We start from the raw sequence: 115,343 nt of genomic DNA, 5'->3' as shown, positions 1-115,343 counted from the left end.
AGCGGCCGCCTCGTAGGGTCCGCTCGCATATTCGATGTTCTCGATTACCTTGCGGGCGTTTTCCATGCCCTCGGGATCGTAGCCGACCACTTGCGCGCCGTTGTCCTGCAGGGTCTGGATGACCGCGATCGCCGGGCTGTCGCGCATGTCGTCGGTATTCGGCTTGAAGGTCAGGCCAAGGATCGCGATCTTCTTGCCGCGAATGTCTCCGCCGACGGCCGAAATGACTTTGCGTCCCATCGCGCGCTTGCGGTTGTCGTTGATCGAGATCGTCGTCTCGATGAGACGCATCGGCGCGTCGTAATCCTGCGCCGTCTTGGCAAGAGCAAGCGTATCCTTGGGGAAGCACGAGCCGCCGTAACCCGGGCCGGCATGCAGGAACTTGGAGCCGATACGGCCATCGAGGCCGATGCCGCGTGAAACGTCCTGGACGTTTGCGTCGACCCGTTCGCAAAGATCGGCGATCTCGTTGATGAAGGTAATCTTCATCGCGAGAAATGCATTGGCCGCATATTTGATCAGTTCGGAGGTGCGGCGGGTGGTGAAGACCAAGGGGGCCTGGTTGAGATAGAGCGGGCGGTAGACCTCGGTCATGGTTTCGCGCGCCCGGTCGTCGTTCAGGCCGACGACGATACGGTCGGGACGCTTGAAGTCTTCGATCGCCGCACCTTCGCGCAGGAATTCCGGATTGGAAACGACGGCGACATCTGCCGCGGGATTGGTTTCGCGCATGATCCGCTCGACCTCGTCACCCGTGCCGACCGGCACCGTCGACTTGGTGACGATAACGGTGAAGCCTTCCACATAGGTGGCAATCTCGCGTGCAGCGGCGTATACATAGGAAAGGTCTGCGTGGCCGTCGCCGCGCCTGGACGGCGTGCCGACAGCGATGAACACGACGTCGGCGCTGCGGACGCTTTCGCCGACATCGGTCGAAAAGGACAGCCGGCCGGTGCTGGTATTTTCGGCGACCAGTTGCTCCAGACCCGGCTCGTAGATCGGAATGCGGCCTTCGCGAAGGGCTTCGATCTTACTCAGATCCTTGTCGACGCAGATGACGTCGTGGCCGAAATCCGCAAAGCAAACGCCTGAAACGAGGCCGACATAGCCTGATCCAATCATCGTGATGCGCATATTTCCCTCAAATCATTAGAGTAGAACGTCATGCTGCGTCGCAGCATGACGTTCGTCATACTCAATCTGGGCGAAAAGACAATATCGAAGATCGCTTGATACCCACATCGAAAATCGAACTCCGGGCACCGCAGTTCGCTGCCGGTTAGCCCGTCGACAGCCAAAACATAGGTTTATGTGGGCGATATGACAAGTCGAGCGGCTCGTCAGAGCAGGCTCGACTTCAATCCGGAAACAGGATCAATCAATCTATGTCGCTGCCTCGGCCGTTATAGCTGGTACCAGACATAGGGGTCTGTTCCCGATTGAATCTTGTCCCAGCGCAGATCGGTATCGCGCCAGTTCTTGATGCTGCTCTTCCTGTTGTCGAGCACGAGATCGCCCTTGTCGGTTCTGACGACGAGGACCGCGTGCCCTTCACCGGAGGGCGTATATGCCGTCGCGATCCGCAGAGCGCGCGACGACCAGCCCATCGCTATCAGCCGGCTGCGCTTGGTCAATGCGAAATCTTCGCAGTCGCCGCTGCGCACATTCACCTTCCAGACGTCGCCATTCAATTCGTTGCGGGGGTCGTTCCGGCCGATCATCGTACGATTGACGGCAGAGTTGACGTCCTTCAGTTGCAGCATTTGCGTGTCCGTCAGTGCAACGACCGCCAAACCATTGTTATCGCGGCATTCGGTCGGGTTCTGGGCGCAGAACAGCACCTGGGCGAAAGGTGGAATGATCTTGCCTTTTTCAGAGATATAACTGACCGCCGAATTACCGGTCATACCGCGGGCAAAACCTGCGGGACCGGCGGCAAATGCCGAGCATGCATTGCCTGCTGTAAAGGCCAGCGCCAGAAGTGTAACGACTGTTTTCTTCATCTCTTAAATCCCCGTTACGGGCAACCGATTGAGATCAGGCTTGCCTTTGGTCTCAGTCAATGGCATGGCGACTTAGTGATCTGCCAAGTATTGGCCGCAGAACGTCTGTCCCGTTCCTGCTGCTTCAAGGAGCATAGCCAGGGGTTGTCTCGATTGATTTAAACGTTTCGCGACAATTTTAAATGATGTGGAATTCTGCTGCACTTTAACACGCAGGCGCTTGATATGCAACTTATGTTAGTACGGGAATATTGATCGTATTGGCTGTAGGCCCCTCATTCCCGCTGCTGCCGGTGAGCGATTCAAATGTTATCCAACCTCATCAACAGGCAGATCATGCGGGAGGTGATCCTCGTTGTCTTCATTTGCCTGGTGATATTGACTCTTATTCCGTTCGGAAGCGTCACGCCCTTTCCCTTCGCCTTCGCTGCGATCGGAATGTTTGTGCTGGCGATTATTTCCGCGCTGTTGTTCGGGGAGCCGAGGCAGACCAGATCGGTTTTCAGCATCGCTTTGTTTCTGCTCGTCGTGCTGACAGGCTGGACGTTCATCCAGACCGTCGAGTTGCCTTCCAATTGGTTGGCCAATCCTGCCTGGAGTGCTGCGCGTGATCTGGCAAGTGTCCAGTACGCAGCGATCTCGGTCGAACCGGCCGACACGCTTGCGTCGATCCTGTGGATCGCCCTGCCTTTCGTCACATTTCTGACCGGGCTGCTCTTATGCGATACCGATCAGCGTGCGCGGAAAGTGCTGACGGGACTCGGGCTTACGGCGGGCATTGTCGCTGTTTTCGGCCTGCTGCAGTTTTTGCTGTTTCCCAACATCCTAATCGTCGTGGAGAAACGCGCCTACCTAGACAGCCTGACTACAGTCTTCGTCAACCGCAATACCGCCGCGACCTTCCTCGGGCTTGGAACGCTGCTGATGCTGACCCTGGTCAGGGACATAGCTCGTGCCTATTCGAACTATCCGCCCGGCGAACCGGGCCGAAACGCGCTTCTCTTGAAATCGTGGATCTACATCCTGCTCTTGTGCGCATGCTTCACCGCGCTGATGCTGAGCCGCTCGCGCGCCGGGATATTTGCGACCTTTGTTGCCGCTCTCATCTATTTTCCATGGCTTGTCCTCAATTGGAACGGATCGAGGCGCCATTTAAGGCCGGCGCCAAGATGGCGTTCGTTGCTGATACTCCTCTCGGCGATTGGTTTCGTCGTAGTGTTACTGACGATGTTTGCAGGCCAGGCGATTTTGCGCGCGCAGGAGCGGCGACTCGAGGATGATGATCGGTTTTGCATTCTGCCGGGCATATGGCGTGCCATTTCGGATCATTGGTTGACGGGAACGGGGCTCGGAACCTTCCGGACCGTGTTTTCCGCCTACCGCGATCCGGCTTGCGGAATTTTCGGGGTCTTCGACCGCGCGCATAATTTCTATCTCGAAGGATTTCTGGGTCTCGGAATATTGTTCCCCATTGCAGCGGTCCTTGCCTTCTCGGTGCTTGCCAGAGTGTTCCGGCGCGGGTTCGCCCAAAGACGGCGTCTCAGGCATTATGTTCTTCTTGGCCTGGCGGCGAGCGTTTTGGTCGCCCTTCATGCGGCGGTCGATTTTTCGCTGCAGATACCCGGTTTTGCGGTGTTTTTCTCCGCCTTCCTGAGTGCCGTTGTCGCGATATGTCTGGGACGCAGCAACGGAGAGGCGGACATGGCTTATGAGCGGCCGTTAACCAGTAAAGTTTAAACGGATGGATTTTAATAAGATTTTCGGAAAAGATCGATTGTGCAGGTGCGAACGGTTGACTCTGAAACCCTAGAAATTTTATAGCGGGTGCAGCCTTCGGATTTGTTGCGATGCAAGAAAAGTCGGACCGAAGTCGTTTTCGCTTCCTACAGGGCTCGGCGTTGCCAGCCTGCCACAGTTAGGGGAATGTTAATCGGCTTTCAGTGTTATTGATCGGGGATTGTCTTGTATTTTGTCAGATTGCGGGGCAGTAGCTTCAGGGGCGTAAACGCAGGGTATTCTATGGGTTGTTCTCGTATCGGTAGTACACGCGTCGCCATTGTTGTAGCGCTAACGACTATATTGGCAAGCTGCACATCGTTGCCAAGATCCGGTCCCGATCACAAAGATGTTGATCGCGATGCAGCCGTGAAAGTGACAACCAAGGAGCGTCGCGTCGGTATCGACTACGCCCTGATTGATCTCAGCAAAAACGTCTTGTCGTATTTTACCGCTCCCCAGCCGACCTCGTTCAAAGGGTTTGGTGGTGGTCGAGGCGGGGCGCCTGAAATTCCGCTCGGTTACGGCGACGTCGTCCAGGTCGCCATCTTCGAAGCTCAGTCCGGCGGTCTCTTCATCCCATCGGACGCAGGTAGCCGACCCGGCAATTACATCTCGCTGCCGGAGCAGACCATCGATAGAAATGGGACGATCACAATTCCCTATGCGGGTCGGGTTCCGGCTGCCGGTCGCCTGAAGGAGACCGTGGAGCAGGACGTCGAGGATCGCCTGGCAAGCCGAGCGATCGAGCCGCAGGTGGTTATTACGACAACCACAAACCGCTCCAGTCAGGTTGCCGTGCTCGGTGACGTCAACAATCCCCAGCGCGTCCAGATCAGCCCGGCCGGCGAGCGCGTTCTGGATGTCATTTCCGCCGCGGGCGGTTTGACGACCAACAATATCGAAACGAATGTGACGCTGCAGCGTCGCGGAAAGACAGCAACCGTCGCCTACACGACGCTGTTGAAGAACCCGGCCGAAAATATCTATGTTGCGCCCGATGACACGATCTCGATCGATCATGAGCGTCGCACATATCTTGCGCTCGGCGCCGCGGGCGTCAGTGGCCGCTTCGATTTCGAAGAGTCTGATCTGACACTTGGAGAGGCAATCGCCAAGGCGGGCGGCTTGCGCGACGACCGCGCCGATCCGGCTCAGGTCCTGCTCTACCGCCTTGTCCCCAGGAAAACGGTTGCAGCGATGCACGTGGACGCGACGAGGTTTACGGGTGAAATGGTTCCGGTGATCATCCGTGCGAATATGCGCGACCCGGCAACTTTGTTTGCTGTTCAGCAGTTCAAGATGGAAGACAAGGATATTATCTATATTTCCAATTCGGACTCTGTTGAACTGGTCAAGTTCCTTGACATCGTGAACTCGGTATCATCCACTGTTTCCGGAGTGGCCGACGATACGAGGGATACCCGCAACGCGGTACAGGATCTTGGAAATTGATTGAAATAGGTCGCCGGCATCGATCGCGAATGATCAGTGCCGGCGACCTATATTGCGGATTTGATGAAGGACTGTGGTTATGGCAAGTTCAGGTGTTTATCGTAAGCTTGCGTACAGCGGAATTGTCGTCGCAATATTTGCCAGCATGAATTCAAGCGCTTTTGCAGCAGCTTGCGTCAAGCTTTCAAGCGTGACTTTCGTCGATATCAATGGATTTACGGCCAACCCCACCGCTCTGCTTGATATGTCCGATCCGCTGGTTTTGTCATCGAGCGTCCGCGCACTGGTTGGGAGCAGCAATGACGCGCTGTCGCTGGTGATCGAGCAGGCCAAGAAAGCCGATGCCGCACAGATGGCCGCTATCGGTTCCGGTCTTGGGCGGGCCGCAAACAGCTGCCAGGTAACGGATCCACTATTCAAGCTAGCCATCGAAAAGGCCGTCGCCGAGGCGGCGAGCACCGATCCGGATCTTGCGCCGCTCCTTGCCGCCTTTGCGAAGGTTCTGGCTGAAGGCGGCACCGCGGCGCTCGGTCCGGGTGGAAGTGCTGCAGCTGCCGCATCCGGCATCGGCAATGACGGGCAAGTGGGACAAACCGGGCCTGGAGCGGACGATGGTACGCCGTTCGACGGCGCGGTCACAACTGCGGGTACGCTGAAGGTTTCGAATGCCGGCGCAGATGATTCATCGTCGACTTCAACGACGACGATCGTCAGCATCGGAGCGGCTGGGCAGTCGTCCACCGATCCGACGCAGTCGACGAGTCAGAGTGTCCCGGTCATACAATAGCTGGAATTGCCCGTAGATCTTAGCGCTTGACGCTTTTGTTGGAGATCGAAATTGCTATCGCCAGATAAACTTACGCCGCGTATCGACCCCTCCCGCGATACTGGAAACGAAGCTGACTTCATCGATTTCGACAAGCTCATCGCAATCGCCCGCCGACAGTGGCGGATGGTTGCGGCGTGCGGTTTCGCCTTCGCCATTCTGGGCATTGTGTATGTCTTGACGTCGGTGCCTGTTTACACCGCCGACACAAGTGTGCTGATCGACCGCAGCGATAGTCAGGTGATCAACCAGTTGGCGGCTTTCGGCCAGATGGACGATGACGAAGGTACTGTCCTCAGTCAGGTCGAGCTGTTGAAGTCTGACACCATCGCCTATGCTGTCGTCGACAAGCTGAAACTCGTCGACAATCCGGAGTTCATGGCACCGAAAACCTCGCTCTTTTCCGTGTCAACGTTGAAATCCTTAATGAATTTTCGGTCGTGGTTTGCCGATGATGCGGTCGTCGCCCCCGATCCGGAAATGAGGCGGCGAAGCGCTGCGGAGACTGTCGCAGGTAATATCGACGTCGAACGCGTCGGCCGCTCCTACGTCCTCGATGTCAGCTATACCGCGCAGTCGCCCGGCCTGGCGCGTGATATCGCGGCAGGGATCGCCGACGTCTATCTGGTCGACAAGCTCAATTCGAAATACGAGGCGACGCGCCGGGCCGGCCAATGGCTGCAGGAGCGCATCGAAGAGCTCCGACAGCAGGCGCTGGACACCGACCTTGCGGTTCAAAAATTCCGCGGCGAGCATGGGCTTGTCGAGGCCGGATCCGGTACGCTGATTAGCGAACAGCAGCTTTCCGAGATCAACACCCAATTGATCAACGCGCAGGCCGAGACAGCGAAGGCCGAGGCACGATATGCCCGCGTCAAGTCGATCATCGACGCCAAGCAGACCGATGCGATCGTCACGGATGTGCTCGACAGCTCCATTTCGAACGACCTGCGCAAGAAATATCTGGAAGCTTCCAAGCTCGAGACCGAAATTGAGGCGCGGCTCGGTCCCGATCACGTCCAGGCGGTTCGGCTTCGTGCGGAAATGGAAGAATATAAGAGGCTCATGTTCGATGAGTTGAATCGCATCGCCGAAAGCTACCAAAGCGAGCTGCAGGTCGCGAAATCGCGGGAAACTTCTCTGCGCGACAGTGTGACACAGGCGACGGGCGTTGCCGCAACGGCGGGCGAAACGCAGGTGCAGCTTCGCGAGCTGGAGCGCACGCGCGATACCTATAAGAATCTCTATCAGAGCTTCTTGACGCGCTATCAGGAAGCAATTCAACAGCAGAGCTTCCCGATTACCGCTGCGCGCATCATCACGACAGCGGAGACGCCGACGAAGCCGAGCGCTCCGAAGAGAGCTCTCCTAGTGGCCTTCGCGATGTTCGTGGGATGTGCGTTTGGTAGTGGTATAGCCGCCTTCCGCGAATTCCGGGATCGGTTTTTCCGCACCGGCGACGATGTCCGGGACGTGCTCGATGTCGAGTCTCTCGGTGTCATGCCGCTGATTGAAAATAACGTCGACGATCCGACGCTCGTTGATCCCGGCAATCCGCGAAGCATCGCCAGGGGCGGGAAGACCACGACCTATGTCGAGGAGCATCCGCTCTCGGCATTTGCCGAGACGCTTCGAAGCGCGAAGATTGCCATCGACCTCAGTGCTGCCGACCAGCGCTGCAAGGTCATCGGCGTCGTGTCGAGCTTGCCCGGCGAAGGGAAGTCGACGACATCCATCAACTTTGCCAAGCTCCTGGCAATGCAGGGTGCGCGTTGCCTGCTTATCGACGGCGACATGCGCAATCCTGGTGCTACCCGGGCGATCGGCCGCCATGCCGAGGCCGGCTTGCTCGAGGCGATCGTCGACAGCCGCCCGCTCAAGGATCTGATCCTTCTCGATCCCAAAACAAAGCTCGCATTTTTGCCGACGGTGGCACGGTATCGTGTTCCGCATTCGTCGGAGCTGCTTGCGTCACGCGGCATGGATCAACTTCTTCAAACGGCACGTCAAAGCTTCGATTATATTATTGTCGACCTGCCGCCCTTGGCGCCGGTTGTGGATGCACGCGCCATCAATTCGAAGCTGGATGCGGTGGTTTTCGTTATCGAGTGGGGAAAGACATCGCGCAAGGTCGTGCAGTCGACCCTGCTGTCCGAGCCGGAACTCTATGCGAAGTGCGTCGGCACTATATTGACCAAGGTCGACCCGTCGCAGATGAAGCTTTACCGGACATTCGGTTCGAGCGAGTATTATTATAAGCGTTATTCGCGATACTACACCGAAAGCTGATGTTCCGCGGTCAGGTCGTTTCGGTTGCCGGGATCGCTTTCGTTATTGTCACCGTCTTCTTTGGGGTGCTGGCCGGTCGAGAGCTCTCCGCTTCGATAAGAACGGCCAGCATCTCGATCGTCGCCGAAAGGATCGAGCGTGGAGAGACGGTCGCGGACGATGTCGTTTCCAAATATGCGTTGCGTAGTGTCGACGTCGTTGACGGACATTATTGTCGATCAGACATCGTGGCTGCTGGCGTAACCCTCGTTCTGGCGCAACTCGATCGGCAGAATGTCAATGTCAATTACGACGCCTGGGCCGTTGCGGCGTCGAGTGCTCGCCAGTATCTGCGGTACGCGCTTTCATGCATGCCGACGAACAGCAATTTTTGGCTTCGCCTTGCGGCCGTGGAGTCGACAATTGCGGAAGAGCCGGTCGCGATCGCAGAGATGATGAAGCGTTCGGTCGTGCTCGCGCCCTACGACCAGGTGATGATTCTGACGCGGTTTTATTTCTGGAACGATTTTACCGATGGAACGCTTGCCGCGGCAAAGCGTGCGCTCGATAGCGATCTCACGACGATGCTGAAACTGGGCGATCGTTGCAGGGTCAACGCCACGATAAAAGAGATCAGCCCACAGCTTCGTCCAATCTTCGATCAAACCTGGACGAGCGTTGGAGAGGCTGCTACGGCGCGGTTCCGACAGCGTTGCAGCAAGTAAATCACCGAAGCCGTTTTCAAAGGCAGTTCAAAGCTCCAAAACGGCACTGCACCAACGCCCGATGGAATATAATCGTGCTGTTCTGGAGGCAGTTCCGAACACCGCTGAATTTAGCGGTCCATCTGGTCGCCGACAGCTGAGCACCTATTCTCTTGAGGAGCTCAACTTGCATAAACAATGCCCGCCGTCTGCGCGGCGGGCATTGTTTGACTGGTTGTTGACGATCAGACGCTGGCGCCGGAGACAAAATCCGTGCCCGTGATATTGAGCGTCAGAATGCCGGCGTCGGTGTGGCCTTCGCCGTCCGAGATCTTGTAATACTGGACGGTTTCCGTGACGTGATCGCCCGGAGCGATATCCGTTGCCAGATCATACGTGAATGAGCCATCCGCCTTTACATGGAACGTACCGTAGGCGCCGGCGACGTCGGTCGTTGCGCTCGGATCGCCGTTTACAGCCTTGCCATCGAACTGGCGGAGGAAGAGATGACCATTGTCGCCGGCAATGTCGTTGTCCAGGGCGTTGCCGCCGATGGCGTCGCCCTCGGTAAAGCTGTAGTGGTCGTCGACGGCGATCGGCTTTACCTGGGTTACGCCCTGGATGTTCAGGGTGAACAGGCCAAAATCGGTATGACCGCTGCCGTCGGAGATCTTGTACGAGACCTTCTCTTGGATCAATTCACCATTGGTGAAGCCGACCTTGGCAGCGTCGCTCAGGACATAAGTGTAACTACCGTCAGGCTTGACGAAGAAGGTGCCGTAGTCGCCCTGGATCTCTGTGACCTGGCTGTTGCCGCTCTTGGCGCCAACGCTCGCGCCATCAAAGGCGCGCAGGAACAGGTGTCCGTTATCGGATGAGTCGTTGGAAAGCAGATTTCCTGAAATGGCGTCAGTTTCCAGGAATGTTGCACTATCGTCGGTTGCGTGAACAGCCATCGGTTCTCTCCTTGAATTGTTCTTTGCTAGGTCAATTCTGACCTTTAGCGAGCCGCCCGATTAAGGATATCTTAATACTGAGAGTCAAGGGTGTAATTAACAGCAAGTGAACGTTTTTCGGGTGTATTGTACAATAATGACACACCTTGAACTCGCATAGGCAATGAAACGCCAGGGAATTGTTACGTTTAAAATAAGAGGAAATGTCGAATGACAGATACGAATCCATTTTTCTTGAGGAGATAATGATGTTTATGCAAAGGTAATTTATAAAAATACGCTTAGGTTCAGGTGTGCAGATGAGATATTGATATAATCACTACGGGCTATGGCGTGACATCGCTGTATTGTTTCGTTTCCCGCTCGATCTCATGATTTTCGGCGAAGTGACTGATGTCGTGCTCTTGTCACATATGTTTATCGGGTAACGTTTCTTTCGAGGCGCAAGTTTCGCAAATTAATATGCGTGTCCTGGAAGATAGTCTTAATGTCACCGCTGATGTCAGCCAACTTATTCATAATTGTGCAGCGCAACTTTTTTTGCAATGCGAAATATGAGAGAAGCGAAGATAATTTGTAGAGGATGTAAGAATTATCGCGAGATAGAACGCATTTTAGTGTTCCATTTCAGGAGGCAGAGAGGGGTCCGCAGGTAAAAGATTTTCGAGTATCTTTGGGAGATCATGGCGTGACCGTCTACTATGTAAATTCGGCAACGGGATCCAATCAGAATAGTGGGATGAGCGAGCAGTCGGCTTTCGCGACGCTTTCCGCAGTCGAATCCTTGAGGTTAAAGCCGGGAGACAACGTGCTGCTTGCCGCCGGAAGCGTGTTTAACGAACAATTCGACCTGAAATACTCCGGCACTGTCAACTCTCCGATTACCATTGGTAGTTACGGCGTTGGCGATGCGCCGGTCATTCACAGTAGCAATGACGGCATCCACGGATCGAAAGCGTCAAACATCATTGTGGAGAACATCAAGATTGCTGATACCGGCGGTGGGGCGATATATGCGGGAAATGTCTCTAACTGGATCGTCCGCAACGTCGAGGTCGAAAATACCGGACTTGCCGGCAAGCCCGGTTCCGTCAACTTCCAGAGCAGCCAGAACATTACCATCGAGAACAGCAAGATTTCCGGGGTGAATGGAGACGGCATCTGGATGGATAGGGTGATTGGCGTTACCATCGTCAATAACCTGGTCATTAACAGCCAAGGCGCTGCGGCAGACGCCGTTCAGTTGAACGACAGCAGCAATATCCTGATCAAGGGTAACCACCTGGAGCAAACGGAGACCAACAGCGCAAAGGGCGTTCTGGTGCTTGTTCGGGCTGTAAATGCAGCGGTCGAGGACAACACCGTGGTCGGCGGCGGTTTCGGGATAGGTGCCAACGCGGGCACGAATATCGCCATCCACGACAACGACATCTCGGGATACGGCGGCTATAGTTGGTCCTACGGTATCGGCCTTGGCGATCAGGGCAATGCGACAAACTATGATATCAGTGGAAACTATATCCATGACGGCGTCTGGGGCGTGTCGATCAGCGCTGCAGGTTACCCAAGTTATACACGCATCGATATCGATATTCATGGTAATGTCTTTGACGACCTGTCGTCTTCAGCGCTGAAGGTCGACAGGCCTGCATCCGGCTCTTTTCATGATAATGTCATCGACAGCGTGGTGTCGACGTTGACAATGCCGGTCGCAATTGCCCTCCAGAGCACCTTTTTGATCAACGATAATAAAACGCTGGAGCAAGCGCAGGCCGAACTCGACGCTGCGACTGGCAACACCCCGTCCAACGGTGAGACGCCTACCACACCGGTTGTGGAGCCGCATGTCGAACCGTCAACACCGACGCAGACAAGCACTCCGGCGCCCGCGACTGAAGCGCAGGTTTCCACCGCACCCACCGTCGCCGTTCCCAAGATTGTCGCAGCCCATGACAGCCTGAAGATCTCCACGGATACGGGCAGCGCCTATCATGGCAACCTCCTCGAAAACGATAGCGCAATCAATGGAACCGTGCTGCTTCGTCGCTTCGGTGACAGTGCAGTGGATAAGCATGGCCTGACGCTGACCGGGAAATATGGCGTCATCCATGTGGAGAGCGATGGTGATTACACGTATACGGTCGATGCGGTGAAAATCGCCGGTCTCAGCGGAAAGGTCAGCGAATCCTTCCAATATAAGATTTCTGACGGCGCTTCTCACATCGATACCGACTCGCTCGGCGTTTATATCGATGTGGACGCGTTCCATAGCAGCCAAGCATCGCACCTGCTGGTTTGAATCATGCCAAAAAGAGCGCCGGTCCGCTGTTCAACATCTGAAAGCTTGATGATGAAGGGGTGTCGCGGCGGTCGAAGGTGCGGATAAAAAAATAGTTCCGCCGTTCAAAGGAAAAATGAACTATAGATTGAATTTAAAGTTAACGCCGGAGTAATCGTCGCACATATGCGCGCGATACGTTCATCTCTCTGCGCCGTTGTTGGGCAATTTGCGATTTTCACTTGCTCAGGTTGGTATATTTAGCGTAGCGTCAAGACAGAATCCCTGAAACCGCTCGTTATAAATTGGAGTTTTTGGCCACTTTTTGGTTGGATTCATGTAATAGGTCGTGGGCTTGCAAGCGGGTCCGGCGCCGGTGTCGGGGGTCCAATGCAGTCGTGTCATTGATCGGGCGTGGACCCGGAGCTGGAGTTGCGCCGGCATATTTGCTTTCGTGCGATGCGGTAAGAGAGGGATTATTTCGTGTTTCAGAATTCAGCAGCTGATGTCAGCGAGCCATCCAAAGCATTAAAGAAATGCAAGGGGGGGCTGGTTTTCATCGGAATAGCAAGCGCGCTTATTAATATCCTATACCTTACAAGTTCATTTTTTATGCTTGAGGTGTATGACCGGGTCATCCCTAGTAAAAGTATACCATCGCTGGTTGTCCTGGCAATACTTGCGTTAATGCTTTACTGTTTTCAAGGAGCGTTCGAGGTTCTGCGAAGCAGGATGCTTGTACGTGTTGCCGGTGCGCTTGACGAGATGGTGAACGGACGTGTGTTCCGCGCGCTGATCAAGGCTCCGTTGAAAGTCAAAATCGGCGGAGACGGGCTTCAGCCGTTGCGCGACTTCGACCAGATCAGAACCTTCCTGTCCGGTATGGGGCCGACAGCGATGTTCGATCTGCCCTGGTTGCCGTTCTATATCGTGATCTGCTTCCTCTTTCATCCGGCGATCGGATATATCGCGATCGGTGGATCGCTGGTTCTCGCTATCCTGACGTTCATGACCAATCAGGGAACGCGTACGCTCTCCAAAAAGCAGTCTGACTCCGCCAATATGCGGAATGCCTTCGCGCAGACCTCGATCCGCAACTCCGAGGTTATTCACGCCATGGGTATGGCAGGCACGATGGCCGAAATCTGGGACCGCAAGAACAGTGAATATCGGACGATCACCCGGCAGGCATCGGATGTCGGCAACGGATATGCGACCTTGTCGAAGATTTTCCGTATTGCTCTGCAATCGGGAACGCTCGCGACCGGCGCAATCCTGGTCATTCAAGGGCAGGCCTCTTCGGGAATTATCATCGCGGGCTCGATATTGACCTCGCGCGCCCTGGCGCCTGTCGAAGCGGCGATTGGAAATTGGCGTGGTTTCGTTTCTGCTCAGCAGAGCTGGGCGCGGCTTTCGAGCCTGCTGAAAACCATTCCTGAGATTCCAGCCCCCCTTGCGCTCGCGGCTCCTACCAAGCAAGTCACGGTCGAGGGCTTGGCGAGTGGACCGCCGGCGGGTCAGCGCCTGGTCATCTCCGATATCAGCTTCGGCTTAAGGGCAGGGAGCGCGCTTGGTGTCATTGGTTACAGCGCCTCGGGTAAGTCGTCGCTGGCGCGGGCGATGATGGGTATCTGGCCGACCGTCAGAGGGTCCATTCGTCTCGATGGCGCAGCACTCGACCAGTGGGATGGCGACGCGCTTGGCCGGCATATCGGTTATCTCCCGCAGGATGTGGAGCTTTTCTCGGGGACCGTCGCGCAGAATATCTGCCGTTTCGCGAAGGAGATGTCGCCTGAGACAGTGGTTGCCGCAGCGAGAGCGGCGCGTGTTCACGATCTTATTCTTCGTCTACCGAACGGTTACGAAACCGAAATCGGCGAAGGCGGTGCTGCGCTTTCGGCCGGCCAGAGGCAGCGTATCGCGCTTGCAAGAGCGCTTTACGGCGAGCCATTCCTCGTCGTGCTCGACGAACCGAACTCCAATCTCGATGAAGAAGGCGAGCGGGCGCTGAGTGCCGCGATCATGAGCGTGCGGGCGCGCGGCGGCATTGTCGTTGTCATCGCACATCGGTCAGGCGTTCTGGCAGTCTGCGACTTCGTGCTGATGATGCAGGAAGGCCGTATGATCGCGTTCGGTCCCAAAGAGGAAGTTCTGGCAAGGGTCAGCCGGCCGGAAGCGGCGCGTACGCCGATTGCCGAGCGCGTGGCTCAGCTTAAAGTCGTCGTCGACGGCATAAATGCGGCCGAATAGGCCAGAAGGAAGATTGTGATCAAGGTTATCAGTGAATCGAAACGCTCCCTCAATCGGCATGTTGCCGTCGTCGGTGTGTTGTCGATAGCCCTCGTTTGCGGCATTGGCGGTTGGGCGGCGACGTCAGAGCTGTCGAGCGCAGTCATCGGCGAGGGCGTAATCGTCGTCGACGGCGATGTAAAGAAGATCCAGCACCTGACAGGTGGTATCGTGTCGGAATTGCTGGTCTCGGAAAACGACCATGTGACGGCAGGGCAGGTCCTGATCAGGCTCGATGGGACGACGACCAGAGCGAACCTTTCGATTGTCGAAAGCACGCTCGCTCAGCTTTATGCGCGCCGTGCCCGTCTGAAGGCGGAACGGATCGGCGCCGAATCGTTCGAGGTCGAGGAAAACATCAGCGATCTGACATCCAGCACTTCGGCGCAGAAGCTTCTCGATGGCGAGCAGAAATTGTTCGACAGTCGCAGGACGGCGCTCATCGGAATGAAGAGCCAGCTGGCATCCCGCAAGGATCAACTGGCCGAGCAGGTAAAGGGGTTGGTGGTTCAGATCAACGCCACCAACGATTCCCTGGGCTTGATCGAACAGGAGCTTGAAGGCATTGATACGCTTTACAAGAAAGGCCTCGTCACGCTCCAGCGTTTGAATACGCTCAAGCGCGCCCGCGCCGATCTCCAGGGCAACAGCGGCCAGGAAATCGCAGCTAAGGCGGAGGCCGAAGGTAAGGCAATCGAGATCGATCGCCAGTCGATCCAGCTGGATGAGGATCGTCGTTCGGAAATTGCAAAGGACCTGACCGACGTCGAGGCGCAGATCGCCGAATATGAAGAGCGCCGCGGAACCGCAGTCGATCAGCTGCACCGTCTCGACATTACCGCACCGTTGACTGGGCGAGTTCACGAACTTTCGGTTCACACCGTCAATGGTGTTATCGATCCCGGTCAGACGTTGATGCTCGTCGTTCCCGAAAATAACGAACTTACGGTCGAGGCGAAAGTCGCCACCCGCGATATTGATCAGGTTCACGTCGGCCAGTCCGTCGATGTGCGTTTCAGCGCTTTCGATCAACGCACGACGCCTGATGTGAGCGGTGAGATTACCTCAATCGCCCCTGATATCGTCAAGGATGAGCGCACGGGCATCAGCTACTATCCCCTGCGCGTCAAGCCGAAAGCTGAAAGCATTGCCAAATTGAAGACGATAAAGCTCTATCCCGGCATGCCGGCCGAGGTCTTCATCAAGATCGGCGACCGGACCGTGATATCCTATCTGACGAAGCCGCTGACCGATCAGATGCAACACGTATTTCGCCAGGAGTGATTGGCGGCTGTTTCGGGTCGTTAGGAGCCTTAACATCTCAAAGCAGCCGGTATCATCCGCCAGGCTGAGGTTGGATAGTTTCGCCTTGCTCGAATGGGCATGAGCGGCCATTTCACCAAATTGTCTCAAGCCTGCTGCAAGGTCTCCCCATGATGTGTTTGCTGCCTTGGCGAGGGGCGCCGACTGAGAAGCGATCGGCTTATGGATTGGTTCTGTTTCTGGCGTGTCTGGTAATGTTTTCAGCGGTCAAAAACGGCCATGCCGATGGCGCTCAGCCGCTGAAAATAGTGGCTTTCGGCACATCCTTAACGGCTCGCGGGGGATGGCAGCCCGCTCTCGAGACAAGGCTTGCAGCCTGCCTGCAAAGGCCCGTGAAAGTCGAGAGTGTTGCAAAGAGCGGCGAGACGTCATTATGGGCCCTTACCCAAGTTGATCGCGTGGTTGCCGCGCAGCCGGATATCATCCTAATTGAACTCTACGCCAATGATGCAACATTGCATCGATTCGTGTCGCTTGCTCAAAGCCGAAAGAATATCGGCGACATTCTCGACCAGCTCCAGCAGCGCCTGCCGCAAGCGCGGATCATCGTCATGGCCATGAATCCGTTTTCAGGATTGCGTGGGCTGATCCGCCCCTTCGTCAATAGTTATGTCTCTGCACATCAGGCGGAGGCGGAAAAACGTGGTCTGGAGTTTGTCGACCACCGGGCCAACTGGGAGCGTCTTACACCGGATGACCTGGCCACGGCAATTCCCGACGGCGTGCATCCTCAGCCCGATATGGCCTCCAAAATCATCGCGCCTGAACTCGTCAAACATATCGCCGGCAACAATTGCGGAGAGTGAAAAGATTTCTCAAATCCGTCACAGATTTTAGCGGCTTCCAGGTCAGACGGCCGCAATATAGGTTTTCAAGTAGGTGACCAGCGAAGCCCGGCCGGCCTCCGACGAATCTTCGTGAGACGGGCTATCCAGCTCTTCAAGCAGATAGTTCCTGAGATCGTCATCGGTATGTGCGACGTAGATACCCGGTCGGCCTGCGAGCTGGCCGACCGTGGCAAGCTGATGATCGTTTCGGTGCTCGCCGAGCGCCGCCTGTCGGGGAACGAGAATGATCGGCTTCCCAAAACGCTTGGCCGTGAGCACTGTACCAATTCCCGCATGAGAGACGATGACCGTTGCATCGCGAAAAACGTTATCGAAGTCCTTAGGCTCGATATTCTTGATCCATTTCATATTCTGTGGCGTGTAACTGCCTCTGCCGATCTGCGCCAGAACCGGTTTGGACAGTTCCTTTGCAAAGGTGTCGACAGACCTGACGAGGCGATCAAACGGCAGCTGTGTTCCGACGGTGACAAGGATCAAAGGACAGCTCCAGCGTAATGGGGGCCATCCGGCCGCGACAGATGTTGCCATTGCGTGAGCCAGAGCGTCGCAATATGGCCGGCCAATTTACCCGATAGGGACAGCTTCTCGACATTGGCGACGCTATCGATCCAGATCGTCCGCTTGCCCGTCAATTTGCCAGCAAGCAGGCAAAAAAGCCCGGGCGCCGCACCGGTCGAGATAATGACGTCTGGCCTCTGCTTGATGACGATGGAGAAGGCGCTGAAAAAGCACCGGATCGACATGGTAATCGAGTCGCGGCTGCAATCGGGAAGGACCAGTCCGTCCCGAATGTCGTATTTTGCAAGCAGTCCCGGGATGGTCGTCGCAAAGACGATATCGCAGCCCTCGAATGCACCGCGCATCGCCATCAGCTGCTCCCAGTGGCCGCCTCCCGACGAGGCAGCGAGAACCTTCAATTTTTTCTCAGCCATAGACAGGCATCTCCTATATTTGACCGATGAAGCGCGAAAAACCATTCGGTTCGAATAGCGGCTGTGTCACGATAGTTCAGTAGAAGTGTAGCATTTTTTGGCCCGGTTGGTTGAAGCCTTGAAGTTCATGGACAGTCAATCACTCATGAGTTTTCATCGGGAAGATAATAAGGGTCAGAACTCTTCCAAGGGCGCTCTTGCAAACAATATCAGAGAGCGGCATTGGGCTTGTATTCCTGATATGCATGTCCAAGAATTCCATTAACCATGCCCGCACCGCGCAGAACATGGGTGAGGGCTCGCATGCCCCAATAGGGCGAAATCAAGATCGCCGGCAGCATGAGCAGTCCAAGCACGACTCTCGTGGCGCCATAGGCCGCGCGATAGATCCGGCGCTTGAGGTTGCCATGCAGGACCTCGCTGACTGCGAAGGTATTGCCGAGCCGGTATTGTCTTTGCAATACCCATTTCCACGTCATCCGACTGGCAGGAACGATATCATGGACAAGCGCCTTATCAGCCCAGAAAACCTGCATGCCACGGCGAATGGCCTGATTGAAGAACAGATAATCCGTGCCCCCGGTGAAGCGCATCTTCTCTTCAAAACGCAGATTCCATGAGCGGATCAGGGGATAGTCGAACATGACGTTGTTCGAGGCGGCATAAGAAATGCGTTGGCCGTCTTTGTTCTTCTTGCGCTCGAACACCCTTGCCTTGATGAAATATTCCGGCGGGTTTTCGGGATAGACCGGTTGGACGGGGCCATAGACGCAATCGGCGCGGTTTTTCTCTCTTGTCTCCAGCATCGCGTCCAGCCAGCCGTCGACCGGCCATTCATCATCGTCGAGAAAGCAGAAGAGGTCGGTGCCGAGGGGCGCTGAATCCAACGCGCGATTGCGCGCAAAGGGTATGCCCTGGTTTTGTTCGATGACGTAGATCAGGTCGTAGGCACCTGTCTGGCCGAAACCCTCCACTGTGGCCTTTGCGCTGCCGGCCGCATCATTATCCACGATCACCATAGTGAGATGATAGAGACGATCCGGATGCCTGACCTGGCGCGTCATCACGTCGAGCAGCTTGGCGATCCCGTCGAGGCGTCGATAGGTCAGCACGCCGACGGCGATATTCAGCGGTGCGCTGCCTGCTTCCGTGCCGACGGATGAATGCGGAAAAGTCTGTTGCTGACTCATGACTGTCCTCTCCGCAGCATATTTCCCAAACGTTTGCGCGCCGCCATCAAGGCCACTTCGGTCGCGGCAGCATCGCCGAACGGACCGCCGGCCACCGTGTTGCGAGCTTCGCTCCGGAGCTTCAGAAGCGATGTCGTTTCGGCAATTCCGCCGGCCACGAGGCTTTTGCCGAGTGCCTGCAGCCCGTCATAGCGGCGTGCCAGCTCCAGCCCAGTCGCGATCATGATCCGCGGGCGCAGCGTCTTTGCCCTGCTTGTGCCCGTGTAGCGGTTCGACTCATGAATGCGCTGAAACGTCAGCGGTGTTTCGACGATCGCGCCGCGGCCGAGAAAGGCAGCAGCAAACTTGATATAATTGTCGCTGAGGACGACGTCTGTTGCAACGGACATCGGCAGGATCTGGGACAGCAGGTGGCGGCGGAAGCTCAAGCCCGATGTCGGAACCGGAAGTGAGGGGAAGCCGCCCCTGCGAAGCGTGTCCCGCTTGTCGAACAGTCTCACTTGCAGCGTTGCAGGCGGCAGGTCGCTTTCCTCGGTCGTCACCCGATCGAAGCACCAGTCGATCTCATTGCGATCGTAGATCTCGGCGATACGAGCAAGTTTGCCGGGCAGAAACCCATCATCGGCATCGAGGAGAAAGAGGATATCGCCGCTTGCCGCCGCAAAGCCCGCATTGAAGCTCGAGGCCTGGCCACCATTTTCCTTCAATACCGTCAGGATCTGCTCGCCGTAAGAGGCAAGGATCTGGCGGGAATCGTCGGTCGATCCGTCATCGACCACCACCACTTCGAAGTCGGGGTAGGCCTGCGACAACACACTGTCGATGCATGGACGCAAAAAGCGACCGTAATTGAAATTATTGATGAGCACCGAGAGTTTCAAACTACCGCCTCCTGGGCCAATCGATCACCGGGCTAGTGTCTGGGGCGCATACCGGCGAATTCCAGCACGATATCCACGCATGTAGTAATATTTCCAGATAGCCCAGAAACGCTTCTTCGATTGCGGCAGGAGATAAAGCATGGCTGCCCGAAATGCCCATTGCGCGCTTTCGATCCAGATCGGTAGTGGAACTCCGCTTAGCCTCACCCCTTCAGGTATCTCGTCGGGAAAGAGCGCCGGCATGCCATAACCAAGCCGTTCGCCTCGTTTCTGCACCCAATCCTCAGTGACACTTGATGCCGGTATCCAGTGATGAACCACGGCCTCTGCGCATCGATAGGATTTCGCGCCATTCGCTGCGAGACGAATGATGATTTCCGCATCCTCACCCATGGCAAATATCTTCCCTGGAAGAGGACCGATATCTTCGCGGTAACGGACGCTCGTTCCGAGCAACTCTCGCCTAATGATCGTGTTAGGACCCCAGACTTTCGTCGGGTCACAAGGTCCGCTTTGCGTTTCATCGACGATCGCGAAAGTCGAGCCCATGGGAATCCAATCGATAAAGCGGCCCTTCGGCTCCTTTTCCCAGTCGGGGACGATTCTGCCTCCGAACACGCCATAGCCCGGATGCGCGATGGCACAGTCGACGATCGCTTTCAGCCAGTTCGGTTCGGCGCGTATGTCGTCGTCCGTAAAGACGATAAGATCTCCCTTAACTCGATCCAAAGCCAAATTCAGTGCGCCGGACTTTCCCGGTTTGCGCTGCTGCAGGACGGTGATCGGAAGTTTCTCGTTATACGATTTCAAAATCTCAAACGTATCGTCATTGCTATTGTTGTCGACAGCAACCAATTCCCATCGATCATGCGGAAGCTCCTGGCGCACTAAGGAATCCAAAGTATGGCGCAGCCGGCGGCTGGCGCCATTGTAAGATGAAAAGAGCACGCTGACGAAGAGATCCGACATCAGTTACCAACCCTCTTGGTGAAGTCGAAAGAGAAGAGCTTCATATTTTGACCGCCTGTGCGATGTTCGAATGGGATCGGCGCTTACGCGGGGTTCGACCGCGTCTTACCGAAAAACTCGCGCCTGTGACCCTCGCCGACTATCCTCAGCTTACGAAGATTGCGCAACCACCGCCGCGGTTTGGTGAGTACGCCGCGGTTCAGGAAATACTGCCGCAGCAAACTGGGTGCCTGACTGTGCGATCCGCCGTGGGCGACCCGATAGACTGCCCCGCGAAAGGGAAGCTTCGTGAGCGGCGCTCCCCGTTGCGCAAGAATATCCGCTATGCGGACATGGCTGCCCAGCATCGACTTGATCCAGTCCAGCGAAGCATCCTCAAAGCGGGTCGGCAGTTCGTAGAGATCGGCACGAATGATCAACGATGTACCGCAGAGATGGCTGAAGTCGTCATGGCCAAACAGAAAGTTGCCGCCATCGTCCCAGATATAACCATGGTCGATCGTCCATCCGTTGGCGTCCCGGTTGTCGAATACGTGTTGAACGATCCGCGAGCTGACGAAATCGTCGTCATCGACAATCATGAAGAAGCGACTGTCGGTGGCATTCAGCATGCCGCTCAGAACGCGACGGCCTTTGTCGGCCCGGAAGGCATCAAGGAAGTCTTCTTTGCTGCCCTTTCCAAGTTCATGCAGGTCGTTCGGCGGAAAGGTGACACGCACGGCGGAGAATTTTTCCGGCAGGTCAGGCAGATCGGCGCCTTCGTTTGCCACGATGATGCCGCGCCAGTCTCCGTTGGTCTGGTTGGAAATGGAGGCCACGGTCTGGGTCAGGTTTGCCTTCAGCCTGCTCCAATCGCGGGCATTGTCCTGATGGCGGACCGGGATAATGAAGGTGACAAGTGTCATCGAATGCCCCTTAAGCCCGCAAGCTTACAGCTTCTTTTTCATCGACACGCCCCTTGGCTGCCTGACCACGCGCCCACTCTATTCCGTCCTCGAGCGAGGTTGCCTTGTATGAAAGGTCGGTTCCGCCGGAGAAAGCATTCATGAAGCGGCGGATCTTTCCATAGCTGTTGTCCAGCACGGCATGCGGACGGCCGAGCAGCAGCGAGCAGATATGGACGTGCAGGCGATCGGTCACGATTGCGCGGGCACGCGAAATCTGACTGATGCCGCGCTCGAAACGGTTGTGTGCCGCAGCGTCCAGTCTGCGCAAGGCAACTTCGCTCGGCTTCAATGCGAGATAGGCCGAAGCTACCCCCAACTTCTTGGCGATATCGACCTTCCGTTTCGACTCGGTAATCCAGTCTTCCACAGGAATATCGGAAGGAATTTTGCGATCGGTACCGCCAACCCGTTCCGCATCCTCCCGCAACATGGCGAGGACGGGAATCTGTGTCGCCCTTTCCGCAAGCGGGCCGATGGCAAAAGCCATATCGGGGCATAGACGTACGGTGCAGTCGAAGTGTTTTTCGGAAAACTCCTTCGATTCTTCGTCGCGCACGAGCAGCACGAAATTCTTGTGGCGCCCGATTGCCCGTTTGGATTGCTCGATGCGCTCAGGCGAACTGTAGTGGATCGACTGCGGGAACTGGATGATCTGCCGATCCGGGAAACGCTCCATGATCGCTTCGCGGAAATCCTGGTGGGCAACCCAGATATCGCCGAAATTGCCGCCGCCGTGAATGAAGATCGGGCCGGTCGGTACGCGCCGTTTCAGTTCGTCGGCGGAGAAGTCGTACAGTCTGGAAACATAGTCCGGGCGCTTGCCGAAGCGATCTTTGAGATAGGCCATCTCACCCAGCCAGATTGCCGAGTCGCCGCAATTGCGGATGTCAGGAAAGTCGAGAATCGCAAGCGGTTCGTCGCGCGAGACATAGTCCTTGAGGCAATCATGGATCATGCCATTGAGTTTTGCGATCAGCTCCGATCTGGATTGGCTGGTCATTCTGCCTCTCTTCTTGATGTTCGTTTCGCTTCAGGCCGACTTGGGTACGGCAATACGTTTGGCTTTTGACAGGAACTTGACAACGATACGCTGAACTTCAGTTTCCGGGCCGTTTGGCTTCTTCATCGCGAGCCAAAGGACAAAGCTGGAACCGACATAGAGGATACCGCCGGTGACGACCATGATGGCCAAGTGAAGGGCCAGCGCCAACTTGTCGGTGGGAGTGTTCAGGACATGCGACAATCCCCAGACGCCGGCAGCCATCACGGCGACACTGGCAAGCGCGCGAAAGTTTGCCGCGAGCTGCTGGAAGAATGGCAGATTGATCAAGCGCTTGACGAGAAGCATGTTGACTACGGTGGAAATCAGGCCCGTCAACACGCGTGCATAAACGACGCCCGGAAGCCCAGCCATCATGAGACCAGCGATGATGATGGGCACGCGGACCACCAGCATCTGCGTGTCGCGGATGAACAGCATCTTGGTATGGCCTTTTGCCATGCCCAGCGGTTGGACGAGCGAACCGAGGGTCTGCAGAGCGAAGACCGATGCGAGCGCCTGTACGATGAAGATGGCGGGAACCCACTTTTCTCCCAAGGCAAGCCGCATCATCGGATCAGCTACCACTGCCATGCCGATTCCGGCCGGAAGCGCCACCGCCGCCAGAAGCGCCTGTGCACGCTGATAGGCTGCGACAAGCCGGACCGGGTCGTTGCGGACCTTCGAAAAGCCTGGGTAAATCGTCTGGTTCAAAGGCGCCGTCGCCTCGCGCGTTGGCAGAGTCGAAAGAGTGTTGCCGACGGTATAATGGCCAAGCTGCGTGGCGCCCAGCATCTTGCCGATTAAAAGATACTCGACCCGCCAGTTCAGCGTGTTGACGATCTGTCCGGCCGTCAGCCAGAGCGAAAACGAAAACAATTCCCGTGCATGCCGGAAGGTTATGCGCGGCCAGAACGGCAGGACGGTATAGGAAACGATGATATTCGTGACCTGATAGGCGAGGGTGCCGACAACGAGCGCCCAGTAACTCTGGTAGATGGCAGCAATTGCCACCGTCACGACGAAGCCGACCAGCTTTTGCGAGACGTTCAGTACGAACTCCTGCCAGAAGATCAGATCACGCTGGAGCATGACGCGGCGTGGATTGGCGAGACCACTCAGGAGCAGGCTGAAACTCAAGGCAAGCATGACGCTTGTCAGCCGAGGCTCGTTGTAAAACTCGGCGATCGGATAGGCACTGGCGGCAAACAGTAGCGCCAATACCGCGCTTCGCGTCACGCTCAATGTCCACACCGCACTGAAGTGAACTTCGCTCGGAGAATCGTGGCGGATAAGCGCCTGATTGAGCGAGAGTTCGGTGACGGAGCTCAAAATGACCTGGATCGTCGTTGCGATAGCAACGAGACCAAAGTCGGCCGGCACGAGATACCAGGCCAGGACAAAGGTGCTGAGTGCGGAAAGCCCGTTGACGATGGCGCGGGACAGACTCAGCCATATGCTACCTTGGATCAGCCGGTCGGTAACACTGCTCATAGATCAATGGCTCCGCACGACGAGGACATCGACCATTTAAGTGGGCTGCACACCCGTCCAAAGTGCTGCTCCCCTTCGTCAGGGCAGAGCGGGTTGATGGAGTTAGAAAGGATCATGGCTATTGCCTCGTCACGAACTCGGTTTGCGACATCACACGACGCTTGCCGTTTTCTTGGAAAAATCTTGCTTCAGTCGGTTTAGCTCAAGCAGCATTCTGTCGTGCGCCTTTATAATAGACTCATCTGTGCTGAGCTGGCCCGGCTTCTCTGCTACCCGCTGCAACGTCTTGACCGTCGACCCAAAGACATAGTTGCCAGTGAGCTGTCGGATGCGGCGGTGGCGGAACGTTATGTTCTTCAAAAGGTAGGTGTTTTTCCGTACCAGCGACGCGCCTGCTTCGACGATATTTGACGGGCCAATCGCGTCGAAGTCGATCTCGAGATCAAGCGCACTTGCCCAATCGTACCACTTGGCTCGATTCCCCGGCGCGATCGGCCGGATAGCCCGCCAGGGAACGCGCAGCGCGTCTGAGATAATACAGCCATGCATCGCCTCGGAGACAACTTTATGCGATGCGCTGATTTCGGTCAGAACCTTTTCCACAGACCAGCGGGGATCAATATAGTGAATCCCTGCGAGCTCGCAGGCCTTATCCCAACTGCCATACATCGCGCTTTCGTAATGCGGCATGAAAGAGACCGGGTAGCGCTTCTCGATGCTTTTCGCATCCCAGCAGCTGCGCGTGAGGATACCCGAATCGCCGATGGCGTAGCTCGGATCGATGCCGAGGATTTCGGCAGTCTTCTTTCCGCGCACGAAATAGAATGTCCAGTTGCGATCGACTTTCGGCGGGTTGGTGTAGCCGCCATAGCCCGAGCCGAAGACAATCTTCTGCATATTCGGGTCGAAATTGTCATAGAGAATCGAACCGATGCCGAGAAAAAGTTGGCTTTCGTCGTCGTCGAAGAAGCCGGGCAGCAGGCGCTCCCAAAGCCAATGGTTCAGTTCGTCGCCAAAATTCTCGTGTTTCCCCCGGTAGGCAAACATCTTCATCGTGCTTCTCCAGTCGGCAAGTGCGTCACGATCTGCGAGACCGTCTCGTCTTCGCGTGCCATGCGTCCGTAACGCGAAATGATCTTGATGTCGCTGCGGATTATCTTTGCCGGATTGCCCGCCACAAGCGAGCGCGGTGGAATGCTCTTGGTCACCACTGAGCCCGAGCCGATGACGCATTCGTCGCCGATCTCGATGCCGGGCAGGATGATGCTGCGGGCGCCGATGAAGCAGCGTTTGCCAATCCTCGTGTGAAGGTAGAGCCCGCGTGTGAGGTCGTGGGTCAGAATCGCAGCCTCAAAGGCAACGTAAGTTTCCGCGCCGATATGCAATCCCCTCGGGTTGGTCTTGTCGAAACGCACGCTCAAGGAAAAGCTCGCCGTCGGATCGATATCCATTCCCCAGAATTTCGTATAATAGAGCCACTTGGCCTTCACAAATCCGTTCCGCAGTGGCCGAAATACGTTCAGTCCCCACTTCGGCTTTTTTCCCGTCTGCACCATCAAGTCCGACCCCGGCTGGAAAATTCGTCTAGCACGGAACTGTAATAGTCCTCGAGCGTCCCCGTCTGACGACGTAAGTCGAAGCGCTCGGCCACCAGAAGCGGTGCCCGCGCGCTAAAGGCTGTCCACAGGGTCTGGTCGTTGAGCAGTCTTCCGACCGCGTCCGCCATTCCCGCGACATCCCGCTCCTCCACGAGATAACCAGTTTTCCCCTCTTCGATCGCTTCGCCGACGCCTCCCGAGCGAAATGCGACGACCGGAGTACCGACGGCTTCCGCCTCGAGATTTGCGAGGCCGAAAGCTTCGGCGTGACCATTGTCGAGGGTCACGCTTCCATGGAGATAAAGCTCCGCACTGGCGAGCAGATCTCTTATCTCAGTCTGCGACAGATTTTCATGGATCGTGACGCTTGGCAAGGAACGACGCGCCAGTGCTTCGATTTCCTCCTTCAAGGGACCCTGGCCGACCATGACGAATTCGACGGGGGTGCCGGCGGCGGCCACACGCGAAAGCGCATCGATCATGAAACGATGGCCCTTATAGTCGACGAAGCGGGCAATTGAAACCACGAGCCCTTTTTTTCGGGGGCGGGGTTCCATTTTGAAGAGATCGAGATCGATGCCGATATGATGGCGATAGACGCGTTCGGCTGGAAAGCCGAGGGCCAGCAGCCGGTCGCGGATGAAATCGGAAACGGCGATGTTCCAGCTGTTCCAGCTGGCCATCTCGCTCCGGCCCTTGGCGAAGAAACGCACCTGATTGAAGCCGCCCGGCTTTTTCGGGTCGCCGGAATAGGTGGCATCGAAGCCGTGGAACGTCGTGACGAGCGGCTTGCCGGCGGCCCGGGCCAGCGGGCCAATGACATAGCCGTTCTTACCGAAATGGGCGTGAACGAGATCGGCTTTGCCGATCGCAGGAAAGAGGAAGGGAAGGCCGATCTGCGGGATTTTCAGCAGCAGTTCACCGGCCCGCGCAATGGGAGACCGACGGATGTCATGAACCGGAACAGTGGATTTTTTTGTATGCGCCGAAGAAATTCGCGAGCCGGCAAGAATTTCAGCTTCGAAAGTACGAAACGCTACCGCCTGGTTAAGAACAAATGCCTGGCTGGCAGGCAAAAATTTTTCCACATAAATAACGGCTTTTTTCATGAATCTGTTCGCGTCTCCGTTGTCTTATGCATCACATCGCCTCTATTGCCCGCCGGACACCGTCAACCGCACTTCTTGGCGCATTATTTTCGTCGTAAAGATTAACACGCTTCGTGCAAGCGGCGGCGGGATCGGCCGCTTTCTCATCGCGCTCGCCGTATTTTTCCGACATGCCCCATACTGTCACGCCTTTCAAGTCGCCATGTTCGGCCGCCACGGTGATCACGTCACTGAAAATATCGGCGTAGGATGCCGGCGTGAGGGCTTTGTCGCGGTTCAGGAAGTGGCAGGACGCATCCAGTTCGGTGATGAAAACGCCGACACCCATGTCCTTCAGCGCCGCGCAGAAGCGCCCCATTCCTTCCGGATCGATCCGGTCGAGACCGGGGCGGAAATGCGCCTGCAGCCCCACCGCATTGATCGGCGTTTTTTTTGCCACGAGATCCTCGACGATTTTCAAGATGTGCGCGCGCTTCTGTTCGAACACGTCTGATTTTTTCTCCAGATGCGTTTCGTTGAGTACCAGCGTTGCGTCGGGATTGGCCTGGTGCGCCATGTCGAAACTCATACGAATATAATCGTCGCCAAGAAGGCGTCGGAAAACACAATCCCGCAGATCCGGTGCATCATACTCCAACGGTTCGTTGACCACATCCCAAGCATCGATCGAGTTCTTATAGCGAGTGACAACCTGTTTTATATGACGGTTCATCGCCGCCTGAATAGTCTTCGCGTCCGTGATATCAGACACCCAGCCCGGGACGCGATACCAGATCAGCGTATGGCCATAAACCTTCATGTTGTTTTTGCGTGCAAATGCAACCATGCGGTCGGCACTGCCGAAGCTGAAAACACCTGGTCTCTTTTCCGTCGCATTCCACTTCAGCTCGTTTCGCGGCGTTATCGAATTGACGTTGTCGATGTAGATCTCGGAAGCGATTGGATCGTTGATGTTTTGCAGGTCGATTGCCGATCCGAATCGGAACGACTTCTTGTCGGCAAGGGCGCGTAACCCTGCAGCGGCAGGCACCTGTGCCAAGGCCTGGCCTGCACGAACATATAACAGAGCGAGCGGAAGCGAGGCGAGGAAACGTCTTCTATTCATTCTATCTCTCTCTGTTAGCTTTTTCATGTCCGCAGTGGAATTTGAAGGACCGAGCTCGTCGGCACCGATCCGCCAGGGGATTCGCGTTCAATTCAGCAGGCTAATGCAACCTCAAATATACTTTTCCGGCACGGGATATTGTCAGTGTCTGCTAGACTTTTCAGCATGCTCCAAAATATAGACCGTCGGGGGAGGGCGCCGGTGATGGAAGATTGGTCTAGCTATCTGAGGAGCTATTTTTATATGGCATTTCAAAATGCCGTTTTTTTTATGGCGACTGTTCGAAACCATCTATCTCTTCTCGATGACCGGCAGTTCGCTGCCCTTGTTCTCGGCATCATCGGCGTCATTTTCCTCCCGTTCGCAGTTATCGTCAGAATGTCGTGGCGGCTGCGTCGATCGGAGATCGTCATTCGCTCGCTGAACGATGACCTTGCGCAAATCACACAGGACCTCAATGCCGAGCGTGTCTGGCGCCTGGCGGGTGGGGACAGCACCGAACGGCCGAGTGCGGACAGTTTGAAAGAGCTCTACAAGATTTTGGCCAGACATCGTGACGATGTAAGTCACATGGCGTGATGGGCCGGTGCTTGGGGTGAAACCAGAAATCGACAACATGTTCGCCTTTCTCCAGGTCGCGAGGATGCTCTATCTCTTTGTTTTCGCGCAAGCCCTGTGAAATCGTTGCACAGTTTTGCTGATGCGAGGATTGAAAGAGCCAAAGCGTCCTTTGTGCGTCTGAAACGACGCACGGGGTTCTAATGCGGGTGTTGCCGACTTTCTGCCGGGGCCTCGGCATCGGGAGGCCTGGAAACTGCTTCCGGTTGTGGGCTGTCGGTCTCGACCGCGGGGTCCGGCAATGGCAGCCATATTCTGCCGGAAAAATAATTTCTCGTTCTCTTCTGAGCTCCTGAAGTCGCATCCAGCGAGAGTGTGAAATTGTAATTCCCGGGATTGAGCACCTCGCGGGTGAAGCTGATGCTGGCTCCGAATCCGTCTTCCTTGATGTCCCTCAGATTCTTGATCGCGTTCAGGGTCTCGTGAAAATCGAGCCACTGCGGTTGTCGCAGCATGATTTCGAAAATTCTCAGAATGCCGGGATCGAGCTGGCCATTTCGATCAGTCTCGGGATTGATGATTTTCACGCGCATATTGTTGATCGTGCCGGCGGCGTTGCCGCGAACGATGACGAAAATGGACTTTGGGAGCTGATCCTTTTCCCGCTTGCCGCTCTGCTCGAAAAAGCACTCGAACGTATCGGCGTTGAAGCTCGCCGGTGCCCAATCGCTAGTCTCGATGCCGGCATTGTGCAGTGCCGCACACATCGCGGCGCCGGATATCCGCCATGTCCGTAGAAAAGTCGACGCGGCCTCTACCATCGGCGGTTCGATGGCATGCAAGGGAAGCTTAAAGCTGGCAGGGGGCATCGGGCGGGGAAGGGGTTTGGGTGGAGGCGGCCTCACCTCATGGGGAAAAAGATCGAAGCCAAAATAATGGCTGACTGTCTTTAAGTGTTTCATGTCGTTGGAAAGCAGCACCGTCCCCATGACCAGTGAGAGGGAAATCGCCAGCAGCAACCAGAAGACCACGGGAATCCGCGGTTTTCCCACCGGCTGTTTCGCATATGCGGACGACGAATTATCGGGCAAGCTTGTCTTCTCCGGCGCGCGAGAAGGGTTTCGATCGGGCTGGCTAGAGCATTTCCGTTTTTCTCCAAGCCACGGAACCCTCTATCTTTTTGTTTTTGCGCAACTCCGGACACAAACCGCTGCGCACTTTTGCTGGAATTGCTCTAGATCCAGCATATACATTCAGCCGTTAAATATCTTTGGCTTCGTGTCGGCAATTGGGCACCTTTGTGCCTCGTCATCAGGAAGGCGCGCTGCATATTTTGGATACCGGCTTCGACAATGTTCGTTTGAATATGTTGGAAGGATTGCCGTTTTCGCCAAGTCGATGATCGCTGTTGCACAAAAGCCTCTTAGACACGGCGTCGGAGCGGCGCTCGTTTCGAACGGGATTCGTCTGCTGCGACGTGCGCGATAGCAGCACCGCGCCAAATGGCACCCCGTTGCAATAATCCACAAGTTGTTTTTACTGTGTGCACGGCTGAAAAAAACCCTTACGAAATATTTACTTTTAGTTGCATTCTTGCTTAAACTCTCCATTATACAGCTGGGCGTGCTGATAACGCGGGAGACTAATTCACATGAAGGCTAAATCGCCGAATTCGATCGACGTCTATGTTGGCAACCGCGTGAGAGTTCGGCGGAAGACGCTCGGGATGACCCAGAACGGCTTGGCCGAACTTCTCGGCATTACCTTCCAGCAGATCCAGAAATACGAAAAAGGAACGAATAGAATAGGCGCCAGCCGCCTTCAGCGCATATCCGAGATTCTTCGCGTGCCCGTCGGCTTTTTCTTCGAGAACGGCGGCGCCGGACCAATCGAGGGCGAGACGAGCGAATTGAACAAGTTTTTGTCCTCGAAGGAGGGGCTGGCGCTCAACAAGGCATTCATCGCCATCGAGGACCCGAATATCAGGCAAAAGCTGGTTGCGTTGGCCAAAAGCCTGGCAGCCGCGGGGTTGCCTGAAAGCGACAGTGAGTTGCACGATTCGGTTGTGAACAGCTGAGGACGGATCGTGCTCCATCTGCAGACATTCGGCGATCTGCGGTTGATCGAGACGAATGGCGACCCGGTTCGTTATCCGATCAAGGGCCTGTTGATGATGGCCCATCTCTATGCCGGCGCGGACCATGAACTCAGCCGTTATGAATTGGCTCAGCTTCTATGGAACGACGTCGAAGCTGACCTGGCGCGGCTCAATCTGCGCAAACTGCTTTCCCGCATCCGCGATACAGACGGCGGACGCGCGGAAATGCCCTTTGATTTCACCGCCACCACGGTTCGTCTCGACACGCAGGCGGTTTCCAGCGATCTGGATATCTTTCGCACAGGCGGTTCGCCGCTGGAGCGGCTGAACGCGATCGCCGAACTGACCCAGCGCGGCTTCATCGGAAATATCAAACCAGCGACAAAGCTGATAGAAGCGTGGATCAGGGCGCAACGGGACGCTCAGGCGCTGCAGTTGCGGCAGGCACTGCTGGATGCGCTGCCGGACGCGCAAAAGCCCGGCGCGGCGCGCACCATTTCCAGCGCCGCCCTGCAGATCCTCGAACGGGATCCGAATGACGAGCAGGTCAGAGCCTTGCTGCACCGGCTATCCGGCGGTTCGTCCCTCAATAAGAGATTGCCGAACGGCGACGACCATGCCCGGGTACAGGTGAAGCGGTCAGAGGCCGGTGGTCAGACAGCTGCCGACATCGAACGTATATCGCCGATACCGCTGATCTTGCCTCGCCTGGTGCTGCTTCCTCCGACATCGAAACATGTCGATGCCGGACTTGCGCTTGCCAACGCCCTGATCGAAGACGTTACAATCGAACTCTGCGCGCTACGAAACATTTCCATCGTCGCGCCGCATACGGCCGGCCAGATCCGCCGCGATTCCGAGAAGGCTGCCGTGGTCGCGCGTCATTCGATCGCCTATCTTCTAGATACGAGGCTTTCCGAAGAGGGATTATTCGCCCAGCTGGTTTACTTTCCCACGGACGAGATTATCTGGGCCAATCGCTTTGCGATGACGCCCGATATATTGCCACGGCAAAGACGGTTGATCGCGCAGCAACTGACCTTATCGGTGGCAAGCGAGCTGGCTGAAAACGAGGAAGAGCGACTACGCTTCGAAGCCAACCCGAAAGCTTATCATTCCTATCTCGTCGGCTCGAGCCTGATGAGCAGGTTGACGTTGCCGCATATCCGCCGGGCAAGGAAGGCATTCAAGCAATCCCTGTTGCATAAGCTGGATTTTTCTCCGTCATTTACCGGGCTGGCCAGGACCTTCACCAGCGAGTGGCTCGTGACGGCGCAGGGAAACAACGAGCTGCTGCATCTGGCCGAGCAGAATGCGCTTCGGGCCATCGAGCGGGATCCAGAATCGGCGGCGGGTCATCGCGAGCTTGGCGTCACCAAACTCTATCTCGGCGATGTCGATGCCAGTGTCGCCGCACTTCATCTGGCGGAAGAACTCAGCCCGCATTTTGCCGATGTCATCTACAGCCATGCCGACACGCTGGTCCATGCATCCCGCCCGGGCGATGCGCTCGCCAAGATCAAAAAGGCGATTTCGCTCAATCCGATTGCGCCTGACGCCTATCTCTGGTGTGCTGCGGGAGCGAGTTTCTTCCTAGAACAATACGAGGAGGCCATCGCCTATGTCGAGGCGATGAAAGACAAAGCGCCGGCCCATCGCATTGCTGCGGCCAGTTGCGCAATGATCGGCGATCGAAAACGGGCGCTTTTCCATCGGCAACGGGTCGCAAGCATCAACCCGGCCTTCGACGTCGAGAAATGGCTTGCCATCGTTCCCTTCAAAGAGCATTGGCAAAAAGAGCTGTATCGGGAGGGCCTATTGAAGGCCGGTTTTTAACAATAGCTTAGGGGCATTACATGGCGAAAGCTGTCATTGTAGGTATACCCGGAGAGGCGGATCTTTGGCTTGCCGATCTCGGCGCAGGTGCGGTCAAGCCTCTCAATCCGATGGGGGATTTGGCGACCGCGAACGACCTGCGCAAAGCCGGCGGCACATTTGTGAAGGGCGTCGACCTTGCCGTTGCCGTCTCGTCGGCGCAGGTTGCCCTCTCCGGTCACGTCGACGGCTGAGCCGGCATTCTGACGGATCGGTCCATATATTCCGACAGGATCATGTCGCCGCGAGAAACCCTTTCCCGCGTCGAACCTCTTTTGGCCGGGTTCGGCATTACCAGGGTTGCGCGACATACCGGACTGGACGACATCGGAAGCCCCGTCTGGTGCGCATATGCCCCGAATTCCCGCTCCATCGTGATTGCCCAGGGAAAGGGCCTGACCGATATTGACGCCAAAGTATCCACTATCATGGAAGCCCTCGAACGGGCGGTTGCCGGCGAACCCGCCGTCGATCTCGTCCACGGCACCTCTTCCCGTCTGCAGGCGATGGGATGCAAGACCGACACGCTGAACTGCCTGACCGCTCTTCATAAACCCGATCTTGGACCGGACGAGGAGACGGAATGGGTTGCCGGCATCGATATCCTCACCGGCGAGGAGGTCTATGTCCCTTTTGAAGCGGTGGTGCTCGACCGCACGCGTGACGCGCGATACTGGATGTCTTCAGACGGCCTGGCGTCGGGAAACAATGCCGAGGAGGCGATCTTTCATGGCGTTCTGGAGCGTATCGAGCGTGACGCCCATGTGCTGTGGCAGGTGGGCGCGGAAGCGGATCGTTATGCCGGCTGCGTCGATCCCCGCGGCTTCCAGGACGTCGCTTTGGACGGGCTGATCGACAAGATCGAAACATCGGGATTGGCGCTCAGGCTCTTCGATATCACCAGCGACATCGCAATCCCCTGTTTCACCGCCATGCTGGGTCCTGGGGATGCCGTGCTTGGTTCCCGGGACCTTCACGGAAACAGGGACATTCGCCTCGTCGAGGTGACCGGCGGCACCGGCGCTCACCCGTCTCCCGTGCGCGCGGCCATTCGGGCGGTGACGGAAGCCGTGCAATCTCGGTTGACCTATATCAGCGGAGCCCGCGACGATATCTCTCCCGCAACTTTCTCACGATCCTTGCCGCCGCTGATGCGGCAGGCCTTCGCTGCGGTTGCTGCACCGCCGGCTGCCGCCATCGGCCTTGATGCGGTTGCCAGACATGGGCAGCAGGATCTGGCCCGCTTGCTGCAGCATGTGCTTGACCAGCTACGCGGCAGGCGGATCGCTTCGGTGATCGCCGTGCGCCTCAGCGACGACACGCTTCCCTTCAGTGTCGTCAAGATTGTCATTCCCGAGCTCGAAAATCCGGAGGGGGAGCGTGCCCAGCGGTTCGGAACAAGGGCGCTTGCCAGGGCAGTAGGGTTTTGAAGATCATTTTCGCAGGTCCCAGTCTTCCCGATGCGGCGTCGCTTGCCGGCGAGGGGATATGCGTCCTGCCGCCTGCGACGCAGGGCGATGTCTTGGCGGCGGTGGAACAGGGCGCCAATGTCATCGGCCTGATCGACGGCGGCTTCGAATATACCGCACCAGTCTGGCACAAGGAAATTCTCCATGCTCTTTCGCTGGGCGTCGCGGTTCTCGGGGCGGCAAGCATGGGTGCGTTGCGCGCTGCCGAATGCCATCCGTTCGGCATGATCGGGATCGGGCGCATTTTCGAAGACTATCGCATCGGCCGGCTGGTCGACGATGCCGCGGTTGCACTCACTCACGCGCCGAGCGCGCTGGGCAGCAAGCCGCTCACGATACCGCTCGTCAATGTCAGCGCAACGCTCGATGTGATGGAGGATAGCGGACTGCTGGAAAGTCGGTTGCGCCAACAGCTGGAGGATGCCGCAGGCGCTATCTTCTTCAAGAAGCGAACTTGGCGGGCGGTCGTCGAGCAATGTGCAGGGCTGGCCGAGCAGCATCGTCCGCACCTGATGGCGGCACTTTTGTCGAATGCCGTCGACCAGAAACGCATCGATGCCTTGGAATTGTTGAAAGCCGTGCAGGACGTTCGCGATATTCGGTCGAATGCCGATCTGCCCTGGAAACTGCGCCAAACTTCATTCCGCACGCGCCCTGCATTGTGAATCGGAGCCGGCAATAGTCACCGAGGGTTGTGTCACGCTTTTTTCACGGGGTGGATCACGTCTAGGCGCGTATCATTCCTTATTCATTGGAGAAATGGGACATGGGCGTGACATCGGTTGGAAAGGTAGAAGCAGACCAAGGGGCGGAAGACGGTCTGGAAGAGCTCGTCGCATTGGCGCGGATGATCGCCTATGCGCGACAGGTCGCCCAGGATGTCAAACTGCCGTTCGCGACGAATTGCCTCGACCTTGCGCTCGAGGCAGTGAAGCAGGAGGTCGGGGAGGGCTTGACCAGGGAATTGGCTGAATTGAGCTCCCCGGTTCCGCAAGTGAGCGTCAGAAGCCACTAGACCGGCATGCGTCCGATCGGACGCGCTGGAACGCTCTACCACTTCAAATCCATGCATAACCCCCGAAATCAGCATCGATTTCCGGGGTTATGCATATGTTGGTCCGGTGAGCGGTCAATCGAAATCCATTCTGTGAGCTGGCGCGAATTATAGATTTGGAGAAGCCCGGTTCGTTCAGGGCGGACGCATGCGCTGTTGAGTGTGGTTGGACGGTTTATTCAAACGCTGTTCGACATCATCGCTCGGATGGTTTCGGCGCAATCCGTAAACGATTCCGTTGACGTTGCCTCCGGGCAGAAAAGCGGCGGCGATTTTGGGTCACGCACATCGTGCGGACGATCGGCCGATTGACGGCCGATCCATTGACCTCAATGGGTCAAATTGCGCTTCTGGGCCAGCAGTAAAATGTAATCGTCGGCAATGTCTGCGATGGCCATTGCGACTTCCGCTGGATCGCATCCCTCGACCTTCGTATTTGCAATGAACTGATAGACCGCCTTTTCGATCTGCTTCCGGCAGATCATCACGCGCTCATCGTAACCAAATTCCGGAATCTGCGATGCCATATCACTCATCAGGTCGGCTCCCTCGCTACTTACAGTGACCATGACACAAATTATAAGTTGAGCAAGCAAATGCTTTATGAAGGGTTAATTCGCGGGCGAGGTGCGACCATTTCGACACAGGTCGGGGCCTCTGATGTAATGAATCAGGACCGTCCAACTTCGTCCAAGCATATCAGTTGTTTCGTATTAGGCGGCTCGCCTAGAGGATAGGCATTTCTTACGCCGCGGGTTTTGCATCGGTATTTCCGTTGGCAAGTACAGCCCCATATGCCGGCCTTTGAAATGACAGACCGAATGCCGTTGGGCTGAATTGGCCGGTCTTATATAATATCGTTATGTATCAGAATGTTAATGTTTCGTGCGGCGATGTTGAATTGCATCGGCAACTTTCCCACGCGCGACCAGCCCAGGACTATTGGGGCCATCGGCCGTAACAACATCACCAGTGTGCCGGCAGGTTGTCCGATCGTTGGGAACCGGGGGGAGGAAAATAGCTTTCGGGAGATTTCCAGCCCTCGCGCGAAACCTGAACGCCGATGCTTATGAAATGAAGGAACTAATTAAACTGGCAACAATAATTGGGTATAACAATAAAATTTATCAAAAGGTAAAATTTATGACTTTCAGATAATGGTTGTATTTAGATGCCAATGGTGAGGCGGTTAAAGTTATATCAAGAAATAATCAGAGGATGCATTTCCTAATAGCGGCATCGATACTTATTAATTTCTATTGAAAAGCAATATCAACTTTATGAGGGATTGCTCCGTCTCCGAAATTTCACTGCAGATCCCAAAATATCGCGCGCTCAATTGAAATTTTGATCGAAGTATTAAGCAGGAGAGCCGGCACTTCGACCGTCACCTGCCGATGATGCGAGATTTTCTCATCAAGCCGATCTCAACAGCGTAATATCGTCGTCCGAAGTAAGATCTATCTATGCTGATGCAGTGTTAATGGCGATTGCATTTGTGCAACCGGTCGAGAAGGAAAGTTGAGGACCCGCCGGGGTGGTTGGCGGGTCCTCCAGCCGGAATGCTTGCACAGTACGTAGGTATGATTGCAGTTAAAATCGAGATTGTCGAAGATTATTATTGGGGTAGTTCTTCTTTCTGTAGGTTACTCTCTTTTATAGCAATTGCTATTCTTCGTTAAAATAAAAGCTCGTAGTACAAAATAGCGAGATAGTCACCAGGCTGATGGACGGGAGGCGTTGTCAAACCTCTGGATGTTTGACGGTGCTCGATCTCTTCGGCGCGACATAGCGGCCGAGCGAAAAACGCCATCGACAGCCGTTCAGCCGACAGACATCAAGCCTCCTGCGATGAGGTCGCCACAGAGCATTCGCAAGTCCGATCCATCTCAGACAAGCGGCTGAGCAATGCCTTCGTTCTGAAGCGAGACCAACCACCGACCAAGGGGAGAAGCGGTTCTATCTCTTCGAATTTCCTGAGATTCTTTTGCTTTTGTTCCCTCGCTGGCCAGACTTTCGACAACGCCCGGCGTGTGGCTCTGCCAGCTTTTGAAAAGAGCAGCCTGGCGAGGATGCCGGAGGCGAGCATTGGGCTATGATGATAAATGTGTTTGAGCGAGGTCGCAGCGCTGGACCAATCTTTCAAAGCGGCAAATTTTGAGAATGCATAAAGATGCGCCGACGCGCGGGCGCAACTGACGACAAAAGCCGGAAGCTCAGGATTGCGGGCGATGCATTGCTCGGTCACCGCCAGAAGCGATCGCGCCATCCGTGACCTGTCTGAAGACATGGCTGCGGAATGTGAGCGATAGCCCACCAGGCCCAACGGCACCGTCTCGATCTTGAAATGTTCAGCGGTGCGGAGTTCGAAATCGAAATCCTCGCATCCTCCAATCCCCTTTCTGGCATAGCTTGAATCGTAGCCGCCGATCTTGTCGATAACAGCGCGGCGAACCATGAAGCCGCTGCCATTGCCGACGAAGCGGAATACGAGATGACGGTTGAGAATGCTGTCTCGGGCGTTCAGCGACGAACCGGATCTTGTGCAATATCCTTCGGTATCGATGAAGCGGTGAAGCGCATAGACCGCGCCCCAGGCGTCCGGCAAAGGCTGGAGAGCCGAGAGCATTCTTTGGATATAGGTCGAATGCCATAGGTCGTCTGCATCGAGGAAGGCGATATAGTCGGATTTCGATGCCTGGATCCCAGTATTGCGGGCCGCAGCGACGCCACGGTTTTCGGTCGACAGAATTCGGATCCTTGAATCACCCGCGGCGAAACGGCGACAGATCGAGGGCGTCTCGTCCGTCGAGCCGTCGTCGACGATGATGATCTCAAGCGCCTTGTGGGTCTGGTCGACAACGGATTGGAGCGTCTGGGCAAGGTATTCTCCGGCATTATAGGCAGGGATCACGACCGCCACCCGAACACCTGACATCGTTGACACATCCATGTCCGTCACCCGAGCTTAGATGTGGGTGCGGGCGGGCGGAGATCGATCCGGTTCTTCATCAGCCTGGCCACAGCGGGCCGATGGCTGACGACAATCAGTGTTCTGCCGGCGTCTTCTTTCATCGCCGAAAACACCCGCATCTCGGTCTCTTCGTCGAGCGCGCTTGTTGCTTCGTCCAACAGCAGGATCTGAGGCCGGCCGGCGAGCGCGCGCGCCAGGCCTATGCGCTGCCTTTGCCCGCCCGAAAGCCGGATCGCCTCGTCACCCAGCCATTCATCAAAGCCATACGGCAGATCTTTAATGAACTCCGTTGCGCAGGCCACATCGGCCGCCCAGCGGATATCCTGCTCCGAGATATCGCGACGGAACCGGATGTTGTCGAGGACCGTGCCCTCCATCAGTTCAACGTCCTGGCCCGACACGGAGAGCAGCTGCAGCCAGCTGGAACGGTCGATGGTTGTCAGATCCCTGCCGTCGACCGTGATCAGGCCCCGGGTCGGCGGGTTGAGATCGAGAATCATGTTGAGGATTGTGGTTTTGCCGGAGCCACTCGGCCCCGTCAGAGCCGTCGTCTCACCTGCCCTGATCGAGAAGCTGAGATTGTGAACCGCCGGTGCGTTCGATCGCTCATAGGCGAACGAGACGTCGTGGAAGACAATCGCCTCCGCCAGGCGGTTTACCTTTTCCCCTTGCGAAGCCTGCTTGATGTCATCCTTCTCCGAAAGCAGCGCAAGGACGTTTTGCAGGGACGCTTCCATCTCGTAGAGGCTGAGAATCTGGGAATCAAATCCCTTAATATGCGGTTGAAGCCTGTAAAGAAGGATCGTCGCCGAGAGCGCCGCCTTGAAATCGACCGGCAGGAATTCCGAAGACAGAATGATCGTCAGGATGACCCCGAAGGTCAGAATTTCGCTCAGAAGCGAGGTTATCGCTCCCATCCAGTCCGACCGCCGCCAGGTCTGGCCGACGTCGTTGGAAAGCGCCGCGAAGAGTTGTTGGTGACGCTTTTCCATGCCGAAGCTTTTGACGGCTTTCAAAGTCTGTAGCGTTGTCCAGCTCAGTTGCGTCAATGCTTCCACTGCCGCCAATGCAGAGGCGCCGAGACGGCGGTAGGCACCGGCAAAGAAACCCAATACAAAATTATGGATGAAACCGAAGGCGAGGGCGAGCAACGCGATCGGCCAGGCCATTACCAGCATGCCGACGCCGAAAATCACAATCGTGCCGAAATTCACTCCCAGTCGTACCAGGCTGGCATGCGCCGACGACACTGCATGGGATTCGGTCGCGATAACGTTGATCAGGTCGCTACGCTCGTAATCCTGAAAGCGCTGAAACGGCATGGTCAAGACCTTGGCGTAGAGACGGTCTCGCATGCGGTCGCTAATTCGGTGGTTGACAGCGCTTGCAATGAGCGAATTGGCGCATCCGAGAAAAATCCGAAACAGGATCGAGCCGATCAGGATGCCGATCAGGACAGGCTTCGAAAGACTGAGGTCAATGCCGCCGAAAAACGCCGGAAGCCATGCAACGGCGGAGCCGGAAGCGGGACCTTGCTGCCCGAGAAGAAAGACGAGGCTGACCAGAAAGGTGATGCCGACCATTTCCGAGAAGCCGGTGAGAATTCCCAGGATGATCATCACTGTCATCTTGAGTCGCAGTGCCGGTACGAGTTGCAGAAGCTCGCGGAACCGAGCCGCTACAACCAGGTTGTAGGCTCTTGCGGGTTTAGCGGAAGGCGGCTTTCGAAACCTATTCATTGTTGACCATCCGGGAAGAGGTCAGACCGATTGCCTCTTTGGCAGGCACGGCTATGAAACGATCGCTGAATGCTGTTCCGGGTTGCGGAAGCGGCGCGTTCGCGACGCGGGTTTTCGGCCGCGCCGAAGACTTGCCGAGGACGCGCTTTGCCATCCGGAGGCCGCGTTTCGCCTGGCGCCAGCCCTGCTGCACGCCGTGGGCGATAAGGCGCAAGGAATATTTGCTGACCATCATCGGCGCCAGCTTTTTGACCTGGGCAAAATCGCTGCCGAGAAAAGCCTTGGCGAAATACCAGCGCGCCGTGTTGAATTCGGCTGTCTTGATGTCACGCGTAAAATGCGGATAGCGCGTGATGATCGGGGCCATCACCAGGGCGTGGGACTTCAACATCCGATAAGCGTTGCTGGACATATTTCCCTTGGTGAAACGATAACCGGTCAGGAAATCGGGAACCAGGGCAAAGGGCAAGGTTTCGGCCAAAGCCAGATAAAGTTTCAGATCTTCGCATCCCTCGGCGCCGTTGTCGCGCAGGCTGGCGTCATAGCCGCCGCAGCGAAGAATGTCCGCCCGCGGCATCAAGGGCGTGCTGCCATTGCCGATGAAGTTTTCCCTTAACAGAGGTTCGAAGATATTCCCTTGATGCAGGACTGGTCGCGAATGACCGAAAATGATCCCGTTTTCGTCAATCGCCGCATACCAATTGTAGGCGACTCCGCGTCCGTCCGGAAACTTCCCTAGTGCCTCAAGCTGGAGCTCGATTTTCCGGGGGTGCCATAAATCATCGGCATCGACGGGGGCTATGTAAAGGCCGCTGGCCTCCCGGACGCCGTGGTTGCGCGCGCGCGCAACCCCACCATTCTCCTGGCGGAGAACACGGACACGGCGATCGATCAGGCTGTGGTCGCTCGCGAGATCGAAGGTACCGTCCCGCGATCCGTCGTCGACCACAAGGATTTCGAGCTTGTCGTAGGACTGGTTGGAGACGCTTTTCAACGTTTCGGCAAGCGTCTTCTCAGCGTTGTAAGCCGGTATGACGATGGTAATGAGGGGGGCCGCAACGCCAGTTATTGTCATCCGATAAAAGCTCCCGGCAGGCCCATAAGTTCGGGAAAGGCTTCAAGAGGACAATCGCCGCGGACTTCGAGGCGTGGCAGAGCGAAGAGATTATCGGAAAATGTGGCTTTCGCCTGCCGTGTCGTGAAGCCGACCCCATAGCCGGCAAGCGCCAGAATGCCCGGGACCCTGAAGTCCGTCGCGCCATAAGGAAGCGCAATGGATTCCACGGAGGTGCCCAGCCGGCTGTGCAGCGCATTGCGCGAAAGCATGGCTTCGGCCAGCAAGGCTTCGTTGTCCATCGCAGTGGCCGGTGTGTGTGATACGAGGTGGGAGCCGAAGCTGATGCCCTTTTGGTGCAACTGCTGAATATCCGACCACAACATCAGCGGCGCAGGCTCTCCATAGGCAGAATCCCAATCTGATTGACTGCCGACTTTATCGGTGACGACGAATACGTCGGCGCTGAAATCATTCTCGGCAAGGATCGGGAAGGCGTCCGTCAGGAAATCCAGGTAGGCATCGTCGAAGGTCAGCATGACGGGCCGGCCCTGGATCGGCTTGCCGCTGCGCAGCAGATCCGTAAGCGTCTGCGCCGTCAGCGTATAATAACCCTGGCGCCGAAGGAACTGCATCTGCTTGCGGAAGATCTCGGGCGGCGTACGGAAGCGCCGGAGTGCAGCGGGGCCTTCGTCTGCGATCCTGTGATACATGAGGATGGGAACCGAGGTCGTAACCTCCGTTGTCCATGCCGCCTCACGCTCAACGCCAGCCGGCCCCCAGATGATGTGCTTCGCCACATCGGCGTCCAACGGAGTTCCGTGCCGCTCGACCCGCAGCACAGGATCGGCCAGCGAGCCCTTTCTGAACCGGTGGATGGCGTAAAGTTCGGTTTCGATCGTGTCTTCCAAGGCCAGGCCAGGCTGTGCGGCCAAAACCTGTTTGATCGTGCCGACACCGAAGGGATTGCCCCAGTCGAAACCGGTCCGGGTGGGTTCGTCCCGGCGGATATGCGCGTGGGCCGTGATCAGGTAGCCGTTCGGCTTCAATGCTGCGGCCATCTTGCCGCAGACGGCGGCAAGCATCTCCTCATCCTTCATGTAATAAAGGACTTCGGAGCAGACGACGAGATCCTGTTCGGGTGGAAGATCTTGTCTGACGAAGTCAAGCACACGAAGCTCGACATTGCAGTGGTCGTGGCACCGCTCGACGGCCCTGTCGATCGCCCGCTGGGAAATATCCGTGGCCGTCAGCCGACCGACCTTCCGCGCCAGCTTCTCGGTAAAGATCCCCTCGGCGCAGGCGAGCTCGAGGGCCTTCTCGATCCCTTCCGGGATCAGGCTCAACGTCTGCGCATATTTGACCTGCTCGTAAACGGAGACGTAATTCCATGGATCCGGGCGCTCAAAGATATGCTCCCAATACTCTTCTTCCGACTGAATGGGGGGAGCCGCATTTTTTTCCTCCGGAGACGGGTCAGAAGAATCTGAAAGCAGTCGAGTCGGATCGCGTCGGAGATTTCGCAGGATGTCGGACAGCCGGGCGTCGTTGTCTTGTTTGTCGCTTGGCGCGCAGGCAAGAAGGGCGTTGCGTCCGGTACGGACCAAAATCCGTTCGAGACGTCCCCGCCGCCGGCCATTTCGTATGATGAGGCCACCGAAGGCTCTGTACCCGCGCAATGCCTCCTTCGTCCAGGAGCTCATATAGGCGAGCTTGGGCGGTGTTTGCAGATGCTCTTCGGCCTGCATCTCATGCATGATCAGCCTGATCTGCGCCCGGATCGAAAGATCGCCCCAGAATGGCCCGACGAAAGAGCCGACATGCTGTCCGCCGGACAGGGCGTGCATGATGAGCGTGTCGGCTGGCTCGACCTTGCGGATTCGCGAAAGCGTCTCGAGCGCGACACTGACCACCTGGACATTGCCAAGCGTGAATGACCGCAAAGGGTTTGCGGCGGATATGTGCCAGCAAGCGGACTCAATGATCTTGCGCCCAGTGCCTGGGAAGGATTGTTTCTGAATCAGCTGGATGAGCAAAAGGAACGTTGGCTGCCATTTATCGCTGACATCAATGAGATCGTCGGCCCGATCGATAAAGAGCCCTGTCTGCAAACCATGCAGAATTACACCGGCAAGAAGGTTCTCGTAGCCCGCGCCGTCCGGCATGTCAGGCAGGAGCGATGCAAGGGCCGCTATATCCAAAGTCGGATCGAGCTTGGCCGCGACGACCCAGGCTAGCATGCGCAGTTGGCTGATCGCGGGCGTGATCCAACCTGTCTCCGGCTCCTCGGCCGACAAGCCTTGCTGCATCTGCAGCGCTTGCGCCTTCGTTGTCACGCGAATGGCGTCACGCATCATTTTGGTCGGATCGCCGGATAGAGAGCCCGACTTCATGCGATAGAAAGCCAGGCACTTGTCGACTCGACGAAATTCGGCGCCGGAAAAGGCCATGCGAAGCCAAAGATCCCAGTCTTCGCAGGTCTGCAAGGTCTCGTCCATGCCTCCCAAAAGCTCGAAAAGGCTCCGGGGAAAGACAACCGTATGTATGGCGAGCGCACAAAAGGAGGAGAATTCGCGCTTGGCGGCATCACCCGTCAGGGTGGGAGGCTGTTCTACCTGCATAAGCCTGCCGTCCGGGGCGACACGGCGGTAGGCGCAATAGGAGATAACTGCTGGAGATGCATCTTCTGCCACCGGCAGCATGCTTTCAATGAAAGTCGGATCCAGCCAATCGTCGGCATCCAGCATGCAGAGCAGAGGTGCGGCTGCCAGTCTGGCGGCATGGTTTCGCGCCGCGGCGGCGCCGGCATTCGGCTGACGGGCGGGGAGAATGCGGCTGTCCGTTTTTGCGATGCCCTCGAGAAGCTCCCAGGTGCCGTCTGTCGAACCGTCATCGAGCACGACGGCCTGCCAGTTCGATCGCGTCTGCTGCTGCAGGCTGGCAAGACATTCAGCAAGCGTATCGTCTGCATTATAGGCGGGTATGAGGAAAGAAATGTCAGGCTTCACAGCGGTTACCATGCGGGCCTCTTCCATCGCCGCAGAACGTATAGAGCGCCATTTACGCTTCCGAGCATTTCCTGCTTCAGGAAGAAGTCGTGTGATGTCGCACCTTTGCGAAGCCGTCTTTTAACCCTTCCGGCATAATATTTCGGAAACGAGAGCAGGATCCGCCGCAGATTGGCGTTATTTCCTGTGTTCTGATACTGGACGAGCAGGGCTGCGACGTGGCCACTCATATATTGGTAGATCTGTTTGGCGAGCCCCTTCATATCCTTGCGATGAAAGTGCCAGGCTACCGCCGTCGGCTCGTAGCGGCAGACATGGCCATGATGGAGGAGCCGATTCCAGTATTCGGAATCGCCTGAGCATCCGGCAGCTCCCATGTCCAAGCGGACATCGAACAGGCCGATCTCATCGAAGACCTTGCGGCGGATGGCCTGGCTTGCGCCGGCTCCGATCGTCCAAACCGGAGCGCCGTAACGTGTATCCCTGGTATAGAAATCCTGATTGAAATCCTGCCGCAGATAGCCCCGGCCAAAACTCCAATGCTTTTCGAAGATAAACTGTGCAGGCGTTGCGAGTTCTCCGGGAAGGACCAATCCGGTGACGCAGGCGATCTCCGGCAGATCGAACCCCTTCATCAAGTTCTCCAGCCACCGCTCGTGGAGGACGACGTCATCGTCCGTAAACGCGACGAATTCGGTTCTCGCCGCACGAACCGCCGCATTGCGCGCATAATCCAGCCCGACCCGATCTTCACGGACATAGGTGGCGCCCGATTCCTCTACCACCCGACGCGTCGCCTCGCCGGCGGAGGCATTATCCACCACGATGATCTCGATGGGGCTGAGCGACTGTTTGGGGATTGAGGCCAGGCACCGGCGTAGTTCCTCCGGCCGGTCCTTTGTGCAAATCAGAATGCTGACGTCACGGTTGCGCACTGGCGTTTGCGCGACATGACGCGCATGCTCGAGCGTCTCGGGTCGCACGACACGCTCGGCGAGTGCCGCCGCCGTCTCGTGCCTTTCGATATAGGCTTGTCCTACCGGAAGACCATCCGACAGAAAGACCACGAGCCCATTGGAGACAGGGGGCGAAACGGCATCGAAGCGAGGGGTGGCGAGATCAAGATAGTGAATCGGTATTGGAAAACTTATATCCTTGAGATCGGACGGAACTGGTTCTCGCATTATTACTCTCTCAATCGCACCGTGAACATACGCCACCTGCATCCAGGACGCGAGTCTCGAAAGTCATCATGGCTTATTCTGCCGCGTGTGCCTTCATTTGGTTCCTGAACCAGTCGAGCGTCATTGCCACGCCCTGTTCGTAGGTGATCTTGCACGACCACTCGGGCATGACATAGTGCGCGTTGGTCAAGTCCGGCCGTCTGTTCGTGGGGTCCTGCGGCGGTGACGGCTCGAAGACGATCGGCACGCCGCCAACGAGTCTGGAGACATATTGCGCGACCTCGAGAACCGAAATCTCGCGATCATTGCCGACGTTCAGAGGCCCCTTATAGTCGGTTTCATTTATCCAGAAATAGCGCGCGAAACCGTCGACAACGTCATCGACATAGCCCCAGCTGCGAGACTGTAAGCCGTCGCCGAAAACGGTAATCGGGCGACCCGAAAGCGCCTGGGTGATGAAGTTGGAGACCGCGCGGCCATCGTCGGAACGTGTCCGGGGACCATAGATGTTGAAGGGGCGAACGATCTTGACGTCAAGCCCTTGGGTACGCTGCATCTCGAACAGCAGCGACTCCGTGCACCGTTTGCTCTCGTCGTAGGACGAGCGCGGGCCGGTGCAGTCGACCTGGCCTTTGTAGGATTCCGGCTGCGGCGACACCAGAGGATCGCCATAGACTTCGGAAGAAGAGGTGAAACCGAAACGCCCGCCCTTCTTCAGCAAGTCGAGCAACCGGAACGCCCCGAGGAGATTGGCGGAGATCGTCCTCTTCGGCTCCTTCATGTACCACGGCGGCGATGCGGGCGATGCAAGGTGATAGATTTCGTCGAATTTATCCGAGGTCTGCAGCGTCTCGACGTCGGATTTCACGAAGTGGAAACGGGGGTCCCTGATGTGTGCGATATTCTCGAAAAGCCCGGTCCAGAGGTTGTCGACAACGACCAGCTTCTGGATGTCTTTCCTAAGCAAAAGTCGATCGCACAAGTGGGATCCGATGAAGCCAGCCCCGCCAGAAATCAATACGCTTTTCATTGCTTTGCCCCTCGTGACTTGAGATAAGGTGTTTGCTTATTAGCATCGCCTGTATTGCATGACAATTACTTAGAGTCTTTCTAAGAAATACTCGCTTATTAATGTTAATTCTTATACGTGCCTACCTTAAGGCGATGCGTGTCCCTGCCGCGTTCGGTAACGAGCGGCCACGCCGGAACGGATGCTACAGATGATCGTCGCGCGATCATCACGACCTGCCCAATCTCGACCATCCGTTCCATGAGACGGCCGCCAGCATCTGCGGGTCGATCGAAGGAATCGGCATGGTATCGAGAACCTCTCCGACGAGTTCGGATCGAGAGCTGAGGTGCCTCATCGAAAAGCATGTCGCTCGGTGGAAACACTGGATCCTTGAAGTGTGTTATATTTTCGAAAGGTCTGGTGCAAAGATTGTCAATAACAGCCAGTTTCTGGATATCACTTCCTAAGTACAAGTCGGTGGCATAAATGCGATCCAATGAAGCCGACCTAGGAATTAACACGTTTCTCACATCGTCCTGCCTCGTTACTTAAGAATATATTATTGTTATTACAGCGCGCGGACGTTTTGTATGGGCACGAAGTCCGGGGTGGGTCGGACTTTGGTCTGGGTTTCGGGCGCGCGGAAACGTTCGTCATCGTCGTTCGACGCGCGTCCTTTTCAGGCGCGGAGATCGCGCATTAACACATTGAATCAACCTCATTGTTCCGGAGAATCGATTCCGATTTTCGAGCCGATGCGCGAGTGACTGTAAGGCATGCTGGTTTTTTAGGAGCTTCTAAAAAGTGCGAATTGGCCGCCGTGCGGCCATTCTAACGCTGACGATAGAGTTTCCAGAGGCATCTGTATGTCCTCGTCAATCGCGCTCGGCATGGGTGGCGGCGGCTGGTTTCTCGGGATCGCCAACCGGTTCTCACCATGGTTGTTCCAGCGCTTCCGATCGGCTTCGTACAGCGCATCAAGCCTTGATGATTGAGGTCAGCCCTCCGGAGGCGACGCAAACCGGCTCGCATCGAACAGGTCTGTGGCGGCGAGCGGAATGATATCCTCACCTGACGTCGCGACATTGACCTCGCGATGAACCGTGCGGGGGGAAACGTGAGGCGCGCTCAATCCCATCAGCTCTCCTGGAGAATGCAGCGCCCATTTCATCAGCGCCGCGTCGGACGTCGATCCAAAGAAATTGGCTCCTTCCCAGGAAGCGGTCATGGGCAGGGAGGCGATCATTTCAGCGCCGTATTTGGAGGCCTGGTGTGCAACAACGAGGGGTTCGAAGCGGGCGTAGGTCGGCAATGCCGGCGCCGGCCTATCCGGAAGCACGGCAATTGGGCCAATCGACGCAGTCTCCAGTATGTCATCTGCGCCCGCGTCGTGCTCGAGGGCAGGCGGCCGCATCGCTGGTACCGGAATCGGCAAAGAAGAAACATCCCCAGTGGACCGTTTGTCATCGCGCTCGACCGCGCCCGTCTGCAGCGCGAGCGCATTCAATGCTCGGCTTCGGGGCGCAGGCAGAAGCGCCGTCACGAGGTTATTGTCGCCGCTCGAAGTGGTCGGCGCTCCTGTATCTTCGTCTTGTCCAGCGGTGCTGGCGATCTGGATCGAGGTGGGGCCGACGCGCTTCTTGTAGTTCGCAATCGCCTGATCGTATCCCGGCAGCGGCCGGCCATCGGCCGGGAGATGCATGGTCTGCCCATCCGGGAATATTCGAGCGAGTTCCTGCCGGGACATGCGGGGCCAGGCCCTGACGTTGCCGACGTCGAGATGCACGAAGGGCGATCCCGAGGTCGGATAATATCCGACGCCGCCGACCTGCATCTGCATGGCAAGTGCACGCAGCCTCGAAAGCTTCACGCCGGGAACATAGAAGTCCATCGCCTTGCCCAGCATGTGCTGGCTCTTCTTGGCGACGCCCGTGGTGCGTGAGCGGTTGCGGAGCATATTGTTGGTGGTGGGCGAACGATAGGCGGAGACGATGTGGATGTAGTCCGTGCCGCCGCTGCGCTTGTACACTTCCCAGACCAGGTCGAGCAGCCGGGGATCCATCCGGGTCGGCTCGTTCCTTCGCCAGTCGCGCAGAAACCGGTTGATCTGGGCAAGGCCCTTTGGATCGAACTTGCCGTCCCGCTTGTAGGTAATCGTCGCCCTCTCGCCCGTATGGGTAAAGAACAGCTTCAGGGCGCGATCTTCCGCCGAGGCAAATGATGCGGAGCCGACAAGTGCCGGAAGCGCAAACAGCGCCGGCAGAATGGTCTGCGCGACGAAACGTTCCGCACGCGACAGGAGTGTCGCAATTCCGCCCAAGGCTGCGCCTGATAGTCCTTGCACTGGATACCTCAACACGAACAATCCCGCCCACACCAAACACTCGGCGAAGTGCGGGAACCTCCGCATCCATCGCGCTCAGTAAAGCCAGCTTATGGTCAATAAATTCCTAACGAGTGGATGCGTGAGCTCGGCGGATTGAGGATGCGAATCATCCCAAGCGCAGTCGGAGCCTGCGCCCGCGGGAGGAGAGCAGCCGCTCTGAAACGGTTACAACCGCTCCCGACCTTCGATCTCCCCGAACACGCGACCTCAACTCCCACCTGGCGGCTGACCAGAACATGCTTCGACCTTAAACCCGGATCAACAGGGCAGGCCAGTTGGGAATGAGGCATCCGATGCGCTGCTATCCGCCAGCCTTGTCGATCGGTACAGACGCGATGCTTGCCCAGAAATGCGCACGTCGGTCGGAACTGGAAAAATTCGCTGAACAAACTCTAACTATGTCCTCAGAAGTTTGGACTATCCTCATACCCTTCCAACTCGGGGCACCCCCTGATGTTGCCGAAACCGATCGTTCGCCGGTCGCCCGATTCATCCAGACCTCTGAGCACGATGACATTATCATCCTGCTGTATAATCTCGCTACGATAGATGCCGGCCCGAAGCGCCCTGTTCTTCGCTTGGCTTATATTACATTGCCCGGGCGGTGGAGTGACGTGCCAGTATCTCGTTCCTTGCCCATCGGAATGCCATCCTCCCGAAGCTGCGAATCCCGACAAGCTGGATAGCAGTATGGCAGACGCCAATATTACACTGCCTAGAACCAGTTTCATGTAACCTCCGTAAGCCGCGGCAGGGCTGGTCTTCATTCTGCTTGTCCTGTTTTCAACGGACAACCGAGTTTCCCATGGCGTCACCACACTAGGTGGCTCGCGCTAACACTGTGCTAACGACCGCTTCGGCAGCAATTTGCGGATAGTGAAAACGAGGTTTTTTCGACGCGGTTCGCCTTTTGCTACCGATGTCGCCGCCTTTGTTCACCCTCGCGCGGATGGTCGGATCCGGCGATCGTCTCGAACACGGGTAGCAGCCGGGCTGCGTCCTGCGCGATCTCCGCCATTTGTCGTGACGTGGAGCTCCTCGTCGTCGCTGTCGGAAGCGCTGCGACTTTCTCCAAAAGCGCGACCGCGTCGCACTGGAACTCCTGCACGGTCTCGGCCGAGCGCCGGCGGGCGGCGTCGAGCATGGCCTTCTTGCTAGCTCGAGCCTGATACTGAAATTCGGTGAGCTTGCTATCGGCAACTCCGCGCCGGACTGCTCTCAGGTCGGAGGTGTCGAAGCGGACGCCGGAAGCGATCTGGGCCAGGGCGATCTCGCGAACCGTCGAATTCGTGGTAATGAGACCGCGGATGACATCGTACGAGACGGCATTCTTCTGGAGGAACTCCTCGTAACCTTTGAGCTTCCGCGAGAACTGTGAGCAGGTCTTGATTTCGCTAGGCATAAGGCCGCAGCGGGTCATATCAACGAGCGCATAACCGGGCTCGATGCTGGCGCGGACGACTATCTGGCCAAGCCCCCATACCAGGGGGAACTCCTGCCCACCTATTTAATCGAACGTGACTTCGCCGCCGGAACTTGATTAGCGCTCGTACGTTGAGCGCGAAGGCCAAGGAGACGCAAGATGCCTCGGTTGATTTCATTCATGCTGACGCGCATCGCTGCCGGCGCCGGATTGGGGTGCGTGGTAGGGCTCGTCGTATGGAGCAACGGGTTTGCCGGAATTTCCTCAGCTAGTTCGACGGATTATTACATCGCCCAGGGCATGTTCGTGTACCTGTTCGCCAGCACCCTCGGCGTTGGCTATCTCGCCACGGCACTTATGCTCGATGACACCCGATAACAAGCGGGGCGTCGCGAGCTCGCGGCGACTTTGGAACAGCTTACGGGCGTCTCCGAGACAAGGACGAGGGCAGGGCCATTGCGAGCGTTCCACATTGCGATGTCCCGGTGCCAGCTATTCATTATCCCGCGCTTGCTCCGAAGAACACCCAGGTTGCGTCGCGTCGTTACCAACGCGGACATGATCGTCCTGGATCCCCCTCTTAAATGCCTTTATGCCGTGTGCAACGTGGGCCATCAGTTCAGGTATCTTGCCACGACCAAACAAGATAAGCACGATGACCAAATCTAGAAAGATGGGCGCAGCCTTCGCACGCAATTGAGACGAGCGGCAGCGGTTTCGAGAAGAAAGCTTCTTGGCGACCATCCCTAGAAGGCTTCTATGGCCGACCTAAGCCGTTTCCCGCTGCGTCTTGCATCAGGAGGCGCGAGGTACCTGCAAGATATTTGTTTGGGGCACACCAAGCGGATCGAGGCGCAACCAAGCTGTTGCGCTGACTGGCGGCCACAATCGGGATCCCCTTGAGCGAGTCGTTTCGATGTGGCGACGCGTGTGCAGGCATCGCCCGCCGAGAACACTTCTGACTGCTTCGCGACCTTGTCGGCCGCGCGGGGGAACGTGGGTTCTCTGCCGCGTCAGGACGGACTGTGACAGCAAGGCGCCGTGGTACTAGGATCGTCCTTCAAATGCTTCCCGTCCCAGACGTCAATGCCGATCGAAAAGCTCCCGGATCATGGACGCCAGTTCCCTCGCAGTGTATGGCTTGCGAAGCCATCGAGCGCCGGAGATGACATCGGTCGTCGCGAGGGCCGGCTCCGAGTACCCGGAGGTGAAGAGGACGGCGACGTCGGGCCGAAGGAGGCGAGCCTCCCTCGCCACCTCGTCTCCGGTCATTCCGCCCGGCATGACGATGTCTGTGAACAGGAGCGCGATTTCCTGGTGGTCGCGCAAGATTCCCAATGCTTCACGGCCGTTCTCCGCTTCAAGCACCACGTATCCCATGTCGGCGAGCCGCGCGACGGCTACCCGGCGAACGCGTGAATCATCCTCCACCACAAGAATGCTTTCGCTTCCTCGCGGAAGCGGATTGGCTTGTTTGCCGTCTTCTGAATCTGGCTTCTGCAGTTTGGATCCTGTCAGGGCCGGAAGGTAGATCCGTATGGTGGTGCCTCGACCTACCTCGCTGTATATCTGAAAATGGCCTCCGGACTGCTTGACGAAGCCGTAGACCATGCTGAGACCCAGTCCCGTTCCCGATCCGACCTCTTTCGTGGTGAAGAATGGCTCAATGGCGTGCTTCTTCACTTCGTCCGTCATTCCGACGCCCGTGTCGGTGACGGAAATGAGCACGAAATTGCCGCTGCGGACCTCTGGGTACATCTTCGCATAATCTGAATCCAGGTGGACGCGCGAGATTTCGGTGGTCAGACTGCCCCCCTTGGGCATGGCGTCGCGAGCGTTGAGAGCGATGTTGAGAATAGCGTTCTGAAGCTGTGAGCTGTCGACCACCACGTTCAGATCGGATCCCGCGATCGTCGTGGAGAGCTTGATGTCTTCTCCGAGGGTTCTCCTAAGCAGATCAGAAAAACCTGTCACGAGCTGACCGAGATCGGCATGCTTGGGATTGAGAGGCTGACGCCGGCCGAAGGCAAGCAACTGGCCCGTAAGTTTCGCGCCGTCGGCCGCCGCGTCCTGCGCCTCCCTCAGGATGTCTCGAAGCTTGCCGGGGGGTAGCTTGTCCTCGATCATCTCGAGATTCCCGCTGATCACGGTCAGAAGGTTGTTGAAGTCGTGGGCCAGGCCGCCCGTCAACTGCCCCACGGCTTCCATCTTCTGAGCCTGGCGGAGATCTTCCTCGATCTTGAAGCGGCTTGTCAGATCACGGACGAAACCGGTGAAGATCCGTTCACCGTTTGCCGTCGCTTCCCCGACGTGTAACTCCATCGGAAATTGGGTGCCGTCGGCCCGCTGGCCGGTGACGACTCGGCCGTAGCCGATGATCCGCTTTTCACCCGTCTCGATGTAGTGGCCGATGTAGCCGTCGTGGGCGTCACGATAGGGATTCGGCATCAGGTTTCTAACATTGCGCCCACAGATCTGATCGGAGGCCATCCCGAACAGCTTTTCTGCCGCCTTGCTGAATGAAAGCACCATTCCTTTATGGTCGATGACCACCATCGCATCCGGAACGGTGTCGAGAATGGAACTTAGATGGGCCTCGCGGGACTTGACCGCGTCCTGAGCCTGTTTCAGGGCGCTGACGTCGCTGTTGGTCTGAATGATGGCCAGGTCGCCGTCGGGAAGGTTCACAAGCACGCAGCGGGAGGCGGCGTGGATATCATGCCCGCTTTTGTGACGATGGATGATTTCGCCCTGCCAGAACCCGCGTTGCTTGATCTGGTTTCTTATTTCGTCCACCGGCTCCGGAAACCTGGTGGCGAGCAGTTCGTAGACGTTCTCGCCGACCGCCTCGTCCCTGGTCCAGCCATACATGTTCTCGCAGCCGATCGACCAATGGCTGATGGTGCCCTCGAACCGATGGATCAGGATATCGGCGCCGTCCAGCACGTGAACCATTACGTCAAGCTCCTGATAGGAGGCTGTTCGTGGCGATACGAGACGGTGAGGCATGGCTTGTCCGGCGTTCAATTAGTGGAGACTGACGCTATGGCAGGTTTTCTCCGAGAAATCATCTGGGTTGCCTGAGAGTTCCTGCAAACGGCGCAAGTTCACGATTCTCAGGTCATGACGCCCTTCCGGAACAACGATGTTCCGGGAAGCGAGCTTTGTGATCGTGCGGGATACCGTTTCGATCGTCAGGCCGAGGTAGTCCGCAATATCCTGGCGGTTCATGGGGATCCGCAGCAGGCCCTTGTTGACCCCGGCGGTGTGACGGAACACCAGCCTGGCGATGAAGCTGCAAAGCCGCTCTTCGGCATTCTTCTTGGACAGAAGCACCATCTGGTCATGAGCGGCGACGGTCTCGTTGCAGAGCAGAGAGATGTATTCGGGACGCAGCAGGTCGCATCGCCCAACCTCGTCAAGAAACCTCTTGCGTGCGACACGCCGAATCTTGCAGTCGGTGACTGCCTCGGCTGTGAAGAGGAAGTCGTTCTGAAGAAAGGCGCCGACAACGTCGCCCCCGAAGTGAAAAGCCGTGATCACGCGGCGTCCTTCGCCGATGATGCGCTGGAGCCGGACGACGCCTTCGACGACCTGGAAGAGGTGTTTCGCTGCGTCGCCCTCCCAGCAGATGGCCTTTCCGGCCGAAACCGATTCCAGTGGCGACATATTGAATACGGAACCGAGCGAGGGACCGCCGCGCGCATTGCTCGTGGTGGCTTCGATCTGTTGGAAGCCTTGGCGATTCTGCATCAGCATCTTGGTGTCCCCGCGTTTTCGATGGATGCAATAGAAGGCACGCACGTCACACGACAATGATTGGCGGGTTTCAAATGGTGAGACTGTGTAACCGTTTGTAACAGCCGCGGGATGCGGCCCCCAGAGTCGTCCTTCGTTGATTTAGATCAAGGAGCAGAGGCCGCCCCCATGCCAGTCCTGCCTCAAAGTACGAGAAAGCCGGCCGCGTTGCGGTCGTCTGGGCACTGGGGACGACGTGATGAATTATACAACGGAAACGGCAGTGGTCGCGGTCGCTGCTTTCCTAGCGCTGCTAGGAGCCGCATTCGCGCACGATAATCTATTTTCGGTCCACATGGGCATATTATGCTTCTGCTTGTCCGTTGGCACCCTGCTGCTGGTGAGGAACGTCGATTTTTCGCCCGCTGGAAGACAGCAGAAGGTCGACACGTCAGGCTATTTTGACGAGGTGATCCGGTACGGACTGATCGCTACGGTCTTCTGGGGCGTAATCGGCTTTCTCGTCGGCGTAGTCGTCGCCGCGCAGTTGGCCTTCCCGGACCTCAATCTAGCGCCTTATCTCAATTTCGGCCGTCTTCGACCTGTGCACACCTCCGCCGTCATCTTCGCCTTCGGCGGCAACGCGCTCATCATGACCTCATTCTACGTCGTTCAGCGTACGTGCCATGCGCGCCTTTTCGGCGGCAGCTTGGCGTGGTTCGTTTTCTGGGGCTATCAGCTCTTCATCGTCATGGCCGCGACAGGCTACGTCCTGGGGATCAACCAGGCGCGCGAATATGCGGAACCGGAATGGTACGTGGACATCTGGCTGACCATCGTCTGGGTGGCATACCTGGCCGTCTATTTGGGGACGATCCTAAAGCGCAGGGAACCGCACATCTATGTGGCGAACTGGTTCTACCTTGGCTTCATCGTGACGATCGCGATGCTGCATGTGGTGAACAACCTTGCCGTTCCGGTGTCCTTCCTTGGCTCGAAGAGCTACTCGGTCTTCTCCGGCGTTCAGGACGCGCTGACACAGTGGTGGTACGGCCACAATGCGGTCGGCTTCTTCCTTACCGCGGGCTTCCTGGGCATGATGTACTACTTCGTGCCCAAGCAAGCGAACCGCCCGGTCTATTCCTACCGGCTGTCGATCATCCATTTCTGGGCGTTGATCTTCATGTACATATGGGCGGGTCCGCATCATCTGCACTATACGGCGCTTCCAGACTGGGCGCAGACGCTCGGCATGGTCTTCTCGGTCATGCTCTGGATGCCTTCCTGGGGCGGCATGATCAACGGCCTCATGACCCTTTCCGGGGCCTGGGACAAGGTTCGGACCGACCCTATCATCCGCATGATGATCGTCGCCATCGCCTTTTATGGCATGTCGACTTTCGAGGGCCCGATGATGTCGATAAAGACCGTCAACTCGCTGAGCCACTATACAGAATGGACGATCGGCCACGTACATTCGGGAGCCCTCGGCTGGGTCGGCATGATCACCTTTGGTGCAATCTACTACCTGACGCCCAAGCTCTGGGGACGTGAACGTCTCTACAGTCTGCGGATGGTCAACTGGCACTTCTGGCTCGCTACACTCGGCATCGTCATCTACGCCGCCGTGCTCTGGGTGGCCGGGATCCAGCAGGGCCTTATGTGGCGCGAGTACAATTCGCAGGGCTTCCTCGTCTACTCGTTCGCCGAGACCGTGGCCGCGATGTTCCCATACTACGTGCTCCGCGTCGTCGGAGGCGGCCTGTATCTGGCCGGCGGCCTGGTGATGGCATGGAACGTCTTCATGACGGTCCGCGGCCATCTCCGCGACGAGGCAGCCATTCCGACCGCATACGTGCCCCAGGCACAGCCTGCCGAGTGAGGTGAGAAAATGGCATCGATACTTGATAAACATAAGATCCTCGAGAAGAACGCAACGCTTCTTCTCGTCGGCTCGCTGCTCGTCGTCAGCATCGGCGGCATCGTCGAAATCGCACCGCTGTTCTACCTGCAGAATACGATTGAAAAGGTGGAGGGGATGCGTCCCTATACGCCACTCGAGCTGGCCGGCCGAAACATTTACATTCGCGAAGGCTGCTATCTCTGCCACAGCCAGATGATAAGGCCGTTCCGCGACGAGGTGGAACGTTACGGTCATTACTCTCTGGCTGCGGAATCGATGTACGACCACCCATTCCAATGGGGTTCGAAGCGAACCGGGCCGGACCTTGCGCGCGTCGGCGGCCGCTATTCGAACGAGTGGCACGTCCAGCATCTTTCCGATCCGCGGGCCGTGGTGCCTGAATCCATCATGCCGAAGTATGAGTTCCTCAAGTCGAAGGAGCTTTCGGTCACGGATATTGGCATGGACCTCAAGGCCAACGAGGACGTCGGCGTTCCCTATACCGACGACATGATGGCCAATGCCGAAGCCGACATGAAGATGCAGGCCGATCCGAACGCCGACACCACGGCGCTGCTAGAGCGCTATCCGAAGGCCAAGACCGGCGACTTCGACGGCGATCCGCAGACGCTCACGGAGATGGACGCACTCGTCTCCTACCTGCAGATGCTTGGGACGTTGGTCGACTTTTCAATCTACGACGACGCAACCGGCTATCGATGAGGCGATGCAATGGAAACGTACACAGCGATGCGGCACTTCGCCGACAGTTGGGGCCTGCTGGCAATGGCCGCGTTCTTCGTAGGCGCCGTCGTCTACACCCTTCGCCCCGGCAGCAAGCAGACGGCGGCGGAAGCAGCCGATATTCCCCTGAAGGATGACTGAGATGTCGGACAAGCATATCGATGAAATCAGCGGCGTCGAGACTACCGGTCATGAATGGGATGGTATCCGCGAGCTCAACAATCCGATGCCGAGATGGTGGGTCTGGACGTTCTATGTCTGTATTCTATGGGCGATCGGCTACGCGATCGCTTATCCAGCCATCCCGATGTTCACTTCCGCCACGAAGGGCTATCTCGGCTACTCAACTCGCGCCGAACTGCAGCAGGAGCTTGATCTCGCCAAGGCATCCCAGACGAAGTTCCATGATCTGATCGCTGCCAAAACGGTGCAGGAGATCGACGCGGATCCTGCTCTTCGTGAATTTGCGAGCGCCGGCGGCGCGTCCGCGTTCAAGGTGAACTGCGCGCCCTGTCATGGCTCCGGGGCGAGCGGCGGTCCGGGCTTTCCGAACCTCAACGATGACGAGTGGCTGTGGGGCGGAGATCTGGATGCCATCCAGACCACGATCGCCCATGGGATCCGCTTCGACTCGGATGCCGAAACCCACGCTTCCGAGATGCCGGCCTTTGGCGACGTTCTGGAGCCTGTCCAGATGCGGCAGGTCGCCGCCTATGTGTGGGGGCTGAGCAATACGCCCTCGGACCCCGCTCTCGCAGAGGCGGGAAAACAGATCTTCCTCGACAACTGCGCCGCATGTCACGGCGAGAATGCCAAAGGAAAGGCGGAAATGGGTGCGCCGGACCTCGCCGACGCAATCTGGCTGAAGGCGCGCGGCGAAGATGCGATCGTTCGACAGGTCGCCTCTCCCAAACATGGCGTAATGCCTGCCTGGGCAGCGCGCCTGGGTGAGACAACGGTCAAGGAGCTTACCATTTTTGTCCATTCGCTTGGCGGTGGAACCTGAAGGAGATCAACATGACCACGCACGACCACGACCCCTTGCTCGCCCTTTATGGAATCCCCCGCGCGGTCGTACACTCGCGAGTTTCCGTGCGCGCAAAGCCCGTCACACCCGATCCCGAAAAGGGGATGCGGAAAAGATGGGGAATTCGATGATCAGTTTGATCGGGCTCAAAGAACAGAAGCCGACAAGCAGGTAGGAACCTCTCGAGGACGTCCAGGCGGTCTCTCCCCCGCAGTTCCTCCAGGCCACGCGTTCTCTTCCGAGGCGTGGCCATTCCTAAGCTCCATCTCTCAAAGGAGCCGATTGCGGCGGGCTGCTACCAGCCGGCATCTAGTCTTTTTGGGCCGCGTTTCCCTGTCCGGAGTGCGGCCCACTTTTTTGAGCAGTTGTCGTCCTTGACCTGGATCAAGGACGGGTCCTCCCAAAGCTGAGAAGACAGGGAAAATCGGACAGAGCGCAATGAACCTCTACACAGCACCAGATCCCACGCCGGTCGAACGGATCGACGTTGAACCCGTAAACAACCGCCATAAAAATGAACCCCTCTACGCTCCGCGAAAGAAGGTGTTTCCGAAGCGTGCCGAGGGCCGTTTCCGGCGGTTCAAGTGGATCGTGATGCTGATCACGCTGGGGATCTATTATTTGGCTCCCTGGATTCGCTGGGGCCGGGGGCCCTACGCACCGGATCAGGCTATCCTGATCGATCTGGCCTCACGCAGATTTTTTTTCTTCTTCATCGAGATCTGGCCTCAGGAATTCTACTACGTCGCAGGCCTGCTGGTCATGGCGGGGTTCGGTCTCTTCCTGGTCACGTCCGCCGTCGGGCGGGCCTGGTGTGGATATGCATGTCCGCAGACGGTGTGGGTCGATCTTTTCCTTGTCGTCGAGCGCGCGATCGAGGGGGACCGAAACGCCCGCATGAAGCTCGACGCCGGGCCGTGGAATTTCGACAAGGCGAAGAAACGTGTCGCCAAGCACACGATATGGCTGATCATCGGCCTCGCGACCGGGGGGGGCGTGGATCTTCTATTTCGCCGATGCGCCCACGCTCCTCGTCTCCTTTTTCACCGGAAAGGCGCCGGTTGTCGCCTACGCGACCGTCGCCACACTTACCGCCACCACCTACGTGCTTGGTGGGCTCATGCGCGAACAGGTCTGTACCTACATGTGCCCCTGGCCGCGAATCCAGGGGGCCATGCTCGACGAAAATTCCTTGGTCGTCACCTACAACGATTGGCGCGGCGAGGCTCGCTCACGTCACCCGAAGAAGGCATTGGCTGCCGGACAGCCCGTCGGCGATTGCGTCGACTGCAATGCGTGTGTGGCCGTCTGCCCCATGGGCATCGACATCCGCGACGGTCAGCAGATGGAATGCATCACCTGCGCTTTGTGTATCGACGCCTGCGATGGGGTCATGGACAAGCTCGGGAAGCCTCGTGGGCTGATAGCCTACGCGACGCTCAGCGAATACGCCGCCAACATGGCCATCGCGACGGACGGCGGAAGGACCTCGGTGCAGCCCGCGAAGGTCCGCAATGCTGATGGCTCGTTTATCGAAACGATCAAACATTTCGATTGGCGGATCATATTCCGCCCACGCGTGCTGTTTTACGCGTCTGTCTGGCTTTTGATCGGCGTCGCGATGGTCGTCCACCTCGCAATGCGTGAGGGACTTGAACTGAACGTGGTCCACGATCGCAATCCGCAGTACGTCATGGAGAGCGACGGCTCGATCCGCAACGGCTACACGCTGCGAATACTCAACATGGTGCCGGCTCCACGCAAGGTCGAGCTGAGCCTTCTAGGCCTCGACGAGGGCGCTACCATGCGCATTCCCGAGCTCGGCAAAGAAGACGCCCGAGCTTTCACCATCGAAGCGGCGCCGGATGTTGCGACCACCGTGAAAGTGTTTGTGACGAGCAAACCGTCGGCTGCCGCGGTCGCCGAGTTCCTCTTTGCCATCGAGGACGCCGCCCACGCCGACAGAGCAACATATCGAGCCGCGTTCAACTCACCAGGAGATACCAGATGACGACTGCCAGTCAAGGATTCACAGGGAGGCACATGCTGATCGCCACGTGCTCGTTCTTCGCGGTGGTGATCGGCGTCAACGTGATCATGGCCTGGTTCGCCTCGTCGAGCTGGAGCGGTCTGGTCGTCGAAAACACCTATGTCGCCAGCCAGGAGTTCAACCGCAAGGTGGCAGATATGAAGGCGATGGCGGCGTCCGGAATCATCGGAAGCCTGTCGCTCGACGGCGGCCGAATCCATTACGACATCCGTAACCGTGACGGATCTCCTGTCATCGTCGACGACGTGACCGCAAACTTCAAACGCCCCGTCGGCGATCACGAAGATTTCCACATTTCGTTCACGAAAGTCGCAGACGGACAGTTTGAGTCCCGGCACCGTGTCGGCTCGGGCGACTGGATCGTGGAGGTCATCTCGCGCAGGGAAGGCAAAGTCGTCATGCACGAGGCCTCCCGTCTCGATACCGCGGGATTCGGCGAATGACATGCTGCACGATGGATGCCGAAGGGGTTCTCGCGATAAGCACGACGTTCATCAGCGCCGAGGAAATCGCGCTAGTGAGCCATTCCTTAGGCGAAGGACTCCGGCAGCTCGACCTGAGCGTTCCGGACGTCCACTGCGGGAGCTGCATATCGACCTTGGAAAAGGCCGTTTCAGCGCTCCCATACGTCCGGAAAGCCAGAGTGAACCTCACGTCGCGGCGCGTCACCTGCGTGTACGCTGAAGAAACCGTTGAAGGGGCCACCGATCCGACGGGTATCATCGCTGCGGTCAATGCCGCCGGATACCGTGCGCATCTGTTCACGCCAGTGGCGCCCGAGACCGACAAGACAAGGAACCAGCTTCTCCTGGCAGTCGGAGTATCCGGCTTTGCAGCCACCAATATCATGCTTCTGTCCGTCTCCGTCTGGTCCGGCGCCGACGCCGCGACGAGGGACATGTTCCACTGGATCTCGGCGCTGATTGCCGCGCCAGCGCTAGTTTACGCGGGGCGGTTCTTCTTTCGGTCGGCGTGGCACGCGTTGAAGCACGGCCGCACGAACATGGACGTGCCGATATCGTTGGCCGTGACCCTTTCCTACGCGGTTTCGCTCTGGGAGACCGCGCATCATGGCGAACACGCCTGGTTCGACGCGACCGTCTCCTTGTTGTTCTTCCTTCTTATCGGCAGGACGCTCGACCATGTGATGCGCGAAAAAGCCCGTGCTGCCATCAACGGCCTGGCGCGACTTGCGCCGCGCGGTGCGCTGCTCCTGTCGTCCAACGGATCGCGCCGTTATGTTCCGCTTGACGAGATCGTCGTGGGAGACGAGATCGCGGTCGCGGCCGGCGAACGAATTCCGGTGGATGGAACCGTCGCGGTCGGCGAAAGCGACCTCGATCTTGCGATCGTTACCGGTGAAAGCGCCCCTGTCTCCGTAGGCGTCGGCGTCGGGGTCAGCTCCGGCGCCATGAACCTGACGGGCGCTCTCGTGGTCCGCGCTACCAAGCTCGCGAAGGACTCCCTGTTGGCCGAAATCATCAGCCTCATGGAGGCTGCGGAGGGCGGAAGGGCGCGCTACCGGCGTATCGCCGATCGCGCCGCCGCGCTGTATTCCCCGGTCGTCCATCTTCTCGCACTTGCCTCGTTTCTTGCCTGGGGCCTGATCGACGGCGATTGGAAGCATGCGATGCTGGTCGCGGTGGCCGTGCTTATTATTACGTGCCCATGCGCGCTGGGTCTTGCGGTTCCAGTCGTTCAAGTCGTGGCGGCTGGCGAGCTTTTCCGCAGGGGTATCATGGTGAAGGACGGCTCGGCGCTCGAAAGGCTTGCAGAGATCGACACGGTCGCCTTCGACAAGACGGGAACGCTGACCATCGGGCGTCCAAGGCTGGTCAGGCTCGAGGCCGCGCATGAGGCCGATCTGGGGAAAGCGGTGGGACTAGCCGTCCACTCGAGGCACCCACTGTCCCAGACGTTGGCCCAGAGCGCCGGCCACGTCGCGGCTCCGTTTGATCGCGTCAGCGAAATTCCCGGTGGCGGGCTCGAAGGCATGCGTGGCGAGGAGACCTATAGGCTGGGGAGCGCGGCGTTCGCGTGCGGCGTAGATCCGGCTCCGTCGACGGCCGACAGCCCGCTCTCCGAAGCCGTCCTTTCCAGGAACGGAGAAGCGCTTGCGCGCTTTTTCTTCGAGGACGCGCTCCGAGCTGGCGCGCAGGACGTTATCAAAGAACTCGAATCCGGCGGATTTGGAACATTGATCGTTTCAGGAGATCGTCAGAGCGTAGTAGACAGTGCGGCGCGTGCGCTCGGCGTCGGTCGGGCGATGGGAGCGCTTACTCCGAAACAGAAAGTCGACGAGTGCCAGAAGATCGGCGACGCCGGCCATCGCGTCCTCATGGTGGGAGATGGCATCAACGACGCGCCGGCGCTGGCTGCCGCCCATGTCTCCATGGCGCCTGCCACGGCTTCTGACATCAGCCGGCAGTCCGCCGATCTGGTATTCTTCAACGAACGGCTGGACGCCGTCCCCCAGGCGATCGCAGTGGCGAAGCGATCGGCTGCCCTCATACGTCAGAACTTTGCGCTGGCGATCGGCTACAACGTGCTGGCCGTCCCGATCGCGATGGCGGGACTTGCCACGCCCCTGATCGCAGCAGTGGCGATGTCCACTTCATCGATCATCGTCGTTACGAACGCTCTCAGGCTCAACGCAGGCTCCAAGCGATCTCCTGTCATAGATGCTTCGCGGCCAGCCGCGAGGGGCGGGGAGGTCAAAGTAGCATGAACATGCTGATCTTTCTTATTCCGATAGCGCTCCTCATGGGCGGCGCCGGACTTGCGGCATTTCTTTGGTCTCTTCGGAGCGGTCAGTATGACGATCTTCAGGGAGCCGCCTGGCGGGTGCTCGCTGACGATGAATACGATCCGCCTAAGTCGTAGGCCGTTAAAGGGGGGGCGACGATGTCCTTAGATGATGAGATAGTACTGCGGTCAGAGCTCTTCGAAGGACTCGATGAGAAAGTATGCCGAAGCATGCTGGAGTTGGTGGGTCTGCGGGCAGTCGCGGTCAACGAACGAATAGTGGCCGAAGGACAGCGAGCGTCCCACGTGTTTTGCGTTCTGTCTGGCGTGGTCCGGTTGACCAAGGCCGAGGCTGGCGGGCGCGAGGCCGACGTCTGCATCTGTGAGCCCGGAGACTGCTTTGGCGAATATCTGGTTCCCATGGGGGACGCCTACGCGCATGGGGCTTGGGCCGCGGCCCCCGTGGAGCTTGCGCAGTTCGATCTGCCCGGCCTTCGTGCACTTGCCGCCGAACACGGCGGCATCCAGCGCAACGTCATGCGGATCATGGCCAGGCATCTGCTGGGCTCGTTGGACTGCATCGCGGGAGACCGCCTGCACACCGCTGCCCAGCGCGTTGCCAACTACTTCGTGAGCCGGTGTCCCAACTCCGCATCTCAGGCGACGTTCCGACTGCCTTATCAGAAAAGAGTTCTTGCCGGAAAGCTTGGGCTCGCTCCCGAGGCGCTGTCGCGCGCCTTTGCAGCTCTTTCCGGTGCGGGAGTGGACGTGAGGGGCCGGACGGTCTGTATCGGCAGCGTGGCCCAGCTAAGGGAAGCTTGTTAGAAGTCTTCTTCAGCGCCCCCCGAGAGCGCTAACCACGATGCGCGACGGACGAGACCTGCGGGGCTGTGACGACTTGCTGCTCGGAAGGGAGCGCTCGCAGTCGGTCGGTTACGATCTGGACTGTTATCATGACCAGAACAACAGTAGCGCTGTCCCCGATCCTGCGGTATCTGGTTTTGAAACAGAATTGCAGCGGGACGAATGAGGGACATGGAACCGGATCGCATTCTGGTCGTCGACGACGACGCCCGGATCAGACAGATGCTTGTCCGCTACTTCGAGGACAACGGATACAGGGTGAACGCCGTCGGCAATGGCGCCGCCATGCGCGCCGAATTGTCCAAGGCGTCCTACTCGGCCATATTTCTCGATCTCGTGCTCCCAAATGGAGAGAACGGCCTCGAACTGCTGAAGGAGTTGCGCAACACGTCCGACGTTCCGGTGCTGATGCTCACTGGGCAGGACGACGTGACCGACAAGGTTGTGGGCCTGGAATTTGGTGCTGACGACTATATTGCAAAGCCATTTCATCTGCGGGAACTGCTCGCAAGGCTAAGGACTGTACTAAGGAGGCGGATACAGACCCCTCCGACGGACCGAGCCGCGAACGCAGAGGAGGAAGTCCTCCAGTTCGACGGCTGGAAGCTCCAGGTTGGTCGAAGGAAGCTAACTTCTCCGCAGGGAGAGGACGTCTCCTTGACGACCGGAGAATTCGAAATGCTTCTGGTCTTCGCGCAAAATCCTGGCCGCGTGCTGTCGCGTGACAAGCTAATGGACCTAACGAGAAGCCGCAGCCTGGAGGCCTTCGACCGGGCGATAGATGCGCAGATCGTCCGCCTTCGGAAAAAAGTCGAAGTTGACCCAAAGGAACCGACGATGATCCAGACGGTTCGCGGCGTCGGATACGTCTTCACACCACGCCCATCAAATGTGAGATAGTTGATCAGGGTCAATGTTCCACGTAGCGATCGTGCATACGGTCGGCCGTGCAATGGCTTCTGGACCAATGATCATCTGGATACTTTTTGCGGTCGTCTCGGCCGCAACAACCGCAGTCTTAGTGCATCCGCTGTCGTCGGTTCGCGCCCGTCATTCGAACGTCGGCGTGGACGCCCACGTGTACCGGGACCAGCTCCTCGAACTCGAAAGGGAGCTGGCGAGGCAACAGATTGGTGCAAACGAGTACGAACTTGCCAAGGCGGAAACAGCGCGACGGCTCTTCAAGTCCATGGATCTGCCACGGACGCCTAGCGGTCCCCAACGCTCCCACAGGCGCGTCAGACTGGCCGTCGCTGCGATGCTCCCACTAATTAGCATCGGAGTCTACGCCTCTCTCGGTTCTCCTGAGCTTGAGTCGCGACCTTTGCAGGCCAGACTTGATGACCCTGGCGAGGATCTTGCGATCCTTGTCAAGAAGACCCACGACCATCTCGTCAGCAGTCCACAGGACGGTCGGGGGTGGGATCTACTTGCCCCCGTTCTCCTCAAGATGGGTCGAGCGGACGACGCGGTCGAGGCATATCGATCCGCGCTTCGTATCCTTGGCGCGAGCGTACCGCGTCTGGGCGGGCTCTCGGAAGCGTTGATGGCTCGTTCAAACGGGCTTGTGGGAGAAGATGTCCTGCTCGCGCTCAATAACTTGCTGCAGATCGATCCTGCGAATGTGCGCGCCCGTTTCTACATCGCCCTCAGCATGGAGCAGGCGGGACGGCCCGATGAGGCGCGGCAGGCCTTCGAGGCGCTGGCAAAACAATCGCCGGCCGATGCGCCGTGGCTGCCGCTGGTCAACCAGCATATCGCCATGAACGGCGGCGCGCCGGCAGGCCCTGGTTCGGCTGCCCAGGGCGCCAATCCATCTGCCTCGGGCGCCAATCCGGCTCCCGGCAATCCCACGCAGCAGGATGTGACGGCGGCCGAGACCATGAACGCCGGCGACCGGCAGCAGATGATCCGCGGCATGGTCGAAAGCCTCGATGCCAAGCTCAGCGAGGATCCTGCAGGTGGCATGGGCTTCATCCTCGCCGCCGTGCTGCTTGTCATGTTCGCCTTCAGCCAGTCGGTTGCCTATTTCTACATGCCGGCCGATCTCGCCAAGACGCCGGTGGCGCCGGAAACCCGCATCCGCCTCGGCGGCCTGGTCGGTGAGGGCAGTGTCGTGCGCGGCACCGGCTCGACGGTGGAATTTGCCGTCACCGACGGCAGCGCCAATGCCGTCAAGGTCCAATATACCGGCATCCTCCCCGATCTCTTCCGCGAGGGCCAGGGCGTCGTCACCGAAGGCATGTTCACTGCCGGCACGAACGTCTTCGTCGCCGATACCGTGCTTGCCAAGCATGACGAGACCTATATGCCGAAGGAGGTGGCCGACAAGCTGAAAGCCCAGGGGCTGTGGAAGGAAGGCCAAGGCCAGGAAGGTCAGGGCCAGGAAGTGAAGGAACAGCAAGTGAAGGCGACGCCATGATCATCGAGATCGGCCATTACGCGCTGGTGCTGGCGCTGGCCACGGCGCTCATCCTTTCCATCGTGCCGGTGATCGGAGCCCGTCGTCACGACCGGGCGATGATGGATGTGGCGACGGTCGGCTCGCTGGCGATGTTTGCGCTTGTGGCCTTCTCCTTCGCCGTGCTGACCTATGCCCATGTCGTCTCGGATTTCTCGGTCGAAAACGTCTGGGAGAATTCGCATTCGCTGGTGCCGCTGATCTACAAATACTCCGGCGTCTGGGGCAATCACGAGGGATCGATGATGCTCTGGCTGTTGATCCTGACGCTGTTCAGCGCGCTGGTCGCCGTTTTCGGCCGCAATCTGCCGGAGACGCTGAAGGCCAATGTATTGGCCGTGCAGGCCTGGATTTCGGTCGCCTTCACGCTGTTCATCCTGCTGACCTCCAATCCCTTCCTGCGGCTCGATCCGGCGCCGGCCGAGGGCCGCGATCTCAACCCGGTGCTTCAGGATGTTGGTCTGGCGATCCATCCGCCGCTGCTCTATCTCGGCTATGTCGGCTTCTCCGTCTGCTTCTCCTTTGCCGTTGCTGCCCTCATGGAAGGGCGCATCGACGCTGCCTGGGCACGCTGGGTGCGGCCCTGGACGCTGGCGGCCTGGACCTTCCTGACGCTCGGCATCGCCATGGGCTCCTACTGGGCCTATTACGAGCTCGGCTGGGGCGGCTGGTGGTTCTGGGACCCGGTGGAAAACGCCTCCTTCATGCCGTGGCTCGCCGGCACTGCGCTGCTGCATTCGGCGCTTGTCATGGAAAAGCGCGAGGCGCTGAAGATCTGGACGGTGCTGCTCGCCATCCTCACCTTCTCGCTGTCGCTGATGGGCACCTTCCTGGTGCGCTCCGGCGTGCTGACCTCGGTGCATGCCTTTGCCAGCGACCCATCCCGCGGCGTCTTCATTCTGTGCATCCTGCTGATCTTCATCGGCGGGGCGCTGTCGCTGTTTGCCTTCCGCGCGCCGAAGCTTTCGGCCGGCGGGCTGTTTGCGCCGATCTCGCGCGAGGGCGCGCTCGTCGTCAACAATCTGATCCTGACAGTCGCCTGCGGCACGGTGCTCACAGGCACGCTCTATCCGCTGCTGCTGGAAACGCTGACCGGCGACAAGATCTCCGTCGGGCCGCCCTTCTTCAACCTGACCTTCGGCCTGCTGATGGCACCGCTGATCGTCATCGTACCCTTCGGGCCGATGCTGGCCTGGAAGCGCGGCGATCTGCTGGGTGCCCTGCAGCGGCTCTATGTCGTCGCAGGTCTCGCCTTCCTTGCCGCGCTGATCTTCTTCTATATCGAACATGGCGGGCCGGTGCTCTCAGTGCTCGGCCTGGCTGCCGGGCTGTTCCTCATCCTCGGCGCGGTGGCCGATCTCTGGTACCGCGCTGGTATCGGCAAGGTCGCGGGCAGCCTTGCCTGGCGCCGGCTTTCCGGCCTGCCGCGTTCGGCCTTCGGCACGGCGCTAGCCCATGCCGGGCTCGGCGTCACCGTGCTCGGCATCGTCGCGGTCACGACCTTCCAGAGCGAGCATGTCATCGAGATGAAGCCCGGCGAGGTGACGAAGGCCGGCGGTTACAGCCTGCATTTCGACGGCATGCAGCCGGGGACCGGGCCGAACTATACCGAGGAGCGCGGCCACTTCACCATCCGCCGCGCCGGTGTCGCGGTTGCCGATACCTGGTCGGCCAAGCGCCTCTATACCGCCCGGCAGATGCCGACGACGGAGGCTGGTATTCTGACCTTCGGCCTCAGCCAGCTCTACGTCTCTTTGGGTGACGCCACCAAGGACGGCGGCATCGTCGTGCGCATCTGGTGGAAGCCGTTCATTCTCTGCATCTGGGGCGGCGCGGTGTTCATGGCCTTCGGCGGCCTGGTCTCGCTCAGCGACCGGCGCCTGCGTGTCGGCGCTCCGCGCCGCAAGGCGAAGCCGGCAGCTCCTGCCATGGAGCCGGCGGAATGACGCGCTCACGGCTTTCTTCCCCTTCTCCCCATCGGGGAGAAGATGCCCGAAGGGCAGATGAGGGGGCCGAGCGGCGGAGCTGCGAGGAGCTTGAGCGCAAGCGAAAGGTCGCCTGTGCTGCGAAGGGTGGCCCCCTCATCCGCCCTGTCGGGCACCTTCTCCCCGAGGGGCGAAGGGGAATGCGGCTTCTCTCCCGGCTCCTCATCGTCCTTTTCGTCCTCTTCACGCCCGTCTCCGCCTTCGCCGTCAATCCCGACGAGGTGCTGGCCGATCCAGCTTTGGAAGCCCGCGCTCGCGCTCTCTCGGCCGAACTGCGCTGCATGGTCTGCCAGAACCAGTCGATCGACGATTCCAACGCCGATCTGGCCAAGGACCTGCGGCTGCTGGTGCGCGAGCGCATCAGCGATGGCGACAGCGACGAGGCGGTGCTGAACTACATCGTCTCGCGCTACGGTGAATTCGTGCTTTTGAAACCGCGTCTCAGCCTGAAGACGGGGCTGCTCTGGGGCGCACCGCTGCTGCTGATCCTTGCCGGCGGACGGTCACTGCTGGTCTTTGCCCGCAAGAGGGCCGGCAAACCGACCGGCAGCAAGCTGACGGCCGATGAACAAGCGAAGCTGAGCGAGATGCTTCACAGAAATCGCACTATTTGACGGAGATCAATGGCGGCTCGACGCGGTCGTCCTATCGTCGTCGCAGCAACAATTCCTATAAACGAGGCAGGACAATGCAGGCGAAGGACATAATGACCACGAAGGTGGTGTCGATCGGTCCAGCAGTCAGTATACGCCACGCTGTCGCTGTCATGATGCACAACAACGTCAGCGGCCTTCCTGTCATTGACGACGAAGGCCGCGTCTGCGGAATGCTTACGGAGGGCGACCTGCTGCTGCGAAGAGAGATCCGCTTCGCTCCCCGCGCCGCCCGCGCACCCGAAATCATATCCGAGATCGATCTTGAGCGATATATTTCCAGCAATGGCTGGTGTGTCGCCGATGTCATGTCTCAAGATGTGATCGTGGCGAGCCCCGACAGCGAGGTATCGGATATCGCCGAAAGCCTCCAGGCGCACCGGATCAAGCGGCTGCCTATCGTCGAGGACGGGCGCCTTGTCGGGATTGTCAGCCGCAGGGACATCCTCGGCCTGATCATCGATGCCCAAACGGCACCGTTGCCAAAAGAAGATGAATCGATCAGGCTGGCTGTCCGGACGCGACTGAGGTCGGACTTGGGGATAACGCCTCAGAAGATCCAGGTGACCGTCAAGGACGGCCAGGTGACACTCGATGGCAACGTCGAGTCGGAGCTGAAGCAAAAGGCTGTTCGCACCCTGGTCGAAAGCCTGGGTGTCGGCGCCTATCGTGACCGGCTCCAGATCGCTCGGCTGACCGGGACCGAGGTGGGTTGAGACAGCGCCTCTATGCTGTTTAAAGCGCCGACCAATATCCGCACATCCGCGGAGACCAATTTCTGGATGTCGGAGCATATGCGGCGATAAAGCATCTTATGCTCGCCCGCTGGTGTTCAAGCCGAATCTCGCAAAGATTTAGTGAAATCGCCGCTTGCCTCAACCAGACAATCTCGCAGATTCTGGACACCCGAAATTCTCAAGCTTGCGGCACTGCCGCCCGCGCCTGGCGGCGCGGCTTCGGCTGGCGCTCGTTGGTGAGAGTGAATTTGACGCGAGGAGGCTCGCTCGGTGTTGCGCCCCAAAACCGAGCGAGCCTCTGTCAAGTTTCCCCCCTTGACACGGGAAAATCCCGACCCGCCAAATCGACATACTCAATAGGCGAGGCCGTTTCCTTGATGGAGGTCAAACACGGCTGGCAGAGGCAGCGTTCATTCGGCGGCAATGATCTCTTCCAAAATGGGCAGAAAATCAATCGTGAGGCTTTTCTCGTCGATCGGTCGGACATGTCTCAAGAGGATTCGTCCCGTGCGATCGATAATAAATGTTTCCGGGACGCCCTAGGCTCCCCAGTCGATCGAGCTTCTTCCCGTGGTGTCGATTCCGATCGCCGCGAACGGATTGCCGTTTTCCACAGCGATTGGAACGGGGGAATTTCGTGACTGGTCCGATGCGCTCGCCAGTCGGTGTTCAGCTTTCACCCAACTTGATCAGGATCAAATACGCCGCAACCACCGCAATGTACTGCTCGAATCGAACAGGGAGCGTGCACATGGATTTCGAAGCGTTTTTCAAAGACGAGTTGGACGGGCTTCATAGCGAAGGCCGTTACCGCGTTTTTGCCGATCTCGAACGTCACCGCGGCAATTTCCCCCGCGCGACGCGTCACACCGCGGATGGCCAAAAGGAGGTCACGGTCTGGTGCTCCAACGACTATCTCGGCATGGGCCAGCATCCGAAGGTGATCGAGGCGATGAAGAACGCCATCGACCACTGTGGCGCGGGTGCGGGAGGCACCCGGAATATTTCTGGCACCAACCACCATCACGTCATGCTCGAGCGTGAGCTTGCCGATCTGCACGGCAAGGAAGCAGCGCTGATCTTCACCTCGGGCTATGTCTCCAACTGGGCAGCGCTCGGCACGCTCGGCGCCAAGATCCCCGGCCTGATCATCTTCTCCGACGCGTTGAACCATGCCTCGATGATCGAGGGCATCCGCTATGCCAAGTGCGACAAGGTGATCTGGAAGCACAATGACGTGGCCGATCTCGAAGCCAAGCTCAAGGCCGCCGATCCGAAGGCGCCGAAGCTGATCGCCTTCGAGAGCGTCTATTCGATGGATGGCGATATCGCCCCGATCAAGGAAATCTGCGACCTCGCCGACAAATACGGGGCGATGACCTATCTCGACGAAGTGCATGGCGTCGGCATGTATGGCCCGCGCGGCGGCGGCATTGCCGAGCGCGAAGGGCTGATGGACCGGCTGACCGTGATCGAGGGCACGCTCGGCAAGGCGTTCGGGGTGATGGGCGGCTATATCGCCGCGTCGACGGCGCTTTGCGATTTCATCCGCTCGTTTGCGTCCGGCTTCATCTTCACCACGGCGCTGCCGCCGGCGCTGGCAGCCGGCGCCGTCGCCTCGATCCAGCACCTGAAGGTCAGCCAGTTCGAGCGCGCCCGCCATCAGGACCGTGTCCGCAAGCTGAGGGCGCTGCTCGACCAGCGCGGCATTCCGCATATGCCCAATCCGAGCCATATCGTGCCGGTGCTGGTCGGCGATGCGGCCAAGTGCAAGTGGATCTCCGACCTGCTGCTCGACAATTGCGGCGTTTACGTTCAGCCGATCAACTATCCCACCGTGCCGAAGAAGACCGAGCGCCTGCGCATCACGCCGACGCCGCTGCATTCCGACGCCGATATCGCCCATCTGGTCGAGGCGCTGCATTCGCTCTGGTCGCGCTGCGCGCTCGCAAGGCACGTCGCCTGATGCATTGAGGACACTTCCGTTCTTTAACGAAGGCATGACCCATCGTCTGCTTGCTAAATTCAGACGTCGTGCAGCCCTCTACATTTTTTCAGGTCTCAGGTGCGGGATCGCGCCTCCGGCAAGACGAGGATGTATCGCCATTATTATTGATCGCGATCAAAGACAGAGCCGCCTTCCCACAAGAAGAGTGCCACGGAATGAAGTCGGAGACCAAGACATTGATGATTGCAAAGCACGACTGCCGTTCCGCCGGCCCGTTGGAAGGCGCCACGGATACATGCGGCGGAAATTCCGCGAAGCGGAGGATCGGCGGCCTGATGCGTTTGCGACCATTGCTTCGCAATCATCGGCCGCTGGTGGTGTGCGCGGGTGTTTCGCTGACCTGTGCGGCTTTGATATCGCTTGCGCTCCCGTTGGCGGTTCGCAGGATGATAGACAATGGCTTCAGCCAGGCTGATGGCGCGTTCGTCAACCGTTACTTCATGATGCTAATGATCCTCGCGATCGGACTCGCGGTAGCAAGCGCCTGCCGATACTACTTCGTCACGACGCTTGGGGAACGGATCGTTGGCGATCTCCGGATAATGGTCTTCCACAAGATCACCCGTCTCCCCGCGAGTTTCTTCGATGCAAACCGGTCGGGGGAAATCGCCTCGCGGCTGACCGCCGACGCTGCTCACATTAAGACAGCGACGAGTCTCGCCGCATCCGTAGCGTTGAGAAACTCCATCCTCTGCGTCGGCGCTCTTGCCATGATGTTCGTCACAAGCCCCGCTTTGTCCGCGATCACCATGGGCGCCATTCCCTTAGTCGTGGCCCCGCTGGTGGTATTCGGACGCTCGGTTCGGAAGCGGTCGAGGGCCGCTCAGGACGCCCTGGCCAATGCATCCGCTTACGCGGCCGAAATCATAGCCGGAAGCCGCACCGTCCAGGCATTCAACGGCGAGGAGATCGCCTGTCGCCGATACTCAAAGGATATAGAGGAGTCCTATCGAAGCGCAGTCGTCGCTTCGCGCTCGCGGGCAGTCCTTACGGCGGTTGCAATCGCTCTAATATTCGGAAGCGTCGTCGGAGTGCTATGGATTGGGGCGCACAGCCTGCTTAGCGGAACGCTTTCTGCCGGTAATCTCAGTCAGTTTCTAATCTATGCCGTGATCGCGGCGGGCTCGCTCGGGTCGCTCTCCGAAGTCTGGGGCGAAATGGCCCAGGCTGCCGGAGCGGCTGGACGGCTTTTCGAGCTATTGGACGAACAAGGAAGCGTCCGTCAGCGTGGTTCCGTCAGACCGATCGGTCAGGTACGGGGCGACGTTCAGATCGCGGATCTCCATTTCGCCTATCCTGGCTCGCCTGAAAGAGAAGTCCTTAGAGGCCTCTCGCTGCGGGTCGCGGCCGGCGAGACGGTCGCGATCGTCGGCCCATCGGGATCGGGGAAGAGTACCGTTCTCTCGTTGTTGCTCGGTTTCTATGACGACTACTCGGGCAGCATCGCGATCGACGGGCGGGATATCAGATCGACCACGCCCGAAGATCTTCGGAAGGAGATTTCCGTCGTCCCGCAGGACGTGACGATCTTCGGCGCCTCGATCGCTGAAAACATCGCATTCGGTCGTCCTGACGCCACGGAGGCGGAAATAGCGGCAGCTGCCGCCAAAGCGCGGGCGGACGCTTTTGTCGCCGCGCTTCCAAAGGCATATGAAACCGTCGTCGGCGAACGCGGTCTGACGCTCTCCGGAGGACAACGCCAGAGGATAGCGATTGCACGCGCGCTGCTCAAAGATGCTCCAATCCTCCTTCTCGACGAGGCGACCGCCTCGTTGGACGCCGAGAACGAGCAGCTCGTTCAACGGGGATTGGAAGGACTCATGAGCGGTCGGACGACGATCGTTATTGCGCACTGGCTCGCCACCGTTCTCAATGCCGACCGCATCCTGGTCATGGACAAGGGCAGGATCGTGGAGGAGGGTACACATGCGTCGCTAGTTCGACAGGGGGGACTTTACGCAAGACTCGCGGAGTTGCAGTTCAATGTCACCACCCAGCCCGAACAGGATGCCGCCTGATGAAGTTGGGAGGAGCTGCACAGAACCAAATCAAGATCGATACGCGAGCGAGCCCGCTTGGGCTTGCCCAGGCGAAGGAGGTGGCCGGCCGGCTCGCCGCCTACCACGGTCTTCCTGGTGACTGCTTCGAGATCCTGCCTCTGACGACCAGAGGCGATCGGATTGACGAACGGCCGTTGCCAGAGGTCGGAGTGAAAGGCCTTTTTACAATTGAACTGGAGGAAAGGCTCCTTTCAGGAGACCTTGATCTTGCGGTGCATTCGGCCAAGGACGTCGCCACGACCCTTCCGGACGGGCTGCACCTCAGCGCGTTCCTGCCGAGGGAGGACGTGCGCGATGTGTTGATCTCACGCAGCGGATATCGATTGTGGGAGCTGCCGCCTGGCGCCGTGGTCGGTACGTCGTCGATCCGACGCGCAGCGCTTGTCGCAATGCACCGGCCAGATCTAGATATCGTTCCATTTCGGGGATTCGTCGGTACGCGGCTGCAGAAGCTCGAGAGTGGGGTTGTTGACGCGACGCTGCTTGCGATGGCGGGACTGAACCGACTGGGCATGTCCGACGCCGCGACGGAGATTTTGAACCCGCGCGATTTCCCACCTTCGCCCGCGCAGGGAGCCATCTGTATCGAGAATGTCGTCGCGAATGACCGAATAACTGAACTGGTATCAGCTCTAAACGATGCAAGCACGGCCGATGCCGTTCGCTGCGAGCGTGCCTTCCTTCGAACCCTCAACGGCTCGTGCCGAACGCCGATCGGAGCGCTCGCGGTCTGTCATGGAAGCGAGATTCTGCTTCGCGGTCTGAGCATTGATGCTGATGGGCGGAACCCTCGGCGCGTGACCGTGCGTGGCGCTCGGACAGTCCCGGCGGCGCTGGGCGAAGAGGCCGGTCGGATGGTCCTGGCCGGGGTGGGGATGGCGTCCGGACACGTTTAGAGGGATCGGGTGGCGTCAAGTTCCCATGGACGTGCATACGACGTCGGATCTTTCGAGGCCGGTAAACCGATCGGTAAAATGCAAGCGATCTCAATGAGCCCGAGATACCCGGGGAGGAACCGTTCCCCGATCAGGAACCAGACAAGGGCGCCGCGCTATCAGCCAGATGTCGTCCCACTGCCCGACGTGGGGAATAATCAGCGATGGGCTTTTGCGCCACGATCCTGTGCCCGTCCAATTGCATCGACCTGACTTGGTGATCGATGGCGTCGTCTTCAATCACCGTCTTTAGCTGACGCCGATTGGGCGGCGGTGTCGGCGCCGTCGGAGCCTAACGCGGGTGACATCCGGACGGCCAACATCGATCATGTTGAACGCGCCATGCCGCACCACTGGGCGGCCATGACCGCAAATGTTCCGCGGCCATGTTCCTCCCTCAGTCAATGCGCCATGAAAATCGGCATGCTGCTTTGCTCTATCATGTTGCGCGTCACGCCTCCGAAGAGCGTCTGCTGCCAGCGAGGGTGATTGTATGCGCCCATGACGACCAGATCGGCGTTGACGTCCATCGCATGCCGCCTCAGGACCTCGTCGGCGGTGTTTCCGCCACTGGCCACGCGATCCACCTGAACCTTGACCCCGTGACGGGAGAGGAAGCTCGCGATGTCGGCGCCTGGTTCTTCTCCATTCACCCGCTCTCGCGAGACCGGATCGACCATCGTCACGTAGACGCAGTCCGCCGTCTTCAGCAGGTCGAGGGCCTGCCTTGCAGCACGCGACGCCTCGTCGCTCGAATCCCACGCCAGTACGATCGATTTTGAAGTTGAAGAGAGCGGCCGCCGTCCGCGGTTGATGATGATTGGCGTCGGCGTGTGGAACAGAGCGCCATCCATGACCCTTTTCTGGAGTTCCTCGTCCTTGCACGCTTGGCGGCCGACGAGAACGACGTCGGCGTAGAGCGCCCGTTCTGCAACGTCCTCCCGTGCAAAAGCATATTCCGTATAGACGTCCTGCACGTCGTAGGACAGGTCGGTGCGCGAGAGATACGCCTTGATCTCTTCGGCTTTCTTGACGATTTCCTCGATTTCGCGCTGGCGTTCTTCCAGCCAGACGGTCGACAGGGAGTTATATTCTCCCATCATGGGCGACGCGCCCATGCAGATCACGACCGCGCTGAGATGCGCTCCTGAGGCTCCGCAAAACTCGACGGCGGCCTTCAGGTCTTCATCGAAATATTTGGAACTCAGGATGCTCAATACCGTGCGAATGGACATTTCGATCACCTCTCTTGTTGAATATCGAAAGGATAACGGCGCATGCGCTGACGTCTTTGATCTTCGTCAAGCAACACGGGATGAACGATCGCGGTCGTCCCGGCGGACGAGGGTTCGTTTGCAAGCAGTGCGCGCAGCAGCCTGCGCGCCCTCTCGCGGACCAGGCCGCCGTCCAGCACCTGTCGAGATCGGCATGGGCGTCCAGAGCGATGTCCGTGCCATCAGGCAGGCGAATTTCAGTCACCGTCTGCACGTTGCTGGTCAAGGTACCCGTCTTGTCCGTGGCGATCATCGTGGTCGAACCCAGGGTCTCCACCGCCGGCATGCTTCGGACGATGACATTGCGGCCGGCCATCCGCCGCATGCTGACGGCAAGCGCGACGGAAATGGCGATCGGAAGCCCTTCCGGCACAGCACTCACCGCCAGACCTACGGACATCATGACCAGATCGTGCAGAGGGAGGCCCCGCATGAAGCCGGCGACGACCAGCACCAATGCCGCCAATCCTACGAAAAGAGCGAGCGCGTTCGTGAACTTCAGCAGACGGGCGACAAGCGGAGGCTGCGAGGAATCGGCTCTTCCCAACTCGGCGGCGATGACCCTGGCCGACGGCTGCTCGAGCTTGCGAAGGGCGGCGGCCGCCCGATCCGCAGAATACTCCTGATACGTGCCGATGGAGGCATTGATCAGAAGCACGACGAGAATGAACAGGGCGTCCTCGATCCTGCCGGTCGCAAACGAGAGCGCCGACGCCAGCAAAAGAATGTAAATGATCGGGTTGCGAAATTGGATGAGGAACACCTTCAGCGGCGATGGCGGCTCAGGCTCGGGCAGCGTGTTTGGCCCGAACTCGGCAAGGCGTTCCGCGGCCTCGACGTCGGTCAGACCGATCACCGTAGGTGTGGTGGGGGCGGGTGTCTGCGCCGTGAGATTCATCATGGGCTCCGGGCTTGTCGCAACGATTTCACTGAAAGCTCGCGCGACAGCCTATGTGCCCCTGCGCAGGCGGCATTGACCGGGATCAAGGAGCTCCGATCGCATTGAGATATGCTGCAGACGACTTGTGGGCCGAGGCATATGCGGCAATGGCGTTTCGAAGGCGGTGCGTTTGGTTCGGTATTACGACGGCATCGCGTGTGGACCCAGATTGATCCGGCATGATTGAAAGGCGATCAAAATGAATAAAAGCTTGGTACAGACGGTGTTGCAGACGATGAAGGATGACCTTGTCCGCCGTCTCGGAGCGATCGATGCGGACCTCTGCGTGGCGCTCGAGAAGGACAGCGAGGAGCGCGCGACCCAGGTTGAGAACGACGAAGTTCTCCGCGAGATGCAAGCCGAAGGGCGCGACCAGATTGCGGCCATCGACGCGGCCATCGACCGGCTGAACGACGGCACATATGGGCGATGCGTCAAATGCCACCATCCGATCGGCAAGGAGCGGCTGACTGCGGTTCCCTACACGCCGTTCTGCATCGATTGCGCAAAATCGTTCCGCTGACTTCCGGATTGATGGGAGGGTGAAAGGTGGCTATAGCGGCGGCTTGGAGGGCTGGTAGGTGGACGTGGCCTCAGGGCCGGGTGTTGCGACTGAGGGACGGGAGCTCCGGATCGGGCCTTCTGGTGCTGTCGTCGCTTCTTGCACTAATGATCGCATTTGCCTTCTATCTCGCGGGCAACGGCCTTGGATACAAGGCAGTCCTCATCGGCTGCACCAGTCTGATCCTCGCGGCTCTCTGCGTTGAGATCGCCAGGAAGCTGCGGAAGCAGGAATACGGCCTGGATCTGATCGCGGCGATGGCCATGGGGTCTTCCTTATGGTTCGGCGAATATCTTGCCGGAGCGATCGTCGGTCTCATGTATTCCGGCGGTCAGTTTCTCGAGGCATACGCACATCGTCGCGCCGACGAGGGCATGTCGGCTTTGCTGGCGCAAGTTCCGCGGACGGCCATTCGGCTTGCCGGAACCGGTTTCGAAGAAATTCCGATCGAGACGGTCGCGGTCGGCGACGTACTCCTGATACGCAAGGGCGACGTCGTACCGGCCGACGGGGCGCTCCTCGGCGAAGTCGCGACGATCGACCAGGCGGTGCTGACCGGAGAGCCTTTCCCGGTGCGCATCGCCAGGGATGGCAAGATTTCGAGCGGCGCTACGAACGAGGGCGATGCGATCGAAATCCGCGTTCTGAGCCGCGCCGAGGACAGCACCTATGCGGGTATAGTCAGGCTCGTGGAAGCATCGAGGCGATCCAAGGCGAAGCTGATGCGCCTGGCCGACCGGTTCTCGGTCTGGTTCCTGTTCGCCACGGTGGCGATTGCAGGAGTCTCGGCATTGATGTCCGGAGACATGGCAAGGATCGTGGCCGTGCTGGTCGTCGCCACGCCCTGTCCGTTGATCCTGGCGGTACCCGTCGCACTTGCGGCAGGTACTTCAAAAGCCGCCAAAGAGGGCGTTCTGGTGAAGGGTGCGGGACCTCTCGAGGCACTCGCCCAGGCCACCGTGGCGGTTTTAGACAAGACGGGGACGCTCACCGCGGGACAGCCGGAAGTAGGCCACATCGAGGGCACGGTGCGTCCCGACAGGATCCTGCGGCTGGCCGCCTCGCTGGACCAGGCGTCGGGGCACGTGGTCGGGCGCGCGCTGGTGGACGAGGCGCATAGACGTGGGTTGCTACTGAGCCGCCCATCGGAGGTGACCGAGACCGCCGGATCCGGAATTTCCGGGATTGTCGATGGCGTGCGTGTCGGCGTCGGAGGAGACACGTATTTCGGAGAAGCGCCGCCGTCCGAGCCGAACGGGTCAATCAGCGCAATGCGCATAAAGGTGCTGTTTGACGGCACGCCGGCTGGCACGATCACGCTCGAAGACCGGCTTCGCGAAGATGCTGTCCAACTCGTCGCCCAGCTCAGGGCGTCGGGAATCTCTCGAATAGTCCTGGCTTCTGGTGACGGGTTGGCTATCGCGACAGCCATAGCTCGCTCGCTTGGCTTGGACGACGTTGCGGCGAGGCTCGCTCCCGCAGACAAAGTCGCAGTCGTCGAAAAGGAGCGCGTCCACGGGAAAGTGCTGATGGTCGGCGACGGCGTGAACGACGCGCCGGCGCTGGCGGCGGCCGACGTCGGAATCGCGGTCGGTGTCGAGAACCTTGCGGCGGCCGCGGAGGCCGCGGATATCGTGCTCGTCCGGGACGATCTCGCCAAGATAGCGACGGCGATCGGCATCGCGCGTCGTTCCCGCAAGATCGCGCTTCAAAGCATCTATGCCGGCATAGGTCTCTCGCTCCTCGCGATGGGGTTCGCGGGAGCGGGATACCTTCCGCCAGTCGCCGGCGCATTGCTTCAGGAGGCCATCGACGTTGCCGTCATTCTCAACGCCCTTCGCGCCCTCTAATGGGCGAGAAGCACCGGCAGTTCGGCCTTGACGAGCAGTTCGCGAGTAACGCCGCCGAGGATAAACTCACGAAGCCGCGAATGGCCAAATCCGCCCGCGACCAGAAGGTCCGCCTTTCGTTCCAGCGCCGCCGATTGGATGGCAGCTGTCGCGGTCTCGCCGAGTGCCTGGATCGATACGTCATCCACGTCGAGTCCCGAATGCTTCAAAGAAGAGATCAGGAGGGCGCGGTTCGCCTCGTCGATCTCCTTATCGTCGGTGATCGAGATGACCTGCACCTTGATCGCGCGTTCGATGAAGACCCGTGCGCAGGAAAGAGCGCGCGCTGCAGTGGCACTGCCGTCCCAGGCGACGGCGATCGTGTCCACACGAGAGTAGACGCTGGTGACTGGAAATAGCACGAGCGGACGGCCGCTTCCGAATAGCAGCGTTTCGGAGAGCTGTCGGGAGAGCTCCGAGGCTTCGACGATGGAAAGGTCGTAGCACTTGGCAATTTCAGAAAAGCATTCATAGACGAACGGTTCCCTGACCTTGAATCCGTGGATTCGCACCTCGAAGCCAGTTTCCGAAATAGCGTCGGCGACGTGTTCCCGCAGCGAAGTCCCGCTGTCCCGGCTATACCGCTCTGCTTGTTCCCGCCATGTGTCGACATCGATAAAAGTGGGAAAGGGCTGATGGACCTGGGGGATCCGGACTTGCGGGATGCTGGCGACGAGATCGGCGTCGTTCTGCCGAGCGAGGTCGATCGCGTTGTCGATGACGGTGAAGGAACTCGGGTCGGGATAGGTCGATAACGGAAGATGGAACTGCGCCTTCATGCTGGCCTCCTGAGGTTAAACAGCCGTCATGATGCATGCCGCGGAGAGAGTTTGCATTGCGCTTTGTCAAGGCCGCGGCGCAACGGAGCTCCTATGATCGTGCCTTCATTAAAGCTGGAGAACACGGCCATGACGATCAAGCTGACGGAGATCAACCCCGGTGAGTGCTACCGAATCCTTGAGAACGAACGCTTCGGTCATCTCGCCTGCTGCAAGGATGGGCAGCCTTACGTGGCGGCGATCTATTTCGCCTTTTCCGGCGGCGTCGCCTATAGCTTCACCATGCCCGGCAAGAAGCTCGACTGGATGCGGGGGAATGACAAGGTCTGTCTTCACGTCGAGCAGCGTTCGAGCAGTGGCGGGTGGACGAGCATCGTCGTCGAAGGCAGGTTCGAGGAGTTTCCGGACAGCGATGCGCGACGAAGCGAAAGGCTACACGCGTGGTCGCTTCTCCAAAAGTATTCGGACTGGTGGGAGATCGGCTCTATGAAGCCCAACGAGATCCCGATGTCCGATGGTTCTCCTCACGTCTTCTACGGCATTGCCGTCACGGCCGTGTCGGGACGCAGCGCAGTCAGAACGAAATGACCGTCGACGCTCGAGCCGAACCCAACCCACATCCCTCAAGCGGAGCACCACATGACATATCTCCCCAGTCCAAGCGCCACATTCAACTTCACCCTCGCACCCGCATTTTGTGCAGGGGCTCTGATCCAAGAGCAGATCTTCGTCACGTCGGCCACGATCACCACGGATTTGACGGCGTCCGCCGTTCGGCGAGGGCTTCGATGCTTTGAATTTCTGACAAGACTTGGCTGCAGCATCGACCACGGCGATGCGGTCGAGGTCCTTTCGGACTTCGTCGAGACCGAGCTGGAGGAATATCCTAAGGAGGTGTCGCGGCTTTGCGAGACCGGGTCACGACTGTTGTCGCATACCGCCGAACTGTATCGTGACATCGCCGCCGGTCAGGTCAGGGAGGCTGAGGCGAAGAGGGTCGTGTGAAGCGCGCTGTTCACCGGGTCGTTCGCAAGACGAGCACGGAGCATGGTGCGCGCTGCACGACGTGATCCACGACCGAGCCAAAGACCCGGTCGAGCACGTCGTCCCGGTGAGAGGCAATCACGACGAGATCGGCGGCGGTCACCTTCTCGATGGCCACGATGATCTGAGACGGGTTGCCCGCCCTGACGTGTATAGAAGCAGGAGTGTCGGTCGACCGCAGGGCTTCCGAAAGTCTGGTCTCAGCGGCGGCCATCACCTCGATCGCCCAATCGTCCGGCGAGGCGGACGAGGGTAGGCCCTCCACCGCGTGAACGAGGTGGAGGCTTCCGTTGTGCGCGAGCTGCGCGCGGGCCGTTTCGATAAGCTGGAGCATGCGTTGCCGGGATCCTCGGCCGATGGCGCAGACGACTGTGGCGAACATCTCAGTATATGTCCTTTCCAGACAGGCTGACGAACTCGGTCGTCAGGCCCTCGCCATGCGCTTCCTTGAGAAGCCGATCGGCGCTCATGATGTCGAGACACATGCTGCCAGTGAAAGATTGCCGCAGCGCGCAGCAGAAATGGTCTCTCGCCCATGCCTGGCCCCGCGGCGTCGCCGCCGTCACCTCCCAGCGATCCTCGTCCCGACGTTCGAGAACAAGGTCTGCCGATGTTCGCTCGACCGGGGAAGCGGTCGTGGCTACGTCGGCTGCGGTGTTGCGTGTCTTTTCGTGTTCGCGCATGTCCGTCTCCTTTGGATGAGGTCGTGGCGCTGTGTCCAGGGAGGCTATCGGACCTCAGGCATTCCGTCTTTGACGAGCATCAATCCGGATGTTTGACCCGGATCAAGCGAAGGTCGGGAAGGCGATGAGATTCCGCTGACTATGAAGGGACACGTTAGGGCAATGGTGCTTGACGAGGGGCCGTACGATTCGCCTCGGGGGTTGGGCCACGCCCGCGGCACTGCGAATTTTGCCGCGGGTCGCGGATAATCTATGCGACGAGCCCGGCTTCACCGGCTACACGCGACGGCGGTTTCGCAACGCGATCGATCGCCAGGATCGGAGTATTCTCGATGGCGAAGGCCGCCGCATCCGATGCGTCACCAGCGTCCATGCTCTTGTGGATGCAACGAGGCCTTCCTGCAGCAACTCTTAGGCGCCCGACGGCTAAGCGTCCGTCGTCGAGCTTGTCTTTGACCTTCGTCAACGTACGATCGCCTGCGGCGGCGTAGGTTCGTGACAACAGTAGGAGTTGTCATGGCCAATCCCATTCTCCATTTCCACGGCGCCGCGGGGTCGGTCACCGGGTCGTGCTTCTTTTTAGAGGCTGGTGGCACGCGCATTCTGATCGACTGCGGAATGTTCCAGGGCTCGAAATCGGAGAAGGAGCTCAACTACAAGCCATTCCCCTTCGAACCATCGACGATCGACGCCGTGCTGCTCACGCACGCGCACATCGACCACTCGGGGCTGCTTCCGAAGCTCGCGAAGGCGGGATACGGTGGACCGATCTTTGCAACGGCAGCAACGATCGACCTTTGCACGATCATGCTGCAGGATTCGGGTCATATCCAGGAGTCGGAGGTCCGACAGCTCAACCGAAGGAATCGCAGAAGGGCGCGAGAGCCGGTGGAGCCCATCTATACCGCCGACGACGCCCGCAGCATGCTGCCGCAGTTCATCGCCGTCGAGTATGGTGAGTGGCGGGAGACCGTTGGCGGCGCAAGGTTCCGTTACTGGAATGCTGGACACCTGATGGGTTCCGCATCGATCGAACTCGAGGCCCCCGGCGCCGACGGACCGACAAGAATTTTGTTCTCCGGCGACGTCGGCGCGAGCAACAAACTATTCGAAAATCTCCCGCGGGCACCTTCCGGGGTCGATTACCTCATCTGCGAAAGCACATACGGAGACCGGGAACGGGAAGAATACGCCCTGAAGGTTCGACGGGACCGGCTGCGCGACGTGGTGGCGACCTCGAACAGCCCTGGCGGGGTTCTTCTCATTCCCTCCTTCGCCGTCGAGAGGACGCAGGAGGTGCTGACCGATCTCGTCGCCCTCATGGACGAAGGAGAGGTGCCGCGGTGCCCTATCATGATAGACTCGCCGCTTGCATCGCAAGCGACCGAGGCATTCAGGAGGCATGCGGCCGACCTCGGTCACGGCAAGGCGTTCCTTCGCGCGCTCAATGCGCCGAATGTCCGCTTCACCGAGACGGCCGAGCAGTCGAAGGCGCTCGATCTCGTCCGAGGCTTTCACATCATCATCGCGGCAAGTGGAATGTGCGAGGCGGGGCGGATCCGCCACCGCCTGAAGAACTGGCTCTGGCGGCAGGAGTGCACCGTCCTGTTTGTCGGGTTTCAGGCGGCGGGGACGCTCGGCCGCATCCTGCAGGAGGGCGCGACCGACGTCCGCATCCAGGGCGAGGAGATTCACGTCGGCGCCAGGATGGCCACGCTCGACGCCTATAGCGGACATGCGGATGCAAGCGAACTGGACGCGTGGGTTGCGGGTCGGGAACCGATCCGGAAGGCGATCTTCCTCGTCCATGGAGAGGAGAGCGCTCGTGAAGCGATGTCCGCCCGGCTCCCAAAGCAAGTTTCTGCAAAGGTCGTCTGCCCGTCGCTGGACGACGCCTACGAGCTTGCACCGTCGGGTGCACGCCTCGTCGATGACCGGACGCCCGCACGTATCAAGCCGGTCGTGCCCGGCAGGCCCGACTGGAACAATGATTATCAGCGGTTCGTGCTCGACCTGTCGGATCGCCTGACATCCGTCGCCGACGAAAAGGGTCGCGCGGTCGTGCTGCGCAGGCTTCGACGCGCACTGGACCCGGACGATGCTCCGGCGGTCGAAGGGAGGAGGGACGGCAATGCTGATCATGGATCGTGACTGCAAGCGCGGCGGGGAACGCTTCGCGATACCGAGCCAGGGGGAAGTGCAAGGCAAGCTTATCGTCCTGGAGGTCGTCGCTATAACCTGCCTGCAGGAGGTTCTCGCTTCGAAGAATGCCTTTGCGGTCGCTGCGCTAAAGAAGAAGATCCTGCGGGCGATGAAGGAGCAGTGCGCGCCGTTCGGTCTGTCGTCGGAAGACGAGAAGGCCGCCCTAGAGTACGCATGCGAATTCTTCGCAGAGGCAAGCAAGGAGGCAGCCAGGCAGGCTGCAACGAAGGTGGCTGCGAGGTCTGCTGGGACGGCACGCCCCAGGACTCCGGGCCATGGATAGGGTTGCCGTCACTTTCAACGCCGGTTCCTCCAGCCTCAAGGTCGGCGTCTTCAGGTTGAAGGACGGCTGGGCACTCCGGCTGGGAAGCGGCGTTGCCACGCTCGGAGACCAGCCAAGGTTCACCTTTCGATTTTCTGACGGGGACGAGGCTGTCGATCTTCCGTCCGGGACAGCAATCGACGCGGGGCTGGTTTTGCAGCTCGTCGATTGCATCGTCCGCAGAGGATTCGACCCCGTGGTGGCCGGCCATCGCGTCGTCCACGGCGGACAGGTCTTCGATGGCCCCGTTCTGCTGGAGCCCGAAGTGGTCCTCAGAATGGAAGATCTGACGCATCTCTCACCGGTGCATCTTCCTCCGGCGCTTGCGATCGTCCGCGCAATCCGAAGCGCATATCCGGACATACCCCAAACAGTGTCATTCGATACCGCATTCCATTCGTCGCAGAGCAGTCTTGCCGCACGGCTCGCCCATTCCGAGAGAGCTGCACGACGCCGGGATCCGCAGATACGGCTTCCACGGTCTTTCCTATAAGTACGTCGCCGGCGAACTCAGGAAACACGATCCAGATCTTGCCGCTGGCCGTGTCGTCTACGCGCACCTTGGAAGCGGTGCGAGCCTTTGCGGCATGGTCGACGGCGTGAGTATAGACACCAGCATGGGGTTCTCCCCGCTGGACGGAATTCCGATGTCGACCCGGCCGGGCTCGCTCGATCCGGGCGCTGTCGTCCACCTTTTGCGCAACAATTTCCACGACGCAGACAGTCTCGAGGATTTCCTCTATCACCATTGCGGCCTGCTCGGCGTCTCCGGGAAAAGCGGCGACGTCCGGGTCCTGCTGCAGGACTTCCATCCGGCGTCAAGGGAAGCCCTCGACCTCTTCTGCTTCAGGATCGCCGGCGAAATCGGAAGGCTTGCCGTCTCTCTTGGCGGGGTGGACGCCATCGTCTTTACCGCCGGCATAGGCGAGCATCAGCCGGAGATACGGGGTGGCGTCGCCCGCCATCTCTCTTGGCTGGGTCTCTCGTTGAGCGAGCCCGCGAACAAGATGAACGCGACCGTGATCAGCGCAAGGGAAAGCGAAATCGTCGCCCTCGTCATTCCGACCGACGAGGAACAGGTGATCGCCGACGAAGCGATCGAAGTCATCAGCCGCCACAGGCTTTAAGGGGTCGAACATGTGTGCACGCTAAGTCGCGCGTTCAACGACATCTTCACGGAGTAGGCCGGTCATCTTCGCTTACTTCCACTCATTCATCGGTTGGCGTACCGTCGCACCGATCACGGCAGGTCCATGTGCGTGGAGCAATGCACGACGACCATGCCGTTCAACATCACCGTGATGAGGCTCGTCGAAGCGTCCATCAAAGAGGATGGCGAGGACATGCCGGAGGTACTGAACTCGCACGGGAAAGGGCGTCTTAGGAGGAAACTGGTTTCCTCGACCTCCGGTGTGACACGATGCTCAGGTTTGATCTTCGTCAAGGCGGCGGATCGATTTTTCGCGTGTAATTGTCCTGCCAATCTAAAGGAGACGATACGATGCTTGCTAGAGACATCATGACGACCCCCGTTACGACGCTCGACGAGGGACACAACGTCAGGGAAGCCGTCGAGATCGTCAACGCCAGCAAAATTGGCGCGGTGCCCGTCGTCGATGGCGAAGGTCGGCTCACGGGCATCGTCACGGAGGGAGACCTGCTGCGCCGGGTGGCGTCGTCTTGGGCGAGACGGGCGGTCCCACATACGCGCGACCGCGAAGATGGACTGGCGGACTACGTGAAGGCCCGAAGCTGGCGCGTCAGGGACGTGATGTCGACGCCCGTCGTCAGCGCCACCCCGACCGCCACCGCCAGCCAACTCGCCGAGCTGCTGCAGGCCCACAACATCAAACACCTGCGGGTCGTCGAGAACGGTAGGCTCGCCGGAATGATCAGCCGTCGCGACTTGATGCGAGCGCTTCTCGATGTTCCTCGGCAGTGCACAGCTTCCGGCGACGAGGCGGTAGGGACCGCCGTTCGTAGCCGCCTGGAAGCCGAGCTCGAAATAACCGCCCCTACGGTCAAAGCGACCATCTCCAACGGGATCGTCACCCTGAGGGGAGAGGTCGACACTGAGCTGGAACGCTCAGCGGCCAAGGTGGCGGCGGAAAGCGTCCGCGGCGTCGGCGGCGTGGTGAACAAGATCACCCTGGCCTTCGCATGGTAAGTCCCTCATACGATGAAATCGTCCCCGGTGTTTCCGTCATGTTTGTCAGGGTCATTGCAGACGCCATCATGTCGAGGCTTCTCCTCGTCATTCTTGTCCTCATGGTCGGGACGGTCTTGGGCGTCCTGCTGGTGAAACCATCCGACGACTCTCGAAGCGGGCGCGTCGAGCGCTCTCTCTCTGACCCGTGAGTGCGCGATGAACATTTGGCCCTCCAGGATTGGAATGCCGGGCCGCGTCTTGCAAAAGACCGGAAGCGCGACAGATTCGATGCCCTCCGACCTGTTCGGCTTTATCTGGCTGATGGGAAGGCGTCATCAGGCGTTGATCGCCGGGCTGTCCCTGGTTCTGTTTGTTATCGGCGCGGCGCCTCTCGAACTCCAGCGCCGGATCGTCAATGAGGCGACCCAGCAAGCATCCTACGGGACGCTTCTTTTTCTCGTATCCCTCTATCTCGCGGTGGCAGTGTTGGAGGGCGTGATAAAATTCACCCTCAATCTCTACAGAAGCTGGGTGGGCGAGAAGGGCACGCTCTGGCTGCGGGCGCGCGTTCTGCATCGGGCCGAGACGCCGCCATCAGAATCCATGCTCGAGGGCGTCGAGCTGTCGATCGTGCTTGCGGAAGCCGAGCCGGTCGGCGGTTTCGTCGGAACCAGCATCTCCGAGCCGCTGCTGCAGGTCGGCATCCTTGTCACCGTCTGCAGCTACCTGATCTATCTCCAACCGCTGATGATGCTGGCCGTCGCAGCAACCTTCGCCCCGCAGATTGCGTTCGTCCCGATGTTGCAGGCCGCGATCAACCGCCGGGTCGAGGCGAAGGTCGCCATCATGCGCGACGTCAGCGAAGGCATGGTGCATGCGATCGAAGGTGGCCAGGGAGAGGATCCTCAAACTTCGCGCATCGGAGCGATCTTCTCCGCCAACATGGAGATCTACCGCTACAAGTACGCCATGAACTTTCTCATGAATCTCATGGCGCAACTGGGCTATGTCGGCATTTTCGTCCTCGGGGGATATTATGTTGTCACCGGCAAGACCGAGATAGGCACCGTTGTCGCCTTCGTCTCGGGACTGGCAAAGATCGTCGACCCTTGGGGGGCGATCGTGGACTGGTATCGTGACCTCAGGGTGACCCAGGTGAAGTTCAGGCTCATCAGGGACGCCGCGAAGTTCGATGGCGCTGGCATTGGCAAGACGTGAGTGCCTTCCGCGCCCGGCGATCACGCCTATTTTGAAAGGCGCCTTGTACGAGCGCGAGGCCGACGACGCGACGCTCGCTGCAGTGAATGGTGCTGCGTTGACAACGTCGCAAAGTAAAAGATCTTCACGGTCTCGAGAGCTGATACGTAGATCAAGGTCACAGCCAAAAGCACTGCGAGAATTTCGAGGGGGATCCGAACGAAACCAAAAAGCCCACCGATCGGGGTGTAGGGGATGGTCACTCCTGCCGCAGCGACGGCGATCGCCGTGCCGAATAGCAGCGGACTGGGCCGGTTCCTCCAGATCGGACCCGGCGTCCTGATGACGAGCATGGTCGCCAACTGTGTCATTAGCGATTCAACGAACCATGCGGAGCGGAACTCGTCCTGTCCGGCGGAAAACACTGCCAGCAGGACGACGAACGTCGCCAGATCAAAGAGAGAACTTAGCGGCCCGAACCAGAGCATGAACCTCTTGATGCGGGAGATGTCCCAACGCTGCGGACGCCGAAGGTCTGCCGGATCGACCTTGTCCGTGGCGATTGCCATCGCCGGCAGGTCCGACAGCAGATTGTTCAGCAGTATCTGCTTGGCAAGGAGCGGCAGGAATGGCAGCACGAGCGACGCCGCTGCCATACTGATCATGTTGCCGAAGTTGGCGCTGGTCGCGATCGATATGTACTTCATCGTGTTAGTGAAGGTCCTGCGTCCGTCGTCCACGCCTTTGGAAAGGACGGCGAGGTCCTGCCGCATCAGGACGACGTCGGCAGCCTCGCGGGCGACGTCGGCCGCGCCCTCAACCGAAATCCCGACGTCCGCCTCGTGAAGGGCCGGCGCGTCATTTATCCCATCTCCAAGATATCCGACCACGTGTCCGGCCTTGCGGAGGGCCGCCACGATCCGTTCCTTCTGATTTGGGTCGATCTCGACGAACAGGTCGGTTTTCCCCGCACGGCTGAACAGTGCGTCGTTGCTCATGCGGCCGACCTCTTTCCCCGTGAGCATGCAGGAACCGTCGATTCCGATCGACGACGCGAGATGCTGGACGACATATCGGTTGTCTCCCGATATCACCTTGATCCGCACCCCTCGTTCCATGAGGCTTGCTACCACGGCTGAAATATCGGTCTTCGGGGGATCTGAGAAGAGCAGAAAACCTTGCAGGCAAAGCCCGCATTCGTCTTCCCTCGAGATTTCGGGAGCGGCTTTGGATATGGGCCGGGTGGCGACCGCGAGCGCGCGCATGCCTGCTTCTCCCCATTGCCGGCAGGCATCGTCTAATCGTTTGCGGACATTGTCGTCCAAGGCCACTTCGCGGCGCGCGGTCATGACTGCGGCGCAGACGTCGATCACGTTGGTGGCCGCTCCTTTGCAGATCAACAGCGGCGGCCGGTCCTTGCCGGCAACGATCACGGATAGGCGCTTGCGCGAGAAATCGTAGGGGATCTCGGCAAGCTTGCGGGCGTCGGGAGAAATCTCCCCCGCGGCGATCGTGGCCGTCACGGCGTCGTCGAGCGGATTCTTCATTCCCGATTGAAACGCCGAATTGAGAAGTGCCAGCCGCCGCACTTCCGGCGAGCCGACGCCCTGCGGGTCGACACAACTGTCAAGGCGGATGACGCCCTCGGTAAGCGTCCCCGTCTTGTCCGTGCAAAGCACGTCCATGCTGCCAAGGTTCTCCATTGCATCGAGGCGGCGAACGATCACGCCAGACTTCGACATCATCCGGGCGCCGCGCGCGAGCGTCACGCTGATGATCGCAGGCAGCAGCTCAGGCGTCAGGCCGACGGCAAGCGCGAGCGAGAAAAGCAGAGAGTCCACGATAGGTCTATGAAGCAGGAGATTCGCCACCAGCACGACGACGACGATGCAGAGCATGATCCGCGTCATCAGAAATCCGAAATGCCGAACACCTCGAGCGAATTCCGTTTCCGGAATCTGACGCGCGACGGCGCTGGCGATCCGTGCGAATTCCGTGCGGGGGCCGGTCGCGATAGCAAGGGCCGTCGCCGTGCCGCTCCGAACCGAGGTTCCTGCGAACGCGCAGTTGGAACGGTCCGCGAGACCGGCGTCCTCGGTTGAAAAGCCGGGCGCCTTCGCAACGGGAAAAGTCTCTCCGGTAAGCGTCGCTTCGCTGACGTTTAAATCCTGCGCGACAACGATGACTGCATCGACAGGCACGAGGCTCCCCGCCGAGAGCAGGATCAGGTCGCCCGGCACGATGCCGGTTGCAGTCACGACCTTGTCGGCGCCGTCGCGGCGGACCCTTGAAGTGAGAGAAATTCGCTGTCGCAGCGCCTCGACCGCTCTTTGCGCGCCATGTTCCTGCAGAAAACCCAGGAAGCAGCTAGCGAGAATGATGATGCCGATGATGAAGGCGTCGTGGACTTCGCCGACGCTACCCGCGACAAGCGCTGCGAACACAAGCACGAGCACGAGCGGACTTTTGAACTGGCGCGCGAAGTTCGCCAACATGCCTCCGCCGCTTTCCTCGGAAAGAGAGTTCGGCCCGAACCGTCGTAGCCGTTCTTCCGCTTCGCCGGACGTCAGCCCGTCCTGCAGGGAGCTGGCGAGGGCAGCGCCCAGCTCCGTGGGCGATCTCACCCAGTATGCAGAAGTCGCGACCTCTAAAGCGGACGAAGGGGGAGGAGAGGGAGGAACGGGGATATCCATGGCGAACTCCGTATGTGATTTCGCCGATTATCGTCTCCGCCAGGGGGACGTCATTGATGGTTGTCAAAGCTTCGCATCGTAGGTGCCTGGCTTGATCGATACCCACGTCCACGCCGTTCGAAGCCGGTGAGGTCCCGCCGCTCGATAGCAGCCGAAACCAGCCACGGCGGGCACAGTTCGTCAATGCGACATGAGGATGGGCAGAAGAGGCTCGTGCAAGACGCCATCGGTTGCTCCGCCCAGGACAGAATCGCGTAACCTCGAGCGTCCAAATCCTCCCATGACCAGGATATCGGCGTCCAGTTCCAGTGCTGCTTCCTGAATGCTCAAACCGATGGATGACGAGGTAAACCGAGCGGCAAATATTGTGCCGTCATGTCCTGCTCCATCTCTCGCGGACCGCCGCGATTGCAATCATCTATCTCCTATTCGTTTCGACTCGGCATTGATGTAACGCAATTGCCGGCGCTCCGGCTTCCTGGCCACGGCCGGCGCCGTGTGCCAGAATTCCGTCTCTCCTTCGCCGAGCGCCACGATAACCGGAAGTTCACATAGGCGCCTTTCCAACTGGAAGCCCGCGTAAGTTGATCGTGGTCAAATCCTTGATGGCCGAGCTCCGGTATTGAAGCCAGGAGGACGTGTCTGTGAACAATGGGAGCGCGAAGTGAATTCAACGACCGCCGAAACCACCGGGATGCGGCGGAGACTAGCACGTACGCTAACCCTGTCGCACGCCGTCCTGTACAGTTTAGGCGTTACCATAGGCGCGGGTATTTACGTGCTCGTCAGCGTCGCCGCCGGCGGGAGACGCGCATGAGCAGACTGCATTCGGAACATCACCTGGTCTCCCGCATCGGTTGGCTAAGGGCTGCCGTCCTCGGCGCAAATGATGGGATCGTCTCGACGGCGAGCTTGATCATGGGCGTCGCCACCGCGTCCGCCGGACCCTCGCAGATCCTGGTAGCAGGCGTCGCTGGTCTGGTCGCGGGCGCGATGTCCATGGCGGCCGGTGAATACGTGTCGGTAAGCTCTCAAGCGGACACCGAGGAAGCCGATCTTGCACGAGAACGAATCGAGCTGGATACGCAACCAGAAGTTGAGTGCGAGGAGCTGACGGAGATCTACGTCAAACGCGGCCTTACCGACGAGCTGGCCAGGCAAGTCGCGATCCAACTGACTGCAAATGATGCTCTCGACGCGCATTCACGCGACGAACTCGGTATCGTCGAACACATGGCGGCCCGGCCGGTTGAGGCGGCCTTGACGTCGGCCGTCACGTTTGCGGTGGGGGCCGCGTTGCCCCTGCTCATGGTCGTACTTTCGCCCGCCTCGGTGCTAATCTATACCGTTGCAACCGCGTCTTTGGCCTTCCTCGCGCTGCTGGGGGCTATCGGTGCGAAAGCGGGCGGCGCCAACGTCTGGAGAGCCACCACGCGCGTCACTTTCTGGGGCGCTTTCGCTATGACATTGACGGCGGGGATCGGTGCGCTGGTTGATACCGCAGTCTGACCAGTAACTTTCCGCCCCTTCCTGCACGCCCAGCTTGAGGACGGGGTGAGTTTGTAGGATGTTGCGGTTCTGGTCGCAACGAAAGGGGCGACGCAAGATCGACCCCTCAGAGCTCGGTGGCCGGAACTCCCAATCGTCAGATCTCGGCGACCGTCTCGGTGAGCATCGAGCGAACCCGGCCTGCCAGACTGGTCAGCATTTCGTTGTCGATAGCCTGCATGGATGCGACCGGATCGATGGCGCTCACCATGACATTGCCGCCACCGACCCCGCGCAGGATGACATTGCACGGCAGCATGGCCCCCACCTTCGGTTCCAGTTTCATCGCCTCGAACGCCATGCGCGGATTGCAGGCTCCGAGGATGAGGTAGTCGTCGATGTCGGCGTCGATCTTCTTTTTCATGGTTGCCTTGACGTCGATCTCCGTCAGAACACCGAACCCGTGCTTGATGAGAGCGGATTTGGTCCTGCCGACCGCATCGTCGAAACTGGTCGCCCAGAGAGTTCTATCGAGCGTATAGGTCATGAGAAGTCTCCTTTAGGCTCCCATGCAACGGCCGGCAAATGCACGGCGTCCAATCACATGTCTTGCATGAATGCCTGCATTTCTTCAGGTGTGACTTTGCCGTCCTTGTTTGCGTCGACCGCGTTGAAGATGCGTTTGTGGATTGCGGTCACCTCTTCGAAAGATATTGCGCCGTCCCCATCACTGTCGGCGATGACGAACATGATCTTCATCATATGACCGCGCATAGGCCCCATCATGCGCACTCCTTCATTCATGTCCGATGACATCATGTTGCGGCCCATCATGCCTGGCATCATTTCCGATCCGTCGGCATCGGGCTTGTCCTCCGACTGGGCCGGGTCTGGACTTTTCGTCTGGGCAGAGGCGATACCCACGGCACCGAGCAAGGCCAACATAGCGATCGTTGGCAGTTTGAACATGGACATCCTGAATCTCCTTTAAGTGTTGTCCTCCACGAGTTGGAGCTGCCTTTGAGAATAGGATGCCCACTGGCTTCACACATTGCGCTGGATCAACCACTTGTATGGTTCGAGTCATCGAGGTCGGACCGATCGCCTTCGTGCGGCGCCATGACTGCGACGTCAGCCACCTGCGTCGCCGAGGAATGATCGCGGCTGAAGCGACCTGGCTTGATCAACGTCCATGCCAGTCGAACGCTGTATCCTGACGCCATCAGCCAGCGCCTGATCGTGGTCCCGCCCTCGTAATGATGCCCCGCTCGCAATTCGAAACGTTCAGGAGATCGAGGATGACGTCCCAGAAACAGATTGAAGGAACCTGGTCGGAACCTGTTTTCGTCCAGGTGGGATGAACGTCCCTGAGGCTGTCGGCGGAGGGAGCGCTCGACTTTCCCGCAAATCGATGGCGTAGAAAACACGCATTCGCGAGAGAGATCTGCGCCGCGGCCGTAAGCGGGAATGTCTCGCAGGAGCCAGCGCGCACGGCTTTCATTCAGGCCGCTGACGAAGCCAGGATGTCCACCTGCGCGGCCCCTGGTCGTTCGTAGACGCCGGGACGAGATCAGCTCGGCAAATGAGCAACAAGTCCTTAACCAGGTGTCTTCCATGGCTTCAGGTCCTACTTGGCCGCGACGCCGATCCAGGTCAATCGGCTCGCTTCCTGCCGGTTACCATCGCTCGGACAAGGTTTTCCCTGTGCTCGATGCTTGCCAGGAGGACGCCAGCGATGTGAAGGACGACTAGGCCAAGCGTCAAATTGACCAGCAGTTCATGCGCCACTTCCACCCATTCCACTCCCCAGTAGGCGTCCGTCGTCATCATGTACCCGGTTGTGGCAATGCCCGAGATCGCGAGGAGCAGCGCTAACACCATCGCGCCTCCGGCCGGATTGTGGCCGATGTAGCGCTTCGCGCGCATGGCCAGGCTGTCACGCAAGAAGCCGAGGGTGGTGATCGGATCGTAGATGAAGTTGGAAAAGCGCGCGTGATGGCTGCCGACGAAGCCCCAGATGATCCGCACGAGCAGGAGACCTACGATGGCGTAGCCCGACAGAATATGCGCCTGTTTCCACTCGTCGCCCGTCAGAAAGGAAAACGCGAACAGGCCCACCAGACCCCAGTGGAACATCCGCACGACCGGGTCCCAGACCCTGATCTTTGGCGGCGAGCCAGCGCCCGCCGCATCCATATCCATCCTGCGCATGGTCATTCGCTTTCGTTGCCGACCACTGCGCCGGTTTCGGGGTTGAACAGGGTTTCGACCTTCTTGCCCTTCATATCGACGGCGTAGACCTCGTAGCAACTGCCCTCCACCTTGACCCGGCGCACATCGAGGCCCGCGGCCTTGGCCTTTTCCTTGATGCCGTCCTCGCTCAACCACCTGTCCTTGGAAGCCTGCGTGCAATTCTGACCTTCTTCGGCGCGGGCAACGCCGATCGACGCGGTGGCGAGCAGGAGGGTTGCGAACATGATTTTCTTCATTGGTCTTTCTCCATCATCCCAGGAGCGATTTTGCTCATCTGGTCGGCCTCGAACCTATGAGGCGCGACCTGACGGCGACCTGATCGCGATTGTCAGGTTATTGTCATCTTCGATAGGATATTCTTCGACAATGTACCCGCCCCGCACGCTCGCGTTCGTCTGCCTAGTTCTTCTGTGGCCGTTGCTTCCGATATGGAGCGCACATGCCGACGATTTCCCTGGTCGTTCCCGCGAAGCGGATGACCTGCCGTCGCACGAGGACCTTCCTAAACGGGTGCACGAAGGGAAAATCCTGCCTCTGGCCGTACTGAAGGCGAAAGTCCTCGCCAAGTTGCCCGGCGAATTGATCGATATCAGTGTCGATCGGCATGACGATCGCATAATCTACGAGTTCCGGATTCTGAGGGGCGGCGGTCAGGTCACGGAGGTGGAACTGGACGCCGCGTCAGGCAGGATCGTCGAAATCGAGAACGAATGATGCGCCTATTGCTTGCCGAAGACGACCCGCTCATCGCCCGTGACGTGGCCGCCCAGCTCACCAAGGCCGGTTTCAACGTCGTCCACGAGACCGACGGAGAAGCCACCCTGTTCGCCGGCGAGCATGAAGACTTCGCCGCCGTCGTCCTTGATCTGGGTCTGCCGAAGATCGACGGCCTAACGATCCTCAAAAACTGGCGGGCGAACGGTCGTGACATGCCGGTCATCATCTTGACGGCGCGCGGCAACTGGGAGGAGCGCGTCGAGGGGATCAACGCTGGCGCCGACGACTACCTTGGCAAGCCATTCCGCATCGCGGAGCTTCTCGCCAGATTGCACGCAGTCCTGCGCAGATATTCTGGCCATGCCAGTGCGGTCCTGTCTTCAGGTCCCGTTTCCATCGACCCGCGCCGACGCGCGGTGATGGTCGACGGGATGCCTGTGGATGTCACGCCCATGGAGTACAAATGCCTGTCCGTGCTGATGCAGAACCGCGGTCGCGCGATCTCCCAGCTCGAGCTTACCGAGCAGCTTTACACCCAGGATTTTGAACGGGAGAGCAATTCGGTGGAGGTCCTGATCGGACGGCTGAGAAAGAAGCTTGGAAGGAACGCCATCGTCACGCGCCGAGGCTTCGGGTACCAGATAGCATCGGGCGAGGGGACATGAGGTCGCTTCACGGCCGTTTCATCATCACGTCGCTGATAGCTGTGTCGATCTGCCTTGCCGCTGCATCCGTCGCTCTCGTCCAGATCTTTGCGGACAGCTACAGCAAGCGCGTGCAGAACGAGTTGACCGGACACATAAACCGTCTGGCGGCCGTGATCCGCTTCTTGCCCGGAGGCAGGCTGCAGGTGCCCGAGAACCCTCCTGACAATCGTTTCCTGATACCTTATGGGGGGCTCTACTGGCAGATCGACGATCCTGTGGGGAAGACGGAGGTCCGATCTTCCTCGCTCTTCGACTACGTCCTGGCTCTGCCGCAGGATTCACATCCTGTCGGCATCATGCATCAATATCGTCTCTCCGGGCCGGAGGGGAAGGATGTCCTTGTTCAGGAACGCGTGCTGTCGTTGGTCGCACCGGAGGGCACGAGACCCATTCGCATTGCTGTGGCGGTGAATGCCGACGAGGTCGACAGCGCGCGCCTTGGATTTGCTCTCGACATCCTGCCCTATGTCGCCGTTCTTGCCGCGCTCCTCGTGTTGATGTCGATCGGGCAGCTTTGGATCGGATTGAGACCCCTCGACCGCATTGGCCGTGATCTTGAAGCGGTGCGCGACCGGAGGGCCAGCCGACTGGCGGGGGCCTATCCGCGCGAGGTCCAACCGCTCGTCAATCAACTGAACAAACTTCTGGAAAGCCAGGCCGCGGCGATGGAGAAGGCCAGGGGCAGGGCCAGTGATCTGGCTCACGGGCTGAAGACGCCTCTGACCGTTCTCACAAACAACGCGTACTCGCTTCGAGAGAAGGGCGAGGTGGAGATCGCCGATGAACTCGACCATCTTGCCGAGACTATGCTCTCGCACGTCGAGCACGAGCTCGCCCGTGCCCGTATCACCCCGAGCCCTGATCAACGGAGTGGCGATGCCGACGTCGAGAAGATCATCAACGAGACCGTTCGAATGCTCAGACACACTGATGCAGGCGAACGCCTTGCCTGGAAAATAGACGTTGCCAACGGCTTAAGAGTGCCGGTCGACCCGCACGACTTTCGCGAACTTGTGGGAAACCTGCTCGAGAACGCCTGCAAGTGGGCCAGGAGCAGGATAAATGTCAGCGCGGTTCGACAGAATGGCCATTCCCGCCTCGTAATCGAGGACGACGGCCTAGGCGTGTCGCCAGAGAGATTGCCCGATCTTCCGCATCGGGGTGTCCGTCTCGACCGTTTGAAACCCGGCTCTGGTCTGGGTCTTGCCATCGTGTCGGAGATCGCAGCGGTGTACGATCTTGCGCTCAGCCTGGAAAACCGCGTCGAAGGTGGCTTCCGTGCGGAAGTCGTCTTCCCCGACGTCATCGCCCCCGAAAACTCCATTCAAGAGTAGCGGCGACAACATAACATCTTCCGAGGGGATCGACGCCGTATGTCCGCGTTTGCCGACGCGCGAGTATCCTTCATTAAATTGTGCCGTAACTGCGGCCGCGTGGAAACCAACAGGGAGGGGACAATTACCGAATTCGGTAGCAAATGCATGCACGCAATTAGGTAGCAACTGCCACCAGACTTCGGTCTGCTGAACCCCTAGGATCGGTGTGATCCTAGGGGGTAATTGTGCATGGTCCTTGTTGCAGACGAATTGAAGCGGAAACAGGCCGAGATCCGCTTGAGGATCGAGGAGCTGCGGTTGGAGCTCGCCGCGCTGGAGCAGCAGCAGGCCGCTTTCGTCGTCGTCATCCGGACATACGAGCCGGAATATGATCCTGGCACGGAGCCAAGGGTGTTCCGCCGCCGTAGCAAGCGGGACGGATCGAATACCGACGGCGTTTCCGACCTCTTCAGGGACTTCGACCGCAGAGGCTTCGCTCTGCGCACTCTCCGTGAGGCCGGACGGCCGATAACGACGGTGGAGTGCGCCACGGCCTTCGCGCGCGAAACTGGGCTGGGGGATAACGACGCCGGGCCGGGCAAAATCGGAAACGCCCTTTCGCAGGTTCTCGACCAGCTCGCCAGTGTCCTTCCCGAGAGAAGGGTGACAGTTCATACCGGAGACATGGGTTACACTTTTGGCCTTTGCGAGGAGAGCGAAGGTGCCTTGGCAGGAGTGTAACCTTATGGACGAGCGTCTCAAATTCGTTGCGCGGGTTCTGGATGGCGAGAAGATAGCGGCGCTGTGCCGCGAGTTCGGCATCTCCCGCAAGACCGGCCACAAGATCATCAGCCGCTATAATGCCTGCGGACTGGAAGGACTGACAGATCGCTCGCGACGTCCTTACCGGCACGCCAATCAGCTTCCTTTCCAAATCGAGAAGCTGATTGTGCGTGCCAAGCAGGAGAAGCCGAGCTGGGGCGCACCGAAGATCAGAGAACGACTGGCGCGGCTTTACCCGGACGTGCAAACGCCGGCGATCTCGACCGTGCATGCGGTGCTCGACCGCAACGGCTTGGTCCAGCACCGCAAACGACGGCGCAACAGGGCGCAGGGAACACCACTCTCCCAACCTCGCCAACCCAACGACCTGTGGTGCGCCGATTACAAGGGCGAGTTCATGCTCGCCGACAAGCGCTACTGCTATCCATTGACGATCACTGATTTCGCCAGCCGCTATCTCCTGGCTTGCGAAGCGCTGCACACGACGAAGGAAGCCTACGCCTTCACCGTGTTCGAGAGCGTCTTCAAGGAGTTCGGCCTGCCCAGGGCGATCAGAACCGACAATGGCGTACCCTTCGCCAGCCCCAACGGATTGTTCAATCTGTCGCGGTTGGCGGTCTGGTGGCTCAGGCTCGGCATCGACATCGACATCGAGCACATCAAGCCAGGCAATCCGCAGCAGAACGGCCGCCATGAACGCATGCATCTCACACTCAAGCTGGAGACCACCAAGCCGGCCGGCGCCAATTTCCTGCAGCAGCAGGCCCGCTTCGACGACTTCATCGAGGAGTTCAACACCGAGCGGCCCCACCAGGCGCTTGACATGGCTTGCCCGGCAGAGCGCTACAACGCCTCACCACGATCCTATCGCGGCCTGCCGGAGCTCGACTATCCGTTCCACGACCAGACCGTTACCGTCACAACATGCGGCCGCATCTGCTACAAGCGAAAGAAGATCAATCTCAGCCTGGTCTTTGCCGGCCAGGCCATCGGCATCAAACAGGTCGAAGACCATATCTGGCTCGCAAGCTTCATGGATTACGACTTGGGATACTTCGATGACGAGACATGCAGGCTCGAACCGCTGCCGAACCCTTTCGGCGCGAAAGTGTTACCTATGTCTCAGGAATAAACCGTAACCCATGTGTCCAGAACGGACCACAAGTTTGGTGGCGCACCCGACAGGATTCGAACCTGTGACCTTTGGAATCGGAATCCAACACTCTATCCAGCTGAGCTACGGGTGCATGCTTGAGGCGGTTTGAATCGCCTGTCCGATGGGTGGTTCTTAGCCTAGCTTGCGGCTGGCTTCAATCGCGAAATTCTCGGAAATACCGGATGCTTGCGGTTTGACGGGCGTTTTTATCCGCCAGGCTGGGGATAGTTGCATAAAAACTCCGCCGCCTTGCGGGCGGCGGAGCGTTGTTGTCGTGGGTTGTCACCTTGCGGCAATCAGATCTGCATGGCGCCGGGGCCGGGGATGGCCTTTGTGGGCACCTTGCCGAGGATGATCATGCCGAGCACTTCGTCCTTGGTCACGTCCTCGGTGCGGGCGTGCCCGACGACCTGGCCGTTCTTCATCACCGAGACGCGGTCGGCGAGGTCGAAGACGTCGTGGATGTCGTGGCTGATGAGGAAGATGCCGATACCTTCCTTCTTCAACTGCTTGATCAGCTCGCCGACCTGCGCCGTCTCCTGGGGCCCAAGCGCTGCCGTCGGCTCGTCCATGATCAGGATGCGGGCGTTGAAGAGGATCGCACGGGCGATCGCCACCGATTGCCGCTGGCCGCCCGAAAGCGCCTTCACCGGCTCCTTGAAGCGCTTGAAGTTGGGGTTGAGGCGCCCCATCACTTCGCGGGCGGAGGCTTCCATCGCGACGTCGTCGAGCGTGCCCCAGCGGGTCTTTAGCTCGCGGCCGAGATAGAGGTTGGCGGCGGCGTCGACATTGTCGGCGACGGCGAGCGTCTGGTAGATTGTCTCGATGCCGTATTTCTTGGCATCGCGCGGATTGCGGATGTCGGCCGGCTCGCCATTGATCAGGATCTCGCCGCCATCACGCTTGTAGGCGCCGGAGAGGATCTTGATGAGCGTCGACTTGCCGGCGCCGTTGTGGCCGAGCAATGCCACGACTTCGCCGGGGTAGAGATCGACCGAGGCATTGTCCACGGCATGAATGCCGCCGAAGGAGATCGAGATGTTTTTCAGTTCCACGAGGGGAGTGCGTTGATCAGCCATGTCTGGGGCTCCTCTCACTTGGCACGGGCGCGGTAGACGGTGTCGAGCCAGACCGCCACGACAAGGACGGTGCCGACGACGACGCTCTGCAGCGGCGTGTCGACATGCGCCAGCACCATGCCGGATTGCAGCGACTGCATGACGAGCGCGCCGAGCATGGCGCCGGCGATCGTGCCGGTGCCGCCTGCCAGCGACGTTCCGCCAATGACGGCGGCGGCGATGGTGTAGAGCTCGTCGAGCGTACCCTGCGAGTTCGTAGCGGCATTGAGGCGGGCGGTGGAAATCGCCGCTGCAATGGCCGCGAGAATGCCCATCAGCGCGAAGATGCGCACGGTGACCCAGCGGGTCTTGATACCGGCGAGCTCGGCCGCTTCGGGGTTGCCGCCGATCGCGAAGACATAGCGGCCGAAGCGCAGCCGTGTGGCGATGAAGGTCATGATGATGCCAACGACGATGGCGATCAGCACCGGCACGGCGATGCCGTAGGGGATATCCAGGCCGGTTTCGGGCCAGGGGACATTGTTGGCTTCCGCATAGCGCTTGGCGATGTTGATCGGCCAGTAATAGCTGTTGGCGATCCAGACCGCGCCGAGGATCAACACGCAGCTCAGAATGGCGAGGAAATATTCCGCCCAGATCGGCCGGCGCGGAAAACCGAAGCGGCGGCGCTGATGGCGCGAGCCGATGATGCTGGCAATGACGAAGAGGCAGGCGGCGATACCGACGATCCAGCTCCAGGTGGCGCCGATCGAGCCTTCCGCGCCGCCGCCCATGATGCGGAAGGTCTGGTCCATCGGGGCAACCGTCTGGCCGCTGGTGACGAGCCAGGTCGCGCCGCGCCAGACGAGCAGGCCGCCGAGTGTCACGATGAAGGAGGGAACATTCAAGAAGGCGATGATCATGCCCTGGAAGGTGCCGATCAGGCCGCCGGCGATCAGGCCGACGAGCAGCGTGATCATCCAGGTGAAGGGGCTGTCGAAGCCGATATATTCCGGCAGGATCTTTGCCTGCGTCACGCCCATGATCATGCCGCAGAGGCCGAGCACGGAACCGACCGACAGGTCGATATTGCGGGTGACGATGATCAGCACCATGCCCGTCGTCATCACCGCGATGTCGGTCGTCTGGACCGAGAGGTTCCAGAGATTGCGCGGGGTCAGGAAGAGGCCGCCGGTGATGATGTGGAAACCGATCCAGATGATGATGAGCGCGCCGATCATGCCGAGCAGACGCGTGTCGATCTCGGTGGCGCGGAAGAAGCGGGTCACCGGACTGGCTTCCGCCGCTCGCGGTCCGCTTGATGTTGTGGATTTTACCATTTCGGCCATGGGTTTGCCGTTCCCCCATTTTTGTTTGGACGGACGCGCCGGAGTGCTAGAGGCTGCCATCGGCGTCATGCGTCTGTTCTTCAACTCACCATCGCGATGCTTCCGGAAACCGTGGCGTGGCGTCGCGACACCCTTCCGGCAGGGAGTGAAAACCCGCGATGGTGCGGCGAGGCGGAGAAAACTTCGTCGTTGGAATTCTCATCCGCATCCGGCGCCGCAACGGTGTTCCGCTGCGGCGCCGGCAATTCCAGTTTACAAGCCCTGACTTACTTGCAGGCAGCGACGCTGTCGGCCTTGACGCCCTGGCACGCTTCCGCCTTGGAGATCCAGCCGGCGTCGATGACGACGTTCAGGTTTTCCTTGGTGATCGCAAGCGGCTTCAGGAAGACAGACTGCATTTCGACGCCCTTGGGACCGCCCTTGAAAGCCTGGGCGCCGTCGATCTTGCTCATGTCCTTGCCGCCGGCGAGGTCGAGAGCGACTTCGGCGGCGCGCTTGCCGAGTTCGCGGCTGTCCTTCCAGACGGAAACCGTCTGCGTGCCGAGAGCTATGCGGTTGAGGGCTGCCTTGTCACCGTCCTGGCCGGAAACCGGAACGGAGCCGGCGAGGCCCTGTGCGTCGAGAGCAGCGATCGCGCCACCGGCGGTGCCGTCATTCGAGGCGACGACGGCGTCAACCTTGTTGTTGTTGGCGGTCAGGAACTGCTCCATGTTGCGCTGAGCGTTCTCCGGCAGCCAGCCGTCGGTATAGGCCTCGCCGACATTCTTGATCTTGCCGGCGTCGATGGCGGCCTTCAGGACTTCCTGCTGGCCCGAGAACAGGAAGTCGGCGTTCGGATCGGAAGACGAACCCTTGATGAAGACGTAATTGCCTTCCGGCTTGGCCTTGAAAACGCCCTCAGCCTGCAGGCGGCCGACTTCTTTGTTGTCGAAGGTGATATAGAAAGCAGCCGGGTTTTCGATCAGGCGGTCGTAGCCGACGACGGGGATGCCTTCAGCGGCGGCCTTTTCGATCGCTGGGCCGATGGCGTCGGAGTCCTGGGCGAGAATGATCAGCGCGTTGGCGCCCTGCGAGATCAGCGATTCGACGTCGGTAAGCTGCTTTGCGGCAGAAGACTGCGCGTCAGCGGAAATATACTTGGCGCCCTTGGCTTCGAGAGCCTTCTTGATGGCGGCTTCGTCCGTCTTCCAGCGTTCTTCCTGGAAATTCGACCAGGAAACACCGACGACGAGGTCGGCAGCCATGGCAGCGGTATGCACGGAAACGAGGATGGCAGCACCTGCCATCAATTTCAAAATAGACTTCATAATGTCCTCCCGAGTGGATTGCGACCGGCCCAGCCCATGCTTCCTCCGGCCACCGCGAATAGCTGTCGAGAAAGGTTCGGATTTTTTTCTCGACAGTCGAGAAATTTAGTGTCAGAGATTTTTTCAACTGTCAACACTGCACTGCCAGCTTAATTTCCTTGCGAAACATCGGCTGGAGATGCAGTGGAAACCAAGGGAAGAGCAAGCAGGAGGAGAGGGCGGCATTCATGCTGACCAAGTCGAGCACGGAGCTGGTCCGGCAGAGAAACAGCGTGCTCGTGCTGTCCGTGCTGCGTCGCCACGGTGCGCTCGCGCATACCGAAATCTCCGATTCCACCGGGCTGTCATCGGCCACCATTTCGGCGATCACCACTGAGCTGGAAAAAGCCCAGATCATCGAAAAATCAGAACAGCAGCCGGCAAGCGGCCGCGGCCGGCCGCGCGTGCTGCTGCGCCAGCGGCGCGATTGCGGCTATCTCATCGTCGTCATCATCTCCTCGGATGCGGTGCAATATTCGCTGGTCGATTATGCCGGCAAGCTGATCGATCGCTTCAGCGAGGAACGTTCGCATGATCCGGCGGGTGCCGTGCGCTTCGTCGCGGCGGTGCGGGCCGGGCTTTTGCGCATTCTCGATCGCTCGAAGATCAGCCAAGAAAAGGTGCTGCTGATCTCGATCAGCAGCAAGGGGCTGGTCAATTCCACCGAGCCGGTTCTCGTCTGGTCGCCGATCTTCGGCAGCGACCAGATCGATTTCGAATCGGCACTCCGGCCGGAATGGCAGGCCAAGGTGATCCTCGACAACGAGACGCTGCTGGTCGCAGCCGCGCTCGGCGCGCGTGAGGAGATGGTAAAGGGCGCTGATTTCCGCTCGCTCGCAGCCCTTTCGCTTGGCCACAGCCTCGGTCTCGGCATCGTCAGGCGCGGGAACCAGACAGGCCAGGAGATATCGGCGCCCAATTTCGGGCACATGCTGCACATGGCCAATGGTGGGCTCTGCCGCTGCGGCACGCGCGGTTGCATCGAGGCCTATGCCGGTTTCTACGCGATCCTACGCAGCGCCTTCGAGGTGCCGCTCGATACGATTCCGGCAAAGTTCGTGCCGGTGGCGGAACTCGACAAGATCGCCGCAAAGGCGCGCCAGGGCCACCGCGTCTCCGCCTTCGCCTTTCGCCAGGCGGGGCTGGCGCTCGGCAACGGCCTGTCGCGCATGCTGAGCCTAACGGAGCGCATGCCGATCGCCATCACCGGGCCGGGCACGCGTTATTACGACCTGCTTCGGCAAGGGATAGAAGAGGGGCTGGGGCAGTCGCATATCGTGCGCATGGAAGGCATGCCCGAGATCAGGGTAGTGGCCGACGAGCAGATCCTCGTCTTCGAAGGACATTTGAACCGGGCGCTGTCGGTGATCGACGAGGATATCGTGCTGTCAGGGGTCCAGGGGGCGGCTTGACGGGGGTTCCGCGGGCGCTCGGACGCTGCCCCTCACCCTAACCCTCTCCCCGTAAACGGGGCGAGGGGACGTGCCCAACGAGAGGTGTGCGGGGAACGGAGAGGTCGCGGCCTATCCCCTTCGCCCCGCCTGCGGGGAGAAGGTGGCCCGAAGGGTCGGATGAGCGACTATCTGGGTTGTCAAGTTGCGCATTCGAATTCTCTTCGCGCATCCCGTGCTTTTGCATTGAGAATGACCAGCAGTTTTCGGGCGAGCGCAATGCGGATAACCATTTTTGGCTTGCCAGCGCTCTGCAACCTTTGCCTGAAGGCAGCCAAATGCGGATCGTACCTGGCCGCGGTGGCGGCGACCAGGAACAGGATGCCACGCGGTCCGGAGCGCCCGCCGCGCACCGGCCGGGGTCCGCTGCGTTTGCCGCTATCGTTGGCAATCGGCGCCAGGCCGGCCAGTTTGACGATCGCCTTGTTGGAGATTCGGCCGATTTCGGGCAGTTCGGCCATCAGCCGGGCAACGGTACGGTCCGCCACCCCCTTGATCGAGCGAAAGGCTTGGTTGAGGCAGGCCCAGAGCGGATCGTCGTCGATCATCGAGGCAATCTCGCCCTCAAGGGTGCGGCTCTGGCGCACCAGAAGCGCGATCACTTCGTCGAGGCTTGCCACACTCTGCTGATCGCGGGCAGCACTGCGGCGCTGCCTCTGGACGGTCAGATCGCTGGTGACCTGAGACAGCCGCGTCATCAGCGCCGACAGCCGCAGCTGCGCGGCTTTCGGCGGCGGCAGGGCAGACAGCCGCCTGGCCTCGGCATAATGGGCGATCATCGCCGCATCGATCCGGTCGGTCTTTTCCAGAAAGCCCATGGCCTCGGCAAAGCGGCGCACATGGCGCGGATTGGCAAGCGCGCAGGCGATCCCCAACTCCCACAACAGCAGGAAGGCCGAACGCTCGTAGCCGCCCGACGCCTCCATGACGACGAGCTCGACACCCTGCTCCCGGCAGAGCGCAGCCAGCGCGCCGATGCCGGCCGCATCGTTGCTGAAACGCTCAAAAACCCCGGACGGGCGGATAAACGCATCCAGCCAGTCCTTCGAAACATCCACTCCACATATAACTCTGTTCACGGTAACCTGCCTTGTGCGTGCGGTTGAAGCCAAGCGACTATTCGGTCGTACGTGACGATGACGAAGATCCCAGGCTCATCCACGGTTGTAACCGGAGGGGGAAACGGGCGACTTCGTCACGCCTCTGGCTGGGTGGCCACCCAGCCAGAGGCTCAATCGCTTCCATCGCACATAAAATCTAACATGCAGATACAAGGGGCTGGTCTCGTCGATTTCCTCGGGTCGGGAGGTCGCGTGACATTAAAATCATGCTCATGTCTCGATCCGCAGGAAACGTCTGAAACCAAACAGAATTAACGTCATCGGCTCAGCCGGACAACTGTAGCACAAGGCCGATGATGCCACCAAAGCGAAATGGCCGGGCGTGCGCCCGGCCATCTCATGCATGGCGTCCGGCCGGGAGAGGGCCGTCAGCCGATCTTGATGAGCTTGCCTTCCTTGACGGACTGAACCGCGGCATCGGCGAGTGCCAGCGCTGCGAGACCGTCGGCGCCGGAAGGCGAGATCTTCGAACCCTTCTCGATCGCGGCGATGAAGCTGGCGATCTCGTTGGCATAGGCTTCGGTATAGCGGGTCATGAAGAAATCGTGCAGCGGCGGGCGGGTATAGCCGTCGCCGTTTGCGACTTCGATGGAGACCGGGCGCTGGTTTTCGGCCGAGACCAGGCCCTTGGAGCCATGTGCTTCGATGCGCTGGTCGTAGCCATAGGTGGCGCGGCGGGAGTTGGATATGACGGCCTGCTTGCCGGATTTCGTCTGCAGGATCACCGAGACGCTGTCATAGTCACCGGCTTCGCCGATCGCCTTGTCGACGAGAACTGCAGCGGTCGCGAAAACCGACACCGGTTCTTCGCCGAGCAGGAAGCGGGCCATGTCGAAGTCATGGATCGTCATGTCGCGGAAGATACCGCCGGAGCGTTTGATATAGTCGACCGGCGGGGCGCCGGGGTCGCGCGAGGTGATCGTCACCATCTCGACATCGCCGATCTTGCCTTCGTCGATGACTTTGCGCACCGCCATGAAATGCGGGTCGAAACGGCGGTTGAAGCCGACCATCAGCTTGGCGCCGGTCTCTTCCACTACCTTGATGCAGGCCTTGACGCGGGCAACGTCGAGATCGATCGGCTTTTCGCAGAAGATCGCCTTGCCGGCGCGGGCGAAACGCTCGATCAGGTCGGCATGTGTATCCGTCGGCGTGCAGATGACGACGGCGTCTATATCCTTGGCTGCCTCGATCGCGTCGATGGTGCGGACCTCGCAGCCATAGGCGGAGGCGATTGCTTCGGCAGTCTGCGGAAAGGCGTCTGCGACCGCGACGAGCGTCGCATTGGCGTCGCCGCTGACGGCTTTTGCATGGACCTTGCCAATGCGGCCGGCGCCGAGAAGACCAAATCTCACTGTCATTTTAACCTCCCTTGAATTCGGAACAAATAAACCGAATTGTCAAAATTCTGGAATTTTCATTCCATCTTCTGTGAACCACGTCAAGCCCGCGGATCTTTCACATTTGCAAGATTCGAACCAGAGCCTGTCCCAGTCGGATTGAAGTTCTGCCGGAGCAGATTTTGGTCAGTGCGGAGCCGGTCGCCTCTGATCCTGGCGGAAAGATTCCCGGCCCTTCAGCCAAGAGAATACTTTAATCTGACCAGGAAAGGCCCTAGAACAGAATGATTTTAGGCCGGTCGGCCTAAAATCTGAATCCTGTCCTGCATTATATAGTTAGAGCATGACGTCGTCCGAAAACCGCTTACACTTTTCGGCATCATGCTCTAGAGACAATCGCGGCACGGGCCGACGGCCGTGCGACAAATGCGACCGCGGGGCAGGAATGAAACTCATCGATCCGAATCATCCGGCATATCGGCGCCTCTGGGTGCGGATTGCCATCGTTGCCGTCTGCTTCGGCTGGGCCGTGGTCGAACTTGTCACCGGCGATCCGTTCTGGGCGGTGCTGGCCGGGGGGGCAGGCGCCTATTCCTTCTATATGCTGTTCTGGACCTTCAATCCGCAGCCTCCTGCCATCGAGCGGCCCGTACAGCCTGACGCCGAGGACGAAGGCGAACCCGCGGCGGCCGCTGAAAAACTTTCGAAGGACGGGCAGGCGGAATAGTCAGCGGCTCAACCGCCGCAGCGCTTCGTCGATCAGCAGATTGGCCAGCATCATGCGCTTCGTCGCATTGTCACGGAAGGGCAATTCTACGCCATCGGGATGATTGGCGCGCGCGAAGGCGCGGCGCTTCTCGCGGAGTGTCAGCAGCGTATCGGCGGCGGAGATCGCCAGTTCTTCAGCAACCTCCTGCGGAGTCGTGCGCACGAGATGATCCGGCATGATGGGCTCGGGTGGAGGCGCAGGCGCCGGTTTCTCCACGACCCCAGCGACAGCATCGAGTTCCAGATTATCGAAATAGGCCTGGCCGACGCGCTGCGAGGCGACTGAGACGCCCGCCATCACATCGAAGGCAAGCCCGGTGCCGAGACCGGAGACACGATGGGCCGCCGGGGCTTCGGCGTCTTCGGTCGTCTCATCCTCCGCCATCAGCCGCTCGAGGACTGATTGAAATACCGACTGTCCGAACAGCATCCCGCCTTCCTTGAGAGCATCTCCGTTTTTTCTTCGAATCACGGAAATGCTCTATCTTTTTGTTCGCGCAATTCCGGACGTTAAAACCGCTGCACAGTTTTGCTGGAATTGCTCCAGGCGCACTAAAAGAGAGCAAGATGGCGCAGGGCTTGCGGCTGTCGTCAGCCGGCCTGCTTGTGACTCTCCTGGAGGATGATGTCGTAGAGCAGCCGCGCACTCGGCGGCAGCGCCCGTTCCCTGGCTGTGATCATGCTGTAAGGTTTGACGTTGATGTCGAAATCGATCGGCAGCATGCGCACATCAGAGGCATTCGAGCCCTGGCTGGCAAGGAACTGGGCGACGTCGACGGCAACGGGAGCGATCGCATCGGTTTCGCAGATGATGGCACAGGTCAGAAGCAGCGAGGAGGTGTTGACGATGTTTTCGGGCAGCGCCACGCCACGCGACAGGAAAACGTCCTCGATCGTGCGGCGCAGCAGCGTGCCCGGCGGCTGGAACACCCAGTCGTAATCCCTGACGTCGGAGAGGCTGCTCGTCTTCTGCTTCATGAGCGGATGGCGGCTGCGCACGATCAGGCAAGCCCGTTCGATGCCGATCTCGGTCACCTCGAACAGGCGCGGGTTGAGATCATCGGGAATGCGGCCGATGACGAAGTCGTGGCGGGCGGCGAGTAGCTCGCGGGCAAGCACGTTGCTCGTCTCCACCTGGATGTTGATCTCGATGCCTGGATAGGCTTTGCGCACCTTGTTGATTGCCGGCACGACAAGGCTCATGGCCGGCGCCGTCACCGCGCCGATGAAGACCGACCCGCCCTTGCCGCTTTTCAGTTCGCCGATCTCGCGGCTCGCCTCGCGCAGCTCCAGAAGGATCTTCCGAGCCCTTCGGGCAAGCGCTGCGCCGAAGGTCGTCAGCACGACGCCGCGGGCCACGCGCTCATAGAGCGACGTCTTGGTGATCGATTCCATTTCGGACAACATGCGCGATGCGGCGGGCTGCGAAATGTTCAGGACTTCCGCAGCTGCGGAAATCTGTCCACTATCTTCGATTGCGACGATCATGCGCAGGTGATTCAGCTTAAGTCCTGCACGCAAAAGGCCGTCATCGCCGAAATTATCGCTGTGGATATCGACGTGATCCATCAAAAATGGCTCAGAAATAATCGCCATGGTTGCAGCCTCCTCGCTGCGCTCCATCAAAAGTAATACTTTTTAACGATATACCAAAATTGTTATGCACGTTAGCACTTATTCTATTTGACAGTTATAGGAATCCATACCAGTTTGCCGCCGTGTGCTGGTTGGCACTCAACACGTGTGAGATCGTGGAGGAGACCTACTTCGTTTCTCACCATCTGAAGTAACTATCCAATACGGAACCTGCCACAGTTTCGGGGCGGGCGATTTTTCGTCCGCTGCTTATTAACAAGGGAGAGAGAAATGAAATCCATTATCTCATTGATGGCCGCGGCTGCCTTCGGCGTCGCTTCGTTCGTTGCACCGGCTCTTGCCGCGGATAAGGGCACCGTCGGCATCGCAATGCCGACCAAGGCTTCTGCCCGCTGGATCGACGACGGCAACAACATCGTGAAGCAGCTGCAGGCTGCCGGTTACGGCACTGACCTGCAGTATGGCGACGACGACATTCCGAACCAGCTTTCGCAGATCGAAAACATGGTCACCAAGGGTGCCAAGGTTCTCGTCATCGCTTCGATCGACGGCACGACGCTTTCCGACGTCCTCCAGAAGGCACACGACGCCGGCATCAAGGTCATCGCTTATGACCGGCTGATCCGCGATTCGGGCAACGTCGACTACTACGCCACTTTCGACAACTTCCAGGTCGGCGTTCTGCAGGCTGGCTCCATCGTTGACGGCCTCGGCCTCAAGGATGGCAAGGGCCCGTTCAACATCGAACTGTTCGGCGGCTCGCCGGACGACAACAACGCCTTCTTCTTCTATGATGGCGCAATGTCCGTCCTGCAGCCCTACATCGACAGCGGCAAGCTCGTCGTGAAGTCCGGCCAGACCGGCATGGACAAGGTCGGCACACTGCGTTGGGATCCGGCAACGGCCCAGGCCCGCATGGACAACCTGCTCTCGGCCAACTACACCGACGCCAAGGTCGATGCCGTCCTGTCGCCTTACGACGGTCTGTCCATCGGTATCATCTCCTCGCTGAAGGGCGTTGGTTACGGTACCGCGGCTCAGCCGCTCCCGATCGTCACCGGTCAGGACGCTGAAATCCCGTCGGTCAAGTCGATCATCGCTGGCGAACAGCACTCGACGATCTTCAAGGACACCCGCGAACTCGCCAAGGTCACTGTTGCCATGGTCGACGCCGTCATGTCTGGCAAGGAGCCTGAGGTCAACGACACGAAGACCTACGACAACGGCGTCAAGGTCGTTCCGTCCTATCTGCTGAAGCCGGTTGCCGTCGACAAGACCAACTATAAGCAGATCCTCGTCGACAGCGGTTACTACTCTGAAGACAAGCTGAAGTAATGAGAAGGACCGGAACCCGCGCTTGCGGGTTCCGGTCTTCGATTTTATGATCGCCCAGCCGCTTGACGGCTGTCGGCGCTGGAACTTTGACTATGGACAATACCATCCTCGAAATGCGGAGCATCACCAAGACGTTCCCGGGCGTCAAGGCGCTGGAGAATGTGAACCTCAAGGTTCGCCAGGGTGAAATCCACGCATTGGTGGGCGAAAACGGGGCCGGCAAATCGACCCTGATGAAAGTGCTATCAGGCGTCTATCCCACAGGAAGCTATGAAGGCGACATCGTCTACGAAGGCGAGACGCGCAACTTCAAGGTCCTGAAGGACTCAGAAGAAATCGGCATCGTCATCATTCACCAGGAACTGGCGCTCGTGCCGTTGCTGTCGATCGGCGAAAATATCTTCCTCGGCAACGAGAATGCCAAGAGCGGCGTCATCAGCTGGGACGAGACATTCAACCGCACGAAGCAGCTGCTGAAGAAAGTAGGCCTGTCCGAATCTCCGAACACACTGGTGACCGACATCGGCGTCGGCAAGCAGCAGCTCGTCGAGATCGCCAAGGCGCTGTCGAAGAGCGTCAAGCTGCTCATCCTGGACGAGCCGACCGCTTCGCTCAATGAACGCGATTCCGACGCGCTGCTCACTCTGCTCATGGAGTTCCGCAAGCAGGGCATCACTTCGATCATCATTTCCCATAAGCTGAACGAGATCCGCAAGGTCGCCGACCAGATCACGGTCCTGCGCGACGGCATGACGGTCAAGACGCTCGACTGTCACGCGGACGAGATCAGCGAAGACATCATCATTCGTAACATGGTCGGTCGCGATCTCGAGGACCGCTATCCTCCGCGTTCGGTGCCGATCGGCGAAACCATTCTCGAAGTCAAGAACTGGAACGCCTATCATCAGCAGCACCGCGACCGTCAGGTCCTGCACAATATCAACATCACAGTCCGCAAGGGCGAAGTCGTTGGTATCGCTGGTCTGATGGGGGCGGGGCGCACCGAATTCGCCATGAGCCTGTTCGGCAAGGCCTATGGCCACAAGGTTTCGGGCGAGGCGCTGATGCACGGCAAGCCGGTCGACGTCAGCACCGTGCGCAAGGCGATTGACGCAGGTCTCGCCTACGTTACCGAAGACCGCAAGCAACTCGGCCTCGTCCTCAACGACACGATCCTGCACAACACGACGCTCGTCAATTTGAAGGCGGTGTCGAATGCGTCCGTTATCGACAGCGTCAAGGAATCCAGGGTTGCGACCGACTATCGGTCGAAGTTGCGCATCCGTTCCTCCAGCATCTTCCAGGAGGCGGTCAATCTTTCCGGTGGCAACCAGCAGAAGGTGGTGCTGTCGAAGTGGCTGTTCTCCGATCCGGATATTTTGATCCTCGACGAGCCGACGCGCGGCATCGATGTTGGCGCAAAATATGAAATTTATACTATCATCAACCAGCTTGCCGCCGATGGAAAGGGCGTTCTGATGATCTCGTCGGAAATGCCCGAACTGCTCGGAACGTGTGACCGCATCTACGTGATGAACGAAGGACGCATCGTCGCAGAACTGCCGAAGGGAGAAGCAAGCCAGGAAACCATCATGCGCGCTATCATGCGCTCAGGGGAGAAGAAACAATGACGCCGATCAATCAACCCATCGCTGAGCAGGGGCGTGTCGTCTCGGTCGGAGACTACGTTCGCGGCAACATCCGCGAATACGGCATGTTTATCGCCCTCATCGCGATCATGGTGTTCTTCCAGTTCTCGACCGGTGGCGTTCTCTTCAGGCCGCTCAACCTGACAAACATCATTCTGCAGAACTCGTTCATCGTCATCATGGCGCTCGGCATGCTGCTGGTGATCGTCGCTGGCCATATCGATCTTTCCGTCGGCTCGGTCGTCGGCTTCATCGGCGCCATCGCCGGCGTGATGACGGTGCAATGGCACACCAATTATGTCCTGGCGGGTATTATCTGCCTTGCCATGGGCGCGCTTGTCGGCGGCGTCCAGGGCTATTTCGTCGCTTATCACAAGATCCCGTCCTTCATCGTCACACTGGCCGGCATGCTGGTCTTCCGCGGCCTGACGCTGTTCGTGATGACGGCATCGGGGACCGGCACCAGCATCGGTCCTTTCCCGCCGGCTTTCCAGTTGATCAGCATCGGCTTCCTGCCGAACGCTTTCGATATGGGCGGCATCAACTCGACCTCGATCATTCTGACCGTTGTCGGCGCCGTAACCCTCTTCTACCTGGCATGGCGCAAACGTCTATCGAATGAAAAGCATGGCAATGACGTCGAGCCGCTGGGCTTTTTCCTCGTCCAGAACGCCCTCGTCACCTTCGCCATTCTGGTGCTCGGTTACCAGCTGTCGATCTATCGCGGCTTCCCGAATGTGCTGATGGTCATGCTTGTTCTGGTGGCTGCCTATGCCTTCATTACCCGCCGCACGACGATCGGCCGCCGCATCTACGCCATGGGCGGCAATGAGAAGGCGACGAAACTTTCCGGTATCAACACCGAGCGGCTGACCTTCCTGACGTTCGCAAACATGGGCCTGCTTGCCGGACTGGCCGGACTGATCGTTGCCCTGCGTCTCAACTCGGCAACGGCCAAGGGCGGCTTCGGTCTCGAACTCGACGTGATCGCGGCCTGCTTCATCGGCGGCGCATCCGCCCAGGGCGGCGTCGGCAAGGTGACCGGCGCTGTTATCGGCGCTCTGATCATGGGCATCATGAACAACGGCATGTCGATCCACGGTCTCGGCACCGATTCGCAGCAGATGGTCAAAGGCGCGGTGCTCCTCGCCGCCGTGTTCTTCGACGTCTACAATAAGAACAAGGGCTGAGCGCTTCCTAAGCGCCAGCCAGGCATTCGCAGTCCTATGAATGATGGATTCCGGCTCCTGATGGAGCCGGACAGGCGGAGCTTTTTCCTGTCTTCGCCGAAACGAGAAGGATCGAAGACGTGCTTATTTCACAGATCAAGGGTGCAAACGGAGAGATCGTCGTTGCCGTTCGCGAGCCGGGCGGCGTTGCCAAGTCGGTCAAGAACGCCGTCAGCGTCTATGCGCTGGCGATGGAGGCCGCAGACGGCGGCAAGTCCCTTGCCTCAGTCATCGAGGTGCATGGCTATGGCGACGCCGTCGATCTTGAAAAGGCCTATGCGGAAGGCCGCTTCTTGCCGCCGATCACCCATCCCGACGCCGCCCATCTGCATCTGACCGGCACTGGCCTGACGCATTTGGGATCGGCGGCAACGCGCGATTCCATGCACAAAAAGACCACGGAAGCCGCCGAGGAAACCCTGACGGACTCGATGAAGATGTTCAAGATGGGCCTTGAGAACGGCAAGCCGAAGGCCGGCGAAAAGGGCGTCCAGCCTGAATGGTTCTACAAGGGTAACGGCTATGGAGCCGCAGCCCCCGGCGCGCCGCTGGTTTCGCCTTCCTTCGCGCTCGATGGCGGCGAAGAGCCTGAAATGGCCGGCATCTACGTGATCGCCAAGGACGGCTCGCCCTTCCGTATCGGCTTTGCGCTGTCGAACGAATTTTCCGATCACGTCACCGAGCGGATCAACTATCTCTATCTCGCCCATTCGAAGCTGCGTCCGGCAAGCTTCGGCCCGGAAATCCGCGTCGGCGCGGCCCCGGAAGATATTCGCGGCACCTCGCGCATCAAGCGCGGTGACAAGGTGATTTTCGAAAAGCCGTTCCTGTCCGGTGAGGCGAACATGTCGCACACCTTCGCCAATCTGGAATACCACCATTTTAAATATGGCCTCTTCCGTGTTCCGGGCGATGTTCACGTCCATATGTTTGGTACGGCGACCCTTTCCTTTGCCGACGGCGTCAAGACCGAAGAGGGCGATGTGTTCGAGATCGAAGTCGCCGAATTCGGCTTGGCGCTCCGCAATCCGCTTGAGGTGGCCGCCGAGGAAGAGATCGCCGTCAGGCAGCTCTGATTTGAAGACCCGGCCGCATTCGGCGGTCGGATCATGCTCGTAAACGGTAGAGGAGGCTTGTTGAGCCCATGACCATTTATCAAAACCTGATCGCCGGCGAATGGGTCGGCTCGAACGCGACGAAGAACATCAACCCGTCGGATACGAACGAGATCGTCGGCCTCTATGCCGACGGCAGCGCTGATGACACGAGAAACGCCATTGCCGCCGCCAAGGCCGCCTTCCCGGCCTGGTCGCGCTCCGGCATCTGGGAGCGCCACGTCATCCTGAAGAAGGCCGGCGACGAGATCATGGCGCGCAAAGACGAGCTCGGTGCGTTGCTTGCCCGCGAAGAAGGCAAGACGCTGCCGGAGGCGACCGGCGAGGTGATCCGCGCTTCGCAGATCTTCGAATTCTTTGCCGGCGAGGCGCTGCGGTTGGCCGGCGAGGTTCTCCCGTCGGTTCGTCCGAATATCGGCATCGAGATCACCCGCGAGGCTCTCGGCGTCATCGGCATCATCACGCCGTGGAATTTCCCGATCGCCATTCCCGCCTGGAAGATCGCGCCGGCGCTCTGCTACGGCAACACTGTCGTCTTCAAGCCGGCCGAACTGGTGCCCGCCTGTTCCTGGGCGATCGTCGACATCCTGCACCGCGCCGGCCTGCCGAAGGGCGTGCTGAACCTCGTCATGGGCAAGGGCTCGGTGGTCGGTCAGGCCATGCTCGAAAGCCCCGACGTTCACGGCATCACCTTCACCGGTTCCACCGGCACCGGCAGACGTGTCGCCGCCGCCTCCATCGAGCATAACCGCAAGTTCCAGCTGGAAATGGGCGGCAAGAACCCGATGGTCGTGCTCGACGATGCCGATCTCAACGTCGCCGTCGAGGCGGCCGCCAATTCCGGCTTCTTCTCAACCGGCCAGCGCTGCACCGCCTCCTCGCGGCTGATCGTCACCGAAGGCATTCACGACAAGTTCGTCGCAGCACTCACCGACAAGCTGAAGACGCTGGTCGTCGACAACGCCCTGAAGGCCGGCACTCATATCGGCCCTGTCGTCGATGAGCGGCAGTTGAAGACCGATACCGACTATATCGATATCGGCAAGTCGGAAGGCGCCAAACTCGCCTTCGGCGGCGAGGTGATCTCGCGCGACACGCCCGGCTTCTACCTGCAGCCGACGCTGTTTACCGAGGCGACCAACCAGATGCGGATTTCGCGCGAGGAGATCTTCGGGCCTGTGGTCTCGGTGATCCGGGCGAAGGATTACGACGAGGCGCTTGCCATTGCTAACGATACGCCGTTCGGCCTTTCGGCCGGCATCGCCACGACGAGCCTGAAACATGCGACGCACTTCAAGCGCAATTCCGAGGCCGGCATGGTGATGGTGAACCTGCCGACGGCAGGCGTCGATTTCCACGTGCCGTTCGGCGGCCGCAAGGGCTCGTCCTACGGCCCGCGCGAGCAGGGCAAGTACGCCGCCGAATTCTACACAACCGTCAAGACCGCCTACACCCTGGCTTGAGACAAGTGCGATAACCCGGGCCGTACGAGGCCGTCCGGCGATATCCTGAAGGATAGAGACTATGAAAAAGAAAGCGGAATGGCCGCGCAGGCTGAGGTCGCAGGAATGGTACGGCGGTACGAGCCGCGATGTGATCTATCATCGCGGCTGGCTTAAGAACCAGGGTTATCCGCACGACCTGTTCGACGGCCGGCCGGTGATCGGCATCCTCAACACCTGGTCGGATATGACCCCGTGCAACGGTCATCTCAGAGAGCTTGCCGAGAAGGTGAAGGCGGGTGTATGGGAGGCTGGCGGCTTCCCGCTCGAGGTACCGGTGTTCTCAGCATCCGAAAACACCTTCCGTCCGACCGCGATGATGTACCGCAATCTTGCCGCGCTTGCGGTGGAAGAGGCGATCCGCGGCCAGCCGATGGATGGCTGCGTATTGTTGGTCGGCTGCGACAAGACCACGCCGTCACTTATCATGGGGGCCGCTTCCTGCGACCTGCCGTCGATCGTCGTCACTGGCGGACCGATGCTGAACGGCTATTTCCGCGGCGAACGGGTCGGCTCGGGCACGCATCTGTGGAAGTTTTCCGAAATGGTGAAGGCCGGCGAGATGACGCAGGCCGAATTCCTCGAGGCGGAAGCCT

103 protein-coding genes, 1 tRNA gene and 8 pseudogenes (2 of these 112 cut by a window edge) are annotated in these 115,343 nt (G+C 59.0%); 62 read left to right on the top strand and 50 right to left on the bottom strand.

The annotated features are described in order from the left end of the window. Positions 1-1,134, bottom strand: partial view of a UDP-glucose dehydrogenase family protein gene (locus N2600_RS16820; protein WP_017965755.1) — the 5' portion only. Its footprint begins 195 nt before the window's first position; only the first 1,134 of its 1,329 coding nucleotides appear in the window; its start codon is at positions 1,132-1,134; the stop codon falls past the left edge of the window. Positions 1,135-1,403: 269 nt separating this feature from the next. Continuing rightward, positions 1,404-2,003, bottom strand: a complete 600-nt coding sequence (locus tag N2600_RS16815) for a transglutaminase-like cysteine peptidase (protein WP_260109248.1) — start codon at positions 2,001-2,003, stop codon at positions 1,404-1,406. A gap of 306 nt (positions 2,004-2,309) precedes the next feature. Between N2600_RS16815 and N2600_RS16810 the strand changes: the two genes are divergently transcribed. From N2600_RS16810 to N2600_RS16790, 5 genes are all read left to right on the top strand, one after another. Further along, entirely contained in the window at positions 2,310-3,740 is a 1,431-nt protein-coding gene (locus N2600_RS16810) for an O-antigen ligase family protein (protein ID WP_222295651.1), read from the top strand. A gap of 282 nt (positions 3,741-4,022) precedes the next feature. After that, positions 4,023-5,234 (top strand): polysaccharide biosynthesis/export family protein, encoded by a 1,212-nt coding sequence (locus N2600_RS16805; protein WP_206120196.1) that lies wholly within the window; start codon positions 4,023-4,025, stop codon positions 5,232-5,234. Positions 5,235-5,313: 79 nt separating this feature from the next. Then, positions 5,314-6,021 carry a sugar transporter gene (locus N2600_RS16800; protein ID WP_170257266.1) on the top strand — a complete coding sequence of 236 codons (708 nt, stop codon included), beginning with the start codon at positions 5,314-5,316 and terminating at the stop codon, positions 6,019-6,021. Between the two features lie 51 nt (positions 6,022-6,072). After that, entirely contained in the window at positions 6,073-8,349 is a 2,277-nt protein-coding gene (locus N2600_RS16795; protein ID WP_170257265.1) for a polysaccharide biosynthesis tyrosine autokinase, read from the top strand. Next, entirely contained in the window at positions 8,349-9,053 is a 705-nt protein-coding gene (locus N2600_RS16790; RefSeq protein ID WP_170257264.1) for a hypothetical protein, read from the top strand. Before N2600_RS16795 ends, N2600_RS16790 begins: the two co-directional genes overlap by 1 nt. Positions 9,054-9,277: 224 nt before the next feature. Here the strand turns inward: N2600_RS16790 and N2600_RS16785 are convergent, their stop codons facing one another. Further along, positions 9,278-9,988: an Ig-like domain-containing protein gene (locus tag N2600_RS16785; RefSeq protein WP_170257263.1), complete on the bottom strand. Its 711-nt coding sequence runs from the start codon at positions 9,986-9,988 to the stop codon at positions 9,278-9,280. A gap of 688 nt (positions 9,989-10,676) precedes the next feature. On the opposite strand from N2600_RS16785, the gene N2600_RS16780 reads away from it, so the two are divergent. The 4 genes from N2600_RS16780 to N2600_RS16765 all read left to right on the top strand — a co-directional run bounded on the left by N2600_RS16780 (position 10,677) and on the right by N2600_RS16765 (position 16,684). Beyond that, entirely contained in the window at positions 10,677-12,287 is a 1,611-nt protein-coding gene (locus tag N2600_RS16780) for a right-handed parallel beta-helix repeat-containing protein (RefSeq protein ID WP_170257262.1), read from the top strand. A gap of 462 nt (positions 12,288-12,749) precedes the next feature. Next, the gene (locus N2600_RS16775; protein WP_017965746.1) at positions 12,750-14,516 is read left to right on the top strand and encodes a type I secretion system permease/ATPase; all 1,767 of its coding nucleotides are present in this window, start codon (positions 12,750-12,752) and stop codon (positions 14,514-14,516) included. 15 nt (positions 14,517-14,531) lie between these two features. Continuing rightward, on the top strand, positions 14,532-15,839 hold the full coding sequence (locus tag N2600_RS16770; protein ID WP_017965745.1) for an HlyD family type I secretion periplasmic adaptor subunit: 1,308 nt from the start codon (positions 14,532-14,534) through the stop codon (positions 15,837-15,839). 149 nt (positions 15,840-15,988) lie between these two features. Then, positions 15,989-16,684 carry an SGNH/GDSL hydrolase family protein gene (locus tag N2600_RS16765; RefSeq protein ID WP_170257261.1) on the top strand — a complete coding sequence of 232 codons (696 nt, stop codon included), beginning with the start codon at positions 15,989-15,991 and terminating at the stop codon, positions 16,682-16,684. Between the two features lie 42 nt (positions 16,685-16,726). On the opposite strand, the gene N2600_RS16760 is transcribed toward N2600_RS16765, so the two are convergent. The 12 genes from N2600_RS16760 to N2600_RS16705 all read right to left on the bottom strand — a co-directional run bounded on the left by N2600_RS16760 (position 16,727) and on the right by N2600_RS16705 (position 27,990). Further along, entirely contained in the window at positions 16,727-17,203 is a 477-nt protein-coding gene (locus N2600_RS16760; RefSeq protein WP_170257260.1) for a glycosyltransferase, read from the bottom strand. Then, a complete protein-coding gene (locus N2600_RS16755) occupies positions 17,200-17,658 on the bottom strand; it encodes a glucuronosyltransferase (protein ID WP_170257259.1) in 459 nt (152 codons plus the stop codon). Before N2600_RS16755 ends, N2600_RS16760 begins: the two co-directional genes overlap by 4 nt. Positions 17,659-17,867: 209 nt before the next feature. Next, positions 17,868-18,848 (bottom strand): glycosyltransferase family A protein, encoded by a 981-nt coding sequence (locus N2600_RS16750; protein ID WP_260296839.1) that lies wholly within the window; start codon positions 18,846-18,848, stop codon positions 17,868-17,870. Beyond that, on the bottom strand, positions 18,845-19,729 hold the full coding sequence (locus tag N2600_RS16745) for a glycosyltransferase family 2 protein (RefSeq protein ID WP_260296838.1): 885 nt from the start codon (positions 19,727-19,729) through the stop codon (positions 18,845-18,847). The genes N2600_RS16750 and N2600_RS16745 overlap by 4 nt, the downstream gene beginning before the upstream one ends. Before the next feature lie 24 nt (positions 19,730-19,753). Beyond that, on the bottom strand, positions 19,754-20,698 hold the full coding sequence (locus N2600_RS16740; protein ID WP_170257256.1) for a glycosyltransferase: 945 nt from the start codon (positions 20,696-20,698) through the stop codon (positions 19,754-19,756). 83 nt (positions 20,699-20,781) lie between these two features. Then, positions 20,782-21,603 carry a galactosyl transferase gene (locus tag N2600_RS16735; RefSeq protein ID WP_170257255.1) on the bottom strand — a complete coding sequence of 274 codons (822 nt, stop codon included), beginning with the start codon at positions 21,601-21,603 and terminating at the stop codon, positions 20,782-20,784. A 10-nt stretch (positions 21,604-21,613) separates the two neighbouring features. After that, positions 21,614-22,645 (bottom strand): polysaccharide pyruvyl transferase family protein, encoded by a 1,032-nt coding sequence (locus N2600_RS16730; protein WP_064247961.1) that lies wholly within the window; start codon positions 22,643-22,645, stop codon positions 21,614-21,616. A 30-nt stretch (positions 22,646-22,675) separates the two neighbouring features. Beyond that, entirely contained in the window at positions 22,676-24,178 is a 1,503-nt protein-coding gene (locus tag N2600_RS16725) for a lipopolysaccharide biosynthesis protein (RefSeq protein WP_170257254.1), read from the bottom strand. Between the two features lie 150 nt (positions 24,179-24,328). Continuing rightward, positions 24,329-25,231, bottom strand: coding sequence for an exopolysaccharide glucosyl ketal-pyruvate-transferase (pssM, locus tag N2600_RS16720; protein WP_064247959.1), 903 nt, complete (start codon positions 25,229-25,231; stop codon positions 24,329-24,331). Then, a complete protein-coding gene (locus N2600_RS16715; RefSeq protein ID WP_170257253.1) occupies positions 25,228-25,734 on the bottom strand; it encodes an acyltransferase in 507 nt (168 codons plus the stop codon). The genes pssM and N2600_RS16715 overlap by 4 nt, the downstream gene beginning before the upstream one ends. Beyond that, positions 25,734-26,885: a glycosyltransferase gene (locus tag N2600_RS16710; RefSeq protein ID WP_222295655.1), complete on the bottom strand. Its 1,152-nt coding sequence runs from the start codon at positions 26,883-26,885 to the stop codon at positions 25,734-25,736. Before N2600_RS16710 ends, N2600_RS16715 begins: the two co-directional genes overlap by 1 nt. 31 nt (positions 26,886-26,916) lie before the next feature. Beyond that, positions 26,917-27,990, bottom strand: a complete 1,074-nt coding sequence (locus tag N2600_RS16705) for an endo-1,4-beta-xylanase (protein WP_222386722.1) — start codon at positions 27,988-27,990, stop codon at positions 26,917-26,919. Positions 27,991-28,194: 204 nt separating this feature from the next. Between N2600_RS16705 and N2600_RS16700 the strand changes: the two genes are divergently transcribed. Then, entirely contained in the window at positions 28,195-28,569 is a 375-nt protein-coding gene (locus N2600_RS16700) for a hypothetical protein (RefSeq protein ID WP_260298841.1), read from the top strand. A gap of 179 nt (positions 28,570-28,748) precedes the next feature. Here N2600_RS16700 and N2600_RS16695 read toward each other — a convergent pair whose 3' ends face one another. Next, entirely contained in the window at positions 28,749-29,639 is an 891-nt protein-coding gene (locus tag N2600_RS16695) for a DUF6030 family protein (protein WP_260296836.1), read from the bottom strand. 239 nt (positions 29,640-29,878) lie between these two features. Here N2600_RS16695 and N2600_RS34620 point away from each other — a divergent pair. The 7 genes and pseudogenes from N2600_RS34620 to N2600_RS16665 all read left to right on the top strand — a co-directional run. Beyond that, positions 29,879-30,036 (top strand): annotated as a pseudogene (locus N2600_RS34620) (class I SAM-dependent methyltransferase); the annotation flags it as partial. Between the two features lie 163 nt (positions 30,037-30,199). Continuing rightward, complete coding sequence (locus N2600_RS16690) at positions 30,200-30,625, top strand: helix-turn-helix domain-containing protein (protein WP_017965729.1); 426 nt, start codon at positions 30,200-30,202, stop codon at positions 30,623-30,625. Positions 30,626-30,634: 9 nt separating this feature from the next. Next, complete coding sequence (locus N2600_RS16685; protein ID WP_260296835.1) at positions 30,635-32,482, top strand: peptide antibiotic resistance protein; 1,848 nt, start codon at positions 30,635-30,637, stop codon at positions 32,480-32,482. Between the two features lie 20 nt (positions 32,483-32,502). After that, positions 32,503-32,715, top strand: coding sequence for a hypothetical protein (locus N2600_RS16680; RefSeq protein WP_260296834.1), 213 nt, complete (start codon positions 32,503-32,505; stop codon positions 32,713-32,715). 42 nt (positions 32,716-32,757) lie between these two features. Next, positions 32,758-33,951 carry a YcaO-like family protein gene (locus N2600_RS16675; RefSeq protein WP_260296833.1) on the top strand — a complete coding sequence of 398 codons (1,194 nt, stop codon included), beginning with the start codon at positions 32,758-32,760 and terminating at the stop codon, positions 33,949-33,951. Then, positions 33,948-34,655, top strand: coding sequence for a TfuA-like protein (locus tag N2600_RS16670; protein WP_222386718.1), 708 nt, complete (start codon positions 33,948-33,950; stop codon positions 34,653-34,655). The genes N2600_RS16675 and N2600_RS16670 overlap by 4 nt, the downstream gene beginning before the upstream one ends. A 101-nt stretch (positions 34,656-34,756) precedes the next feature. Next, positions 34,757-35,005, top strand: a complete 249-nt coding sequence (locus N2600_RS16665; protein ID WP_064247947.1) for a hypothetical protein — start codon at positions 34,757-34,759, stop codon at positions 35,003-35,005. A 368-nt stretch (positions 35,006-35,373) separates the two neighbouring features. On the opposite strand, the gene N2600_RS16660 is transcribed toward N2600_RS16665, so the two are convergent. The 11 genes and pseudogenes from N2600_RS16660 to N2600_RS16615 form a co-directional block, all read right to left on the bottom strand. Then, the gene (locus N2600_RS16660) at positions 35,374-35,580 is read right to left on the bottom strand and encodes a hypothetical protein (RefSeq protein ID WP_004676311.1); all 207 of its coding nucleotides are present in this window, start codon (positions 35,578-35,580) and stop codon (positions 35,374-35,376) included. 1,301 nt (positions 35,581-36,881) lie between these two features. Beyond that, positions 36,882-38,006, bottom strand: coding sequence for a glycosyltransferase family 2 protein (locus N2600_RS16655; RefSeq protein ID WP_222386717.1), 1,125 nt, complete (start codon positions 38,004-38,006; stop codon positions 36,882-36,884). Beyond that, positions 38,003-39,757 (bottom strand): ABC transporter ATP-binding protein, encoded by a 1,755-nt coding sequence (locus tag N2600_RS16650; protein ID WP_222386716.1) that lies wholly within the window; start codon positions 39,755-39,757, stop codon positions 38,003-38,005. Before N2600_RS16650 ends, N2600_RS16655 begins: the two co-directional genes overlap by 4 nt. Continuing rightward, positions 39,750-40,826, bottom strand: a complete 1,077-nt coding sequence (locus N2600_RS16645) for a glycosyltransferase family 2 protein (RefSeq protein WP_260298840.1) — start codon at positions 40,824-40,826, stop codon at positions 39,750-39,752. Before N2600_RS16645 ends, N2600_RS16650 begins: the two co-directional genes overlap by 8 nt. A 2-nt stretch (positions 40,827-40,828) precedes the next feature. Next, positions 40,829-43,831: a trifunctional glycosyltransferase/class I SAM-dependent methyltransferase/polysaccharide deacetylase gene (locus N2600_RS16640; protein WP_222386715.1), complete on the bottom strand. Its 3,003-nt coding sequence runs from the start codon at positions 43,829-43,831 to the stop codon at positions 40,829-40,831. After that, positions 43,825-45,045 (bottom strand): glycosyltransferase family 2 protein, encoded by a 1,221-nt coding sequence (locus tag N2600_RS16635; protein WP_162118027.1) that lies wholly within the window; start codon positions 45,043-45,045, stop codon positions 43,825-43,827. Before N2600_RS16635 ends, N2600_RS16640 begins: the two co-directional genes overlap by 7 nt. A 31-nt stretch (positions 45,046-45,076) precedes the next feature. Beyond that, the gene (locus tag N2600_RS16630) at positions 45,077-46,033 is read right to left on the bottom strand and encodes an NAD-dependent epimerase/dehydratase family protein (protein ID WP_162118028.1); all 957 of its coding nucleotides are present in this window, start codon (positions 46,031-46,033) and stop codon (positions 45,077-45,079) included. 359 nt (positions 46,034-46,392) lie between these two features. Continuing rightward, positions 46,393-46,513: pseudogene (locus tag N2600_RS34475) on the bottom strand (NAD-dependent epimerase/dehydratase family protein); the annotation flags it as partial. A gap of 499 nt (positions 46,514-47,012) precedes the next feature. Beyond that, the gene (locus N2600_RS16625; RefSeq protein WP_260296830.1) at positions 47,013-48,425 is read right to left on the bottom strand and encodes a DUF882 domain-containing protein; all 1,413 of its coding nucleotides are present in this window, start codon (positions 48,423-48,425) and stop codon (positions 47,013-47,015) included. A 380-nt stretch (positions 48,426-48,805) separates the two neighbouring features. Beyond that, positions 48,806-49,168 carry a hypothetical protein gene (locus tag N2600_RS16620; protein ID WP_260056558.1) on the bottom strand — a complete coding sequence of 121 codons (363 nt, stop codon included), beginning with the start codon at positions 49,166-49,168 and terminating at the stop codon, positions 48,806-48,808. A gap of 146 nt (positions 49,169-49,314) precedes the next feature. Then, positions 49,315-49,803, bottom strand: coding sequence for a hypothetical protein (locus N2600_RS16615; protein ID WP_222386713.1), 489 nt, complete (start codon positions 49,801-49,803; stop codon positions 49,315-49,317). A 6-nt stretch (positions 49,804-49,809) separates the two neighbouring features. Between N2600_RS16615 and N2600_RS16610 the strand changes: the two are divergent. Together N2600_RS16610 and N2600_RS16605 are read left to right on the top strand one after the other, a co-directional pair. Beyond that, a pseudogene (locus N2600_RS16610) lies at positions 49,810-49,899 on the top strand (DNA-binding response regulator); the annotation flags it as partial. An 84-nt stretch (positions 49,900-49,983) separates the two neighbouring features. After that, entirely contained in the window at positions 49,984-50,202 is a 219-nt protein-coding gene (locus N2600_RS16605; protein ID WP_017965712.1) for a hypothetical protein, read from the top strand. A 114-nt stretch (positions 50,203-50,316) separates the two neighbouring features. Here the strand turns inward: N2600_RS16605 and N2600_RS16600 are convergent, their stop codons facing one another. From N2600_RS16600 to N2600_RS16590, 3 genes are all read right to left on the bottom strand, one after another. Continuing rightward, the gene (locus N2600_RS16600; protein ID WP_260298839.1) at positions 50,317-50,520 is read right to left on the bottom strand and encodes a twin-arginine translocase TatA/TatE family subunit; all 204 of its coding nucleotides are present in this window, start codon (positions 50,518-50,520) and stop codon (positions 50,317-50,319) included. Between the two features lie 387 nt (positions 50,521-50,907). Beyond that, entirely contained in the window at positions 50,908-52,833 is a 1,926-nt protein-coding gene (locus N2600_RS16595; RefSeq protein ID WP_222386711.1) for a hybrid sensor histidine kinase/response regulator, read from the bottom strand. An 18-nt stretch (positions 52,834-52,851) separates the two neighbouring features. After that, positions 52,852-53,583 (bottom strand): Crp/Fnr family transcriptional regulator, encoded by a 732-nt coding sequence (locus N2600_RS16590; protein WP_222386710.1) that lies wholly within the window; start codon positions 53,581-53,583, stop codon positions 52,852-52,854. 238 nt (positions 53,584-53,821) lie between these two features. Between N2600_RS16590 and ccoN the strand changes: the two genes are divergently transcribed. From ccoN to hemC, 19 genes and pseudogenes are all read left to right on the top strand, one after another. After that, the gene (ccoN, locus tag N2600_RS16585) at positions 53,822-55,444 is read left to right on the top strand and encodes a cytochrome-c oxidase, cbb3-type subunit I (RefSeq protein ID WP_162118034.1); all 1,623 of its coding nucleotides are present in this window, start codon (positions 53,822-53,824) and stop codon (positions 55,442-55,444) included. Between the two features lie 9 nt (positions 55,445-55,453). Beyond that, positions 55,454-56,188, top strand: a complete 735-nt coding sequence (gene ccoO / locus N2600_RS16580) for a cytochrome-c oxidase, cbb3-type subunit II (protein WP_260296829.1) — start codon at positions 55,454-55,456, stop codon at positions 56,186-56,188. A gap of 9 nt (positions 56,189-56,197) precedes the next feature. Continuing rightward, positions 56,198-56,350, top strand: coding sequence for a CcoQ/FixQ family Cbb3-type cytochrome c oxidase assembly chaperone (locus N2600_RS16575; RefSeq protein ID WP_017965707.1), 153 nt, complete (start codon positions 56,198-56,200; stop codon positions 56,348-56,350). 1 nt (position 56,351) lies between these two features. Beyond that, entirely contained in the window at positions 56,352-57,215 is an 864-nt protein-coding gene (ccoP, locus tag N2600_RS16570) for a cytochrome-c oxidase, cbb3-type subunit III (protein ID WP_017965706.1), read from the top strand. 459 nt (positions 57,216-57,674) lie between these two features. Beyond that, positions 57,675-59,247, top strand: a pseudogene (ccoG, locus tag N2600_RS16560) (cytochrome c oxidase accessory protein CcoG). Next, complete coding sequence (locus N2600_RS16555; protein ID WP_260109234.1) at positions 59,244-59,729, top strand: FixH family protein; 486 nt, start codon at positions 59,244-59,246, stop codon at positions 59,727-59,729. The pseudogene ccoG and the gene N2600_RS16555 overlap by 4 nt, the downstream one beginning before the upstream one ends. Beyond that, entirely contained in the window at positions 59,726-62,014 is a 2,289-nt protein-coding gene (locus tag N2600_RS16550) for a cation-translocating P-type ATPase (RefSeq protein ID WP_260109233.1), read from the top strand. Before N2600_RS16555 ends, N2600_RS16550 begins: the two co-directional genes overlap by 4 nt. Further along, positions 62,011-62,169 carry a cbb3-type cytochrome oxidase assembly protein CcoS gene (gene ccoS, locus N2600_RS16545; RefSeq protein ID WP_017965701.1) on the top strand — a complete coding sequence of 53 codons (159 nt, stop codon included), beginning with the start codon at positions 62,011-62,013 and terminating at the stop codon, positions 62,167-62,169. Before N2600_RS16550 ends, ccoS begins: the two co-directional genes overlap by 4 nt. A 21-nt stretch (positions 62,170-62,190) precedes the next feature. Further along, the gene (locus tag N2600_RS16540; protein WP_026154300.1) at positions 62,191-62,856 is read left to right on the top strand and encodes a Crp/Fnr family transcriptional regulator; all 666 of its coding nucleotides are present in this window, start codon (positions 62,191-62,193) and stop codon (positions 62,854-62,856) included. 210 nt (positions 62,857-63,066) lie between these two features. Next, the gene (locus N2600_RS16535; RefSeq protein ID WP_085991563.1) at positions 63,067-63,795 is read left to right on the top strand and encodes a response regulator; all 729 of its coding nucleotides are present in this window, start codon (positions 63,067-63,069) and stop codon (positions 63,793-63,795) included. A 13-nt stretch (positions 63,796-63,808) separates the two neighbouring features. Then, positions 63,809-64,579, top strand: a pseudogene (gene ccmI / locus N2600_RS16530) (c-type cytochrome biogenesis protein CcmI); the annotation flags it as partial. Positions 64,580-64,813: 234 nt separating this feature from the next. Then, positions 64,814-65,317 carry a cytochrome c maturation protein CcmE gene (gene ccmE, locus N2600_RS16525; RefSeq protein ID WP_260298838.1) on the top strand — a complete coding sequence of 168 codons (504 nt, stop codon included), beginning with the start codon at positions 64,814-64,816 and terminating at the stop codon, positions 65,315-65,317. Next, a complete protein-coding gene (locus N2600_RS16520; RefSeq protein WP_260296828.1) occupies positions 65,314-67,302 on the top strand; it encodes a heme lyase CcmF/NrfE family subunit in 1,989 nt (662 codons plus the stop codon). The genes ccmE and N2600_RS16520 overlap by 4 nt, the downstream gene beginning before the upstream one ends. A 179-nt stretch (positions 67,303-67,481) precedes the next feature. Next, a complete protein-coding gene (locus N2600_RS16515; protein WP_260296827.1) occupies positions 67,482-67,955 on the top strand; it encodes a cytochrome c-type biogenesis protein in 474 nt (157 codons plus the stop codon). A gap of 74 nt (positions 67,956-68,029) precedes the next feature. Continuing rightward, complete coding sequence (locus N2600_RS16510) at positions 68,030-68,710, top strand: CBS domain-containing protein (RefSeq protein WP_260109228.1); 681 nt, start codon at positions 68,030-68,032, stop codon at positions 68,708-68,710. 395 nt (positions 68,711-69,105) lie between these two features. Then, positions 69,106-69,372 carry a hypothetical protein gene (locus N2600_RS16505; protein WP_260296826.1) on the top strand — a complete coding sequence of 89 codons (267 nt, stop codon included), beginning with the start codon at positions 69,106-69,108 and terminating at the stop codon, positions 69,370-69,372. A gap of 110 nt (positions 69,373-69,482) precedes the next feature. Then, on the top strand, positions 69,483-70,697 hold the full coding sequence (gene hemA, locus N2600_RS16500; protein ID WP_260296825.1) for a 5-aminolevulinate synthase: 1,215 nt from the start codon (positions 69,483-69,485) through the stop codon (positions 70,695-70,697). Between the two features lie 317 nt (positions 70,698-71,014). Beyond that, entirely contained in the window at positions 71,015-72,757 is a 1,743-nt protein-coding gene (locus tag N2600_RS16495) for an ABC transporter transmembrane domain-containing protein (RefSeq protein WP_260298837.1), read from the top strand. Continuing rightward, entirely contained in the window at positions 72,757-73,695 is a 939-nt protein-coding gene (hemC, locus tag N2600_RS16490; protein ID WP_260296824.1) for a hydroxymethylbilane synthase, read from the top strand. The genes N2600_RS16495 and hemC overlap by 1 nt, the downstream gene beginning before the upstream one ends. A 440-nt stretch (positions 73,696-74,135) precedes the next feature. Here the strand turns inward: hemC and N2600_RS16485 are convergent, their stop codons facing one another. Together N2600_RS16485 and N2600_RS16480 are read right to left on the bottom strand one after the other, a co-directional pair. Beyond that, the gene (locus N2600_RS16485; RefSeq protein WP_222387067.1) at positions 74,136-74,969 is read right to left on the bottom strand and encodes a universal stress protein; all 834 of its coding nucleotides are present in this window, start codon (positions 74,967-74,969) and stop codon (positions 74,136-74,138) included. Between the two features lie 101 nt (positions 74,970-75,070). Beyond that, positions 75,071-75,909, bottom strand: a pseudogene (locus tag N2600_RS16480) (HAD-IC family P-type ATPase); the annotation flags it as partial. Positions 75,910-76,147: 238 nt separating this feature from the next. Here N2600_RS16480 and N2600_RS16475 point away from each other — a divergent pair. Then, positions 76,148-76,471: a TraR/DksA family transcriptional regulator gene (locus tag N2600_RS16475; protein ID WP_260296823.1), complete on the top strand. Its 324-nt coding sequence runs from the start codon at positions 76,148-76,150 to the stop codon at positions 76,469-76,471. Between the two features lie 26 nt (positions 76,472-76,497). Further along, positions 76,498-78,360: a heavy metal translocating P-type ATPase gene (locus N2600_RS16470; RefSeq protein WP_311319291.1), complete on the top strand. Its 1,863-nt coding sequence runs from the start codon at positions 76,498-76,500 to the stop codon at positions 78,358-78,360. Here N2600_RS16470 and N2600_RS16465 read toward each other — a convergent pair. Next, positions 78,357-79,178 (bottom strand): universal stress protein, encoded by an 822-nt coding sequence (locus N2600_RS16465; protein ID WP_260296821.1) that lies wholly within the window; start codon positions 79,176-79,178, stop codon positions 78,357-78,359. The two genes, N2600_RS16470 and N2600_RS16465, sit on opposite strands and share 4 nt — an antisense overlap. A 129-nt stretch (positions 79,179-79,307) precedes the next feature. Here N2600_RS16465 and N2600_RS16460 point away from each other — a divergent pair, with 129 nt between their 5' ends. Continuing rightward, entirely contained in the window at positions 79,308-79,766 is a 459-nt protein-coding gene (locus N2600_RS16460; protein WP_260109222.1) for a pyridoxamine 5'-phosphate oxidase family protein, read from the top strand. A 51-nt stretch (positions 79,767-79,817) separates the two neighbouring features. Beyond that, positions 79,818-80,183 (top strand): hypothetical protein, encoded by a 366-nt coding sequence (locus N2600_RS16455; RefSeq protein ID WP_260296820.1) that lies wholly within the window; start codon positions 79,818-79,820, stop codon positions 80,181-80,183. Between the two features lie 10 nt (positions 80,184-80,193). Here N2600_RS16455 and N2600_RS16450 read toward each other — a convergent pair whose 3' ends face one another. The 3 genes from N2600_RS16450 to N2600_RS16440 all read right to left on the bottom strand — a co-directional run bounded on the left by N2600_RS16450 (position 80,194) and on the right by N2600_RS16440 (position 81,371). Then, a complete protein-coding gene (locus tag N2600_RS16450; RefSeq protein WP_260296819.1) occupies positions 80,194-80,604 on the bottom strand; it encodes a universal stress protein in 411 nt (136 codons plus the stop codon). 1 nt (position 80,605) lies between these two features. Further along, positions 80,606-80,905 carry a hypothetical protein gene (locus tag N2600_RS16445; protein ID WP_017965682.1) on the bottom strand — a complete coding sequence of 100 codons (300 nt, stop codon included), beginning with the start codon at positions 80,903-80,905 and terminating at the stop codon, positions 80,606-80,608. Positions 80,906-81,155: 250 nt separating this feature from the next. Then, the gene (locus tag N2600_RS16440) at positions 81,156-81,371 is read right to left on the bottom strand and encodes a hypothetical protein (RefSeq protein WP_162116424.1); all 216 of its coding nucleotides are present in this window, start codon (positions 81,369-81,371) and stop codon (positions 81,156-81,158) included. 50 nt (positions 81,372-81,421) lie between these two features. On the opposite strand from N2600_RS16440, the gene N2600_RS16435 reads away from it, so the two are divergent. The 5 genes and pseudogenes from N2600_RS16435 (at position 81,422) to N2600_RS16415 (ending at position 86,796) form a co-directional block, all read left to right on the top strand. Then, positions 81,422-83,056: an MBL fold metallo-hydrolase gene (locus N2600_RS16435; RefSeq protein WP_260296818.1), complete on the top strand. Its 1,635-nt coding sequence runs from the start codon at positions 81,422-81,424 to the stop codon at positions 83,054-83,056. Continuing rightward, positions 83,037-83,390, top strand: a complete 354-nt coding sequence (locus N2600_RS16430) for a hypothetical protein (RefSeq protein ID WP_222387059.1) — start codon at positions 83,037-83,039, stop codon at positions 83,388-83,390. The genes N2600_RS16435 and N2600_RS16430 overlap by 20 nt, the downstream gene beginning before the upstream one ends. After that, positions 83,383-84,556: pseudogene (locus N2600_RS16425) on the top strand (acetate/propionate family kinase). The gene N2600_RS16430 and the pseudogene N2600_RS16425 overlap by 8 nt, the downstream one beginning before the upstream one ends. Before the next feature lie 374 nt (positions 84,557-84,930). Continuing rightward, positions 84,931-85,596, top strand: coding sequence for a CBS domain-containing protein (locus N2600_RS16420; RefSeq protein ID WP_260296815.1), 666 nt, complete (start codon positions 84,931-84,933; stop codon positions 85,594-85,596). Between the two features lie 270 nt (positions 85,597-85,866). Further along, positions 85,867-86,796: an ABC transporter ATP-binding protein gene (locus N2600_RS16415; RefSeq protein ID WP_246709685.1), complete on the top strand. Its 930-nt coding sequence runs from the start codon at positions 85,867-85,869 to the stop codon at positions 86,794-86,796. Between the two features lie 26 nt (positions 86,797-86,822). On the opposite strand, the gene mgtA is transcribed toward N2600_RS16415, so the two are convergent. Continuing rightward, complete coding sequence (gene mgtA, locus N2600_RS16410; RefSeq protein WP_260296814.1) at positions 86,823-89,399, bottom strand: magnesium-translocating P-type ATPase; 2,577 nt, start codon at positions 89,397-89,399, stop codon at positions 86,823-86,825. Between the two features lie 249 nt (positions 89,400-89,648). Then, positions 89,649-89,828 (bottom strand): annotated as a pseudogene (locus N2600_RS16405) (universal stress protein); the annotation flags it as partial. 453 nt (positions 89,829-90,281) lie between these two features. Between N2600_RS16405 and N2600_RS16400 the strand changes: the two are divergent. After that, entirely contained in the window at positions 90,282-90,977 is a 696-nt protein-coding gene (locus N2600_RS16400; protein ID WP_260109216.1) for a VIT1/CCC1 transporter family protein, read from the top strand. 136 nt (positions 90,978-91,113) lie between these two features. On the opposite strand, the gene N2600_RS16395 is transcribed toward N2600_RS16400, so the two are convergent. Together N2600_RS16395 and N2600_RS16390 are read right to left on the bottom strand one after the other, a co-directional pair. Beyond that, a complete protein-coding gene (locus tag N2600_RS16395; protein WP_026154295.1) occupies positions 91,114-91,503 on the bottom strand; it encodes a DUF302 domain-containing protein in 390 nt (129 codons plus the stop codon). 53 nt (positions 91,504-91,556) lie between these two features. Further along, positions 91,557-91,931 (bottom strand): EF-hand domain-containing protein, encoded by a 375-nt coding sequence (locus tag N2600_RS16390; RefSeq protein ID WP_222296494.1) that lies wholly within the window; start codon positions 91,929-91,931, stop codon positions 91,557-91,559. A gap of 392 nt (positions 91,932-92,323) precedes the next feature. On the opposite strand from N2600_RS16390, the gene N2600_RS16385 reads away from it, so the two are divergent. Further along, positions 92,324-92,512 carry a DUF982 domain-containing protein gene (locus N2600_RS16385; RefSeq protein ID WP_311202881.1) on the top strand — a complete coding sequence of 63 codons (189 nt, stop codon included), beginning with the start codon at positions 92,324-92,326 and terminating at the stop codon, positions 92,510-92,512. A 97-nt stretch (positions 92,513-92,609) separates the two neighbouring features. Here N2600_RS16385 and N2600_RS16380 read toward each other — a convergent pair whose 3' ends face one another. Beyond that, the gene (locus N2600_RS16380; RefSeq protein ID WP_222387053.1) at positions 92,610-93,173 is read right to left on the bottom strand and encodes a cytochrome b/b6 domain-containing protein; all 564 of its coding nucleotides are present in this window, start codon (positions 93,171-93,173) and stop codon (positions 92,610-92,612) included. Then, positions 93,170-93,445: a PepSY domain-containing protein gene (locus tag N2600_RS16375; RefSeq protein WP_222296498.1), complete on the bottom strand. Its 276-nt coding sequence runs from the start codon at positions 93,443-93,445 to the stop codon at positions 93,170-93,172. The genes N2600_RS16380 and N2600_RS16375 overlap by 4 nt, the downstream gene beginning before the upstream one ends. A 130-nt stretch (positions 93,446-93,575) precedes the next feature. Here N2600_RS16375 and N2600_RS16370 point away from each other — a divergent pair, with 130 nt between their 5' ends. The 5 genes from N2600_RS16370 to N2600_RS16350 all read left to right on the top strand — a co-directional run bounded on the left by N2600_RS16370 (position 93,576) and on the right by N2600_RS16350 (position 97,864). Next, a complete protein-coding gene (locus N2600_RS16370; RefSeq protein ID WP_222296500.1) occupies positions 93,576-93,923 on the top strand; it encodes a PepSY domain-containing protein in 348 nt (115 codons plus the stop codon). Beyond that, entirely contained in the window at positions 93,920-94,591 is a 672-nt protein-coding gene (locus N2600_RS16365; RefSeq protein WP_017965669.1) for a response regulator transcription factor, read from the top strand. The genes N2600_RS16370 and N2600_RS16365 overlap by 4 nt, the downstream gene beginning before the upstream one ends. Continuing rightward, the gene (locus N2600_RS16360; protein WP_260109215.1) at positions 94,588-95,967 is read left to right on the top strand and encodes a sensor histidine kinase; all 1,380 of its coding nucleotides are present in this window, start codon (positions 94,588-94,590) and stop codon (positions 95,965-95,967) included. The genes N2600_RS16365 and N2600_RS16360 overlap by 4 nt, the downstream gene beginning before the upstream one ends. Positions 95,968-96,198: 231 nt before the next feature. Continuing rightward, a complete protein-coding gene (locus tag N2600_RS16355) occupies positions 96,199-96,690 on the top strand; it encodes a hypothetical protein (protein ID WP_260109214.1) in 492 nt (163 codons plus the stop codon). After that, entirely contained in the window at positions 96,671-97,864 is a 1,194-nt protein-coding gene (locus N2600_RS16350; RefSeq protein WP_445944930.1) for an integrase core domain-containing protein, read from the top strand. The genes N2600_RS16355 and N2600_RS16350 overlap by 20 nt, the downstream gene beginning before the upstream one ends. A 38-nt stretch (positions 97,865-97,902) precedes the next feature. Here N2600_RS16350 and N2600_RS16345 read toward each other — a convergent pair. The 4 genes from N2600_RS16345 to xylF form a co-directional block, all read right to left on the bottom strand. Beyond that, positions 97,903-97,979 (bottom strand) — tRNA-Arg (locus tag N2600_RS16345). A gap of 205 nt (positions 97,980-98,184) precedes the next feature. Further along, the gene (locus N2600_RS16340) at positions 98,185-98,967 is read right to left on the bottom strand and encodes an ATP-binding cassette domain-containing protein (protein ID WP_131711977.1); all 783 of its coding nucleotides are present in this window, start codon (positions 98,965-98,967) and stop codon (positions 98,185-98,187) included. A gap of 14 nt (positions 98,968-98,981) precedes the next feature. Continuing rightward, positions 98,982-100,295 (bottom strand): sugar ABC transporter permease, encoded by a 1,314-nt coding sequence (locus N2600_RS16335; RefSeq protein ID WP_260109212.1) that lies wholly within the window; start codon positions 100,293-100,295, stop codon positions 98,982-98,984. A gap of 266 nt (positions 100,296-100,561) precedes the next feature. Further along, on the bottom strand, positions 100,562-101,602 hold the full coding sequence (gene xylF, locus N2600_RS16330) for a D-xylose ABC transporter substrate-binding protein (protein ID WP_170257241.1): 1,041 nt from the start codon (positions 101,600-101,602) through the stop codon (positions 100,562-100,564). 227 nt (positions 101,603-101,829) lie between these two features. Between xylF and N2600_RS16325 the strand changes: the two genes are divergently transcribed. After that, complete coding sequence (locus tag N2600_RS16325) at positions 101,830-103,053, top strand: ROK family transcriptional regulator (RefSeq protein WP_260296810.1); 1,224 nt, start codon at positions 101,830-101,832, stop codon at positions 103,051-103,053. Positions 103,054-103,232: 179 nt separating this feature from the next. Here N2600_RS16325 and N2600_RS16320 read toward each other — a convergent pair whose 3' ends face one another. Both N2600_RS16320 and iolG read right to left on the bottom strand, forming a co-directional pair. Continuing rightward, positions 103,233-104,171 carry an IS110 family transposase gene (locus N2600_RS16320; protein WP_260109994.1) on the bottom strand — a complete coding sequence of 313 codons (939 nt, stop codon included), beginning with the start codon at positions 104,169-104,171 and terminating at the stop codon, positions 103,233-103,235. 410 nt (positions 104,172-104,581) lie between these two features. Further along, a complete protein-coding gene (gene iolG, locus N2600_RS16315; protein ID WP_017965470.1) occupies positions 104,582-105,574 on the bottom strand; it encodes an inositol 2-dehydrogenase in 993 nt (330 codons plus the stop codon). 424 nt (positions 105,575-105,998) lie between these two features. Between iolG and N2600_RS16305 the strand changes: the two genes are divergently transcribed. After that, entirely contained in the window at positions 105,999-106,280 is a 282-nt protein-coding gene (locus tag N2600_RS16305; RefSeq protein ID WP_260296809.1) for a hypothetical protein, read from the top strand. Here N2600_RS16305 and N2600_RS16300 read toward each other — a convergent pair whose 3' ends face one another. Both N2600_RS16300 and N2600_RS16295 read right to left on the bottom strand, forming a co-directional pair. Then, positions 106,281-106,751 (bottom strand): hypothetical protein, encoded by a 471-nt coding sequence (locus tag N2600_RS16300; RefSeq protein WP_170257238.1) that lies wholly within the window; start codon positions 106,749-106,751, stop codon positions 106,281-106,283. A gap of 161 nt (positions 106,752-106,912) precedes the next feature. Continuing rightward, on the bottom strand, positions 106,913-107,917 hold the full coding sequence (locus N2600_RS16295) for a LysR family transcriptional regulator (RefSeq protein ID WP_260296808.1): 1,005 nt from the start codon (positions 107,915-107,917) through the stop codon (positions 106,913-106,915). A gap of 270 nt (positions 107,918-108,187) precedes the next feature. Here N2600_RS16295 and chvE point away from each other — a divergent pair, with 270 nt between their 5' ends. The 6 genes from chvE to araD all read left to right on the top strand — a co-directional run. Further along, positions 108,188-109,252, top strand: a complete 1,065-nt coding sequence (gene chvE / locus N2600_RS16290) for a multiple monosaccharide ABC transporter substrate-binding protein (protein WP_003561803.1) — start codon at positions 108,188-108,190, stop codon at positions 109,250-109,252. 92 nt (positions 109,253-109,344) lie between these two features. Beyond that, positions 109,345-110,883 carry a multiple monosaccharide ABC transporter ATP-binding protein gene (mmsA, locus tag N2600_RS16285; RefSeq protein ID WP_164577199.1) on the top strand — a complete coding sequence of 513 codons (1,539 nt, stop codon included), beginning with the start codon at positions 109,345-109,347 and terminating at the stop codon, positions 110,881-110,883. After that, entirely contained in the window at positions 110,880-112,091 is a 1,212-nt protein-coding gene (gene mmsB, locus N2600_RS16280; protein WP_017965465.1) for a multiple monosaccharide ABC transporter permease, read from the top strand. The genes mmsA and mmsB overlap by 4 nt, the downstream gene beginning before the upstream one ends. 119 nt (positions 112,092-112,210) lie before the next feature. Next, a complete protein-coding gene (gene araD1, locus N2600_RS16275) occupies positions 112,211-113,206 on the top strand; it encodes an AraD1 family protein (RefSeq protein WP_222387046.1) in 996 nt (331 codons plus the stop codon). 68 nt (positions 113,207-113,274) lie between these two features. Next, positions 113,275-114,708, top strand: a complete 1,434-nt coding sequence (locus N2600_RS16270) for an aldehyde dehydrogenase family protein (protein ID WP_017965463.1) — start codon at positions 113,275-113,277, stop codon at positions 114,706-114,708. Positions 114,709-114,769: 61 nt separating this feature from the next. Further along, on the top strand, positions 114,770-115,343 hold the 5' end (the start) of the coding sequence (gene araD, locus N2600_RS16265) for an L-arabinonate dehydratase (protein WP_162116441.1). Its footprint extends 1,166 nt past the window's final position; 574 of the gene's 1,740 nt are visible here — the first part of the coding sequence; it begins with the start codon at positions 114,770-114,772; the stop codon falls past the right edge of the window.

This window comes from Rhizobium sp. WSM1274 (assembly GCF_025200775.1).
Classification (GTDB): Bacteria; Pseudomonadota; Alphaproteobacteria; order Rhizobiales; family Rhizobiaceae; genus Rhizobium; species Rhizobium leguminosarum_I.
The sequence above is the reverse complement of the archived record's forward strand: the minus strand, read 5'-3'. Positions and strand labels throughout refer to the sequence as shown.

Excerpts from the sequence above, each read along its gene's own strand:
- iolG (WP_017965470.1), bottom strand. The coding sequence starts at position 105,574 with ATGACAGTGAGATTTGGTCTTCTCGGCGCCGGCCGCATTGGCAAGGTC.
- N2600_RS16515 (WP_260296827.1), top strand. The coding sequence starts at position 67,482 with ATGCGGCTTCTCTCCCGGCTCCTCATCGTCCTTTTCGTCCTCTTCACG.
- N2600_RS16400 (WP_260109216.1), top strand. The coding sequence starts at position 90,282 with ATGAGCAGACTGCATTCGGAACATCACCTGGTCTCCCGCATCGGTTGG.
- N2600_RS16550 (WP_260109233.1), top strand. The coding sequence starts at position 59,726 with ATGACATGCTGCACGATGGATGCCGAAGGGGTTCTCGCGATAAGCACG.
- N2600_RS16450 (WP_260296819.1), bottom strand. The coding sequence starts at position 80,604 with ATGTTCGCCACAGTCGTCTGCGCCATCGGCCGAGGATCCCGGCAACGC.
- N2600_RS16635 (WP_162118027.1), bottom strand. The coding sequence starts at position 45,045 with ATGCAGGTGGCGTATGTTCACGGTGCGATTGAGAGAGTAATAATGCGA.
- N2600_RS16475 (WP_260296823.1), top strand. The coding sequence starts at position 76,148 with ATGAATAAAAGCTTGGTACAGACGGTGTTGCAGACGATGAAGGATGAC.
- N2600_RS16460 (WP_260109222.1), top strand. The coding sequence starts at position 79,308 with ATGACGATCAAGCTGACGGAGATCAACCCCGGTGAGTGCTACCGAATC.
- N2600_RS16575 (WP_017965707.1), top strand. The coding sequence starts at position 56,198 with ATGGAAACGTACACAGCGATGCGGCACTTCGCCGACAGTTGGGGCCTG.
- N2600_RS16485 (WP_222387067.1), bottom strand. The coding sequence starts at position 74,969 with ATGTCCATTCGCACGGTATTGAGCATCCTGAGTTCCAAATATTTCGAT.
- N2600_RS16355 (WP_260109214.1), top strand. The coding sequence starts at position 96,199 with ATGGTCCTTGTTGCAGACGAATTGAAGCGGAAACAGGCCGAGATCCGC.
- N2600_RS16800 (WP_170257266.1), top strand. The coding sequence starts at position 5,314 with ATGGCAAGTTCAGGTGTTTATCGTAAGCTTGCGTACAGCGGAATTGTC.
- N2600_RS16510 (WP_260109228.1), top strand. The coding sequence starts at position 68,030 with ATGCAGGCGAAGGACATAATGACCACGAAGGTGGTGTCGATCGGTCCA.
- N2600_RS16815 (WP_260109248.1), bottom strand. The coding sequence starts at position 2,003 with ATGAAGAAAACAGTCGTTACACTTCTGGCGCTGGCCTTTACAGCAGGC.
- N2600_RS16430 (WP_222387059.1), top strand. The coding sequence starts at position 83,037 with ATGCTGATCATGGATCGTGACTGCAAGCGCGGCGGGGAACGCTTCGCG.
- N2600_RS16365 (WP_017965669.1), top strand. The coding sequence starts at position 93,920 with ATGATGCGCCTATTGCTTGCCGAAGACGACCCGCTCATCGCCCGTGAC.
- ccoN (WP_162118034.1), top strand. The coding sequence starts at position 53,822 with ATGAATTATACAACGGAAACGGCAGTGGTCGCGGTCGCTGCTTTCCTA.
- hemC (WP_260296824.1), top strand. The coding sequence starts at position 72,757 with ATGAAGTTGGGAGGAGCTGCACAGAACCAAATCAAGATCGATACGCGA.
- mmsA (WP_164577199.1), top strand. The coding sequence starts at position 109,345 with ATGGACAATACCATCCTCGAAATGCGGAGCATCACCAAGACGTTCCCG.
- N2600_RS16305 (WP_260296809.1), top strand. The coding sequence starts at position 105,999 with ATGAAACTCATCGATCCGAATCATCCGGCATATCGGCGCCTCTGGGTG.
- ccoO (WP_260296829.1), top strand. The coding sequence starts at position 55,454 with ATGGCATCGATACTTGATAAACATAAGATCCTCGAGAAGAACGCAACG.
- N2600_RS16390 (WP_222296494.1), bottom strand. The coding sequence starts at position 91,931 with ATGTCCATGTTCAAACTGCCAACGATCGCTATGTTGGCCTTGCTCGGT.
- N2600_RS16660 (WP_004676311.1), bottom strand. The coding sequence starts at position 35,580 with ATGAGTGATATGGCATCGCAGATTCCGGAATTTGGTTACGATGAGCGC.
- N2600_RS16790 (WP_170257264.1), top strand. The coding sequence starts at position 8,349 with ATGTTCCGCGGTCAGGTCGTTTCGGTTGCCGGGATCGCTTTCGTTATT.
- N2600_RS16730 (WP_064247961.1), bottom strand. The coding sequence starts at position 22,645 with ATGACCAGCCAATCCAGATCGGAGCTGATCGCAAAACTCAATGGCATG.
- N2600_RS16375 (WP_222296498.1), bottom strand. The coding sequence starts at position 93,445 with ATGAAGAAAATCATGTTCGCAACCCTCCTGCTCGCCACCGCGTCGATC.
- N2600_RS16495 (WP_260298837.1), top strand. The coding sequence starts at position 71,015 with ATGCGTTTGCGACCATTGCTTCGCAATCATCGGCCGCTGGTGGTGTGC.
- N2600_RS16680 (WP_260296834.1), top strand. The coding sequence starts at position 32,503 with ATGGCGAAAGCTGTCATTGTAGGTATACCCGGAGAGGCGGATCTTTGG.
- N2600_RS16370 (WP_222296500.1), top strand. The coding sequence starts at position 93,576 with ATGTACCCGCCCCGCACGCTCGCGTTCGTCTGCCTAGTTCTTCTGTGG.
- pssM (WP_064247959.1), bottom strand. The coding sequence starts at position 25,231 with ATGAAGATGTTTGCCTACCGGGGGAAACACGAGAATTTTGGCGACGAA.
- N2600_RS16785 (WP_170257263.1), bottom strand. The coding sequence starts at position 9,988 with ATGGCTGTTCACGCAACCGACGATAGTGCAACATTCCTGGAAACTGAC.
- N2600_RS16640 (WP_222386715.1), bottom strand. The coding sequence starts at position 43,831 with ATGGTAACCGCTGTGAAGCCTGACATTTCTTTCCTCATACCCGCCTAT.
- ccoS (WP_017965701.1), top strand. The coding sequence starts at position 62,011 with ATGAACATGCTGATCTTTCTTATTCCGATAGCGCTCCTCATGGGCGGC.
- N2600_RS16520 (WP_260296828.1), top strand. The coding sequence starts at position 65,314 with ATGATCATCGAGATCGGCCATTACGCGCTGGTGCTGGCGCTGGCCACG.
- N2600_RS16300 (WP_170257238.1), bottom strand. The coding sequence starts at position 106,751 with ATGCTGTTCGGACAGTCGGTATTTCAATCAGTCCTCGAGCGGCTGATG.
- N2600_RS16325 (WP_260296810.1), top strand. The coding sequence starts at position 101,830 with ATGCTGACCAAGTCGAGCACGGAGCTGGTCCGGCAGAGAAACAGCGTG.
- mmsB (WP_017965465.1), top strand. The coding sequence starts at position 110,880 with ATGACGCCGATCAATCAACCCATCGCTGAGCAGGGGCGTGTCGTCTCG.
- N2600_RS16805 (WP_206120196.1), top strand. The coding sequence starts at position 4,023 with ATGGGTTGTTCTCGTATCGGTAGTACACGCGTCGCCATTGTTGTAGCG.
- N2600_RS16555 (WP_260109234.1), top strand. The coding sequence starts at position 59,244 with ATGACGACTGCCAGTCAAGGATTCACAGGGAGGCACATGCTGATCGCC.
- N2600_RS16340 (WP_131711977.1), bottom strand. The coding sequence starts at position 98,967 with ATGGCTGATCAACGCACTCCCCTCGTGGAACTGAAAAACATCTCGATC.
- ccmE (WP_260298838.1), top strand. The coding sequence starts at position 64,814 with ATGGTCGAAAGCCTCGATGCCAAGCTCAGCGAGGATCCTGCAGGTGGC.
- N2600_RS16595 (WP_222386711.1), bottom strand. The coding sequence starts at position 52,833 with ATGCCTCACCGTCTCGTATCGCCACGAACAGCCTCCTATCAGGAGCTT.
- hemA (WP_260296825.1), top strand. The coding sequence starts at position 69,483 with ATGGATTTCGAAGCGTTTTTCAAAGACGAGTTGGACGGGCTTCATAGC.
- N2600_RS16455 (WP_260296820.1), top strand. The coding sequence starts at position 79,818 with ATGACATATCTCCCCAGTCCAAGCGCCACATTCAACTTCACCCTCGCA.
- N2600_RS16735 (WP_170257255.1), bottom strand. The coding sequence starts at position 21,603 with ATGACACTTGTCACCTTCATTATCCCGGTCCGCCATCAGGACAATGCC.
- ccoP (WP_017965706.1), top strand. The coding sequence starts at position 56,352 with ATGTCGGACAAGCATATCGATGAAATCAGCGGCGTCGAGACTACCGGT.
- N2600_RS16335 (WP_260109212.1), bottom strand. The coding sequence starts at position 100,295 with ATGGCCGAAATGGTAAAATCCACAACATCAAGCGGACCGCGAGCGGCG.
- N2600_RS16715 (WP_170257253.1), bottom strand. The coding sequence starts at position 25,734 with ATGGTGCAGACGGGAAAAAAGCCGAAGTGGGGACTGAACGTATTTCGG.
- N2600_RS16750 (WP_260296839.1), bottom strand. The coding sequence starts at position 18,848 with ATGAGTCAGCAACAGACTTTTCCGCATTCATCCGTCGGCACGGAAGCA.
- chvE (WP_003561803.1), top strand. The coding sequence starts at position 108,188 with ATGAAATCCATTATCTCATTGATGGCCGCGGCTGCCTTCGGCGTCGCT.
- N2600_RS16420 (WP_260296815.1), top strand. The coding sequence starts at position 84,931 with ATGCTTGCTAGAGACATCATGACGACCCCCGTTACGACGCTCGACGAG.
- N2600_RS16465 (WP_260296821.1), bottom strand. The coding sequence starts at position 79,178 with ATGAAGGCGCAGTTCCATCTTCCGTTATCGACCTATCCCGACCCGAGT.
- N2600_RS16445 (WP_017965682.1), bottom strand. The coding sequence starts at position 80,905 with ATGCGCGAACACGAAAAGACACGCAACACCGCAGCCGACGTAGCCACG.
- N2600_RS16625 (WP_260296830.1), bottom strand. The coding sequence starts at position 48,425 with ATGCGGAGGTTCCCGCACTTCGCCGAGTGTTTGGTGTGGGCGGGATTG.
- N2600_RS16810 (WP_222295651.1), top strand. The coding sequence starts at position 2,310 with ATGTTATCCAACCTCATCAACAGGCAGATCATGCGGGAGGTGATCCTC.
- N2600_RS16435 (WP_260296818.1), top strand. The coding sequence starts at position 81,422 with ATGGCCAATCCCATTCTCCATTTCCACGGCGCCGCGGGGTCGGTCACC.
- N2600_RS16650 (WP_222386716.1), bottom strand. The coding sequence starts at position 39,757 with ATGAATAGGTTTCGAAAGCCGCCTTCCGCTAAACCCGCAAGAGCCTAC.
- N2600_RS16415 (WP_246709685.1), top strand. The coding sequence starts at position 85,867 with ATGCCCTCCGACCTGTTCGGCTTTATCTGGCTGATGGGAAGGCGTCAT.
- N2600_RS16605 (WP_017965712.1), top strand. The coding sequence starts at position 49,984 with ATGCCTCGGTTGATTTCATTCATGCTGACGCGCATCGCTGCCGGCGCC.
- N2600_RS16395 (WP_026154295.1), bottom strand. The coding sequence starts at position 91,503 with ATGACCTATACGCTCGATAGAACTCTCTGGGCGACCAGTTTCGACGAT.
- N2600_RS16665 (WP_064247947.1), top strand. The coding sequence starts at position 34,757 with ATGGGCGTGACATCGGTTGGAAAGGTAGAAGCAGACCAAGGGGCGGAA.
- N2600_RS16690 (WP_017965729.1), top strand. The coding sequence starts at position 30,200 with ATGAAGGCTAAATCGCCGAATTCGATCGACGTCTATGTTGGCAACCGC.
- N2600_RS16360 (WP_260109215.1), top strand. The coding sequence starts at position 94,588 with ATGAGGTCGCTTCACGGCCGTTTCATCATCACGTCGCTGATAGCTGTG.
- N2600_RS16700 (WP_260298841.1), top strand. The coding sequence starts at position 28,195 with ATGGAAGATTGGTCTAGCTATCTGAGGAGCTATTTTTATATGGCATTT.
- N2600_RS16540 (WP_026154300.1), top strand. The coding sequence starts at position 62,191 with ATGTCCTTAGATGATGAGATAGTACTGCGGTCAGAGCTCTTCGAAGGA.
- N2600_RS16675 (WP_260296833.1), top strand. The coding sequence starts at position 32,758 with ATGTCGCCGCGAGAAACCCTTTCCCGCGTCGAACCTCTTTTGGCCGGG.
- N2600_RS16270 (WP_017965463.1), top strand. The coding sequence starts at position 113,275 with ATGACCATTTATCAAAACCTGATCGCCGGCGAATGGGTCGGCTCGAAC.
- N2600_RS16705 (WP_222386722.1), bottom strand. The coding sequence starts at position 27,990 with ATGAATAGAAGACGTTTCCTCGCCTCGCTTCCGCTCGCTCTGTTATAT.
- N2600_RS16630 (WP_162118028.1), bottom strand. The coding sequence starts at position 46,033 with ATGAAAAGCGTATTGATTTCTGGCGGGGCTGGCTTCATCGGATCCCAC.
- N2600_RS16740 (WP_170257256.1), bottom strand. The coding sequence starts at position 20,698 with ATGTCGGATCTCTTCGTCAGCGTGCTCTTTTCATCTTACAATGGCGCC.
- N2600_RS16710 (WP_222295655.1), bottom strand. The coding sequence starts at position 26,885 with ATGAAAAAAGCCGTTATTTATGTGGAAAAATTTTTGCCTGCCAGCCAG.
- N2600_RS16725 (WP_170257254.1), bottom strand. The coding sequence starts at position 24,178 with ATGAGCAGTGTTACCGACCGGCTGATCCAAGGTAGCATATGGCTGAGT.
- N2600_RS16765 (WP_170257261.1), top strand. The coding sequence starts at position 15,989 with ATGATGTGTTTGCTGCCTTGGCGAGGGGCGCCGACTGAGAAGCGATCG.
- N2600_RS16755 (WP_170257259.1), bottom strand. The coding sequence starts at position 17,658 with ATGGCTGAGAAAAAATTGAAGGTTCTCGCTGCCTCGTCGGGAGGCGGC.
- N2600_RS16535 (WP_085991563.1), top strand. The coding sequence starts at position 63,067 with ATGGAACCGGATCGCATTCTGGTCGTCGACGACGACGCCCGGATCAGA.
- N2600_RS16295 (WP_260296808.1), bottom strand. The coding sequence starts at position 107,917 with ATGGCGATTATTTCTGAGCCATTTTTGATGGATCACGTCGATATCCAC.
- xylF (WP_170257241.1), bottom strand. The coding sequence starts at position 101,602 with ATGAAGTCTATTTTGAAATTGATGGCAGGTGCTGCCATCCTCGTTTCC.
- N2600_RS16615 (WP_222386713.1), bottom strand. The coding sequence starts at position 49,803 with ATGCCTAGCGAAATCAAGACCTGCTCACAGTTCTCGCGGAAGCTCAAA.
- N2600_RS16380 (WP_222387053.1), bottom strand. The coding sequence starts at position 93,173 with ATGACCATGCGCAGGATGGATATGGATGCGGCGGGCGCTGGCTCGCCG.
- N2600_RS16590 (WP_222386710.1), bottom strand. The coding sequence starts at position 53,583 with ATGCTGATGCAGAATCGCCAAGGCTTCCAACAGATCGAAGCCACCACG.
- N2600_RS16620 (WP_260056558.1), bottom strand. The coding sequence starts at position 49,168 with ATGAAGACCAGCCCTGCCGCGGCTTACGGAGGTTACATGAAACTGGTT.